This window comes from Aeromonas sp. s10 (assembly GCF_040907975.1).
In the GTDB taxonomy this organism is placed as follows: domain Bacteria; phylum Pseudomonadota; class Gammaproteobacteria; order Enterobacterales; family Aeromonadaceae; genus Aeromonas; species Aeromonas caviae.
Genome location: NZ_JBFOCV010000052.1, coordinates 1 through 114432, shown reverse-complemented (window position 1 = coordinate 114432; position 114432 = coordinate 1). Strand labels below are relative to the sequence as shown.

The 114432-nt window shown below is 62.3% G+C and carries 96 protein-coding genes, 5 tRNA genes, 2 pseudogenes, 1 riboswitch and 1 other annotated feature (1 of these 105 only partly in view); of the genes and pseudogenes, 53 read left to right on the top strand and 50 right to left on the bottom strand.

The window, feature by feature from the left end:
* The 3 genes from mscK to AB5Y59_RS18750 form a co-directional block, all read left to right on the top strand.
* Window positions 1–1873: the 3' portion of a mechanosensitive channel MscK gene (mscK, locus tag AB5Y59_RS18760; protein WP_010673614.1), read on the top strand. 1445 nt of this gene lie to the left of the window's left edge; the window shows 1873 of its 3318 coding nt (coding positions 1446–3318); its start codon lies beyond the left edge, outside the window; it ends in the stop codon at window positions 1871–1873.
* Window positions 1874–1994: 121 nt separating this feature from the next.
* Window positions 1995–2603: a LysE family translocator gene (locus AB5Y59_RS18755; protein ID WP_202044334.1), complete on the top strand. Its 609-nt coding sequence runs from the start codon at window positions 1995–1997 to the stop codon at window positions 2601–2603.
* 57 nt (window positions 2604–2660) lie between these two features.
* Window positions 2661–3659: a beta-propeller fold lactonase family protein gene (locus AB5Y59_RS18750; RefSeq protein WP_368212512.1), complete on the top strand. Its 999-nt coding sequence runs from the start codon at window positions 2661–2663 to the stop codon at window positions 3657–3659.
* A gap of 63 nt (window positions 3660–3722) precedes the next feature.
* Here AB5Y59_RS18750 and AB5Y59_RS18745 read toward each other — a convergent pair whose 3' ends face one another.
* Window positions 3723–4463: a dienelactone hydrolase family protein gene (locus AB5Y59_RS18745; RefSeq protein ID WP_161653701.1), complete on the bottom strand. Its 741-nt coding sequence runs from the start codon at window positions 4461–4463 to the stop codon at window positions 3723–3725.
* Window positions 4464–4607: 144 nt separating this feature from the next.
* Window positions 4608–5846: a uracil-xanthine permease family protein gene (locus tag AB5Y59_RS18740; protein ID WP_041213272.1), complete on the bottom strand. Its 1239-nt coding sequence runs from the start codon at window positions 5844–5846 to the stop codon at window positions 4608–4610.
* 317 nt (window positions 5847–6163) lie between these two features.
* Here AB5Y59_RS18740 and AB5Y59_RS18735 point away from each other — a divergent pair, with 317 nt between their 5' ends.
* Window positions 6164–7207, top strand: a complete 1044-nt coding sequence (locus AB5Y59_RS18735; RefSeq protein ID WP_368212511.1) for a Hint domain-containing protein — start codon at window positions 6164–6166, stop codon at window positions 7205–7207.
* Between the two features lie 117 nt (window positions 7208–7324).
* On the opposite strand, the gene AB5Y59_RS18730 is transcribed toward AB5Y59_RS18735, so the two are convergent.
* Entirely contained in the window at window positions 7325–9034 is a 1710-nt protein-coding gene (locus AB5Y59_RS18730; protein WP_270667843.1) for an NAD-dependent malic enzyme, read from the bottom strand.
* A gap of 221 nt (window positions 9035–9255) precedes the next feature.
* On the opposite strand from AB5Y59_RS18730, the gene mobA reads away from it, so the two are divergent.
* From mobA to AB5Y59_RS18715, 3 genes and pseudogenes are all read left to right on the top strand, one after another.
* Window positions 9256–9870, top strand: a complete 615-nt coding sequence (mobA, locus tag AB5Y59_RS18725) for a molybdenum cofactor guanylyltransferase MobA (RefSeq protein ID WP_041213274.1) — start codon at window positions 9256–9258, stop codon at window positions 9868–9870.
* Window positions 9867–10352, top strand: a pseudogene (gene mobB, locus AB5Y59_RS18720) (molybdopterin-guanine dinucleotide biosynthesis protein B); the annotation flags it as partial. The gene mobA and the pseudogene mobB, both read left to right, overlap by 4 nt.
* A gap of 345 nt (window positions 10353–10697) precedes the next feature.
* Window positions 10698–11777 (top strand): FUSC family protein, encoded by a 1080-nt coding sequence (locus AB5Y59_RS18715; protein WP_239053881.1) that lies wholly within the window; start codon window positions 10698–10700, stop codon window positions 11775–11777.
* Between the two features lie 69 nt (window positions 11778–11846).
* Here AB5Y59_RS18715 and AB5Y59_RS18710 read toward each other — a convergent pair whose 3' ends face one another.
* The 8 genes from AB5Y59_RS18710 to AB5Y59_RS18675 all read right to left on the bottom strand — a co-directional run bounded on the left by AB5Y59_RS18710 (window position 11847) and on the right by AB5Y59_RS18675 (window position 18512).
* Window positions 11847–13220: an HD-GYP domain-containing protein gene (locus AB5Y59_RS18710; RefSeq protein ID WP_368212510.1), complete on the bottom strand. Its 1374-nt coding sequence runs from the start codon at window positions 13218–13220 to the stop codon at window positions 11847–11849.
* A gap of 84 nt (window positions 13221–13304) precedes the next feature.
* The gene (locus tag AB5Y59_RS18705; protein ID WP_319872949.1) at window positions 13305–13862 is read right to left on the bottom strand and encodes a DUF3332 domain-containing protein; all 558 of its coding nucleotides are present in this window, start codon (window positions 13860–13862) and stop codon (window positions 13305–13307) included.
* A gap of 144 nt (window positions 13863–14006) precedes the next feature.
* Window positions 14007–15302, bottom strand: coding sequence for a methyl-accepting chemotaxis protein (locus tag AB5Y59_RS18700; RefSeq protein ID WP_368212509.1), 1296 nt, complete (start codon window positions 15300–15302; stop codon window positions 14007–14009).
* Between the two features lie 200 nt (window positions 15303–15502).
* Window positions 15503–15967 (bottom strand): GNAT family N-acetyltransferase, encoded by a 465-nt coding sequence (locus tag AB5Y59_RS18695; RefSeq protein WP_042864187.1) that lies wholly within the window; start codon window positions 15965–15967, stop codon window positions 15503–15505.
* A gap of 60 nt (window positions 15968–16027) precedes the next feature.
* A complete protein-coding gene (locus AB5Y59_RS18690; protein WP_045523951.1) occupies window positions 16028–16483 on the bottom strand; it encodes a DoxX family protein in 456 nt (151 codons plus the stop codon).
* Entirely contained in the window at window positions 16480–17232 is a 753-nt protein-coding gene (locus tag AB5Y59_RS18685; protein WP_368212508.1) for a putative DNA-binding domain-containing protein, read from the bottom strand. The genes AB5Y59_RS18690 and AB5Y59_RS18685 overlap by 4 nt, the downstream gene beginning before the upstream one ends.
* 114 nt (window positions 17233–17346) lie before the next feature.
* On the bottom strand, window positions 17347–18189 hold the full coding sequence (locus AB5Y59_RS18680; protein WP_368212507.1) for a DUF692 domain-containing protein: 843 nt from the start codon (window positions 18187–18189) through the stop codon (window positions 17347–17349).
* Between the two features lie 59 nt (window positions 18190–18248).
* Complete coding sequence (locus AB5Y59_RS18675) at window positions 18249–18512, bottom strand: DUF2282 domain-containing protein (protein WP_010673595.1); 264 nt, start codon at window positions 18510–18512, stop codon at window positions 18249–18251.
* A gap of 298 nt (window positions 18513–18810) precedes the next feature.
* On the opposite strand from AB5Y59_RS18675, the gene AB5Y59_RS18670 reads away from it, so the two are divergent.
* Window positions 18811–20835 carry a BCCT family transporter gene (locus tag AB5Y59_RS18670; RefSeq protein ID WP_039039363.1) on the top strand — a complete coding sequence of 675 codons (2025 nt, stop codon included), beginning with the start codon at window positions 18811–18813 and terminating at the stop codon, window positions 20833–20835.
* A 159-nt stretch (window positions 20836–20994) separates the two neighbouring features.
* Here the strand turns inward: AB5Y59_RS18670 and AB5Y59_RS18665 are convergent, their stop codons facing one another.
* The gene (locus tag AB5Y59_RS18665) at window positions 20995–21375 is read right to left on the bottom strand and encodes a hypothetical protein (protein ID WP_049636634.1); all 381 of its coding nucleotides are present in this window, start codon (window positions 21373–21375) and stop codon (window positions 20995–20997) included.
* Between the two features lie 824 nt (window positions 21376–22199).
* Between AB5Y59_RS18665 and AB5Y59_RS18660 the strand changes: the two genes are divergently transcribed.
* Genes AB5Y59_RS18660 through AB5Y59_RS18650 form a run of 3 tightly spaced genes read left to right on the top strand, consistent with a single transcriptional unit; the run spans window position 22200 to window position 25179 of the window.
* Window positions 22200–23297 carry a hypothetical protein gene (locus AB5Y59_RS18660; RefSeq protein WP_368212506.1) on the top strand — a complete coding sequence of 366 codons (1098 nt, stop codon included), beginning with the start codon at window positions 22200–22202 and terminating at the stop codon, window positions 23295–23297.
* 47 nt (window positions 23298–23344) lie between these two features.
* On the top strand, window positions 23345–24916 hold the full coding sequence (locus AB5Y59_RS18655; protein ID WP_368212505.1) for a hypothetical protein: 1572 nt from the start codon (window positions 23345–23347) through the stop codon (window positions 24914–24916).
* Entirely contained in the window at window positions 24913–25179 is a 267-nt protein-coding gene (locus tag AB5Y59_RS18650; protein WP_368212504.1) for a YkgJ family cysteine cluster protein, read from the top strand. Before AB5Y59_RS18655 ends, AB5Y59_RS18650 begins: the two co-directional genes overlap by 4 nt.
* 201 nt (window positions 25180–25380) lie before the next feature.
* Here AB5Y59_RS18650 and thrC read toward each other — a convergent pair whose 3' ends face one another.
* The 4 genes from thrC to AB5Y59_RS18630 form a co-directional block, all read right to left on the bottom strand.
* Window positions 25381–26655: a threonine synthase gene (thrC, locus tag AB5Y59_RS18645; protein ID WP_368212503.1), complete on the bottom strand. Its 1275-nt coding sequence runs from the start codon at window positions 26653–26655 to the stop codon at window positions 25381–25383.
* Window positions 26652–27644 carry a homoserine kinase gene (thrB, locus tag AB5Y59_RS18640; RefSeq protein ID WP_029314022.1) on the bottom strand — a complete coding sequence of 331 codons (993 nt, stop codon included), beginning with the start codon at window positions 27642–27644 and terminating at the stop codon, window positions 26652–26654. Before thrB ends, thrC begins: the two co-directional genes overlap by 4 nt.
* Before the next feature lies 1 nt (window position 27645).
* Complete coding sequence (gene thrA / locus AB5Y59_RS18635; RefSeq protein WP_049636629.1) at window positions 27646–30105, bottom strand: bifunctional aspartate kinase/homoserine dehydrogenase I; 2460 nt, start codon at window positions 30103–30105, stop codon at window positions 27646–27648.
* 57 nt (window positions 30106–30162) lie between these two features.
* Window positions 30163–30293, bottom strand: a sequence feature (Thr leader region).
* A gap of 72 nt (window positions 30294–30365) precedes the next feature.
* Window positions 30366–31073, bottom strand: coding sequence for a tRNA/rRNA methyltransferase (locus tag AB5Y59_RS18630; RefSeq protein WP_039039357.1), 708 nt, complete (start codon window positions 31071–31073; stop codon window positions 30366–30368).
* A 195-nt stretch (window positions 31074–31268) separates the two neighbouring features.
* Here AB5Y59_RS18630 and aceK point away from each other — a divergent pair, with 195 nt between their 5' ends.
* The gene (gene aceK, locus AB5Y59_RS18625; protein WP_368212502.1) at window positions 31269–32996 is read left to right on the top strand and encodes a bifunctional isocitrate dehydrogenase kinase/phosphatase; all 1728 of its coding nucleotides are present in this window, start codon (window positions 31269–31271) and stop codon (window positions 32994–32996) included.
* A 102-nt stretch (window positions 32997–33098) separates the two neighbouring features.
* Here the strand turns inward: aceK and AB5Y59_RS18620 are convergent, their stop codons facing one another.
* A complete protein-coding gene (locus tag AB5Y59_RS18620) occupies window positions 33099–33488 on the bottom strand; it encodes an META domain-containing protein (RefSeq protein WP_010673585.1) in 390 nt (129 codons plus the stop codon).
* 166 nt (window positions 33489–33654) lie between these two features.
* On the opposite strand from AB5Y59_RS18620, the gene AB5Y59_RS18615 reads away from it, so the two are divergent.
* Complete coding sequence (locus AB5Y59_RS18615) at window positions 33655–34131, top strand: hypothetical protein (protein ID WP_039039355.1); 477 nt, start codon at window positions 33655–33657, stop codon at window positions 34129–34131.
* Window positions 34132–34134: 3 nt separating this feature from the next.
* On the opposite strand, the gene AB5Y59_RS18610 is transcribed toward AB5Y59_RS18615, so the two are convergent.
* Window positions 34135–34614, bottom strand: a complete 480-nt coding sequence (locus AB5Y59_RS18610; protein ID WP_198497378.1) for a putative 4-hydroxy-4-methyl-2-oxoglutarate aldolase — start codon at window positions 34612–34614, stop codon at window positions 34135–34137.
* 106 nt (window positions 34615–34720) lie between these two features.
* A complete protein-coding gene (locus AB5Y59_RS18605) occupies window positions 34721–35119 on the bottom strand; it encodes a DUF3293 domain-containing protein (RefSeq protein WP_368212501.1) in 399 nt (132 codons plus the stop codon).
* A gap of 385 nt (window positions 35120–35504) precedes the next feature.
* On the opposite strand from AB5Y59_RS18605, the gene arcA reads away from it, so the two are divergent.
* Window positions 35505–36224, top strand: coding sequence for a two-component system response regulator ArcA (arcA, locus tag AB5Y59_RS18600; RefSeq protein ID WP_010673581.1), 720 nt, complete (start codon window positions 35505–35507; stop codon window positions 36222–36224).
* Between the two features lie 147 nt (window positions 36225–36371).
* On the opposite strand, the gene AB5Y59_RS18595 is transcribed toward arcA, so the two are convergent.
* Together AB5Y59_RS18595 and AB5Y59_RS18590 are read right to left on the bottom strand one after the other, a co-directional pair.
* Window positions 36372–36446, bottom strand: a tRNA-Gly gene (locus AB5Y59_RS18595).
* 94 nt (window positions 36447–36540) lie between these two features.
* Window positions 36541–36614: transfer RNA gene (locus tag AB5Y59_RS18590), tRNA-Gly, on the bottom strand.
* A 201-nt stretch (window positions 36615–36815) separates the two neighbouring features.
* On the opposite strand from AB5Y59_RS18590, the gene cydD reads away from it, so the two are divergent.
* From cydD to AB5Y59_RS18570, 4 genes and pseudogenes are all read left to right on the top strand, one after another.
* The gene (gene cydD, locus AB5Y59_RS18585) at window positions 36816–38591 is read left to right on the top strand and encodes a cysteine/glutathione ABC transporter permease/ATP-binding protein CydD (protein WP_368212500.1); all 1776 of its coding nucleotides are present in this window, start codon (window positions 36816–36818) and stop codon (window positions 38589–38591) included.
* Complete coding sequence (gene cydC / locus AB5Y59_RS18580; protein WP_368212499.1) at window positions 38584–40329, top strand: cysteine/glutathione ABC transporter ATP-binding protein/permease CydC; 1746 nt, start codon at window positions 38584–38586, stop codon at window positions 40327–40329. The genes cydD and cydC overlap by 8 nt, the downstream gene beginning before the upstream one ends.
* 108 nt (window positions 40330–40437) lie before the next feature.
* Window positions 40438–40809, top strand: a complete 372-nt coding sequence (gene rcsF / locus AB5Y59_RS18575) for an Rcs stress response system protein RcsF (RefSeq protein ID WP_010673578.1) — start codon at window positions 40438–40440, stop codon at window positions 40807–40809.
* Window positions 40810–40817: 8 nt separating this feature from the next.
* Window positions 40818–41203 (top strand): annotated as a pseudogene (locus AB5Y59_RS18570) (DUF488 domain-containing protein).
* Window positions 41204–41274: 71 nt separating this feature from the next.
* On the opposite strand, the gene AB5Y59_RS18565 reads toward AB5Y59_RS18570, so the two are convergent.
* A complete protein-coding gene (locus AB5Y59_RS18565) occupies window positions 41275–42270 on the bottom strand; it encodes an NAD-dependent epimerase/dehydratase family protein (protein WP_368212498.1) in 996 nt (331 codons plus the stop codon).
* A gap of 308 nt (window positions 42271–42578) precedes the next feature.
* Between AB5Y59_RS18565 and tsaA the strand changes: the two genes are divergently transcribed.
* A complete protein-coding gene (gene tsaA / locus AB5Y59_RS18560) occupies window positions 42579–43283 on the top strand; it encodes a tRNA (N6-threonylcarbamoyladenosine(37)-N6)-methyltransferase TrmO (RefSeq protein ID WP_041214760.1) in 705 nt (234 codons plus the stop codon).
* Between the two features lie 70 nt (window positions 43284–43353).
* Here tsaA and AB5Y59_RS18555 read toward each other — a convergent pair whose 3' ends face one another.
* The 3 genes from AB5Y59_RS18555 to AB5Y59_RS18545 are packed head-to-tail and all read right to left on the bottom strand — an operon-like array spanning window position 43354 to window position 46540.
* Complete coding sequence (locus AB5Y59_RS18555) at window positions 43354–44475, bottom strand: beta-ketoacyl-ACP synthase III (protein WP_368212497.1); 1122 nt, start codon at window positions 44473–44475, stop codon at window positions 43354–43356.
* Window positions 44476–44530: 55 nt separating this feature from the next.
* A complete protein-coding gene (locus AB5Y59_RS18550) occupies window positions 44531–45694 on the bottom strand; it encodes a VWA domain-containing protein (protein ID WP_261999979.1) in 1164 nt (387 codons plus the stop codon).
* Window positions 45695–45697: 3 nt separating this feature from the next.
* Window positions 45698–46540: a MoxR family ATPase gene (locus AB5Y59_RS18545; RefSeq protein ID WP_049636619.1), complete on the bottom strand. Its 843-nt coding sequence runs from the start codon at window positions 46538–46540 to the stop codon at window positions 45698–45700.
* A gap of 163 nt (window positions 46541–46703) precedes the next feature.
* Between AB5Y59_RS18545 and cysK the strand changes: the two genes are divergently transcribed.
* The 5 genes from cysK (at window position 46704) to AB5Y59_RS18520 (ending at window position 51499) form a co-directional block, all read left to right on the top strand.
* Window positions 46704–47672: a cysteine synthase A gene (cysK, locus tag AB5Y59_RS18540; protein WP_010673571.1), complete on the top strand. Its 969-nt coding sequence runs from the start codon at window positions 46704–46706 to the stop codon at window positions 47670–47672.
* Between the two features lie 443 nt (window positions 47673–48115).
* On the top strand, window positions 48116–48373 hold the full coding sequence (locus AB5Y59_RS18535) for an HPr family phosphocarrier protein (RefSeq protein WP_005303128.1): 258 nt from the start codon (window positions 48116–48118) through the stop codon (window positions 48371–48373).
* A gap of 44 nt (window positions 48374–48417) precedes the next feature.
* A complete protein-coding gene (gene ptsI / locus AB5Y59_RS18530) occupies window positions 48418–50145 on the top strand; it encodes a phosphoenolpyruvate-protein phosphotransferase PtsI (RefSeq protein WP_041213301.1) in 1728 nt (575 codons plus the stop codon).
* Window positions 50146–50188: 43 nt separating this feature from the next.
* Window positions 50189–50698, top strand: coding sequence for a PTS glucose transporter subunit IIA (gene crr / locus AB5Y59_RS18525; RefSeq protein WP_010673569.1), 510 nt, complete (start codon window positions 50189–50191; stop codon window positions 50696–50698).
* 255 nt (window positions 50699–50953) lie between these two features.
* Window positions 50954–51499 (top strand): cytochrome b, encoded by a 546-nt coding sequence (locus AB5Y59_RS18520; protein WP_042015896.1) that lies wholly within the window; start codon window positions 50954–50956, stop codon window positions 51497–51499.
* Between the two features lie 81 nt (window positions 51500–51580).
* On the opposite strand, the gene AB5Y59_RS18515 is transcribed toward AB5Y59_RS18520, so the two are convergent.
* The 3 genes from AB5Y59_RS18515 to AB5Y59_RS18505 form a co-directional block, all read right to left on the bottom strand.
* A complete protein-coding gene (locus tag AB5Y59_RS18515) occupies window positions 51581–55336 on the bottom strand; it encodes an AAA family ATPase (protein WP_268452768.1) in 3756 nt (1251 codons plus the stop codon).
* Complete coding sequence (locus AB5Y59_RS18510) at window positions 55333–56559, bottom strand: exonuclease SbcCD subunit D C-terminal domain-containing protein (protein ID WP_103244484.1); 1227 nt, start codon at window positions 56557–56559, stop codon at window positions 55333–55335. Before AB5Y59_RS18510 ends, AB5Y59_RS18515 begins: the two co-directional genes overlap by 4 nt.
* A 110-nt stretch (window positions 56560–56669) precedes the next feature.
* A complete protein-coding gene (locus tag AB5Y59_RS18505; protein ID WP_010673565.1) occupies window positions 56670–57098 on the bottom strand; it encodes a GNAT family N-acetyltransferase in 429 nt (142 codons plus the stop codon).
* A 179-nt stretch (window positions 57099–57277) separates the two neighbouring features.
* Here AB5Y59_RS18505 and rdgC point away from each other — a divergent pair, with 179 nt between their 5' ends.
* The gene (gene rdgC, locus AB5Y59_RS18500) at window positions 57278–58189 is read left to right on the top strand and encodes a recombination-associated protein RdgC (RefSeq protein WP_010673564.1); all 912 of its coding nucleotides are present in this window, start codon (window positions 57278–57280) and stop codon (window positions 58187–58189) included.
* 179 nt (window positions 58190–58368) lie between these two features.
* Here the strand turns inward: rdgC and AB5Y59_RS18495 are convergent, their stop codons facing one another.
* Window positions 58369–58986 (bottom strand): GDSL-type esterase/lipase family protein, encoded by a 618-nt coding sequence (locus tag AB5Y59_RS18495; RefSeq protein ID WP_368212496.1) that lies wholly within the window; start codon window positions 58984–58986, stop codon window positions 58369–58371.
* 112 nt (window positions 58987–59098) lie between these two features.
* Here AB5Y59_RS18495 and ggt point away from each other — a divergent pair, with 112 nt between their 5' ends.
* Complete coding sequence (gene ggt, locus AB5Y59_RS18490; RefSeq protein ID WP_368212495.1) at window positions 59099–60880, top strand: gamma-glutamyltransferase; 1782 nt, start codon at window positions 59099–59101, stop codon at window positions 60878–60880.
* Between the two features lie 374 nt (window positions 60881–61254).
* The gene (ybaL, locus tag AB5Y59_RS18485; RefSeq protein WP_139737264.1) at window positions 61255–62886 is read left to right on the top strand and encodes a YbaL family putative K(+) efflux transporter; all 1632 of its coding nucleotides are present in this window, start codon (window positions 61255–61257) and stop codon (window positions 62884–62886) included.
* Window positions 62887–62984: 98 nt separating this feature from the next.
* On the opposite strand, the gene AB5Y59_RS18480 is transcribed toward ybaL, so the two are convergent.
* Window positions 62985–64286, bottom strand: coding sequence for a sigma-54 dependent transcriptional regulator (locus AB5Y59_RS18480; protein WP_010673560.1), 1302 nt, complete (start codon window positions 64284–64286; stop codon window positions 62985–62987).
* Window positions 64287–64725: 439 nt separating this feature from the next.
* Here AB5Y59_RS18480 and AB5Y59_RS18475 point away from each other — a divergent pair, with 439 nt between their 5' ends.
* From AB5Y59_RS18475 to AB5Y59_RS18455, 5 genes are all read left to right on the top strand, one after another.
* The gene (locus AB5Y59_RS18475; protein ID WP_368212494.1) at window positions 64726–65211 is read left to right on the top strand and encodes a hypothetical protein; all 486 of its coding nucleotides are present in this window, start codon (window positions 64726–64728) and stop codon (window positions 65209–65211) included.
* A gap of 187 nt (window positions 65212–65398) precedes the next feature.
* Window positions 65399–66358: a hypothetical protein gene (locus AB5Y59_RS18470; RefSeq protein WP_010673558.1), complete on the top strand. Its 960-nt coding sequence runs from the start codon at window positions 65399–65401 to the stop codon at window positions 66356–66358.
* Between the two features lie 52 nt (window positions 66359–66410).
* On the top strand, window positions 66411–67088 hold the full coding sequence (locus tag AB5Y59_RS18465; protein ID WP_039039335.1) for a C39 family peptidase: 678 nt from the start codon (window positions 66411–66413) through the stop codon (window positions 67086–67088).
* A 7-nt stretch (window positions 67089–67095) separates the two neighbouring features.
* Complete coding sequence (locus AB5Y59_RS18460) at window positions 67096–67755, top strand: hypothetical protein (protein WP_010673556.1); 660 nt, start codon at window positions 67096–67098, stop codon at window positions 67753–67755.
* A 63-nt stretch (window positions 67756–67818) separates the two neighbouring features.
* The gene (locus tag AB5Y59_RS18455; protein WP_045523901.1) at window positions 67819–69012 is read left to right on the top strand and encodes a transporter; all 1194 of its coding nucleotides are present in this window, start codon (window positions 67819–67821) and stop codon (window positions 69010–69012) included.
* A gap of 90 nt (window positions 69013–69102) precedes the next feature.
* Here the strand turns inward: AB5Y59_RS18455 and AB5Y59_RS18450 are convergent, their stop codons facing one another.
* Both AB5Y59_RS18450 and puuR read right to left on the bottom strand, forming a co-directional pair.
* Window positions 69103–70380: an NAD(P)/FAD-dependent oxidoreductase gene (locus AB5Y59_RS18450; RefSeq protein WP_368212493.1), complete on the bottom strand. Its 1278-nt coding sequence runs from the start codon at window positions 70378–70380 to the stop codon at window positions 69103–69105.
* A 49-nt stretch (window positions 70381–70429) separates the two neighbouring features.
* Complete coding sequence (gene puuR / locus AB5Y59_RS18445; RefSeq protein ID WP_029314011.1) at window positions 70430–71038, bottom strand: HTH-type transcriptional regulator PuuR; 609 nt, start codon at window positions 71036–71038, stop codon at window positions 70430–70432.
* A gap of 309 nt (window positions 71039–71347) precedes the next feature.
* On the opposite strand from puuR, the gene AB5Y59_RS18440 reads away from it, so the two are divergent.
* The 5 genes from AB5Y59_RS18440 to AB5Y59_RS18420 all read left to right on the top strand — a co-directional run bounded on the left by AB5Y59_RS18440 (window position 71348) and on the right by AB5Y59_RS18420 (window position 77861).
* On the top strand, window positions 71348–72811 hold the full coding sequence (locus AB5Y59_RS18440) for an NAD-dependent succinate-semialdehyde dehydrogenase (RefSeq protein ID WP_010673552.1): 1464 nt from the start codon (window positions 71348–71350) through the stop codon (window positions 72809–72811).
* 232 nt (window positions 72812–73043) lie between these two features.
* Window positions 73044–74333 (top strand): 4-aminobutyrate--2-oxoglutarate transaminase, encoded by a 1290-nt coding sequence (gabT, locus tag AB5Y59_RS18435; RefSeq protein ID WP_042014742.1) that lies wholly within the window; start codon window positions 73044–73046, stop codon window positions 74331–74333.
* 233 nt (window positions 74334–74566) lie between these two features.
* Window positions 74567–74704: a hypothetical protein gene (locus tag AB5Y59_RS18430; RefSeq protein WP_164882979.1), complete on the top strand. Its 138-nt coding sequence runs from the start codon at window positions 74567–74569 to the stop codon at window positions 74702–74704.
* Window positions 74704–76047 (top strand): APC family permease, encoded by a 1344-nt coding sequence (locus tag AB5Y59_RS18425; RefSeq protein ID WP_368212492.1) that lies wholly within the window; start codon window positions 74704–74706, stop codon window positions 76045–76047. Before AB5Y59_RS18430 ends, AB5Y59_RS18425 begins: the two co-directional genes overlap by 1 nt.
* A 470-nt stretch (window positions 76048–76517) precedes the next feature.
* Window positions 76518–77861 (top strand): APC family permease, encoded by a 1344-nt coding sequence (locus tag AB5Y59_RS18420; RefSeq protein ID WP_041213316.1) that lies wholly within the window; start codon window positions 76518–76520, stop codon window positions 77859–77861.
* Window positions 77862–77936: 75 nt separating this feature from the next.
* Here AB5Y59_RS18420 and AB5Y59_RS18415 read toward each other — a convergent pair whose 3' ends face one another.
* The gene (locus AB5Y59_RS18415) at window positions 77937–78329 is read right to left on the bottom strand and encodes a hypothetical protein (RefSeq protein WP_368212491.1); all 393 of its coding nucleotides are present in this window, start codon (window positions 78327–78329) and stop codon (window positions 77937–77939) included.
* A gap of 251 nt (window positions 78330–78580) precedes the next feature.
* Between AB5Y59_RS18415 and AB5Y59_RS18410 the strand changes: the two genes are divergently transcribed.
* The 4 genes from AB5Y59_RS18410 (at window position 78581) to AB5Y59_RS18395 (ending at window position 84774) form a co-directional block, all read left to right on the top strand.
* The gene (locus AB5Y59_RS18410; protein WP_042881131.1) at window positions 78581–79735 is read left to right on the top strand and encodes a Na/Pi symporter; all 1155 of its coding nucleotides are present in this window, start codon (window positions 78581–78583) and stop codon (window positions 79733–79735) included.
* A 137-nt stretch (window positions 79736–79872) separates the two neighbouring features.
* On the top strand, window positions 79873–80343 hold the full coding sequence (locus AB5Y59_RS18405) for an FKBP-type peptidyl-prolyl cis-trans isomerase (protein WP_010673545.1): 471 nt from the start codon (window positions 79873–79875) through the stop codon (window positions 80341–80343).
* A gap of 298 nt (window positions 80344–80641) precedes the next feature.
* Complete coding sequence (locus AB5Y59_RS18400) at window positions 80642–81409, top strand: class III extradiol ring-cleavage dioxygenase (RefSeq protein WP_368212490.1); 768 nt, start codon at window positions 80642–80644, stop codon at window positions 81407–81409.
* 143 nt (window positions 81410–81552) lie between these two features.
* Window positions 81553–84774: a transporter substrate-binding domain-containing protein gene (locus tag AB5Y59_RS18395; RefSeq protein ID WP_368212489.1), complete on the top strand. Its 3222-nt coding sequence runs from the start codon at window positions 81553–81555 to the stop codon at window positions 84772–84774.
* Window positions 84775–85029: 255 nt separating this feature from the next.
* On the opposite strand, the gene AB5Y59_RS18390 is transcribed toward AB5Y59_RS18395, so the two are convergent.
* A complete protein-coding gene (locus AB5Y59_RS18390) occupies window positions 85030–85230 on the bottom strand; it encodes a YbfA family protein (RefSeq protein ID WP_010673543.1) in 201 nt (66 codons plus the stop codon).
* Between the two features lie 214 nt (window positions 85231–85444).
* Between AB5Y59_RS18390 and AB5Y59_RS18385 the strand changes: the two genes are divergently transcribed.
* Complete coding sequence (locus AB5Y59_RS18385) at window positions 85445–85732, top strand: hypothetical protein (RefSeq protein ID WP_102948758.1); 288 nt, start codon at window positions 85445–85447, stop codon at window positions 85730–85732.
* Window positions 85733–85795: 63 nt separating this feature from the next.
* On the opposite strand, the gene AB5Y59_RS18380 is transcribed toward AB5Y59_RS18385, so the two are convergent.
* Window positions 85796–85869, bottom strand: a tRNA-Cys gene (locus AB5Y59_RS18380).
* 55 nt (window positions 85870–85924) lie between these two features.
* Window positions 85925–86000 (bottom strand) — tRNA-Gly (locus AB5Y59_RS18375).
* Window positions 86001–86249: 249 nt separating this feature from the next.
* Here AB5Y59_RS18375 and AB5Y59_RS18370 point away from each other — a divergent pair.
* Window positions 86250–89687, top strand: coding sequence for a response regulator (locus tag AB5Y59_RS18370; protein WP_368212488.1), 3438 nt, complete (start codon window positions 86250–86252; stop codon window positions 89685–89687).
* A 388-nt stretch (window positions 89688–90075) separates the two neighbouring features.
* On the opposite strand, the gene AB5Y59_RS18365 is transcribed toward AB5Y59_RS18370, so the two are convergent.
* Window positions 90076–90165: transfer RNA gene (locus AB5Y59_RS18365), tRNA-Ser, on the bottom strand.
* Window positions 90166–90505: 340 nt separating this feature from the next.
* On the opposite strand from AB5Y59_RS18365, the gene AB5Y59_RS18360 reads away from it, so the two are divergent.
* The gene (locus AB5Y59_RS18360) at window positions 90506–91423 is read left to right on the top strand and encodes a L,D-transpeptidase family protein (RefSeq protein ID WP_049636696.1); all 918 of its coding nucleotides are present in this window, start codon (window positions 90506–90508) and stop codon (window positions 91421–91423) included.
* Between the two features lie 22 nt (window positions 91424–91445).
* On the top strand, window positions 91446–92429 hold the full coding sequence (locus tag AB5Y59_RS18355; protein ID WP_368212551.1) for a DUF481 domain-containing protein: 984 nt from the start codon (window positions 91446–91448) through the stop codon (window positions 92427–92429).
* Between the two features lie 63 nt (window positions 92430–92492).
* On the opposite strand, the gene AB5Y59_RS18350 is transcribed toward AB5Y59_RS18355, so the two are convergent.
* The 3 genes from AB5Y59_RS18350 to AB5Y59_RS18340 all read right to left on the bottom strand — a co-directional run bounded on the left by AB5Y59_RS18350 (window position 92493) and on the right by AB5Y59_RS18340 (window position 95042).
* Window positions 92493–93218 (bottom strand): MaoC family dehydratase, encoded by a 726-nt coding sequence (locus AB5Y59_RS18350; RefSeq protein ID WP_010673529.1) that lies wholly within the window; start codon window positions 93216–93218, stop codon window positions 92493–92495.
* 236 nt (window positions 93219–93454) lie between these two features.
* On the bottom strand, window positions 93455–94402 hold the full coding sequence (gene rlmF, locus AB5Y59_RS18345) for a 23S rRNA (adenine(1618)-N(6))-methyltransferase RlmF (protein ID WP_316287186.1): 948 nt from the start codon (window positions 94400–94402) through the stop codon (window positions 93455–93457).
* A 151-nt stretch (window positions 94403–94553) separates the two neighbouring features.
* A complete protein-coding gene (locus AB5Y59_RS18340) occupies window positions 94554–95042 on the bottom strand; it encodes a C40 family peptidase (protein WP_039039319.1) in 489 nt (162 codons plus the stop codon).
* A gap of 276 nt (window positions 95043–95318) precedes the next feature.
* Between AB5Y59_RS18340 and AB5Y59_RS18335 the strand changes: the two genes are divergently transcribed.
* Together AB5Y59_RS18335 and AB5Y59_RS18330 are read left to right on the top strand one after the other, a co-directional pair.
* Window positions 95319–96041, top strand: a complete 723-nt coding sequence (locus tag AB5Y59_RS18335; protein WP_214002701.1) for a 4'-phosphopantetheinyl transferase superfamily protein — start codon at window positions 95319–95321, stop codon at window positions 96039–96041.
* Window positions 96038–96886: a tetratricopeptide repeat protein gene (locus AB5Y59_RS18330; protein ID WP_041214740.1), complete on the top strand. Its 849-nt coding sequence runs from the start codon at window positions 96038–96040 to the stop codon at window positions 96884–96886. Before AB5Y59_RS18335 ends, AB5Y59_RS18330 begins: the two co-directional genes overlap by 4 nt.
* A gap of 139 nt (window positions 96887–97025) precedes the next feature.
* Here the strand turns inward: AB5Y59_RS18330 and AB5Y59_RS18325 are convergent, their stop codons facing one another.
* A complete protein-coding gene (locus tag AB5Y59_RS18325) occupies window positions 97026–97268 on the bottom strand; it encodes an Lpp/OprI family alanine-zipper lipoprotein (RefSeq protein ID WP_010634682.1) in 243 nt (80 codons plus the stop codon).
* 225 nt (window positions 97269–97493) lie between these two features.
* On the bottom strand, window positions 97494–98147 hold the full coding sequence (gene ribB, locus AB5Y59_RS18320) for a 3,4-dihydroxy-2-butanone-4-phosphate synthase (protein WP_010673523.1): 654 nt from the start codon (window positions 98145–98147) through the stop codon (window positions 97494–97496).
* Window positions 98148–98251: 104 nt separating this feature from the next.
* A riboswitch (FMN riboswitch) is annotated at window positions 98252–98409 on the bottom strand.
* Between the two features lie 209 nt (window positions 98410–98618).
* Here ribB and purU point away from each other — a divergent pair.
* Window positions 98619–99455, top strand: a complete 837-nt coding sequence (gene purU, locus AB5Y59_RS18315; protein ID WP_029313992.1) for a formyltetrahydrofolate deformylase — start codon at window positions 98619–98621, stop codon at window positions 99453–99455.
* 58 nt (window positions 99456–99513) lie between these two features.
* Here the strand turns inward: purU and AB5Y59_RS18310 are convergent, their stop codons facing one another.
* Window positions 99514–100782, bottom strand: coding sequence for a DUF945 family protein (locus AB5Y59_RS18310; RefSeq protein ID WP_368212487.1), 1269 nt, complete (start codon window positions 100780–100782; stop codon window positions 99514–99516).
* 109 nt (window positions 100783–100891) lie between these two features.
* Window positions 100892–102373 carry a cardiolipin synthase gene (gene cls, locus AB5Y59_RS18305; RefSeq protein WP_010673520.1) on the bottom strand — a complete coding sequence of 494 codons (1482 nt, stop codon included), beginning with the start codon at window positions 102371–102373 and terminating at the stop codon, window positions 100892–100894.
* 96 nt (window positions 102374–102469) lie between these two features.
* On the opposite strand from cls, the gene AB5Y59_RS18300 reads away from it, so the two are divergent.
* Window positions 102470–103012, top strand: coding sequence for a DUF1439 domain-containing protein (locus tag AB5Y59_RS18300; protein WP_029313991.1), 543 nt, complete (start codon window positions 102470–102472; stop codon window positions 103010–103012).
* Between the two features lie 4 nt (window positions 103013–103016).
* Here AB5Y59_RS18300 and AB5Y59_RS18295 read toward each other — a convergent pair whose 3' ends face one another.
* Entirely contained in the window at window positions 103017–103475 is a 459-nt protein-coding gene (locus AB5Y59_RS18295; protein ID WP_029313989.1) for a GNAT family N-acetyltransferase, read from the bottom strand.
* A 324-nt stretch (window positions 103476–103799) separates the two neighbouring features.
* Here AB5Y59_RS18295 and AB5Y59_RS18290 point away from each other — a divergent pair, with 324 nt between their 5' ends.
* Window positions 103800–104540 (top strand): lytic transglycosylase domain-containing protein, encoded by a 741-nt coding sequence (locus AB5Y59_RS18290; RefSeq protein ID WP_323910307.1) that lies wholly within the window; start codon window positions 103800–103802, stop codon window positions 104538–104540.
* Between the two features lie 105 nt (window positions 104541–104645).
* Here AB5Y59_RS18290 and aqpZ read toward each other — a convergent pair whose 3' ends face one another.
* The 4 genes from aqpZ to AB5Y59_RS18270 form a co-directional block, all read right to left on the bottom strand.
* Entirely contained in the window at window positions 104646–105332 is a 687-nt protein-coding gene (gene aqpZ / locus AB5Y59_RS18285) for an aquaporin Z (protein ID WP_010673516.1), read from the bottom strand.
* A gap of 296 nt (window positions 105333–105628) precedes the next feature.
* Window positions 105629–106150: a crossover junction endodeoxyribonuclease RuvC gene (gene ruvC, locus AB5Y59_RS18280; protein WP_010673515.1), complete on the bottom strand. Its 522-nt coding sequence runs from the start codon at window positions 106148–106150 to the stop codon at window positions 105629–105631.
* 233 nt (window positions 106151–106383) lie between these two features.
* Window positions 106384–107292 carry a Gfo/Idh/MocA family protein gene (locus AB5Y59_RS18275; RefSeq protein WP_368212486.1) on the bottom strand — a complete coding sequence of 303 codons (909 nt, stop codon included), beginning with the start codon at window positions 107290–107292 and terminating at the stop codon, window positions 106384–106386.
* A gap of 283 nt (window positions 107293–107575) precedes the next feature.
* On the bottom strand, window positions 107576–107803 hold the full coding sequence (locus AB5Y59_RS18270) for a hypothetical protein (protein WP_041214736.1): 228 nt from the start codon (window positions 107801–107803) through the stop codon (window positions 107576–107578).
* Between the two features lie 634 nt (window positions 107804–108437).
* Here AB5Y59_RS18270 and AB5Y59_RS18265 point away from each other — a divergent pair.
* Genes AB5Y59_RS18265 through AB5Y59_RS18255 form a run of 3 tightly spaced genes read left to right on the top strand, consistent with a single transcriptional unit; the run spans window position 108438 to window position 112422 of the window.
* Window positions 108438–109973: an OmpA family protein gene (locus AB5Y59_RS18265; RefSeq protein ID WP_042017299.1), complete on the top strand. Its 1536-nt coding sequence runs from the start codon at window positions 108438–108440 to the stop codon at window positions 109971–109973.
* 17 nt (window positions 109974–109990) lie between these two features.
* Window positions 109991–111586, top strand: a complete 1596-nt coding sequence (locus AB5Y59_RS18260; protein ID WP_161469719.1) for a hypothetical protein — start codon at window positions 109991–109993, stop codon at window positions 111584–111586.
* 2 nt (window positions 111587–111588) lie between these two features.
* Entirely contained in the window at window positions 111589–112422 is an 834-nt protein-coding gene (locus AB5Y59_RS18255) for a hypothetical protein (protein ID WP_368212485.1), read from the top strand.
* A 779-nt stretch (window positions 112423–113201) separates the two neighbouring features.
* Here the strand turns inward: AB5Y59_RS18255 and AB5Y59_RS18250 are convergent.
* Window positions 113202–114364 (bottom strand): IS3 family transposase gene (locus AB5Y59_RS18250; RefSeq protein WP_103243192.1). Its coding sequence is split into 2 segments (ribosomal slippage): window positions 113202–114109 and window positions 114109–114364, totalling 1164 coding nucleotides; the frame shifts between segments, so codons are not numbered across the junction.
* Window positions 114365–114432: the final 68 nt, after the last annotated feature.

Below are 114432 nucleotides of genomic sequence, written 5' to 3'. Positions count from 1 at the left end.
CTGGAGCGGCTGGGGCGACATGCTGCTGGCGGTCTCCCTGCTCTCCCTGCCGCTGCTGCTGGTGGGCGGCCTGCTGCTGTGGAAGCGCGGCACCCTGCTCGAGCGCCAGAAGAAGATCGTCAAGGATCTGGGACGTTTTCGTCAGGACAGCCAGTGGCATACCCCCCGTGCCCTGCTGTTCACCGTGCTGCAACGCCTGCCGGGCACCCTCTTCATCCTGGCCGCCGGCCTGCTGCTCGCCTATTGCGGCCTGCTGAGCCCGAGACTCATCTTCCAGATCACCCTGAACCTGGCCCTCGGCTACCTGGTGTTCAGCGTCTACCTGTCGGTGATGCGACCAGGGGGCATCGGCGAGACCCACTTCCGCATGCCGCGGGACGAATTGCAGGCCAAGCGCAACAGCATGCGCTACCTCTGGCTGCCCCTGCTGCCCCTCATCATGCTGTCGACCAAGGCGGTGGTGGAGCCCTCCTCCCTTGGCAACGACGTCATCGGCCAGGGCATGACCATGCTGCTGCTGGGGCTGACCGCCTACCTGGTGCTGCCCATCTCCCGCGCCCGCATCAAGGGCGAGGCGAGCATGTTGCAGACCCTGACCGCCGTCGCCCTGGCGCTGGCGCCGGTGGCCCTGATGGTGCTGGCAGCCCTTGGCTACTACTACACGGCCCTGAAACTCACCGGCAGGCTCATCGAGTCCTTCTACCTCATCATCATCTGGGGTCTGGTCTATCGCACCGCCCTGCGTGGTCTTGAGCTGGCGGCCCGTCGTCTGGCCTATCGCCGCGCGGTCGCCAAGCGGGAGCACAAGACCCAGGAGGATGCGGAAGGGGGCGAAGCCATCGAAGAGCAGCCCATGGATCTGGAAGAGGTCAGCCAGCAGTCCCTGCGTCTGACCCGCATCATGCTGCTGCTGGTGTTCGGCGTCGCCTTCTACTGGCTCTGGTCTGATCTGGTGGCGGTCTTCACCTACCTCGACAGCGTGGTGCTGTGGCACAAGAGCGAGGGGACCGGGGCCAACGCCGTGCTCTATCCCATCAGCCTGAGCGACGTGCTGACCGGCCTCTTCGTGTTTGGTGCGGCTCTGTCGCTGGCCCGCAACCTGCCGGGCCTGCTGGAGGTGCTGGTGCTCTCCAAGCTGCGCCTCGCCCAGGGCACGGCCTATGCCTTCACCACCATGCTCAACTACGCCCTGATCGGGGTGGGCAGCCTGACGGCGCTCGCCATGCTCGGGGTCCAGTGGGAGAAGCTGCAGTGGCTGGCCGCCGGTCTCTCGGTCGGTATCGGTTTCGGCATGCAGCAGATCGTCTCCAACTTCATCTCAGGCATCATCATCCTGTTCGAGCGCCCGGTGCGGATCGGCGACACCGTCACCATCGGCACCATCTCGGGCACGGTCAACAAGATCAGGATCCGCTCCACCACCCTCACCGACTTCGACCGCAAGGAGGTGATCATCCCGAACCAGCAGCTGATGATAGAGCGGCTCATCAACTGGTCCCTGTCCGACACCGTCACCCGGGTCATCGCCCGGGTCGGGGTGGCCTATGGCTCGGATCTGGATCTGACCCGCAAGCTGTTGATGCAGGCCGCCATGGAGAACAGCCGGGTGCTGAAAGACCCGGCCCCCATCGTCTACTTCCTCACCTTCGGGCCCAGCACCCTGGATCACGAGCTGCGCTTCTTCGTGAGCGAGCTGGGGGATCGCAACCCGGCCATCGACGAGCTGAACCGCCGCATCGACGTGCTGTTCCGCGAGCATGGCATCGAGATCGCGTTCAACCAGATGGACGTCTACATCAAGAACATGCAGGGAGACGAACAGAAGGTGGAATCCCGCCCGGCGCTGCCGCCGGCAGGGAACCAGCCCGTCTGATCCCGCCCGCTTCACAGGCCCCGTCACGGGGCCTGTTTTTTTTCTGCCCGCCCCCCGCCTTGGAAAGCGCAGATCGCCCCCAATATAGGGAAGACAACGGACTGTCTGCACGAGGAATCCAATGGACTCGCTCTACGCCGTGGTGCTCTTTGCCATCTCGGCATCGGTCACCCCCGGCCCCAACAACATCATGGTGATGAGCGCCGGCGCCAGCGTCGGGATACGCAAGAGCCTGCCCCTGCTCATGGGGATCTGCGTCGGCTTCACCCTGATGCTGTTGCTGGTGGGGCTGGGCTTTGGCCAGCTCTTTACCCGCTTCCCCGAACTCCACATGTTCATCAAGTGCGCGGGCACCCTCTATCTGCTCTATCTTGCCTGGCTCATCGCCCGCCCGACGGACGGGATGGCTGACAGCAACGGGGCCCGCCCGTTCGGCTTTTTCAAGGGTGCCCTGTTCCAGTGGGTCAATGCCAAGGCCTGGGTGGTCGCCATCGGCGCCATCGCCGCCTTCACCAGCGCGGGGAGCGACCCCTTTGAGCAGCACCTCGTCATCGCCCTGACCTTCTTCATCGTCTCTTTCCCCTGCGTCGGACTCTGGCTCCTGTGCGGTTCCCTGCTCAAGCGCTGGCTGGCAAACGATCTTGCCCGTCGCCGCTTCAACCAGGTGATGGCAGCCCTGCTGGTACTGTCAGTGGTGCCCGTCATTCGCGAGATCCTGATCCCCGCCTGAGAGGCCGGGACTCCCCTTTCCCTTGACCCGACGGATGGCCGTCGCAAAGGAGATGCAATGCAACAAGTGGTCTATGTGGCCAACCCGGTGAGCGGGTTGATCCATGTGTTTCGCCTCGAAGCAGGCACCCTCGCCCCGCTGCAGGAAGTGCAGACCGGCGGCGAGGTGCAGCCCCTGGTCATCAGCCCGGACCGGCGCTGGCTCCATGCAGGGGTGCGCCCCGATTTTCGGGTGCTGAGCTTCCCCATCACCGCCGATGGGCGGCTCGGGGCCCCGACCTCGGCGCCGCTGCTCGGCAGCGCCTCCCACACCTGCACGGACGGCAGCGGCCGCCTCTTCTTTGCCGCCTCCTACGCCTTCAACCACGTCACCGTCTCCCGCCAGGATCAGGCGGGCCGGATGCAGCCCCCTCACCAGCGTCTCGACCACCTGATGGCGGCCCACTCGGTCACCTGGCTTGCGGGGCAAAACGGGGAGCAGGAGCTGCTGGTGGCCTGCCTGAAAGAGGACAGGGTGCGCCGCTTTGCCCTGGTGGACGAGAGGCTGGTTCCCCATCCCTTGGGGGACATTCACACCGCCCCCGGCGCCGGGCCCCGCCATCTGGCACTGCACCCGGACAACGGCGATCTCTATTGCCTCAACGAACTCGACGCCACCCTCAATCGCTACCACAGGGAGGCGGACGGACAGATAGTGGTGCGCGAGAGCCTGGACATGCTGCCCCCAGGCTATGAGGGGGAGCGCTGGGGCGCCGACCTGCACCTGACCCCGGATGGACGTTTTCTCTACACCAGCGAACGGGCCAGCAGCCTGCTCACCCTGTTCGGCGTCTCCCCCCAAGATGGCGCCCTCACCCCGCTCGGCCACTTCCCGACCGAGGCCTGTCCCCGGGGCTTTGCCATCGACCACAGCGGCCACTGGCTCATCGCGACCGGGCAGCAATCCCATGAGGTGGCGCTGCATGCCATCGACCCCGAAAGCGGCCAGCTCACCCCGGGCCCACGGAGCGAGGTGGGCAAGGGGGCCATGTGGGTGAGGGTGCTCGCCCTCCCCTGAGATGGCAAAAAACGGGCATAAAAAAAGCCATGGCACTGCCATGGCCTGCGTGAGCCGGCCCCCTCAGGAGCCGGTCACCTCCTTCAGGAAACCGGTGAAACGCTGCCAGGACTTGGCATCGGCATCGGCGCGGTAGTTGTCCGAGCCAAAGACGCTGAACGCGTGGGGAGCGCCGCTGTAGCTGGTCGCCTCGTGCTTCACCCCGGCGCTCTCCAGCTCGGCCACCAGCGCCGCAAACTGACCCAGAGAGACCGCCTCGTCGGCGCTGCCGTGCTGGACAAGCAACTCTCCCTTCACCTCTTTGTAGTCCTGCCCGGCCGGGGTCTCCAGCCCGCCGTGTACGCTCACCACCCCCTTGAGATCCGCCCCGCTGCGGGCCAGCTCCAGTACGGCGGCGCCGCCAAAGCAGTAACCGAGGGCCACCGCATTGTCGAGCCGCCCCCCCTGCCTGCCCGCCTCCGCCAATCCCCCTTGCAGCAGGGTGCGCATCCTGGGCCTGTCCTGATAGAGGGCCCCGGTGAGGCGCTTCTTGTCTTCCACCGTGCTCGGCCTGACCCCGGCACCGAACAAATCTACGGCAAAGACACTGTAGCCCAGGGCCACCAGCATCTCGGCCCGCTTGATCTCGTAACCGTTGAGCCCGTCCCAGTCGTGCACCAGCACCACCAGAGGGGCCTGCTTGTCGGCACCCGCCAGGTAATAGCCCTCGAACGGCTTGCCTTCGACCTCGTAGCGCACCGCACCGGCCTCGGCCGCACCGCTCCCCATCAGCCCCAGCAGGGCCAGGATCCATGCCCTCTTCATCCTTTCGTCCTCTCCCGTCAATGGTGCCCCTGAGTGTAGCCGCTTCACATGGGAGCCCGGGTTCAGTGGTAGGCAGGCAAAGAAAGAGAGGCCACCCGAAGGTGGCCTCTTTTTCATCATCTCAACGTACAGCAAGCCAGGCGCTTAATCCTTGGCGCTCTCCATGGCACCCGTTTCGGAGTGCTGGGGCAGGATGAGGTTCAGCAGGATCGCCGCCACCGAGGCCAGCCCCACGCCCGCCAGGGCGAAGTCACCGATCTTCATCTCCAGGGCACCGACACCCACGGTCAGGGTCACCGCCACGATGGCGATGTTGCGGGACAGCCCCAGATCCACCTTGGACTCCACCAGGGTCTTGAGACCGATGGCGGCGATGGATCCGAACAGCAGCAGCATGATGCCGCCCATCACCGGCATGGGGATGGAGGTGAGCAGGGCGTTGAACTTGCCGAAGAAGGCCAGAATGATGGCAAACACCGCGGCCCAGGTCATGGTGACCGGGTTGAAGTTGCGGGTGATCATCACGGCGCCGGTCACTTCTGCATAGGTGGTGACGGGGGGACCACCGATGAAACCGGCGAAGCAGACGCCGATGCCGTCACCGGCCAGGGTACGGTGCAGGCCCGGATCCTTGGTGTAATCCTTGCCGGTCACGCCGCCGATGGCCAGCACGCCGCCGATGTGCTCGATGCAGGGGGCGATGGCCACCGGCAGCATGAAGAGGGCCGCGGCCCAGTTGATCTCCGGGGTCTCGAAGTGGGGCAGCGCCAGCCAGGGGGCGTTGACCATGCCGTCGAAACTCACCTGGCCCATCAGCACGGCAGAGACATAACCGGCGATGACACCGCACAGGATGGGGATGAGCTTGATCCAGCCCTTGCAGAACACGGCGGCAATCAGGGTGACCGCCAGGGAGATGCCCGCCAGGGTCAGCGCCGTGGTGGCAGGCACCACCTGCTCACCGCCGGCACGGCCCATGGCCATGTTGCAGGCTACCTGGGCCACCGACAGGCCGATCACCATGATGACGGGACCGATGACCACGGGGGGCAGCAGCTTGTGCACGAAGCCCATGCCACGAGCGCGGATGATGGCCGCCAGGATGAAATACATGAAGCCCGCGGCAAACAGACCGAACATGGTGGAGGGCAGGCCCCAGGTCTGGGTGGCATAGATGATGGGGGCGATGAAGGCGAAGCTGGAGCCGAGGAAGATCGGCACCTGACGACGGGTGCAGAGCTGGAACAGCAGGGTGCCTACACCGGCGCCAAGCAGGGCCATGGAGGGGTTCAGACCGGTGAGCAGGGGCACCAGCACCATGGCACCGAAGGCGACAAACAGAATTTGCAGCCCGGCGACGCTTTGCTTGACCAAGGAAAACATGGGTATCCTTAATTTTTTGATAACTGACAGGGATATTTGACACTTTTCAGTCATCACAAGACGTTTTCAAGGCAGCCAACGGGCCAAACGGCGTCATTTGTTGCCTTTTACTGCTTGGGGAGGGCATGAAACTGGCTTTTTAGGCGGGATTCGCTGCTACAAGCATCGAGGATGCGATTTTACGCACTTTTATGGCCAACGCCAATCGTTTTTCCGGCGAGTTGACATGACAAGGCTTTCAACTGGTCGACGCAGATATCGCCCCAATCCCCTCTCTATACTCGAAGGCGTGACCTCACACCGACAAGGAGTTCCCCATGTCACTGCCCTCGTTCAAACCCAGCCAGCGCCGGCTGCTGCTGGGCTCGGCCATCGCCCTGGCCCTGTTCGCCACCCCGCTGAGCTATGACTTCGACCACCACCAGTGGCAGGTAAACCAGGCCCATGCCAAATCCTGCTTCATCGCCGGTACCCGCATCCTGATGGCCGATGGCTGCGAACGCCCCATCGAGACCCTGCGGGTCGGCGATCGGGTGCGGGACAGGCACGGGCAGAGCAACCGCATCCAGGCCATCGAGCGGGTGGCGCTGGGGGGGCGCAGGCTCTACGGGCTCAATCATCTGCCCCCCTTCTTTACCGCCGAGCACCCCTTCCTCACCACCCGGGGCTGGGCGGCCATCGCACCGGCCATGACCCGCACCGAAAACCCGGCCCTCGCCGTGCTGCCGCTCTTTACCGGCATGCACCTGCTGGGTTGGTCAGAGGGGGGCAGCGCGGGCAACCTGGCGCTGGCGCCGCACCCTGTCGAACTGCCGGTGGCCTCCCTCTCCTGGGTTGATGCCCCGCCCGCCACGGCGCTGTTCAACCTGATCCTCGATGGCAGCCACAGCTATGTGGCCAATGGGTTGATCGTGCACAACAAAGGGGGGGATGGCGGCGGCAACAGCGGCGGCGGGGGCAGCAACAGCGGCGGCGGGGGCAGCAACAGCAGCGGTGGGGGCAATAGTAGCCACAGTGGAAACAATAGCGGAAATGGAGGTGATAGTAGCCATAACGGAAACAATGGCGGGGACGACAGCGGCCACGGCGGCGATGACCGTGGTCAGGGCGAACATGCCGGTGGCGACCAGCACGCTGGCGGCGATCGCCACGGCGGTGGCGACAAGCATGCAGGCGGGGAGCGTCATGCCGGTGGCCGGGTGGATGACAATGGTGTCGATGCCGTCGACGCCAATGGCAACAAGCTTCGGGGAGATGGCAGCGTCGACGACAACGGTGTGGACGCCGTCGACGCCAATGGCAACAAGCTTCGGGGCGACGGCAGCGTCGATGACCGCCTGGTGCCCCCGCCCGCTCAATAGGTGGCAGCGTCCTGCCCCGCACACACAGCAGGGCAGAAAAAAGAGAGGGTGGCCTGGGCCACCCTCTCTTTTTCTATGGCATCGTCATGCCCGCGACACGTGCGGGCAGGTCGCACCTCAGACCCGGCGGTACGGCAGGTAGACCGGCTCCCACATATGGCTCAGGATGTGCTCTTGCAGATCCTGACCGATGAGCGGGTGGGAGGGGTCGCGGCGCACGATATCCTTGAGCACCGCGGTCGCCACGTGCACCGAGATGTTGCGCAGCTCGCTGATCCTCGGGTAGACGGTGCCCCGGGCGAGATCCGCCTCGCTCACGCATTCCGCGAGCGCAAAGGCGGCGGTGGTGAAGATGTCCGGGCTTATCTCGCGGATCTGGCTGACGATGGCCGCCAGCCCCACGCCGGGGAAGATGAAGACGTTGTTGCCCTGACCGATGCGATAATCCTGCCCCTCATGGTGCACATCCTTGAACGGGCTGCCGGTGGCGACGATGGCGCGCCCCTGGCTCCAGCGGAAGATGTCTTCCGGCAGGGCCTCGCAGTTGGCGGTGGGGTTGGAGAGGGGGAACACCATGGGGCGCTCGCAGTGGGTCAGCATCAGCTGGATGTGCTCCTCCTGGAAGGCGCCACCGGCGCCGCTGGTGCCGAGCAGCACTGTGATGGGCACGTGGCGCAGCACCTCGGTCAGCCCCGCCTTGCCCTGCAGATCCCACTGGGCCAGCAAGAGGCCCGGCTTGGCGTAGCGGCGCTTGTACTCATCCAGCCCCTCGCGGTTGTCACACACCAGCCCCTGGGTATCCAGGATGTAGATGCGATCCCGCGCCGCCTGCGGGTCAAGCCCCTCGCGGATCATCCCCGCGCAGATCTGATCCGCCACCCCGACCCCGCCAGCCCCGGCCCCGTAGACCAGGTAGTGCTGCTGGCCCAGGGTTTCCCCCTTGGATTTGACGGCCCCTATGATGCCCGCCAGCACCACGGCCCCGGTGCCCTGGATGTCGTCGTTGAACGACGGCAGCGCCTGCTGGTAGCGGGCCAGGTTGTTGAAGGCGTTGGACTTGCTGAAGTCCTCCCACTGCAACACGGCGTTGGGGAAGTGGCGCTTGACCCCGGTCACGAATTTGTCGATGAAGTCATCGTACTCCTTGCCGCGAATGCGCCTGTGGGGCTGACCCAGGTACATGGGGTCATCCAGCAGCGCCTGGTTGTCGGTGCCCACGTCCAGCGCGATGGGCAGGCAGCAGGCGGGGTGGATGCCCGCCCCCAGGGTATAGAGGGCGAGCTTGCCGATGGGAATGCCCATGCCCCCCACCCCCTGATCGCCGATGCCGAGGATCCCCTGGCTGTCGGTCACGACGATGATGCGCACCGCCTTGGCATCCATGTGGCGGGCGAGAGAGCCCATGTCCTCGACGTTCTTCGGGGTGATGTAGAGGCCGCGCGGCTTCTGGAATCGGTGGCTGAACTCCTGGCACGCCTTGCCCACGGTCGGGGTGTAGATGTAGGGGGTCATCTCCTCCACGTGGCGGGACAGGAGGGCGTAGAACAGGGTTTCGTTGCGATCCTGCAAGGCTCGCAGGTTCTGGTACTTCTCGATGTCGCTGCAGGCGCTCAGGAAGGCCTCATAGACCCGCTCCAGCTGGGCTTCGAAAGTCTGCACCTGGGGCGGCAAGAGGCCGCCCAGCTCAAAATCGGCCCGTTCCTGTTCGGTGAAGGCGGTACCCTTGTTGAGGTTGCGATCGTTGAGCAGATTGGTGCCCGTCAGCGCAACGGGGCGAAAATCGTGACCCTGTGCATCTTTCCACAGCAGATATTGTCCGGTAGCCATAGTCATTCTCTTTGATTTACATGAAGTTGCCATCAGGCAGGAGAGCAAGACTCAGAATGCTGGGGATCATATGACGTTTGCCGATCCGGTTTTGTGAGCTTGGACAAACCCTGCGGCCAAAGGCGCCTTTGCCGGGGCAGCCGAAGGTTGCTCCCGCGCCCGCCTTGGCGCAAGATCCCGACACGCCCCTGTGGGCATCCCTTTGCGAGCAACGGAGCACCATGACCCCTTCCTCTTCCCCCGCTTTTCTCGTCAGCGGCGTCATCCTCGCGGGCGGTCGCGCCATCCGCATGGGGGGCGATGACAAGGGCTGGGTGCCCCTCGCGGGCACTCCCCTGATCGAACACGTGCTGACCCGCCTGCGCCCCCAGGTCGACGAGGTGCTGATCAACGCCAACCGCAGCCAGGCTCGCTACCGGCAACTTGCTCCCGTCATCGGGGACGCGCAGGCCGACTTCCAGGGGCCGCTGGCCGGCATGCTGGCGGGGCTGACGGCGGCCCGTCATGACTGGGTGCTGTTCGTCCCCTGTGACGGCCCCGCCCTGCCCCTTGATCTGATGACCCGCTTTCGCGCCGCCATCACCCCGGACACCGATCTGGTGGTGGCCCACGACGGGGAGCACCTCCAGCCCGTGGTCGCCCTGCTGCGCCGCGCCCTGCGCCCCTCCCTGAGCCAGGCGCTGGCGGACGGGGAGCGCAAGACCGGGGCCTGGTTTGCCCGCCACCGGATGGCGGTAGTGCCCTTTGCCGATCTGCCCGACGCCTTCGTCAACCTCAACAGCCCGGCCGAACTCGCCGCCTGGGAGGCGAGGCTGCGGGAAGGGGGCGCGCCATGAGCCCCCTGCCCCTGCTGGGCTTCGTCGCCTGGAGCGGCACCGGCAAGACCACCCTGCTGGAGCGCCTCATCCCGCGCCTGGTGGCACGCGGTCTGCGACTCGGGGTGCTCAAGCACACCCATCACGCCTTTGACATGGACCAACCCGGCAAGGACAGCCACCGCCTGCGCCAGGCGGGCGCCACCCAGGTGATGGCGGCCTCCGACCGGCGCCACGCCCTGATCCGGGAGACCCCGGAGGGGGAGCCCCCCTTCGAGGCGCTGCTGGCCCGCTTCGATACGAGCGCCCTGGATCTGCTGTTGGTCGAGGGGTTCAAGCACAGGCGCTTTCCCAAGGTGGAGCTGTATCGCGCCGCCATCGGCCGGCCCCTGCTCTTCCCCGATGATCCTGACATCGTCGCCCTCGTGAGCGACGCTCCCCAGGCCACGACCCTGCCCCGGTTCCCCTTCGAGGATCTGGAGGCCATCGCCGACTTCATCTGCGCCCGGTTGCCCCCGCACGAACCCCGTCAGGCCCCGCCGCCCCTTCGCCTCTGCGCCCGGCTGCTGGCGGCCCTGCCCCCATCGTCAGAGCAGGGCGTTGTGCCCGGCTTGCTCAGTCAGGACGAGGCGGGCACCCTGCTGGTGCGCCCGGTGGATGGGGGCCACGACAGTGCCAACTGCCGCATCGAACGGGCGCCGGGTAGCGCAGCCCTTCCCCCCGGCGAGCGGGTCATGGTGCGCCTGCCGACAGGTGCGCCCCCATGAACCGGAAAAACGACGCAGGTCAAGGCGAATGCCGTCCCCCTTGCTATCCTCACAACCCTGACCCGAGATAAGAGAACGCCCTTGCGCCTCAATGCCCCCCTCTCCCGCTTCGATCTGCTCATCTATGGCCGCTACCGCCTGGTCCACGGCCTGCGCATCGCCCTGGCCTTCACCCTCACCTTCCTGCTGACCCGGGAGCTCAAGCTGCCGGAGAGCACCTGGCCCCTCATCACCCTGGTGGTGGTGATGGGCCCCATCTCGTTCTGGGGCAACGTGCTGTCGCGCGCCCTGCAACGGGTGGTGGGCACCGTCTTTGGCGCCGCCTGCGGGGTGGTGGCCCTCTATCTGGAGCTCTACTCCCTGCCTCTGATGCTGGCCTGGTGCTGCGCCATCATGTTCCTGTGCGGCTACCTGGCGCTCGGCAAGCGCCCCTATGTGGGGCTGCTCATCGGCATCACCCTGGGGGTCATCGTCGGCGGGGTGCCCGGGGACATCGAGACCGCGCTCTGGCGCAGCGGCGACGTCATCCTGGGGTCGGTGCTGGCCCTGCTTTTTTGCAGCATCTACCCCCAGCGGGCCTATACCCACTGGCGTCTGCAGATGCACGACACCCTGCAGCAGGCCGGGCGGCTCTACCACACCCACCTCTCCCCCAACGTGCTGGAGCGCCCCAAGCTCACCCGAAGCCATGCCCGCCTGCTCGCCAAAATAGTCAGCCTGCGCCCCCTGCTGGCCCCGGCGGTCAAGGAGACCCGCCTTGGCAGCCCGCTGTTCGAGGCGACCCAGACCACCCTTCGCAACAGCGTCTGCACCCTGGAGATGCTGGCCAACACCTACTGGCGGGATCGCCAGAGCCACTTCCTGATGCAGAGCCACCCGGGGCTTCGCGCCTGCCAGCAGGCGACGGAGTCGGTGCTCACCGAACTCGCCCTCATGCTCAAGAGCGGTGATACCACGGCGGCCGACCAGGCCATCGGCCGCCTGCAAGCCGCCGCTGCACGGCTCGATGGGGACGCAATCCAGGCACCAGGCCAGGGGTACGACCCCACCCTTGGCGGCTACCTCTGGCTCAATCTCCATCTCATCGAGCAGCTCGCCCACCTCCATCGCCTGCTGGGGCTGGTGCTGCAACCCTATGCCAAGCCCTCGGCCCGCCCCTGATCGCGCCTCCTGCAACCGCCCACAAAAAAGCCCCGCCGTTGCGGGGCTTGTTTGTCTCGGGCTCGCGCCTTAGCTTGCACGAGCCAGGGGCTGCTCCGGAGTGAGGTAGAGGGAGAAGTCCTCTATCCCCGCCTTCAGGGCGGCAAAGCAGTCGGGGTCGATGGCCGTGCCCAGGTTTTCCGCCATCATCTCCAGGGCCCGCGGCACCGGGATGGCATCCCGATAGGGACGCTTGGCGGTGATGGCATCGAAGATGTCGGCGGTGGTGATGATGCGCGTCTCCAGGGTGATCGCCTCCCCCTTGAGCCCCTTGGGGTAGCCCTTGCCGTCGAGTCGCTCATGGTGGGCGCCAGCCACCTGGGCCAGCTCCTCGAAGGCGCCGATGCGGCCCAGGATCTCCTCGGTGTAGGCGGCATGCATCTGCACCGCCGCCCACTCCTGCTCGTCAAGCTTGCCCGGCTTGTCGAGGATGGCGTTGCTCACCCCGAGCTTGCCCACGTCGTGGAGCAGGGCACCCCGCTTGAGCCAGCGTCGCCGTGGCTCGGACAGCCCCATCTGGGCGGCGAGGATGTCGGCATAGAGCGCCACCCTGCCGCTGTGCCCCGCGGTATAGGGGCTCTTGGAGTCCACCACCTGGCCGAAGGCCGCCGCTATCTCGTCCAGATAATCCTCATCCAGCGCCACCTCCCCCTGCCCCGCCGGGTGGCCGAAGACCCGCTCCGCCAACGCGGGATCCGCCAGCCCTTGCCAGAAGGCGTCATCGGCCAGCGCCTCGAAGGCATTGACCAAGGCGGGATCAAACCAGTTTCCACTGCGCTCGCGCAGCTCCCTCATCGCCGCGTCCGGCCCGGCGGCGGCGTGAAACACGTCCACCACCTGACAGAGCAGGGCGATGCGGGAGAAGAGCGGGATGGCCTCTCCCGCCAGTTGTTGCGGCCGCCCTTTGCCGCTCCAGTGCTCATCCAGGGAGAGGATCCCCTGGGCCACCTCGTCGCTGAAACGCAACTGGCGGGCGATGTCCGCCCCCCGGTGGCAGCGGGTCAGGATCAGCTCGTTGGCTATCTGATCCCCGTTGCGAAAGATGTGGAACAGGCTGCGAAAACGGCCCAGCAGATCCGCCTGCAAGCCGGTGTGGCCCAGCACGAAGTTGACCACCTCGGAGAGGGAGCCATCCACCAGCTTGAAGTCGCGCTTGAAGTGAAGATCGTCGGTGAGATAGAGCTCGCAGATGCGGGCGGCATTGCTGCTGCACCCCAGATCCTTGAGCAACAGGGTGTAGTAGAGGTCGTGGCGCTGCCGGGCATCCAGTCCCAGTTGCTCCCCCAGACGAGAGCCTATCCAGCAGCAGCGGATGCAGTGGCCTCTCGGCTGCCCTTCCGTCATGTCCAGGGCATGGCTGAGAGAACCAATCAGCTCTGCCAAACGCAATCCATTTACCGTCATAGTCCACTCCCTCTACATCGGGGCGTACTTGCCCGCAGGCATGTATAGCATTTGTCGGGAGTAAAGGATCAGGGGTGCGACAAATTATACCTGCACCGCTCCCCGGCTTGCCGCCGCATCGCGCTGCTCGCGGCTCAGGGTCGAGACCAGTCTGTCGTCCAGATAGAGATCCAGTCGCTCCCCGCGCATCTCTCCCCGCATCAGGCTGCGCTGACCGTCGATGTAGTGGATCTCCATCTGGGCGGTGCGCTCGTCCGGGTAGCTCACCTGTACCTCGCGCACCCCTTGGGGCAGCATGGCCAGCGGCACCTGGTTGAGGGCAGGATCCAGGTGCTGGTTCACCTTGATGATCGCATCGCTCTTCTGATCCACCAGAGCGGGCGCCTTGCCGGTGATGGGGTTCTTGCCGGACCAGAATTCGATGGTGTTGAACACGAAGAGATCCGCCGTGGCCGCCAGGCCATAGACGGGGGAGAGCAGCACGAAGACGCCGGCACGGCCGTAGCGGTTGTCCACCACGCTGAGGTTGCCCTTGGTCACCATGGAAGAGAGGCCCATCTGACCCATGCAACCACCGAGCCCCAGGCTCGCCCCCATTCCCAGCAGCAGGGCCAGTGCCCTGCCTCTCTGTCGTACTGCCATTGTTGTCTACCTGCTCAATAAAAAGGAGGCGGCAGCCTAAACAAGGGGGCCGGGCGGCACAATGACGAAGGGGGGCGTCATACAGCCAGGGTTCAGCCTGGCCGTCCGATCGCTCACTCTGTTGGCAATCTTGCGGTCAGCCCCTCAGATGGAGAGGGCCGACACCGTCTGGGAGACCCTGTCCGCCTCCTGGTGGATCTCGCTCATCAGCTTGTCCACTCCGGCGATCTGCTGCTTGCCGAGTTCGGCGCTGCCCGCCACCCCGGCCATGTCGTCGGTCACCCTGGCGGTCAGCTCGCGGTTCTTCTGCACCACCCTGGCGATCTCGTCGGTAGAGAGCGACGTGCGGGCGGCCAGCTGGCGCACCTCGTCCGCCACCACCGCAAACCCGCGCCCCTGCTCACCCGCCCGCGCCGCCTCGATGGCGGCGTTCAGGGCCAGCAGATTGGTCTGATCGGCGATGGCGCTGATGGTCGAGACGATGGCCTCGATGCTTCTGGACTGCTCGTTGAGCTGGCCGATGAGGGCGATGGCCTCATCCACCTGGGAGGCGATGAGGGAAGAGGTCTGCACCACGGCGCGCAGCAAGCCCGCCCCCTCCTCTGCGCTGTGCAGCGTCTCCTGGGCGGTGCTGTGGGCCAGGCGGGCGGCCTCCCGGGTGGCGTGGTTCTGCTCGATGCGCGCGGTGATGTCGCTGGCGAACTTCACCACCCGCACCACCTTGCCGCTGCCATCCCGGATGGGGTTGTAGGTCGCCTCCAGCCAGACGGCCTGCCCACGGCTGTTGTGGCGCATGAAGAGGCCGGATTTGAACTGACCCCGGGCCAGTTCTTCCCAGAAACGGGGCTGCTCGCGCAGGAAGTCTTCGTCACAGAAGATCCTGTGGTGCCTGCCCGCGATCTCCCCCAGGGTGTAACCCATGACGCTCAGGAAATTGGCATTGGCATGGAGGATGTCGCCGTTCGGGGTGAACTCGATCATGGCCCGGGAGCGGTCCAGCGCCTCGGTCAGCGCCTCGAGCCGCCCAAGTCGCTGGTGCTGTTCGGTGACGTCGCTGGCAATCTTGAGTACCCGGGTCACCCGGCCCTGGTGCTTCACCGGGAAATAGGTCGCCTCCAGCCAGCGCGTCTCCCCCTGCCGGTTCACGCGCTGGAAGGTGCCTGACTGCACCTCCCCCTGGGCCAGGCGGCGCCAGAACTGGCGATAGTCACCTGACTCCCCCCAGGCCCTCGGACAGAGCTGGCTGTGGGGCTGCCCAATCAGTTCGGCGGCCCCATATCCCATCAGGGCCAGGAAAGGGGTGCTCGCCTCCTGGATGATCCCCTCCGGGCTGAAGATGACGGTGGCGGCGCCCGCCTTGATCGCCTCTATGATGCCCTGCTCCTCGTCGAGCCGGGTCTGGCATGCCTGCAACTGCGCTTTGAGCTTCTGATTGAACATGACACTTCTTCCTCGTTGACCATCCCCATGGGCACCACGGCCTCACCCACAGAGGGTATCGGCACCGCCAGCGCCGACATAAGTGGTCGGATGACTGAAACGAATGGGGCGCGCAGTGTATAGAAAAGCGGCGATGCCGCCAAGGGCTCCCAATACGCAGCCCAGGTGAAAGAGGATCAGCCCGGCGGTGAAAAAGGCGGCTAACGAGCGGGAACGCACTCAAGACAGGCGGGATTGCCGGCAAAGCCGAACCGTTCGTAGATAGCGCGCCCATCACTGCTGGCATGGAGCCACAGCTTGCCCAGTTGCTGCTCGCGGGCATACGCCACCATGGCCACCAGCAGGGCGTTCGCCATTCCCCGTCTGCGCCAGGCCGGCCGGGTGTAGATGTTGAGCAGGTACCCTTCCCGCCCCGCCAGATTGCCCGGGTAGGGCGGGCGCACGAAGAGTGCCAGGGTGGCGCACGCCACCACCTCGCCCTCCTCCTCCACCACCCAGCTACGGGCGCTGCCCTCTTCCTGCGCCTGAATGAAGTAGGCCTGCGTCGCCTCCCTGAGGACCGGATCCTCATCGGGCCGGGCAAGTTCCCCCACCTCGCAAAAGAGCGCCATGCGCAGTGTCGTCAGGGCGGGAATATCGGCCGCCAGGGCCTCGCGTACCTTCATCTCTTCTCCTTTGCATTCCTTGCCCGCCCGTCAGTCAGGCAGGGCTCGTGTGCGGCCACCTTACGCCGGAGGCGAGCGACGGGCAAGGCGCCAGCTGTCGAGCCCCAGGGGGCCCGCCCCCCACACGGCCAGGGTCAGCAGCATCCAGCCCCACAACTGGTGATCGTGAAAGCCCCCCGCCCAGAGGGCCGGGTAGGAGATGACCGCCATGGCGTTGAAGCCAAACAGCAGCAAGGCGACCGGACGGGTGAAGAGGCCCGCCAGCAGGAAGAGGGGCAGCAACAGCTCGGTCGCCGTGCCCGCATAGGCCGCCCACTGCCAGGGCAGCAGGGGCACCTGATATTCGAACTCGAACAGATAGAGGGTGCTGTCCCAGGCCGTGAACTTGAGCCAGCCGGATCGCAGAAAAATGGTGGCGACCCAGAGCCTGGCAAGCAGCAACAGGCCACCGCTGCACCAGGGCAAGATGCGTTCAACAAGGGGGCCAAGGGGCCTGGCAAGGGTTTGCGTTGTCATGGGGCAAGCTCCAGATCGACCAGCAGGTCGAGGGTGATGAGGGGGGCCAGGTGTTCGGCCATGGCGGGATCCTGAGCCAGCAGGCTGGCCAGCGGCCTGCCCTGCAGGCAGCCTTGCAGCAGACGCCAGGCGGCGGCATCCAGGGGAATGGGGTCGACCCGGTGTCCGGGGCGTTTCTTGAGTGCCAGGGAGCAGACAGCATCCAGTTCCCTGACCGTCTCACCGCCGTGCAGGGCCATCTGCCAGAGCGCCAGCACCGGATGGGGGCTCTCCAGGAGCAGCAGATCGCAGGCAGGATGCAGCACCAGCCGCTCCCAGTGCTCAGGGGTCATGGCGGCAAGCCGCTCGGCGGGCCAGCGCCGCGTCTCTGGCGCAAGCAGCGAAACCCGCTCCAGCCCCCACTCGAAGCGGGCCAGATCCCCGAGCCAGGGCAACGCGGCCGTGGTGGGCAAGCGTACCAACCAGTCGCCAAAGCCCTCCCCGTAGTCCATGACGCTCCCCTCCTCCAGAGGAGCCGCCAGCACGAACCCTCGTGCCGCCGCCTCAAAGAAGGTCTCGCCAACCATGGCGCGTACCGCGGGGTAGCTGCTGGCGAGCACCTCGGTGAGGCCGAGGATGAAGTTGTTGCGATAGATCTGCAACAGGGCGTCGGGGGCAAAGCGTCCCGGCTGGATGTGCCCGAGGATGGCATCATCCTGGCCGAGCAGACCGCTCGCAAAAGCGCGTTGCAGGGAAGCAAGCTCACACATGGGCGGCCTCCCCGAGCAGACCGCTCACAAAAGTACCTTGCGGGGAAACAAGCTCAGACATAAGTGGCCTCCCCGAGCAGACCGCTCGCAAAAGCGCGTTGCAGGGAAGCAAGCTCAGACATGGGCGGCCTCCCTGGATGTTTGCTGTGCCGCGCTCAGGATCTCGCTGGCACGCTGCGCCTCTCCCAGCAGCACCGGCAACGGGGGGATCGCCAGATCCCATTCAATCAGGGTGGGGATGGCGCGCTGCTGGCAGACCTGCTCGTAGAGCGCCCAGACGGGCTCGGCCACGGGGGTGCTGTGGGTATCGATATAGAGGGGCCCCTGAGGCAGGTGCTTCTCGGTAAAACCGGCCAGGTGAATTTCGCCGACCGTGTCGAGGTCGATAGTCGCCAGATAGTCGTCCACCTCCAGGCCGTGATTGACCGCGCTCACATGGAGGTTGTTGAGATCGAGCAGGACGCCGCAGCCGCTGCGCCCAGCCAGCTCGGCCAGAAACTCGGCCTCCCCCATCTCCCCCGCCAGTTGCAGGTAGGCGGAGGGATTCTCGATGAGCAGTTGTCTGCCCAGTGTCTGCTGCACCCGATCTATCTTGTCGCTCATGTGCAAAAGAGCGGCCCGGGTGTAGGGCATGGGCAGCAGATCGTTGAAAAAGCGCCCGCCGATGCTGCCCCAGCTCAGGTGCTCCGACACCCGCACCGGCGAGATGGCCGCCACCAGGGCCGCCAGCTGGCGCAGGTGCCCGGCATCGAGAGGATCGGCGGAGCCCAGCGACATGCCGACTCCGTGAAGGCTCACGGGGTAGTGCCTCGCAAGCTCCGCCAGCACCTCGAAGCCCTGGCTGTGGCGCTCGAAGTAGTTTTCGCTGTGTACCTCAAGCCAGCCCACTCCGGGCAGGGTGTGGCGGATCTCGTCGTAGTGCGGGGGGCGTAAACCGATACCGATCAAGGGGTTCATTGCTGGGCTCTCAATAGATAGGGCCATGATGTGGCGGGCGCCACACCATGGCATGCGGCTTACTTGGGTTGCAGGGACCCGCCAGCGAGCTTCTCGCACAGCCCCTTGGGCACCACCACGAAGGCATCCCCCTGGGCATCCATCTTGGCGGTGCCGGCGCAGGATCCGCCCTTGGTGGCGCAATCGTTCTTGCCCGCCTTGACCACGCCGTAGCACTTCTCCTTGTCATCCGCAGCCATGGCCGGCGCGGCGATGAACTGGGCACCCAGGGCCAGCAGACCCGTCATGGCAGAGGCGATGGCAGTACTTTTTTTCACGTTCATATCCCTATTCCTTGTTGTCAAGAGTGGTGTCTCCGGCGCATCTCATCCGGCTACGTTCAATAGAACCGGACGAGGGGGGAAAAGATTTCCCAAAAAACGGCATCAACTCGCTATTAACAAACAAGAAAGCGGTAACCATCTGATTTAAAGGCATAAAATACGATGAAAAAAACAGGACGACGAGTGCCTCCCCCACGGTGCTCATGGCCGTTGACCCCGTCACTCGCCGTCCACCCCTTGTCTGCTTTGCACCCGAGGGGCCTATAGTGTCTTGAGTCCTTCCACCCAAAGGTGTCCCATGAACGCTCCCCGTCCCCCCAGATGCACCCTGTCGCTGCCCATCTTCATCCCGGGCCTGCTCTTCATCCTGGCGCTGCTGGCCATCTGCTCCCTGGCCCCGGAGGCCGCCGCCCGCTTCTTCGGCAGCGGCCAGAGCTGGATAGCCCAGCACTTCAGCTGGTTCTATGTGCTGGTGGTCGGCATGTTCCTGATCCTGCTGCTGGTGATCGCCTTCAGCCACTTTGGCAACATTCGCCTCGGGCCGGACGATGCCCGCCCGGAGTTCAGCTTCACCTCCTGGCTCGCCATGCTGTTCGCCGCCGGGATGGGGATAGGGCTCATGTATTTCGGGGTGGGCGAGCCCATGAGTCACTTCGTCTCCCCGCCCCAGGCGACGCCCCTGACCCAGTTGGCCGCCCGCGAGGCCATGGTCACCACCTTCTTCCACTGGGGCTTTCACGCCTGGGCCATCTACGCCATCGTCGGCCTGGTGCTGGCCTACTTTGGCTTTCGCTACAACCTGCCCCTGACCATCCGCTCCGGCCTCTATCCCATCTTCAAGGAGAAGATCCACGGGCCGCTCGGCCACGCGGTGGACGTCTTCGCCCTGGTGGGCACCATCTTCGGCATCGCCACCACCCTGGGCTATGGCGTGATGCAACTCTCGGCGGGGATCACCCGCCTCACCGGCATGGACACCTCGGGGGAGCTGTTTCGCTTCGGCCTCATCGGGGTCGTTATCACCCTCGCCGGCATCTCGGCGGTCACCGGTCTCGACAAGGGGGTGAAGCGCCTCTCCGAGCTCAACCTCTTTCTCGCCATCGTGCTCCTGCTGTTCGTGCTGGTGGCCGGCCCCACCCAGTACCTGCTGGGAGCCCTCTCGGAGAACATTGGCAACTATGTCTCCTCTTTAAGCCAGCTCACCTTCCGCACCTTCACCTACAGCGAGACCCGCCAGGCGGGCTGGTTCGGCAACTGGACCCTGCTCTACTGGGCCTGGTGGATCTCCTGGTCCCCCTTCGTCGGCCTCTTCATCGCCCGCATCTCCCGCGGACGCACCCTGCGCGAATTCATCCTCGGCGTCCTGTTCGTGCCCACCGCCTTCAACCTGCTCTGGATGACGGTGTTCGGCAACGCCGCCATCTGGGCCAGCCAGCATGAGGGGGGCACAAGCCTCATCGACTCGGTCGGCAACATCGACACCCTGCTGTTCAACTTCTTTGACCTCTTGCCGGGAGCGGACATCACCTCGGCGCTCGCGGTGATCCTCATCAGCGTCTTCTTCGTCACCTCCGCCGACTCGGGAGCCTTCGTCATCGACAACATCGCTACCCAGGGCAAGGAGGGCTCACCGGTCTGGCAGCGCCTGTTCTGGGCTCTGCTGCTCGGGGTCACCGCGGGTACCCTGATGAGCACAGGGGGACTGGCGGCACTCCAGTCCATGACCCTCATCGCCGCCCTGCCGTTTGCCTTCATCATGGTGCTGCTCTGCCTCGGACTCTGCCGCGGCCTTGTCGCAGACAAGGAGCACTCGGCCAGGCGCCTCTCCCCCGCCACTGACTTCTGGAACGGCAAGCAGTGGCGCACCCGGATGGATCACCTGCTGCGCCCCTCCACCGAGCAGGAAGCCCGCGCCTTTGTGGACAAGATCGCCCTGCCCGCCCTGACGGCCCTGAGTCAGGAGTTCGCTGCCCGGGGCATCACCAGCCGGGTCGAAGAGGATGGGCCGGATCAGTGCCATCTGCTGGTGCCTCAGCAAGGTCGCCGGGACTTCTGCTACGGGGTGCGCATCGAGGCCCGCCCCGCCCCCGCCTTCAACCCCCTGGAGGCGGCCCACAACCACGATCCCGAGGCCCGCATCTTCGAGCCCATCACCTATTTTGCCGATGGCCGCGCCGGGTACGACATCCAGTACCTGACCCGGGACGAGCTGAGTGCCGACGTCTTGCGCCAGTACGAGCGCTATCTGGTGCTGAGCCAGGACGAGGGGCAGGATCTGCTGAGCAGCGCCCCCGAACATACCCAGCCAACCCAGGGAGAGTGATGACCAGGCAGGGATCAAGTCAGCTCCCCGCCCGGAGCTTATGGCCGGGCACACTGGCGGCGAGGGCTGCCCCCACCACCCATCACAACAGAGAAAGGGGCCCCAGGGCCCCTTTCTCGTCACTGCCTCAACCGGCGTTGGTGTCAGACCCTCACCGGCTCAGGCGGTTTTCACGCACTTCTGGATAAAGCTGTTCTTGGCCGCCCCGGCGAGCTTCTTGTCCGCCGCCGCCTTCTCGCACTGGGTCGCCTTGTCGGCGGCCCCGTCCGTCTTCAGACACTTTTGCACGAAGCTGTTCTTGGCCGCGCCAGCCAGCTTCTTGTCGGCGGCCGCTTTCTCGCACTGGCTCGCCTTGGCACTGGCGGAGGCATCCTTGACGCACTTGCCCACAAAGCTGGTCTTGGCGGCGCCCGCCAGCTTCTTCACCGCCGCCTGGGCCTCGCACTCTTGCTGCGCGCCAGAGGTCGCGCTCTGGGCTACCCCCATTCCCATGCCCATGACAGTCACACACAGACTCAACACCATCAGGATCCGCTTCATATGTCACACTCCCATCGTTCTATCCATTGTGGTTGGCCCCCACTCACGCGGGCCAAACGAGGCACCCTCGCCTCGCTGCACTATAGTCCCCCCTCCCCGTGACAACAAAATGCCCCTTCCTTCTCGACAACCCCCTCCTTGCCCCCGCTCCGGCCACCCGGCGCCTTCACTTCAATTGTTGAGCTGGCGCAAAAATCCAGCGCTTCCTTGCGGTTGCGTCAACTTTTGACTGGTTTGCGTATGAGGCTTGAGGATATGCTGGCCATTCGGCGCCTACAGCACCATCCGGGCCCCGCCCGCTGGTCGATGGAGCGCATTGGAAGCTGTAATCCAGGGGCGGTAGCGTGAATTTTAAGCAAAGATTAATGCATCTCGCAGCGAAGCCCAATACTCGCACAATGAGTGCTGGCTTCATTATGATGCAAGGTTCTCTGGTCAATTCCATCATCATCGGTAGCCCCTAACTCCACCAATAACAAGTGCGGAAAACGTGACTTTGAGATACGCCAGACCAAAAAGGTCATCAATGATATTTCGGTATGAAGGCCCATATCGGCGTTCATACCAAAAGTGTCCTCACCCACAGCTTGAAGACCAGACCAGCTAACGAGCACAACTTTAATCAGGTGGGTATCGAATCCATGGCAAGGAAGTGTTTGTCCTCACTGACTTGGGATATAAAGGACCTGAAAGCCGTGGCCAGTTTTATTTGACCACAGCGAGGTGTAATACAGATATGGGATGAGTAAGACAGAAATACCGTCTAGCTCAATAGACCACTATTGACGACAGCTAAAAATTAATAGCAAAGGAGATAATAACCTATGGCATTACCTTTCATTATTCTAGGTGCCGCAGCAGCGGCAACAGCTTTTGGTGGCAAAAAAGCGTATGACGGCTACCAGAAAAAATCAGAAGCCGACGACGTATTAGATCGCGCTCAACGCCGTTTTGATAAACATAAAGATAGTTTTGAGACGACCAACAAGACAACATCGGAAAAGCTCGCAGAATTAGGCAGAGCAGAGCTAAAAATAGGCAATGACTTCAATGAATTCAATACAATAGCTATTGATCTTCTTGAGCGAATGGCAAAGGATGGGCATAAAGACCTCAAGCTGACTGTACCAAAGCACAGCATTAATAAGATTCAGAACTTGGCTATTTCGGCAACAGAATACCTGACCACTGTTGTCGGTGCAGGCGTTTCTGGTGCCGCAGCCGGTTTTGCCGTGTACAGCGGTGTGATGGCTTTTGCTGCCGCTTCTACCGGAACGCCTATTGCGGCGCTGTCTGGCGCGGCAGCTTACAATGCCACGATGGCGGCAATTGGCGGCGGTTCGTTGGCCGCAGGTGGTTGGGGGATGGCTGGCGGCGCGATGGTGCTTGGCGGTGCGGTGGTGGCTCCACTGATAGCTATTGCTGGCTGGGCCTACGATAACCATGCGGAAAAAGCACTTAACAGCGCCTACCAAAGCTCCCGTGAAGTAAACGCGACTGTAGAGAAAATGAATGCAGCTGAAGCGCATCTGACAAAGGTACAGCAATATGTAAATAGCATTTATGAGTCGATCACCTGTATGCATGCAGTCTTCGTGCAGCATTACTTTGAACCACTTAAAGCGATGCATGCGGTCATCGTTGAACGTCATCAAAAAAATATCACTACCGAAATTAATGAGTCGGAAGAGATCATGACGCTTATCGACCACGGCTACGAATTAGCCGCCATCATGACCGACGTGATTACCACACCACTTTTCAAACCGGTGACACAGGAAAACGGCGAAGCCGTTATTGAAGATGGAGTGATCCAACTGCAGACCGACAGCAACGGTATGAATCTGCTTAACAGAGAGGCGCTAGATGAAAAACTGACAGCATCAGCCTCTGATTTCGACTCGTTTTCCTCTCGTATTTAATCGACCCGCCGGGCTAACCAGCCCGGCATTGCTATGGACAGAGCACAATGAACGCAGCTAGGTTTGACTGGGGAGAAGAATTACATCAGACGGTGGTCAAAAGCCTAACAACCTCGTTTGGGTTAGATTTTCTGTTGCTGGAGGATAAGCACGGCGGCGATGTGAATACCATTCACAATGTCCGTCAGGGGGTGTATTCCACAGATGCCGAACGTCAGCTGTATGAACAGCGCGAAGGATATAATTCGCATCATTACCACAGCCACAAAAACTACATCGCCACCAACCGGGCAGGAAAAAAAGCGCATGAGGCCGGAACACTGACTGATACCTATACCGGTGAACATTTTGCAGCCAATGACAAAAAAAATCTCGACCATATTATTTCCGCCTATGAGATTCACAACGATCCTGGGCGTATTCTTGCCGAGCGAGATGGCGCCGATCTAGCTAATGACTCATCTAACCTTACCTTCACGAACGAGTCTATTAATAAGGCGAAGAAGGCGAAAACGATGGAGGCCTTCGTAAAAATGCTGCAAGACCAGCATGCCACCACGACGCAGGAAATTTCCAGATTACGCAGCCAACCTGCCCTATCCGAGCAAGAACAGAAGCAACTAAATAAGCTGGAAAATAAAGCTAACGCCGATTTTGAACGTATGAAAGAGGCGGATGAGAAGGCGCGGGAAAAATACAATAGCACTATTAACCAAGAATATTACACCAGCAGCAAGTTTGCGAAGAGTGTCGCCAGCGCTACGCTGAACAACGCCTTTCGTATGGGAACGCGGCAGATGCTTGGACTGATTCTGGCAGAAACCTGGTTTGAATTCCGAGAACGTATTCCTGTGATGTTTGAGAAGCATCGTTACGCATTTGATGCCGGAGATTTTCTGCGGGATGCCACTGAAGTATTACGCGCCGTTTGGTTAAGGGTGCAGACCAAATTTCACACCTTCCTGACCTCCTTTAAGGACGGTGCGATTGGCGGCATTCTGTCCAGCATTACAACTACGCTCTTCAATATCTTCTTTACTACAAAGAAAATGATGGTGAGGCTCATTCGCGAGATGTGGAACAATCTGGTGCAGGCCTTCAAAGTGATGGTCTTTAATCCAGAGGGTTTGGCGCCGGGGCAGTTAGCAAAGGCGGTCAGTAAGCTAGTGGCTGCCGGGGTGGCCGTCGCAGCGGGTGTGGTGATTAACGAAGCATTAGCAAAAATTCTCGTTTTTCCCTTTGGCCCGGAATTGGCCGCCTTCTGCGGTGCGCTGGCGACCGGTATCCTGACGCTAGTGATGAACTATTTTCTTGAACACAGCGCGTTGATGAAAAAAGTCTGGGCTTTTCTGGATACTTTTAAAAATAAGTACCAGAAAGCGCTTGATTATTATCAACAAGTTAATGCTGAACTCGATCGTTACTTACTGGAGCTTTCGGCACTGGAGTTCGCAATAGATTCGTCACAGCTGGCACGCTTTACAATACATCTTAACGCAGTGAATAGCGAAATAAAACGTGGCTTGTTGCTACAAGCCGAGGTCGAGCGCCGTAATATAACGCTACCGTTTGAGGCGGGGAATACTCGTTCTGTACGTAGCTGGTTAAACAAGTTATGACGCTCATTCCGAAATTCCCCTGCAACCAGTGCGGAGCCTGCTGCCGTCATGTTGATCGCGCTAGTGAAACGCAGTTCCTCGATCGAGGTGACGGTACTTGCCGACACTATCAGATGGAAAAAAAGCTGTGCGAAATTTATGAAACGCGCCCGCTGATTTGCCAAATTGAGAAGCAGTATCAGCTTAATTACCAGCAGTATTTTAACTGGCAGGAGTTTATTATGCTGAATCGCGAAGCATGTCTGATTTTGGAGAAATTATAGAGTGGATGAAAATGGGTGCGCTCATGGAACACGGTAAAGCAGCCTTAGCCATCCCTCTCGTATGAGCGAGGCGTGATCCAGATGGTTGCCCGGCTCAATTGCTCAGACCATCGGGCTTGATTGACTTTACCCATTTCAGAAAATAAAAATCCCCCGCTACTGGGGGATTTTTATTTTTATCGGTTACCTCGGCGCGGCATATCAAGCCAGCAGAAAGGCTCTTAACCGGGCAAACTCCGCTGGCAAATTAACAGAGAGCAGCGGCAGCGCGGCGTGCTTGGCGAGCGGGCCCGGCAGCGGCACATCCAGATTCAGGATCTCGTCTACCGACTCCTTGAACTTGGCCGGATGGGCGGTGCAGAGGAACACACCGACCTCGTCTTGCCCAAGCTGCTCGTTCAGCAGATCCCAGGCAATCGCCCCGTGGGGCTCGCACAGGTAATCCAGCTGATGCAGGCGTTTGAGCGCATCGCGGGTCTGGGCATCATCACGCATCCCTGAGCCCAAGGTTTCCAGCGCCCAGCCCTTGCGACGGCACAGCTCTTCCACCCGCGGCCAGTTGTTGGGGCGGCTTACGTCCATGGCGTTCGACAGGGTCGCGACCGTCTGGTGCGGCTCCCACTGGCCGGTTTTCAGGTAGCGCGGCACGGTGTCGTTGGCGTTGGTGGCGGCGATAAAGCGCTTCACCGGCAGCCCCAGCGCCTTGGCGATGAGCCCCGCGGTGAGGTTGCCAAAGTTGCCGGACGGCACGCTGATGACCGCCTTGGCCCGTTGGGCTTTCGGCAACTGGGCCACGGCTTCGAAGTAGTAGCAGACCTGGGCCAGCAGGCGGCTGATGTTGATGGAGTTGGCGGAGTTGAGGCCGATGGCGGTCTTGAGCCCTTCATCGTCGAAGGCATCCTTGACCAGCGCCTGACAGGCATCGAAGTCACCGTCGATGGCGAGGGTGCGGATATTGCCGCCTAAGGTGCAGAAGAGCGCCTCCTGCAAGGGGCTTATCTTGCCCTTAGGGTAGAGGATCACCACTTCAATCCCCTCCAGGCCGTAGAAGGCGTGGGCCACGGCGGCGCCGGTGTCGCCGGAGGTGGCGGTGAGAATGGTGATCTTGTCATTGGTTCTGAACGCAGCCAGACACTGGGCCATAAAGCGGCCGCCGAAATCCTTGAACGCCAGGGTCGGGCCGTGGAACAGCTCGAGGGCATAGGTGCCATCTTTGAGCTTCACCAGGGGCGCCGGGAAGGTGAAAGCAGCGTCGATAAGCTCGCTCACCTTGGCAGCCGGTACTTCGTCACCCAGCAGGTGGCTCAGGATGCGGGCCGAGCGCTCGGCCAGCGGCAGATCCAGCAGGGCATCCACGTCGGCCAGCGGCTCCAGGGTCTCTGGGAAGAACAGCCCCTGCTCGCGGCCCAGACCCTGACGCACCGCCTGCGCGAAGCTCACCTGTTCACTCTTGTCCTTGATGTTGTAAAGATTCATAGCTCGCTTCCTGTTACCCGTGCCCCGGCCATGTCCAGTTTGCAGACCCGGGCAAATCCATCTTCATTGCGCACGAAGTGCGCTTCCATCCACTCTTTCATGCGTTCGGCCTGGGCCAGATCCTTCATCACCACGAACACGGTGGGACCGGACCCCGAGATGCCGGTGGCGAGCGCCCCGTTCTGGGCCCCCTGGGCCCGCACCTCGTTGAAGCCTTCAATCAGGGCCGCGCGATAAGGCTCGGCGATCACGTCTTTCAGGACGCTGGCGGCCAGCCCTTCCTGGCGGCTGTAGCTGGCATGCACGAAGGCGGCCAGCCGGCGGCCATAGGTGAGGCAGTCCTGGCGGCGATACTGGGCCGGCAGGATGGCACGGGCGGCGGCGGTGGAGACCACGGTGCCCGGGTAGCAGACCACCCAGTACCACTCGTCAAACACCGGGATGCCCTGGCTGATGACGCCCCCCTCCTCCAGCACCAGCTGCATGCCGCCCAGATAACAGGGCGCCACGTTGTCGTAATGGACGGAGCCGGAGATCTTCCCTTCCATCTCCCCCATCAACAGCAGCAGGTCGTGTTCATTCAGGGGCGCGCCGTGGAAGGCGTTGAGCCCTTCCAGCGCCGCCACCACGCTGCAGGCACTCGATCCCAGGCCCGAGCCCACCGGCAGGTTCTTCTCCAGCACCATTTCCAGCGGCTTGAGACCAAGGCCGCGCTTCTCCAGCGCCTCGCCATAGGCGACCCAGCAGTCGTGGAGGATGTTCTTTTTCGGGTCGTCCGGCAACTTGTGGGCGTAACGGCCCACGGAAGAGAGAGCGAAAGGCACCTCTGCCGATTTGACCTGGACGCGGTCACCCAGCAGGGAGCCATCCACGGGGGCGAGCGCCGCCCCCAGGACGTCAAAACCCACGCTCAGGTTGGCGCTCGAGGCCGGGGCATAGGCCACCACGCTGCCGCCGATTTCTACATTCGGGTTCATCTCTGAACTCATGTTACAGCTCCTGCTTCCAGTTCTGGGTGCGCAGCACGTCGGCGAAGACACCGGCGGCGGTCACTTCGGTCCCTGCGCCATAGCCGCGCAGTACCAGGGGGATGGGCTGGTAATAGGTGGAGAAGAAGGCGAGCGCGTTCTCCCCGTCTTTTACCTTGAACAGGGGCTCGTCGCCACCCACTGCCTTGATGGCCACCTTGCACTTGCCACCCTCGATGGAGCCGACGTAACGCAGCACCTTGCCTTCACGCTGGGCCGCCGCGAACTGGTCGCGGAACCAGCCGTCGGCCTCGGGCAGGCGGGCCATGAAGGCTTCCACGTCGCCGCTCACGTCAAAGCCCGGCGGCAGTGCCTGCTCCACCTCCACATCGGAGAGCTCCAGCGCCATGCCGGCCTCGCGGGCCAGGATCAGGAGCTTGCGAGCCACGTCCATGCCGTTCAGGTCATCGCGGGGATCCGGCTCGGTGAAGCCGTTGCCGCGGGCGATCTGGGTCGCCTCAGAGAAGGCCATCCCCTCGTCCAGCTTGCCGAAGATGAAGGAGAGCGACCCGGACAGGATGCCGTCGAAGGCGCGCAGCTTGTCACCGGCCTTGATGAGGTTTTGCAGGTTCTCGATGACCGGCAGGCCCGCGCCCACGTTGGTCTCGTACAGGAACTTGCGACGGGTCTGGCGGGCGGTGCGACGCAGCGCCTTGTAGTAATCGAGCGACCCGGTGTTGGCCTTCTTGTTCGGGGTGACCACGTGGAAACCGGCCCCCAGGAAATCGGCGTACTGGACGGCCACGGCTTCGCTCGAGGTGCAGTCGACGATCACCGGGTTGATGAGGTGGCTCTCTTCCACCAGCTTCTTCACCGCCTCCAGGCTGAAACTGCCTTGTGCTTCCACCAGCTGTTCACGCCAGTTGGCGAGGGCCAGACCATCCTTGTTGACCGCCATCTGACGGCTGTTGGCGATACCTACTACTCGCAGGCCGGTGCCCTGCTCGGCCAGTACCGGCTGCTGGCGGGCAATCTGATCCACCAGGGCCGCACCGACGCCGCCCACCCCGACCACGAAGAGATCGATGAACTGCTGGCTGCCAAAGAAGTTCTGATGGCACGCCTTGATGGCTTCCGCCACCTTGCCGGAGCGCACGACCGCGGAGATGGAACGCTCGCTCGACCCTTGCGCGATGGCGACGATGTTGATGGAGGCCTGGGCCAGGGAGGTGAAGAAGCGCGCCGCCATCCCCTTGGAGGTACGCATGCCGTCACCGATGAGGGAGATGATGGCCAGATCGGTCATGATCTCGAGCGGGTCCAGCAACTGGTTCTTGAACTCCAGCTCGAACTCGCGCTCCAGCACCTTGCGGGTCTTGTCGCTGTCGTAGCTGTGGATACAGAAGCTGACGCTGTACTCGGAGGACGACTGGGTGATCAGCACGATGCTGACCCCGGCGCGGGAGACGGCGGAGAAGATGCGACCCGCCATGCCCACCATGCCCTTCATGCCGGGACCGGAGACGTTGAACATGCACATGCCGGAGAGATCCGAGATGGCCTTCACCTTCAGATCGTCATCCCCCTGATCGACCCCGATGAGGGTACCCGGCCCCTGGGGGTTGAAGCTGTTCTTGATGAGGCAGGGAATGTGGAACTGGGCCACGGGGGCGATGGTCTTCGGGTGCAGCACCTTGGCACCGAAGTAGGAGAGCTCCATCGCCTCTTTATAGGAGAGGGTTTTGAGCAGGTAGGCATCCGGTACCAGGCGCGGGTCGCAGTTGTAGCAGCCCTCCACGTCGGTCCAGATCTCGCAGCACTCGGCATCGACGCAGGCGGCCAAGACGGCGGCGGAATAGTCGGAGCCGTTGCGGCCCAGCAGCACGGTCTCGCCCTTGTCGCTGCCACCGGTGAAGCCCGGCATCAGGTAGAGACAGTCAGAGCGCAGGCCCTTGGCGGCGAAGCGCACCCGGGAGGCTTCGATGTCCACATGGGCTTCGAGGTAGCCGCCATCGGTGACCAGCAACTGCTCGGGCACGATGAGATCCAGCTCGATGCCGCGCACCCGCAAGAGCTCGTGCATGAAGGCGATGGAGAGGTTCTCGCCACGGCTCAGGATGCGGGCCTGGACGTTGTCCGGGCACAGCCCCAGCAGACGAATGCCCTGCATCAGCCGCTCGACCTGATCCAGCTCGGCGGTGAGACGAGTCTGCAGCGCCTTGTCATCCAGCGCGGGATAGGCGGCCTTCAAGCCGGCCAGCAGACGGGAGAAGATACCGTTGATCTCGAACAGGGTACTGCTTGCATCCATGCCGCGACTGGTCTGCTCCACCAGGGCGACCAGGTGATTGGTCACCTTGGCCGGTGCCGACAGCACCAGGGCCACCTGGGATTGGCCATGGGTATTCACCGCGATATCGGCAACCCGCAAGAAACGCTCTGCGTCGGCCAGTGACGACCCGCCAAATTTCAACACTCTCATCGCTATCTCCCTGTATTCCCTGCAAATTGATCTGCTAATTGGTCTAAAAACAATCCAACAAAAAAGGCCCGTACTGGGTGGGTACGGGCCTTTTTCTGATTTCTGTGCTTGTTCGTCAGCGCATCAACCGGCCCCAGTGCCACCTGTGGTGGTACCGGTAATAATGGTGGTGGTGATGATGTTGGTGAATAGCTGCATGACGAACACTCTTGAACGAATCTGGTTGTTAGCAATACCGCGCCCGGCGAGGGGCTGTCAACCTAAACCTCCTTGCCAAACTTGCGGGCAAGGTCTTTGCAGAGCAGATGGAGCATATTGAGATCCCGCTGCGGCAGCATGGGCACTCGGTCCATCACCCATTGATGCAGTTTTTCATCCTGCGAAACTCCGAGTTCACCAAGCAATTCTGCTGTTTTTGATTTCAGCACGCGAACCTGCCCGGCACTCTCGAAATTTTCTGCTACGTCCTGCTCGTCGCTCACTTTCTGGTCATCGAGCAGCGGACTCAGCTCATAGGCATACAACATGATCGCCTGACCCAGGTTCAGGGACGGGTATGAGACCTTGAGAGGCAGGTAGCTGATGAGATCCACCTGGGCGAGCTGTTCGTTGGAGAGTCCGGACTCCTCGCAGCCAAACACGATGGCCACCTTCTCGAGGGAGGGCTTGGCCCGGATCTGGTCGCGAATGTCCGCCGGGGTGAGGTAGTGCTGGTAGCGGCCGCGCTGCCGGGCGGTGGTGGCGACCACCAGATCCATGTCCGCCAGGGCCTCTTCCAGGGTGTCGAAGGCTTGCGCATCCGTCAGGATCTCCTGCGCCCCGTGGGCAACCCAGCTCGCCTCCTCCTCTTCGTGCACCCGGCTCCCCACCAGTCGCATGGCGTCGAAGCCCATGGTCTTCATGGCGCGGGCAGCAGCCCCCACGTTGGCGGCACGGGCGGGCGACACCAGCACAAAATAGAGTTTCATCGGGTTCTCTCCAGGATGGGGCCGACGCCGCGAACTGCGGCGAACCGTCGGCAAAACAGGGGCGCAATCTACCGTTTATCCCGAAATATTGCCACTTGAACAGATGTTTGGATGTTGCCATAGTGGCCTTGGACGCGAGTCCGCCGCCTCAGGGCACTGACGCCATGGGCCCGACAGTTCACAAGGAAGAGAGAGATGCAGCAGCCATTGGAGCAGGCGGTCGCCGAGACGATCCTGCAACGTTTTGAGTCGTTTTACAGCCGCTTTCTCGAGATAACCCAGGGCAGCAAGAGCCGTTTCGAGAATAGCGACTGGCTGGGGGTGCAGCTCGCCGGTCGAGAGCGCATCCGCCTCTATGATCACCATGTCGGCGCCACCACGGCGCAGATCAAACAGATGATGGGGGAGCAGCTGCCGACCCAGGCCCTGCTCAAGCAGGTGAAAGGCGCCTTCAGCGATCTCCTGCCCCGCTGCGAGAACTTCGAGGTGGCGGAGTCCTTCTTCAATTCCGTCTATCGCCGCATCTTCCGCCATCGCAACATCCGCGACGAGAACCTTTATATCCACCCCTTCGTGAGCCGGGGTGACAAGCCTGATCTGGGATCCTTGCTGCGTATCTATCGCACCGATCTCTCCCACCTGCCCCAGACCCTGAGCCAGCTGCTCGGGGATTACAGCTTCACCCTCCCTTTCGAAGACAAGCAGCGGGACATCATGGACATCCACCGCCATCTGGCAGAGAGCGGCCCGGCCATCCTGCACGAGGAGCACTTCGCCATCGAGCTGCTCAGGGAGGTGTTCTATCGCAACAAGGGAGCCTACCTGGTGGGGCTCATCCGGGTGAAGGGAGAAGTCTACCCCTTCATCCTGCCCTTGCTCAGCACCGGTCAGAGCATCTATGTGGACACCGTCATCTTCGAGCCGGAGCTGGCCTCCATCGTGTTCGGCTTCGCCCGCGCCTACTTCATGGTCTATGCCCCGGTACCGGCGCTCTTTGTGGCCTTCCTTCGCCAGATCATGCCCCGCAAGCCGGACTATGAAATCTACAACGCCATCGGCTGCCAGAAGCACGGCAAGACCGAGCTCTATCGCCACTACCAGCAGCACCTGGCCCAGAGCCGGGAACAGTTCGTCATCGCGCCCGGCATCAAGGGGATGGTGATGAGCGTGTTCACCCTCCCCTCCTACGATGTGGTGTTCAAGGTGATAAAAGACGAGTTCACCCCGCCCAAGGAGGTGAGCCACGAGCAGGTGAAGGAGAAATACCGGCTGGTAAAACAGCACGATAGAGTGGGCCGCATGGCAGATACCCAGGAGTTCACCAACTTCGAGTTTCCCCTCGATCGCATCTCGCCGGAGCTGTTGACCGAGCTCAAGGCGGTGGCGCCCTCTGCGCTTACCCTCACCGCCGACAAGCTGGTGATCAAACACCTCTACACCGAGCGCAAGATGATCCCCCTGAACCTCTATCTGGATCAGGCGGACGAACAGCAGACCCGCCTCGCCCTGGAGGAGTACGGCAACGCCATCCGCCAGCTCGCGGCGGCCAACATATTCCCCGGCGACATGCTGTTCAAGAACTTCGGGGTGACTCGCCACGGCAGGGTGGTCTTCTACGACTACGACGAGATCTGCTACATGACGGAGTGCAACTTCCGCCAGATCCCGCCGCCCCGCTACCCGGAGGACGAGTGGAGCGCCGAACCCTGGTATTCGGTGGCACCCAACGACATCTTCCCGGAGGAGTTCGCCACCTTCCTGCTGCAAAAACCCCAGGTGCGGGAGATCATGATGCAGTTGCACAAGGAGCTCTTCGACGCCAACTACTGGAAGATGCTGCAGAGCAACATCAAGGAGGGGATGTTCGAGGATGTCTATCCCTACCGGCGCAAGAAGCGGTTTCGCTTCCAGCGAGGGGGATGACCCGGCATCAGGCACAAAAAGGGACGCCATGGCGTCCCTTTTCACATTCTCCTGCACGCTGGCGCAGGGGTCGCCTGCGACAGCCTTTGACGAGATCCCGGCTTATTTCACGGCGTCAAAGGTCAGCAAGGTGGCCTTGTCGGCATCCTTTAGCACCAGCTGTTTGCCGCTGATCTGGAAGCTCGCCACCTTCTCCAGGGTCTGCAGGTAGTTCATCTCCTTGCCGGCCAGATCCCCCGCACACATCATGCGCGTCGAACCCATGGCGCCCAGCGTCAACACGCCGTCATCCTGCTCTGTGATGCCCCCAAAGTAGCGGTTGCAGCCGCCCTTGCCCGCCACCTTGTCACCGGCGACCTGCAGGGTGAAGGTATCACCGCTCGCCCCTTGCAGTTGCCAGGTCGATGCCTGCAATTGTGCAAGCGTAGAACCCGTAGTCATGGCGCAGCCTCCCAGGGCCAGAGCGGCCAGCAGGATCAGTTTGTTGTTCATCAGTTCACCTCGTGATGGAGCGTGTCGTAACGACACGGAGTGAGGGGCCTGTGTACCATGACTGCAGCGTCAATCAAAACTCTTTTATTGTGATCGGGGTTCCCTTTACTCCCCGCTGGCATGTGCCATGCTTGTAGTCCTGTTCGGACCCAGGGAGGGGAAACGAATGGTCAAGTCTCTCGTCATCGCAATGGCATCCAGCCTCGTCTTTTCGGCTCAGGCCGCCGACTGGAGTTTTCTCCAGACCGAATCGGACAACCCGCTCTACGTCAAAAGCTATTCCGGCGTATTGCTCGGCAACCAGAGCCACCTGGGCGACAACTTCGACCTCTGGCTCATCAATACCGGCTATCAATACCCGCTTCAGGATGACATCAGCCTCTACATGGAGGCCGGCCCCGCCATCGGCCCCCAAAGCGGGCAGGCCGGGTTCAATATCAGCTCTGGGGTGCGCTATCGCCTCTCCCCGTCACTCAACATCGGCAGCCAGCTCAAGCAACTGGAGGTGAGCAAGGCCAGCACCCTGGTTGAGCTCAACAGCAGCCTGCTGGTGACCCCCTCCCTGGCCATCACCGCCAATTACGGACTCAGTGCCTTCAGCACGGAACACTTTCTCACTCTGGGAGTGGGCTTCAACTTCTGAGGTTCAGAGGAGCCTGGCGCCGCTCACCAGCACACCGTTGAGGTCGGCGTAGACATAGTCGCCGGGCGCTATGGTCACACCGGCAAAAGAGACCACGGCATCCAGCGTGCCCAGACCCCGTTTCTCTGTCTTGACCGGACAGGGGGCCAGGGCCTTGACCCCCAGCGCCAGGGTCGCCAGCGTCCCCACATCCCGCACGGCCCCGTTGATGAGGATCCCCTCCCACCCCTGCTCCACCGCCTTGATGGCCAGCTGATCCCCGAGCAGCGCCCGACGCAGGGAGCCGCCCCCGTCGATCACCATCACCTTGCCATGGCCGGGACGATTGACCAGCTCACGCACCAGGCTGTTGTCTTCAAAGCAAGAGAGGGTCACGGCCTCGCCGTAAAACAGCGCCTTGCCGCCATAGTCCTGAAACAGGGGGTCAGCGATCCTAAGGGCATCGCCATGTTCATCGCAAAGGTCGGGCAGCAGGTCCAGCATGATCATCATCCTTCCATGGAGTGAAATGTGTCCGCTCATTCTTTCATCATGTCGGGGCGCTGACAATCCACCGGCCGGGTGCCCTGTCCGGATGGCGGGGGCCATGTCAGCCTGAAGGCCTGAACCGCCAGCGGGACGCAAGCGCCCCCAGATGACAGGGCGGCCCTTCCAGCAACACGGGCACCAGCCAGAGCTCTCCTTCACGCACCCAATAGAGGGCATTCTGGCCAAATCGGGCGGCCAGCCGGATCGCTTCTGGCAGCGAAAGCGGCAACAACAACGACGCCTCCTGCCAGCGCTCATCCTCATCGCTCCCCCAGACCTCTCCCATGACGGGACAGTCGCCCACTTGCCGGACAAGGGCTCGCTGGCGACGGGAATTGCGGCGCAGCCCCATCCACCGGCTGGCCGGGTTCCAGGCCGTGACAATGGCATAGGCTGGGCAGCTGGGAGGCGCAAAGGGGGCGATGAAGCACACTTTTCTGTAGTTTTCCCACAAAGTCATGTCAACCACATGTTACATCCCATTACATTTATTAAGGGCGAAAAAGCGGGTCAGCCCAAGTATGATGCTGCGAACTCGGGGATTGACTTATATCAAAGCTGAGTTAAAAAGTTGCTATCTGACGGCAAAGAGTGTTGTTATGCGCCTGTTAACTGATAAAATGCAGCAACTTTTGTAATGGACTACCTCTCCGGGCTTCTCTTGTTCAGACTTGTTGAGAGCCCATGTACGGCACAGGGATGCTTGCCGACATAGTTACCAAATTCGCGATGATTCGACCTGATATTCATACCCAGGATGACGTAATAAATTTTCAGGACCGGTCGGATAACGCCAAAGAGTGTTAAAATTTCGATAATTAACTGATAAGAATCTGGGAATACTCATGCAAACACCACATATTCTGATCGTCGAAGACGAGCTGGTCACCCGCAACACCCTCAAGAGCATCTTTGAAGCCGAAGGCTACATCGTGCTGGAAGCCAACAACGGTGACGAGATGCACCAGGCCCTGACCAGCCACACCATCAACCTGGTGATCATGGACATCAACCTGCCGGGCAAGAACGGCCTGCTGCTGGCGCGCGAGTTGCGTGAAGATGACAACATCGCCCTGATGTTCCTGACCGGTCGCGACAACGAAGTGGACAAGATCCTGGGGCTGGAGATCGGCGCAGATGACTACATCACCAAGCCGTTCAATCCCCGTGAACTGACCATCCGTGCCCGCAACCTGCTGAGCCGCACCATGAACGTGGCCGCCGGTGGCGAAGAGAAGAAGCTGGTGGAACGTTATCTGTTCAATGGCTGGGCCCTGGACATCAACAGCCGCGCCCTGGTCAGCCCGGCTGGCGACATGTTCAAGCTGCCCCGCTCCGAGTTCCGCGCCATGCTGCATTTCTGCGAGAACCCCGGCCAGATCCAGACCCGTGCCGAGCTGCTCAAGAAGATGACGGGCCGCGAACTCAAGCCCCACGACCGCACCGTGGACGTGACCATCCGCCGTATTCGCAAGCACTTCGAGAGCGTGGGCGACACCCCCGAGATCATCGCCACCATCCATGGCGAAGGCTATCGCTTCTGCGGCGAGCTGGAGCAGGAGTAATCCTTCCCACTCCCGAGTTGAAAAGGCGCCCTGTGGCGCCTTTTCCATGTCTGCGCCTTTCAGCTTGGCCGCTCTGGCACTCTCGCCGGCATCAAAAAACAGACAACAAAAAGCCCACTCGCAGGAGTGGGCTTTTTGTGTGAAGACTGGAGCGGGCAGCGGGAATCGAACCCGCATCATCAGCTTGGAAGGCTGAGGTAATAGCCATTATACGATGCCCGCTAGGCATCAAAACTTGCTTGGTGTGATGGGGAATCCCCACGACAGACAGCCATCTGGCTGATATGGACAACGGCGCGTGCCATTATCTGGAATGTGGAGCGGGTGATGGGAATCGAACCCACGTATGCAGCTTGGGAAGCTACCGTTCTACCATTGAACTACACCCGCGTCAGTGGCCTCTACTATATGCATTTTGCCGCCGAGCGCAATCACCGACCTCGCATTTTTTGCCATAAATCAAGCTGTTCGGCCAACTAATGAGCATGAAGCTGGTTTTTCACACAATGATGTTCCTCCGCCCGGTTCTGCAAGGTTGCCAAGCCGTGGGGGCGACGATAGTCTTGCGCCACTCGTTTGAGGAGGGTGGTAATGGACAAGAACAGACAGAAACATCTCTATGGCTGGTTGCGCAAACAATCGGGCCATGGTCGGCGCTGGATCGGCATCTCCATCGCCTTCGGGCTGGGTCAGGGCGTCCTGATGGTGATGCAGGCCTGGTTGCTGGCGAGCCTGCTTCACGGTTTCATCATCGAAGGCTCCACGCCGGAGCACTCCGCCCCCCTCTTCATCAGTCTGTTGCTGGTGACCCTGACCAAGGCGGCCCTGGCCTATGGCCGCGAGGTGGCGAGTTTCAAGGCGGGCAGTGCGGTGCGCCAGGCCATCCGCGAGCTGGTGCTCACCCGCCTCGCCAGGCTCGGCCCTGCTTATATCCAGCGTCGTCCCGCCGGTAGCTGGGCCAGCCTGCTGCTCGAGCAGATCGAAGAGATGCAGGACTTCTTCTCCCGCTATCTGCCCCAGATGGCCATCGCCGTCTTTATTCCCCTGGTGATCCTGGTCTCCGTGTTCCCGGTCAACTGGGCGGCGGGCCTCATTCTGCTCGGCACGGCCCCCCTCATTCCTCTCTTCATGATCCTGGTGGGGGTGGGTGCCGCCGATGCCAACCGCCGCAACTTCCAGTCGCTGGCGCGCCTCTCAGGCCACTTCCTCGATCGCCTGAAGGGACTGCGCACCCTGCAGCTTTTCATGCGTACCCGGGCGGAAGGGGAGGCCATCCGCGATGCATCGGAAGATTTTCGCGAGCGCACCATGGAGGTGCTGCGCCTCGCCTTCCTGAGCACGGCCGTGCTGGAGTTCTTCGCCGCCATCGCGGTGGCCCTGGTGGCCGTCTACTTCGGTTTCTCCTACATCGATCACCTCAACTTTGGCAGCTATGGCGTCAAGGTCACCCTCTTTACCGGCCTGTTCGTGCTCTTCCTCGCCCCCGAGTTCTACGCGCCGCTGCGGGAACTCGGTGCCCACTATCACGCCAAGGCACAGGCCATTGGCGCCGCCGAACAACTGCTGGAATTTCTCGAGGCCGACGTGAGCGAACCCGCCTCCGGGACGCGCCCTTTCCATGCGGATGGCCCCGTCAAGGTAGAAGCCCGCAGCCTGGAAGTGCTGAGCGCCGAGGGCAAGGTGCTGGTCGGTCCCCTCGATTTCACGCTGGAAGCCGGCACGCGCACCGCCCTGGTCGGCATCAGTGGCGCGGGCAAGAGCTCCCTGGTCAATGCCCTGCTCGGTTTTGCCCCCTATCGCGGTTCCCTGTGCGTCAACGGAGTGGAGCTTCGTACCCTGGACATCAGCCAGTGGCGCCAGCAGCTAGGCTGGCTCTCCCAGAATCCCCAACTCTTCCACAGCGCCCTGCGGGACAACCTGCTGCTGGCCAGACCATCCGCCAGCGACGCCGAGCTGGAATCCGCGCTCAAGCGCGCCCAGGCCTGGGAGTTCGTCAACGAGAAGGGGCTGGACTATCGGGTCGGGGATCAGGCGGGCGGTCTCTCCGTCGGCCAGGCCCAGCGCATCGCCCTTGCCCGTACCCTGCTCAAGACGACCCAGATGATGGTGCTGGATGAACCCACTGCCAGCCTGGATCGCCATTCTGAGCGGGCCGTCATGAGCGCCCTCGAACAGGCCGCACAAGGTCAGACCCTGCTGATGATCACCCACCGCCTCGATCAGCTCAGCCAGATGGACAACATCCTGGTGCTGGCGCACGGCAAGCTGGTGGAGCAGGGACGTTTTGCCGCACTCGGCGAGGCCCAGGGCCCCTTCGCCCGCCTCCTGTCGCAATCCCAAGGTTTCGGAGACTCTCTCGATGACTGATCTATTGCCGTTCCTGCGCCTTTATCGCCAGCACTGGCTCAGCCTCTCCATCGGCCTGCTGCTGGCCCTGGTCACCCTGGTAGCCGGCATGGGCCTGCTCTCCCTCTCCGGCTGGTTCCTCTCCGCCGCCGCCGTCGCCGGGCTGGCGGTCGCCACCCGAGACACCTTCAACTACATGACCCCTGCGGGGGGCGTGCGGTTCTTCTCCATCGTGCGCACCGCCAGTCGCTGGGGCGAGCGGGTCGTGAGCCACGACGCCACCTTCCGGGTGCTGACCCGGCTGCGGGTCTGGTTCTGGCAAAAGCTCTCCCCTCTCTCCCCCGGCTCCCTTGCCGGTTTTCGCCAGGCTGACCTGCTCAACCGTCTGGTGGCCGACATCGACGCCATGGATCACGTCTATCTGCGCCTCATCACCCCCATTGGGGCGGCGCTGCTGAGCTGCGCCGGGCTGGTCTTCTTCCTCTCCTTCTTCGATGGTCGCCTGGCGCTGACGCTGGGAGCCATTCTGCTCTTTGGCATGCTGGCCTTGCCCCTGGTCTTCTATTTTGCCGGGCGCGCGCCGGGCCGCCAGCTCATCGCCGAGAAGTCCAACCTGCGTACCCGCATGGTGGACTATCTGGACGGCCAGGCCGAACTGCAGATGTTCGCCGCCGCTCCCGAGGCGCTCACCGGATTGCAACAGGCGGAGCAGGCCCTGATCCGGGCCCAGGCCCGCATGGCCCGCGTCAGCGGCCTGGCCGCCTTCTCGGTGCAGTTGCTGAGCGGCTGGACTCTGACCCTGATGCTCTGGCTGGCCGGTCACGGCGTCGGTGGCAGTGCCCCTGACCCCATCACGGCACTCATGGTGTTCGCTACCCTGGCGAGCTTCGAGGCGCTGCTGCCGCTGGCCGGTGCCTTCCAGCACCTCTCCACCAGCCTCACCTCCGCCCGCCGTCTCAACGAGATCCTGCAAGAGGCCAAGGCGCCGGAGTGGGGCGCACAGCAAGCCCCCGCTGCCCGGGGTGCCGTGCAGATAAGCGACCTGCATTTCACCTATCCAGGCCAGGATACACCCGTGCTGCAAGGGTGCACCCTGCAACTGCATGCCGGAGAGAAGCTGGCGCTGCTGGGGCAGACCGGCTGTGGCAAGTCCACCCTGATGGGGTTGCTGACCCGGGAGTGGACGGCCCTATCGGGGGAGATCCTGCTCGATGGCAAGCCCCTCACCGATTACAGCGAAGAGGCGCTGCGCGCCTCCTGCTCCGTGGTGAGCCAGCGGGTCCACCTGTTTGCCGATACCCTGCGTGGCAACCTCACCCTGGCCGCCCCCGGAGCCAGCGACGAACGGCTCATCGAGGTGCTCACCCAGGTGGGGCTCGGGACTCTGCTGCGCGATGAGGGTGAGCAGGCAGAACAGGGGCTGGATGCCTGGCTCGGGGATGGCGGGCGTCCGCTCTCCGGCGGGGAGCGCCGCCGCATCGGCATCGCCCGCGCCCTGCTCCACGATGCACCGCTCTGGCTGCTGGACGAGCCCACCGAAGGGCTCGATACCCAGACCGAACGGGAGATCATGGATCTGCTGCTGACCCTGGGGGCGGATCGCACCCTGCTGCTCATCTCCCACCGCCTGCTGGGGCTGGAACGGATGGACAGGGTAGCCCTGATGGAAGAGGGTCGCATCCGTCTGTGTGCCCCCCACCAGGAGCTGCTGGAAGATGATCACTACCGCAGCCTGCACCGGCGACTGGCTCCCGCCTGATCCGGGAGTCGTCTCGCTACAATCCATTGATATGGCTAAAAATGGGGCTGGTCGCCATCGGCGAGTGCCCCCTATAATGGCCCACTCGCCACCCAACAAGATGCCGATATGAAACGCCTGATCCTGATGATGCCCCTGATTGCCTCCGGTTGCGCCGACTTCGCCTTCAACAGCAATCTGGACAAGGAAAACTTCGACGAGTACTTCAAGCCGGGGAGCGTGCGGATCTACGAGCAGAGCGAGCTCGCCGACCTCAACTACCTCTACCTCGGCACCGTCGAGGGGGAATCCTGCCAGAGCGATGCCAACCAGGCGGTGCCCAATGCCGGTGAAGCCCGCACCTTGGCCCGCCGCCGCGTGGCGGACATGGGGGGCAACGGCGTCAGCTTCGACAAGTGCGCCGAGTTCAGCGACGTGCCCGGCTGCCTGAAGCAGGTGATCTGCTACGGTCAGGCGCTGAAAGTGGCCGAAGAGAAGTAAGTCCTGCCATGGCGATCGCCATCGTGCGACTCGGCAGCCCCGCCTCGAGGATGAGGGGCTTCGCATCGGCACCGTGCGTCGCCCCCCTCGCGGCGTGCCCAAAGCGGCGTTCGCCAGCCAGGATTGGTACGACGTCTGGTTCCCCAATCTGGCCCCCAGCGCCGAGACCATGAAACTCGGTCAGACTGCCGACACCCCGGCCCGGTGGACCGCCTTCTGCAAGCAGTACAAGGCCGAGATGGCCGCCCCGGCCGCGAAGCACGATCTGGCCCTGCTGGCTGCCCTCTCCCACACCACCCATTTCTCGGTGGGGTGCTACTGCGAACAGGAGTCCCGCTGCCATCGCAGTGTGCTGAGGACCCTGCTGGCCGACGCGGGGGCATTGCTGCGCTGAGCGCCCGTCATGGATGAACACCCCACATGAGAAGAGGGCACCCCGGGGTGCCCTCTTCTTTATGATGTCGGCTAGTACGCATTCGATGACAAGGAAACCTCCACTCGCCGTCGCAAGGCCTGTTCCTCGTCATGGGTCATGCCCGGCAGCGGCCCCCGGGGGTTGCTGGCAAGCCATGCCACCAGATCGTCAACCGTCTCCTCCAGGGGGCGAAAGTTCAGCCCATGGACGATGGCGGCCTCGGCGCTGATGGTGCCATACCCAGCATACTCGGGCAGCTCGTTTGGCAGCAGCGTGGGATAGCTTTGCCAGGGCGCCACCCCTGCCGCCATCAGGTCACGCCAGGGAGCCCACTCGAGCTGCAAGGGGGTCGCTGGCGTCAGCCGGGCAGCGAGGCGCTCCACCCAGTCGTTCAGTGCGATGCCGGGCTTGATCAGGTTGAAACACCCAGCGAGTCGCTGCTCGGCAGCCCGCAGCACGAACTCGGCGCAGTCGCGCACATCCAGGTATTGCAGCCTGTCCTCCCCCAGCCCCGGCAAGAGCCAGGGCCCGCCCCGCTGCCCCCGCCTCACCCACCAGGCAAGACGAGCGGTCGGGTCAAAGGGGCCGCAGAGCACGCCGGGGCGCAGGGTGCACAGGCGATCTCCCCAGCGGGCGCGATACACCGACTCGCACAGCACCTTGAGGGGGCCGTAGTCGGTGGGCGCTCCTGCTATCTCGTGCAAGGGGGCCGACTCATCCATGCCGGGTTGGGAAAAATCGCGATAGACACTGATGGTGGAGATGAAGATGAGCCGATCACAGCGCCCCAGCAGAGCGTCAGAGAGTCCTTCGGCCTGTTCGGGGCGATAGCAGCAGGTGTCGATGACCAGATCCCAGTGCCGCCCCTCGCCCCGCAAGGGGGCCAGGTCCCCGTCTCTGTCCCCGTGAAGCTGGGTCAGCTCCCGCCAATCCGGGTGCTGGCGGTGGCCGCGATTGAACAGCGTCACCTCGTGCCCCCAATCCAGGGCCAGCGTGGTCAGGTGGCGACCCAGAAAGCCGGTGCCGCCGATAATCAACAATTTCATCCCTGTCTCTCCTCTATGGCGCCCTCTCCTTGCAGCCCCTCCACGGGCAGCCGAAACGGCCATGGCCTGGCATGGTGAGCACACGTCCCAGGCACGCTCTGATGCCGCCAGGCATATCGTCATGGTGCGGGCAGCAGGCTCCTTGCCCGCCACCCCTTTTGCCGCCCCACCCTACGCAAGTTGGCACCAGGACACAGCCCCCAGGCACCGGGTCTGGGATCGGGATCACAGGGGCCGCGTCCTGGTGCTCCCCCTGCGTTTTCGGCGTGCCTGTGCTACATTGCCCGGGTTTTCAGCCAGGATCCGCCATGAAGTTCGATATCGATACCCTAGGGATCATCCGCTCTCCCTACAAGGAGAAGTTCGCCATACCCCGCCAGCCCGGTCTGGTCAGCGCGGCTCGCGCCCGCCTCGAACTGCTTCCTCCCTATGATCAGCCCGATGTGCTGCGCGGCATCGAGCAATTCTCCCATCTCTGGATCAGTTTCGTGTTTCACCAGACCATGGATCAGGGCTGGCACCCGACGGTGCGCCCGCCGCGCCTCGGCGGCAACGAGCGGGTTGGGGTCTTTGCCACCCGCTCCACCTTCCGCCCCAACCCCCTTGGCCTCTCCGTGGTCGAGCTGCACGGGGTGGGACGTGAGCGCGGCAAGCTCTGGCTCGAGCTGGGCGCGGTGGACTTGCTCGACGGCACCCCGGTCGTCGACATCAAGCCCTATGTCCCCTATGCCGACAGCCTGCCCCACGCCCGTGGCGGTTTCGCCCCCGATGCCCCCACCCCGCCGCTGGCGGTGAGCTTCAGCGCCCAGGCCGAGCAGCAACTCGCCCCCTGGCTCAAGGCCCACCCGGAGCTGCGTGAACTGGTGAGGGAGGTGCTGGCTCAGGATCCCCGCCCTGCTTACAAGAAGGGCAAGCCGGATGACAAGGTGTACGGTGTCAGATTGTTCGATGTGAACGTGCGATTTCAGATAAAAGAGCCGCAATGTCAGGTACTGGCTATCGAACCCGCTTGAAAAAATCCTCTCGGGCAGCATGAAAAAAGCCACCCTCCCGGGTGGCTTTTTTATGGGCAAAACAGGGTGCTCAGCGCCGCTGCAACAGCAGGCTGCCGATGGAGTAACCGGCCCCAAAGGAGCAGAGCACCCCGCGAGCCCCGCTCGGCAGATCCTGGTTGAAGAGGTGGAAGGCGATGATGGAACCCGCCGAGCTGGTGTTGCCGTAGCGGTCGAGGATGACAGGCGCCTCCTGCTGGCTGGCGTCATGGCCCAGCAACTTGCGACCGATGAACTGGTTCATGGTGAGGTTGGCCTGATGAAGCCAGAGCCGGCTCAAGCCATCGGCCGCCCATCCCTGCTCCGCCAGCTGGGAGGCTATCTGATCGCACACCAGGGGCAGCACCTCCTTGAACACCTTGCGCCCCTGCTGGCGAAACAGCTTGTCGTCGCCGTAGCGGGTGCGCGGGCTGAGCCGGTTCAGGAAGCCGAAGTTGTTGCGGATGTTGTTGGAGTACTGGGTCACCAGCTTGCTGGCCACCAGTTGCCAGGGGTTGGCCACCTGGCAATCGGCCTCCCGCTCCAGCAGCACGGCGGTACAGGCGTCGCCGAAGATGAAGTGACTGTCCCGATCGCGGAAGTTGAGGTGACCCGAGCAGATCTCCGGATTGACCACCAGCGCCAGCCGGGCGGTGCCTGCCGCCAGCATGTCTGCGGCGGTCTTGATCCCGAAGGTGGCGGAAGAGCAGGCCACGTTCATGTCGAATGCCAGGCCGCTGGCGCCGAGATAGTGCTGCAATTCGATGGCCAGCGCCGGGTAGGGGCGCGGCATGTTGGAGGCGGCGACGATGACAAGATCGATCTCCCCCGGTTCACGACCGGCGGCGATCAGCACCTGCTCGGCGGCCGCCACCGCCATCTCCACCATGATGGAGGGCTGATCGTCCGGGCGCTCCGCCATGAGAGGCTGCATGATGTCGGGATCCAGCACCCCCTCGCTGCTCACCAGATAGCGGCTCTTGATGCCGGAGGCCTTCTCGATGAACTCGCAGCTGGAGTGCTGTTTGGCAGGCAACTGCCCAGCATCGATGGCGGAGGCGTTCTCCTCGTTGTAGAGATCCACGTACTGGTTGAAGGCCTCCACCAGCGCTTCATTGCTGACGGCAAAGGGAGGGGTATAGAGGCCTGAGCCACTGATTACGATAGAGGTCATCTTTGCTCCTGGCCGGGTGCAATCCCGGCTTGTCTGTTTTTTAGGGTTCAGAGGGTCACAGCTGGTCGATGGCCGCAGCCAGACCCGCCAGGGTCAGCGGGTGCATCCGCCCGCCGATCAATTCGTTCATCAACTTGATGGAGGGATGCCACAGCCACTCCTGCCTTGGCAGCGGATTGACCCACACCATCTTGGGGAAATGTTGTTGCAGGCGCCCGAGCCACACCTGGCCGGGCTCCTCGTTCCAGTACTCTACGCTGCCACCTGGCCAGGTGATTTCATAGGGGCCCATCTTCGCATCCCCCACCACCATCACCCTGTAGTCGCTGCCGTAGGTGCGCAGCAGCCGCAAGGTATCGAGCCGATCATCAAGGCGCCTGGCATTGTCCTGCCAGACGAAGTCGTAGAGGCAGTTGTGAAAATAGAAGAACACCAGGTGCTTGAACTCGTGGCGCAGGGCCGAAAAGAGGCGCTGCACCTCGGCCACATGGGCATCCATGGAGCCCCCTACGTCGAAGAAGACCAGCAGTTTGACCCCGTTGTGGCGCTCGGGCCGCAGCTTCACATCGAGCCAGCCTTGCCTGGCCGAGCTTTGGATGGTGTCGTCGAGATCCAGCTCGTCGGGATTGCCCCGGCGCACCCAGCGTCTGAGCTTGCGCAGGGCGAGCTGGATGGCGCGCTGCCCCAGGGGCGAGTCGTCACTGAAGTTGCGAAAGTGGCGCGCTTCCCACACCTTGGTCGCCCGCCCGTGCTGACCCTCTCCCCCCATGCGGATCCCTTCCGGGTGATAGCCGCCGTGACCGAACGGGCTGCTGCCCCCGGTGCCGACCCACTTGTTGCCGCCGGCGTGACGCTCCTTCTGCTCGTTCAAGCGCTGGTTGAGGGTCGCCAGCAGCTTGTCCAGCCCGCCAAGAGATTGGAGCAACGCCTTCTCCTCCGGGCTTAACAGTCGCTCGAACTCCTTGCGCAGCCAGTCGTCAGGCAGGCTCTCCGGCAACAGGGGGATGACGGCCAACCCTTCGTAATACTCGGCGAAGGCGCGATCGAAGCGATCGTAGTGCGCCTCGTCTTTCACCAGCAGGCAGCGGGATAGCAGGTAGAACTCGTCCATGTCGAGGCTGGCCAGTCTGGCTGCCAGCGCCGCGTGCAGGTCGAGCAATTCGCGCAGGCTGCAGGGGAGCTTGTGACGGCGCAGATGGGTAAAAAAGTCGATCAGCATGGGTCAGCTGCCGCGTCTGGCCAGAAAAGCGAGCTTCTCAAACAGATGCAAGTCCTGCTCCGTCTTGAGCAGGGCGCCGTAGAGGGCAGGCACCAGTTTGCCCGGCTCGCGGGTGCGCATCGCCTCGGGGGCGATATCGTCGGCCAAAAGCAGCCGGATCCAGTCCAGCAGCTCCGAGGTGGACGGCTTCTTGCGCAGCCCCTCTACCTCGCGCAGCTCGAAGAAGAGCTCCATCGCCTCACCGAGCAGGCTCTCCTTGAGGTTTGGGTAGTGGAGCTTGACGATGGCCTGCATCTCGGCCTTGTCGGGGAAGCGAATGTAGTGGAAGAAGCAGCGGCGCAGGAAGGCATCCGGCAGCTCTTTTTCGTTGTTGGAGGTGATGATGACCACCGGCCGCTGGCGGGCCTTGACTCGCTCGCCGGTCTCGTAGACATCGAACTCCATCCGATCCAGCTCCAGCAGCAGATCGTTGGGAAACTCGATGTCCGCCTTGTCGATTTCATCGATGAGCAGCACTGGCCGCTGCTCTGCGCTGAAGGCCTGCCACAGCTTGCCCCGGCGGATGTAGTGGCCTATCTCCCCTACCCTGGGGTCGCCGAGCTGGGAGTCTCGCAGCCGGGCGACGGCATCATATTCGTAGAGCCCCTGCTGGGCCTTGGTGGTGGACTTGATGTGCCAGCTGATGAGCTCGGCGCCCAGGGATTCGGCCACCGCCTCCGCCAGCACCGTCTTGCCCGTACCGGGCTCACCCTTGATGAGCAGCGGCTTCTCCAGCACGATGGCGGCATCGACGGCCATCTTCAGTGCCTGTGATGCGAGATAGCGGTCGCTTCCTGCAAATCCCATGAGATCCCTTCCATTGGATGCCCAGGCAGCGGGAGCCCCCTCGGCAAGAGAGAATAAGTTCTATATGTTGTAATAACATATTGTTATAACGATTCGTCACTTCTCATTCAGAAACCACAGGGTAATCTTGTTTCATCGCCTTAACAAACACAGGGATAGCACCATGAGCAAAATTTTTGAGGACAACAGCCAGACCATAGGCAACACCCCGCTTGTTCGTCTCAACCGTGTTACCAAGGGCCGCGTGCTGGCCAAGATCGAGAGCCGCAACCCGAGCTTCAGCGTCAAGTGCCGGATCGGTGCCAACCTCATCTGGGATGCCGAGAAACGCGGCGTGCTGACCAAGGGCAAGGAGATCATCGAGCCCACCAGCGGCAACACGGGTATTGCCCTGGCATTCGTGGCTGCGGCCCGCGGCTATCCCATCACCCTGACCATGCCGGCCACCATGAGCCTGGAGCGCCGCAAGCTGCTCAAGGCCCTGGGTGCCAACCTGGTGCTGACCGAAGGTCCCCTCGGCATGAAGGGCGCCATTGCCAAGGCCAACGAGATCCTCGAATCCGAGCCGGGCAAGTACGTGCTGCTGCAACAGTTTGAAAACCCGGCCAACCCGGAAATCCACGAGCAGACCACTGGCCCCGAGATCTGGGACGCCACCGATGGCGAGGTGGATGTGTTCGTGGCGGGCGTCGGCACCGGCGGCACCATCACCGGGGTCTCCCGCTACATCAAGAAGACCAAAGGCAAGGCCATCGTCTCCGTGGCGGTCGAGCCCAGCGAATCCCCCGTCATCAGCCAGAAACTGGCGGGTGAAGAGATAAAGCCCGGTCCCCACAAGATCCAGGGCATCGGCGCCGGCTTCATCCCGGGCAACCTGGATTTGAGCCTGCTGGACCGCGTCGAGCAGGTGAGCAGTGACGAAGCCATCGAGATGGCCCGCCGCCTGATGGAAGAGGAAGGGATCCTGGCCGGTATCAGCTCCGGCGCTGCCGTGGTCGCTGCCAACCGTCTGGCCGAGCAGCCGGAGTTCGAAGGGAAAACGATTGTCGTCATCCTGCCGAGCGCCGCCGAGCGTTACCTCTCCAGCGCCCTCTTCGCCGGTGTGTTCAGCGAGCAGGAATTGCAGCAGTAGTTGATCAGCCAACACCAAAACGACGGCGCTCCTCGGAGCGCCGTTTTCATTATGCGCTAAACTCTCTAGCCACCAGTGCCACTCGGCCCCTTATTTTTTGGGGTAAAATAACAAAATTGGATATGACAAAAAAAGCAGACATTCTGTGATAAATCTCATATCCTGTGCGGCGTCACGAGGTGTTTGCTGGCAAGGTATCACAAGGTAACAAAGTGTTATTTTTCGTTATAAAATAATTTCAGGCCAGTCCTGACGCGGCTTGCAGCCTGATAGCGAAAAAATACCTGGCCACGACGCCGAATACTGCACAGAAAATTGACCTGGATTAAACCATTGCAGGTCTGATTTCGTTACTTTACAACATATCCATACTGACACGGTGAGACAGGAAGCCTCATTGGCGACCATCTCTCCAAACAATATCAATAATATGGGGTGAAACCATGTACGAGAAGTCTGTTGTTATTACTGCTGAAAACGGCCTGCACACCCGTCCTGCAGCTCAGTTCGTGAAAGAAGCCAAAGAATTCCAAAGCGAGATCACTGTGGTCTCCGGTGGCAAATCCGCCAGCGCCAAGAGCCTGTTCAAGCTGCAGACTCTGGGTCTGACCAAAGGCACCAACGTGACCATCCAGGCCGACGGCCCGGACGCTCAGAAAGCCGTTGAGAAGCTGGTTGCCCTGATGGACGAGCTGGAGTAATCCAGCTTTATTCCTCCCCCACAGTCGTTTTAATAGGAAGGATTATGATATCTGGCATTCTTGCGTCCCCCGGTATCGCATTCGGTAAGGCGCTTCTTCTGAAAGAAGATGAAATCGTTATCAATCAGGGCAAGATTCCCGCCGAACAGATTGATGCCGAGATCAACCGCTTCCTCGAAGCCCGCACCAAGTCAGCCGCACAGCTGGAAGCCATCAAAGAGATGGCCGGTCGCACCTTCGGTGAAGAAAAAGAGGCCATCTTCGAAGGCCACATCATGCTGCTCGAAGATGAAGAGCTGGAAGGGGATATCAGATCCTTCATCAAAGAACACAAGGCCTCTGCCGACAGAGCCGTTCACGAGGTGATCGAACAGTACGCCAAGATGATGGCCGATCTGGATGACCCCTATCTGCGTGAGCGCGCCACCGACTTCCGTGACATCGGCACCCGTCTGGTCAAGAACGTACTGGGTATCGCCGTTGTCAACCTGAGCACCATCGACGAAGAGGTCATCCTGGTCGCCAAAGACCTGACCCCGTCTGAAACCGCTCAGATCAACCTGAAATACGTGCTGGGCTTCGTCACCGACATCGGTGGCCGTACCTCCCACACCTCCATCATGGCCCGCTCCCTGGAGCTGCCGGCCGTCGTGGGCACCAACGACATCACCGAGCGCGTCAAGAACGGTGACATGCTGGTGCTGGATGCGATCAACAACCAGGTCATCATCAACCCGACCGCCGACCAGTTGAACGAAGCCAAGAAGTTCCAGGCCCAGTTCCAGGCCGAGAAGGACGAGCTGGCCAAGCTCAAAGACCTGCCTGCCATCACCCTGGATGGCCACCAGGTCGAAGTGTGCGCCAACATCGGGACCGTCAAGGACACCGAAGGTGCCATCCGCAACGGCGCCGAAGGCGTGGGTCTGTACCGTACCGAGTTCCTGTTCATGGACCGTGACGCGCTGCCGACCGAAGACGAGCAGTTCAAGGCTTACAAAGAAGTGGCCGAAGCCATGCCGGATCAACCGATCATTGTCCGTACCATGGACATCGGCGGCGACAAAGAACTGCCCTACATGAATTTCCCGAAAGAGATGAATCCCTTCCTGGGCTGGCGTGCCGTGCGTATCTTCTTCGATCGCACCGACATCATGCACGCCCAGCTGCGGGCCATCCTGCGTGCGTCTGCCTTCGGCAAACTGCGCATCATGTTCCCGATGATCATCTCCGTCGAAGAGTTCCGCAGCCTGAAGGCTACCGTGGAGACGCTGAAAGCCGAACTGCGTGCCGAAGGCAAAGCCTTTGATGAATCCATCGAAGTGGGTATCATGATCGAGACCCCGGCCGCGGCCGTGATGGCTCATCATCTGGCCAAGGAAGTGGATTTCTTCAGTATCGGTACCAACGACCTGACCCAGTACACCCTGGCTGTCGACCGTGGTAACGAGATGATTTCCGCCATGTACAACCCGCTGTCACCCTCCGTCCTGACCCTGATCAAGATGGTGATCGACGCTTCCCATGACAATGGCAAGTGGACCGGTATGTGCGGTGAACTGGCTGGTGACGAACGCGCCACCCTGCTGCTGCTGGGTATGGGTCTGGATGAGTTCTCCATGAGCGCCATCTCTGTACCGCGTATCAAGAAGCTTATCCGCAACACCAACTTCGAAGATGTGAAGGCCATGGCCGACCAGGCGCTGAGCTTTGCCACCGCCGCCGAAATCGAAGCGTGCGTAGATAACTTTATTAAGCAGAAGGCAGTCTGCTAAGATCGGCTGCAAACAGCGACAATCATCTCTAGGAGCTTTTACTATGGGTCTGTTCGACAAACTGAAGAAACTGGTTTCCGACGACAGTTCTGACACTGGCGGCATCGAAATCTTTGCCCCGCTGTCCGGCGAAATCGTCCCCATCGAAGATGTGCCTGACGTCGTCTTCGCCGAGAAGATCGTCGGCGACGGCATCGCCATCAAACCGGCCGGCAACAAGATGGTTGCTCCGTGCGACGGCACCATCGGCAAAATCTTCGAGACCAACCACGCGTTCTCTCTGGAGTCCGACTCTGGTATCGAGCTATTCGTTCACTTCGGTATCGACACCGTCGAGCTGAAGGGTGAAGGTTTCACCCGTATCGCTCAGGAAGGTCAACAGGTCAAGCGCGGTGACACCATCATCGAGTTCGATCTGGCCGTTCTGGAAGCCAAAGCCAAGTCTACCCTGACACCTGTGGTCATCTCCAACATGGACGAGATCAAAGAGCTGGTGAAGATGACTGGCGCCGTGACAGTGGGCGAGACCCCGGTGATCCGCATCAAGAAATAATGCGCCCTGGCCTGACGCCAGCGACCGCCAAAAACCGAAGCCTGGTGCTTCGGTTTTTTTTTTGCCCCTTCCATCTCCCGATACTCCATGGGCTCCCGCACAGGTCAGCATGACGGCAAACAGGCAGAAATGTTATCGAGATCAACACGGGCATAAGCAAGCCGAGTACCCTCAAGAGGGATACCTGCGGGTCCTTTGGCTCGATATGAGACGGGATGAAAAGAGATAAGCCGCTTAAGTGGCGAGGAGACAACGATGCTGAGAAATACCGAACAACGTTATGGCAGCCTGAGCATAGGGCTGCACTGGTTGACCCTGCTGCTGATGATCGCCGTCTATGCGCTGATGGAGTTCAGGGACATCTTCCCCAAAGGGTCGGCCGGCCGCGACCTGATGAAGGAGTTTCACTTCATGGTGGGTCTGCTGATCCTGGCGCTGGTGGTCGTGCGCCTGCTGGTGCGCGTGGGTAGCCCCTCACCGCGTATCGTGCCCGAGCTCTCCCCCCTGATGCTCACGCTGGCCAAGCTCGCCCACCTGGCGCTCTATGGCTTCCTGATCCTCACTCCGCTGCTGGGCTGGCTGCTGCTGAGTGCGGGCGGCAAGCCCATCCCCTTCTTCGGCCTGGCGCTCCCCGCCCTCATCGCCCCCGACGACGGCCTGAAGGGCACCATCAAGGAGTTGCACGAGACGCTGGCCAACATTGGCTATGCCCTGATTGCCCTGCACGCGGCGGCAGCCATCTACCACCACCATGTGCTCAAGGACAACACCCTGACCAATATGCTGCCCGAGCGCAAATAACCAGCGACGGGTTGCACACCAACAAAAAGGCCCCTGTGACAGAGGCCTTTTTGTTCATGGAGGGTCATGGGCGACACGTCGTCAGCCGGGCAACACTACCCGGCTTTCGCCGCCGCCGAGGGCCTCCACCCGCACCTGCACGCCGATCCGCTCCACCAGGGTCTGCACGTGGGAGATGACCCCGATCTGACGGCCAGCCGCCTGCAGGGAATCGAGGCTTGAGAGCGCCAGATCCAGGCTGTCGGGATCCAGGGTACCGAAGCCCTCGTCGATAAAGAGCGATTCGACCTGGGTCTGACGCGATGACAGGCTGGAGAGGGCCAGCGCCAGCGCCAGCGACACCAGGAAACTCTCACCGCCGGAGAGGGAATCCACCGAGCGCACCTCGTCCCCCATGTCGAGATCCACCACCTGCAGCGCCAGATCGGTGCCGGGCACCCGCTCCAGTCGATAACGGGGGGAGAGCTCGGCGAGCTGGGCGTTGGCTTCCAGCAGCAGCCGCTCCAGGGTGAGGCTCTGGGCGAAGGTACGCAGCTTGGCGCCGCTGGCCGAGCCGATAAGGTCGGAGAGGCGCTGCCAGTGATCCGCCACCGCCTGCTGGGCGGCCAGCTCCTCCTGCAGGGTGCCCGCCTTGAGGGCCGCCGCCTCCGCCTGTGCCAGCGCGCTCTTGCACTGGAACAGCTGCTCGTCGAGGGCGCGGCAGTGCGCCTCCAGCGCCGTCAGCCGGCTGTCGAGCTCCTGCGGCGCCAACGCGGCCAGCTCCGGGTGATGCTCGCGGTAACGATCCCGCTTGCTCTCCTCCAGCGCCAGCGCCCGCTGCCGCTCGGTCAAGCGGGTACGCGCCTCGGCGCGGGCATCCTCCAGCGCCTGCAAGGCGGCGCGGCGCGTCTTGAGCTCATCCGGGCTCATGGCCAGCAGGCGGCGCAGGTCATATTCGGCGATACCAAGACTGCTGGCGTGGGCAGCCCAGCGCCCCAGCACCTCCCGCCGCCGACGGCTGCTCACCTGCTTCTCCTGCTCCAGATGGCTGAGACGGGTCTTGAGCTCGGTCTGGCGCTCGCGCAGGGCGCGGGCCGCCCCCTGCATCGTCTCCAGCTCGCTCGCCAGCTGCTGCAGCCGCTGCTGCCAGCGGCTCTCGACCAAGGCAATCTCCTCGCCCCCCAGACAGGTGGCACGGCTGGTAACCAGCCCCTGCCGTTGCTGTTCGTGCTCCTTGTAGTCGCGCTCGAGCTTGTGCAGCAGCTCGCGCTGGGTCTGCAGGCGTGCCTCCTGGGCGCTCAGGGCCGGGGTGAGGCTGGCAATCTCGCCGGTCAGCCGCTCCCACTCGCTCTGGCCGTGCAGCCAGGCCTCGCAGGCCCGCTGCCACTCATGCCACTGCTGGCTGCCCAGCCACTGACGCCAGGGCTGGCCTCCCATCTGCTCGTCGAGCCGGCTGCCCCCCTGCTCAAGGCGCTGGCGCAGGGTCGTTTCCTGCTCGCCCATCCCCTTCACCTCCCCTTCCAGGGCGATGCGCTGGCGGTCGGCCTCCTGCCACTGCTGCTCGAACTGCTGGTGCTGGCTGGCCAGCTGACTCAGCTGCTGGCGCACGGCCTGCAACTGCTGCTGCCCCTGCTGGGCCTCGCGCAGTTGCTGCTGGCTGCGGACCAGCCCCTGCTCCAGACTCTGGCCGCGACCGAGCAGGGTACTCATCAATTCGTTCCACTCGATCGGGCTCTGACGTAGCGGCAACGGATGGCCCAGCAGCTCGGCACCGCCGAGCTGCTGCCAGCGCTGGGTCAGCTGCTCGGCGCGCGTCTCCAGCTCAGGTAGATGTTGCTGACGCACCGCCAGCTGGCGGGCCAGCTCCTGGCGTTCACTCTCGCACTGAATGTATTGGTGATTGAGCCGCTCCCACTCGAGCTCGAGGCTGCGGACGCGCTCCGCCAGCTGGCCGAGAATACCGGCCACCTGCGGCTGGCTCTGGTGATAGGGGTGCTCCTCGGCGCCGCAGAGCGGGCAAGGTTCACCGTCGCGCAGGATGTGGCGATGCTGCTCGAAACTGGCGATGGCGCGGGACTGCTCCAGCGCGTGGCGCGCCTCGTCCCGCTGCAGGGCAAGCCGCTCACGGGCCGGCGCCAGCTCGTCGCCGAGGATGGCCAGCTTGCCGAGCGCCTGCTCCAGCTGGGCGATCTCCTGCTGCAGGCGACCATGCTGCTCGCCGTGATTGCGGCCATAGTCCGCCAGCTCCAGCAGCTGGCGCAGCTGGCCCAGTTGTTCGGTCTGCTGCTGCCACTGCTCCTGCGCCTTGGCCAGGCGCCCCTCCCACTGCTGCTCCTGCAGCTCGTGCTGTTGCTGCTGCAGCCGCTCCTGCTCGCGCAGCCAGTAGTCGCGCTCCTGCTGCCCCTGCTCCAGCTGGTGCTGCAACTGCCTGAGGGCGCGCAGCTTGTGTTCGCGCAGGGTAAGGAGCTGCTGCAGCCTGTCGGCATCCTCGGCCCAATCTTGCATGGCGGTGAGCAGGGGCTGCCATTGGCGGGCGACCGGCGCCAGCTCCTTGTGCTCCTCGAGCCAGGCACCCCACTGCTGGTGCTGGCGCTTGAGCTGCTCCACCTGCTGACTCTGCTGGCGCCAGCCCTGCTCCAGGGTGAGCTGCACCTCCCGCTCCTGCGCCCCCTCCTGCTGGATCTTCTGCAGTTGCTGCTGCTTTTCCCGAATCCGGGTATCGAGCTCCTGCGCCCGTTTGAGTTCGGGCTGCAGGGCGCCCCACTCGCGCTCGGCGGCGATCTTCTCCGCCAGCAGTTGCTGTTCGGTGAGGGCGCTCTGCTGGGTCTGCTCCTCCAGCTTGCCAAGTTCGGGACCAAGCTCGGCCAGCGCCTTCTCCTGCTGCTGCACCTCCAGGGTGAGGCGAGCCAGCTCGTCGTGATCGGCGCGGGCCACCTGGGCCTGCTCGGCGCGGGCGAACTCCTCCCGCTCGGGGGCGGCCGCAGCGTGGGCCACCTCGGCCGCGGCAAGGGCCGCCTCTCCCTCCTGACAGGCCTGCAACTGGGCGGCGATGCGGCCGTTGAGATCGCGCAAGTCCTGCATCAGCTGCTGTTGCTGCTGCTCGTGCTTGAGGCTGGTGGCAAGGCTTATCTGCTGGCTCACCCACTGCTCGCGGGTCGCCTCGTCCATCAGCGCCACGTCACCGAGCCGCTGGCTGATGGCAGCCAGTTTCTGCTGCTCCTCCCGCGCCCGCTCATGGGTCTGGACCGAAATGGCGGAGTAGAGCTCGGTGCCGGTCATCCGTTCGAGCAGGGCCGAACGCTCATCGGCGCTCGATTTTAGGAAGGCGGCAAACTCCCCCTGCGGCAGGATGACGGCGCGGCGAAACTGCTCCCAGGAGAGCCCCACCAGCTCGTCGATGCGATCCTGCAGCTCCCGCTTGCTGCCACTGAACACCTGGCCCGACGCCACGTCGGTCAGGCTGCGCTCCTGGGCCTGAAAGCGCCCCTCGGCGCGGTTGCGGGCCCGGCGCACCGCCCAGCGGGCCAGCCAGATGCGGCCGTCACAGCCGCGAAACTGCACCTCGGCAAAACCGCTGGCGTGGCCGCGGCTGAGGATGCCGCGCACGTCGTTGGCCTTGAGCTTCTCCTCGTCATCCATGCGGCCCACTTCGGCGACATTCTTGCGATTGGCGATAAAGCGCGGCATCTCGTCGTAGAGCGCCAGACAGATGGCATCGAGCAGGGTGCTCTTGCCCGCGCCGGTATTGCCGGTGATGGCAAACAGGCCGGCAGCCCCCAGAGCGCCACCGGCAAAATCGATGGTGAATTGACCGGTCAGGCTGGCCAGATTCTCCCCTGACAGCGACAAGATTTTCATTGGCTGGACTCCTTCACCTGCTCCAGGATCTCTTCAAACGACGCCACCAGCTCGGCCTCCGGCTCCCCGTCGAACTGACGCTGATAGCAGAGGCGAAACACCTCGGTGGGGGAGAGCTCATCGAGCCTGCGCTGGCCGGCACCATCCGCCAGCCCCTGGCCCGAGCCCTGATAACTGGTCGTGATGCGGGCAAGGCGCACCGGCTTGTCGCCGATGGCGGCCAGCACGCGCTCGCGGATGCGGGCCTCGGGTTTGGGCAGCAGCAGCCGCACCTCGAGAAAGGGCTGCGCCTGCTGCGGGCAAGCGGGTAGCGCCAGCGCCTCGATGGCCTGGAGCGCCTCGTCAAGGCCGCTCTGGGGCAGCCGGATCATCTCCACCGCGCGGGGCACCGGGATCCGCTCAAGGCGGGCCAGTTTGCCCCTCTCAAACGTCACCTCCAGCACCTGATGGTTGTAATTCGCCTCGGCCAGCGAGAGCGGCAGCGGCGAGCCGCTGTAGTGCACCCCCTCGGCCGGACTCTGGGCCAGGTGCAGGTGACCCAGCGCCGTGTAGTCGGCGGCGGCAAACAGCTCGGCAGGCAGGGCATGCTGGTTGCCGCCGAGCACCCGCCGCTCGGAGAGCTCGGAGAGCTGGCCCGTCGCCAGATAGGCGTGGCCCATGGCGATGAGGGCCTGATCCGGATGGCAGCGCGCACGCCCCTCGCTCAGCACCGCCTCATAGACCTGGCGTACCCCTTCGATGAGTCTGTCCTGCCCTTCGCTGATCCCGTCGGGGCGCAGATCGCTGCTGCGCAGAAACGGCACGGCGGCGCACCAAGCGGCCACTTCGCCGTTTTTGCCTCGCAGCGGCACCAGCAGGCGCTCGGTCTCGAGGCGCCCCTCGTCGTCCCGGCTGATGCTGCCCACCAGATGGAGGTCGAAGGCGCGCAGCAGCTCGTGGGGGGCATCCAGCTTGGAGGGGGAGTCGTGGTTGCCGCCGATGAGCACCATCTCCAGTGCCGGGTGCTCGGCGCGCAGCCGCGCCAGGAAGCGGTAGAGCTGCTGCCAGGCACTGGCGGGAGGGTTGGCGGTGTCGAACAGATCGCCCGCCACCAGCAGGGCGTCGATGTCGCGGGTCTTGATGGTGTCGGCCAGCCAGTCGAGGAAGGCGTCGTGTTCGAAGCGGCGGTCGTGGCCGTGAAGCTGATGACCGAGGTGCCAGTCGGCGGTGTGCAGGATCTTCATGGAAAACGGCTCGATAAGGAGAAGAGAGCGGGGGCGAAGGCGCCCCTGGATGGAGACAAGATGAGGATGGTGCCCCCCGTTTTCAACCGGGGCAGCCCCAGACGTCAGATTCAGACGGCTTGGTAATGCATCTGGTACTGAAGATGGCCGGTGAGGGGATCGGGCACCTCCCCCCCGATTTCAAAGCCGTGGCGGCGGTAGAAACGCACCGCTGGCTCGTTCTCCACGAAGACCCGGGTATGCAGCTCGGCACATCTGGATCTGGCTTCCTGCAACAGGGCGTGCCCCACCCCCCGCCCCTGCCTATCGGGGCGCACGAAGAGTGCAGCCAGGTAATCATCCACCAGTGCCATGAAGCCGAGCAGGTCCCCTCGCTCCTCGAACACCCAGATGCGGGCGTGATCGAGGTAGCGGGTACGCAGCTCCTCCTGAGCCTGCCACCAGCAGGAGGCATCGACGAAATCGTGGGCCTGCAGGGAGGCCAGGAGCCAGATTTCGACGATCTCTTCCATGTCTTCCGGCCGACTCTGTCTCAACATGGTCGCCTCCTTGTCAGCAATGTGAACACTCGCAGTCTAGGGGAGTTGCACCCGCTCCCGGGGGATCAAGGTGGGGCCCTGTGAGGTCGATCGCCCTTTATTTAGCGAGAATGATTGGCTGATCACAAAGCGCCTCTCTAGTACAATGCCCGCCGGACAATCTAGAGACCGAGGACGCCATGTGGTTTAAAAACCTGCAGATTTACCGCTTTACCCGCCCCTTCGACCTGACCGTTGAGCAGCTGGAAACCCAGCTGGAAGCCTGCGCCTTCACCCCGTGCGGCAGCCAGGACATCTCCCGGTTCGGGTGGGTCAAGCCTCTTGGCAAATTCGGCTCCACTCTGACCCACGCCGCCTCTGGCCACATCCTGCTGTGCGCTCGCAAGGAAGAGAAAATGCTGCCCGGCACCGTGGTCAAGGAGATGCTGGCGGAGAAGGTAGAGGCCATTGAATTCGAGCAGGGTCGCGCCCTCAAGAAGAAAGAGAAGGAGGCGCTGAAAGAGGAGATCATGCACACCCTGCTGCCTCGCGCCTTCAGCCGCACCAGCCAGACCTTCGCCTGGATAAACCCTGCCGACAACCTGATGGTGGTGGATGCAGGCTCCGCCAAGAAAGCGGACGATCTGCTGGCGCTCTTGCGCAAATCCATCGGCTCCCTGCCGGTAGTGCCGGTGGCCCTCAAGAACCCGCCCGAGATCACCATGACCGAGTGGCTCAACGAGGGCAACCTGCCCGCCGCCTTCACCCTGGAGGACGAAGCCGAGCTGCGCAGCGCCATGGAGCACGGCGGCATCATCCGCTGCAAGCAGCAGGATCTGATGAGCGAGGAGATCAAGAACCACCTGGCCAACGACAAGCTGGTGACCAAGCTGGCCCTCAACTGGGGCGAAACCCTGAGCTTCGTGCTGGGGGACGATCTCTCCATCAAGCGCCTCAAGTTCAGCGAAGAGCTGCGCGAGCAGAACGACGACGTCACCAGTGAAGATCCCGCCGCCCGCCTGGACGCCGACTTCGCCCTGGTCACCGCCGAGCTCTCCCAGTTCATCCCGGCCCTGTTTGCCGCCCTGGGTGGTGAAGAGCAGTCCATCTAAGCAAATTGGCTCAGCCTGATTGCAAAAAACCGCCTTCACGGCGGTTTTTTCATCTCCATCGGCATCATCGCCACGGGCTGGCCCCCTCCGGGGTAGCGCCGCCGCCCTCCCGCCGCGCAATACCCTGACCCCATTGATTGCGGCAGCATGGCGCACTGCCCCGGCAGCATGACACCTCGCTAGAGTGCCCCCCTTTCCTGCAACAGTCGATGAAGTCGCTGCGCCAGGGTGCGGTAACCCTCGGCATTGAAATGCACCGCATCGGACTTCAGGGCCGGGTCTCGCAGCAACTCACCGATGCTGTCGTTGTCCAGCACCAGCCCGTACTGCTCTGCCAGCTCCTCGTAGAGGGGAGCGCCATCGGCAAACAGGGATTTTCGGGGCCCCCCGACAAGCAGGATCTGGGCCCCGCTCCCCTGCACCGCCTCTATCATGGCGGCGAGATTGGCCTTGAGGGCCGCCTCCCCGCTGCCACGCAGGATGTCGTTGCCCCCCTCCAGCAAGATGACCAGAGCGGGTCTGTGCCGGGCCAGCAACCCGGGCAGGCGGGCCCTGCCGGCCTGGCTCAGCTCTCCGGACACCCCGCCATTGACCACAGGATGGCCGCTCAGGTTCGCCAGCACGCTGGGGTAGCTTTGGGACGGGCTCACCCCGCGCCCCTCGGTCAGACTGTCCCCGAAGGCGAGCAGGGTCTCCCCCTGGGCCAGCGGTCTGAAGGTCGGCTCCCCGCAGGCCGTCAGCAACAGGCAGAGCAGCCCCGCCATGCAAGGTTTCGCCAGCGTCCCCCGGTGTGTCATGAGCGCCTCCTTGATAGTTTTGTAACCATATGAGTATTAAGACAAACTTTTAATCAAGCTCCAAGTGTGACACATTTCGGCAGGTGAACAAGAAACCGACAAGGAGCCTGTCATGTCCCTCAAACCCCTCGGCCTGCTGGTCGCCCTCGGCCTGCTTGGCGGCTGCGCCTCCCAGGACGGCTTTCACTATGTCCCTCCTCCCCAGACCCTGATCGCCCCGGAGGCGGCCAGCGGCTGGATTGACAAGCCCGGCTGGCAAGGCCGTGACTTCATGGTGGCGGCGGCCAACCCGCTGGCGGTGGATGCGGGCTACCAGATCATCAAGGCGGGGGGCAGCGCCGTCGATGCAGCCATCGCCGTCCAGCTGGTATTGACCCTGGTGGAGCCTCAATCCTCGGGCATCGGCGGCGGCTCCCTCATGCTGGTGTGGGACGGCAAGCAGGTGGCGGCGGTGGATGGCCGGGAAACAGCCCCCGCCGCTGCCACCGATCAGCTCTTCATGAAGGAGGGCAAACCCATGGCCTTCTATGAGGGGGTGGTGGGCGGGCGCTCCGTCGGCGCCCCCGGCACGGTGCGTGCCCTGGCCCTGGCGCACGAGCGCTATGGCAAGCTGCCCTGGGCCACGCTGTTCGAACCCGCCATCACCCTCGCGGAGCAAGGGTTCGTGATAAGCCCCCGCCTCGCCACCCTGCTGGCAAAAGATCCCTATCTGGCCGGGGATCCGGACGCCCGTGCCTACTTCTATCAGGCGGATGGCACCCCCAAGACGGCAGGTACCCGGCTCACCAACCCGGCCCTGGCCAGGGTGCTGCGAACCCTGGCCAGCGACGGCCCCGATGCCTTCTATCGCGGCCCGCTGGCCGAGGCCATGGTGGCCAAGGTGCACGCCCACCCGACCAACCCCGGGGTGCTGAGCGCCGCCGATCTCGCCAGCTACCAGGCCAAGCTGCGGGACGGGCTCTGCTTTGACTATCGCCAGAGCGAGATCTGCGGCTTCCCGACCCCCTCCTCCGGCACCATCGCCCTTGGCCAGATTTTCGGCATGCTGGAGAGCCGGGACATGGCCGCCCTCAAACCGGTACAGGGGGAGCAGGGTCAACTGGCCGCCTCCAGCGAGGCCATTCACCTCTACAGCGAGGCGGCACGCCTCGCCTTCGCCGATCGCAACCAGTATGTGGCCGACGGCGACGTCGTCGACGTGCCGGTGACAGGCCTGCTGGACAAGGGCTATCTGGCGCAGCGGGGGCACCTTATCGGCAACCGCTCCATGGGCGTCGCCCAGCCCGGCAACCCGCCCCGGGCGCTGGCCAGGGGCCGGGACGCCACCCCGGAGCTGCCCTCCACCAGCCACATCTCCATCGTGGACAAGAGCGGCATGGCGGTGGCCATGACCAGCTCCATCGAAGATGGCTTCGGCTCGCGGCTGATGGTCAACGGCTACCTGCTGAACAACCAGCTCACCGACTTCTCCTTCACCTCGGTGGACGCCGCCGGCCTGCCGGTGGCCAACCGGGTGGAGCCCGGCAAGCGCCCCCGCTCCTCCATGTCTCCCCTGCTGGTGTTTGACAAGGCAAGCGGCGAGCTGGAGATGAGCCTGGGATCCCCGGGAGGCTCGGCCATCATCAACTACGTGGGCAAGGCGCTGCTCGGCACCCAGGATTGGGGGCTCGACCTGCAGCAGGCCATCAACCTGCCCAATTTCGGCAGTCGCAACGGCCCCACCGAGCTGGAGCAGGGGCGCACGCCCGACGCCGTGGTACAGGGGCTCAAGGCCAGAGGGCACGAGGTCCTGCTTAACGAACAAACCTCCGGGCTGCAGGGCGTCCAGCGCCATGCCGGCGGCTGGCTGGGGGCCGCAGACCCCAGACGTGAGGGGGTCGCCAGGGGGGAGTGATGCCCCTTCAGCACCCTCGTTCACCATGGAGGAGGCCCGCCTCCTCCATGCCGTGTGCTCATAGGTGTTCTCCCTTGCCTCCCAATATCATCATCGATTGATTATTCCTGCCAATTTTTCTTTAACTACACACTCATTTCACCCAATTGCAATGCATTAGAGATGCTTTTCATCAAAATCAACGAAAAAACTGGAACAGTGTTGCTCATGACATATAAATGCATTACTTTTCAATAGAAACGGCATCTGTTGCCCTCAAGATTTCCCCTTGATACGGCCAACTTCTGTCTCTTTCGCCCCCTGCTCATTGACAGCTGCCCTCTTCGCCTTCGGGTGATCTGGTAGCCCCTGACTGCCATTAGCGAGGTGACGACATGGACCACTCACTCCCCCTTATCACCACCCTGGTAGGCGGCCTCGTGCTGGCCTACCTCTTCGGCATGCTGGCAAGCCGCCTGCGCATCTCCCCCATGGTGGGCTACCTCGCGGCCGGCGTGGTATGCGGCCCCTTTACGCCGGGCTATGTGGCCGATCTGCGGCTCGCCCCCGAGCTGGCCGAAATCGGCGTCATCCTGCTGATGTTTGGTGTCGGCCTGCACTTTTCCGTGAAAGACCTGCTGTCGGTGAAACACATCGCCATCCCGGGAGCCATCGTCCAGATAACCCTTGCGACCCTGCTCGGCCTTGGCCTCTCCCAACTGCTCGACTGGACCGTGACCGCCGGCCTGGTGTTTGGCCTGGCCCTCTCCACCGCCAGTACCGTGGTGCTGCTGCGCGCCCTGGAGAGTCGCGGCCAGCTCGACACCAACGAGGGACGCATCGCCATCGGCTGGCTCATCGTGGAGGATCTGGTGATGGTGCTGGCCCTGGTACTGCTCCCCATCCTCGCCAACCTGCAGCAGGGGGGCGAGGCACTGACCCCGGCCCAAGTGATGGCGGATATCGGCCTGACCCTGGCCAAGGTGGCTGCCTTCATCGCCCTGATGGTCATCGGCGGGCGACGCCTCATCCCCTGGCTGCTGGCCCGCACCGCCGCCACAGGCTCCCGCGAGCTGTTCACCCTGGCCGTCCTCTCCTGCTCCCTTGGCATCGCTTTTGGCGCCGTCAAGCTGTTTGGCGTCTCCTTTGCCCTCGGCGCCTTCTTCGCCGGCGTCGTGATGAACAGCTCCCATCTGAGCCACAAGGCGGCCAACGACACCCTGCCCCTGCAGGACGCCTTCGCCGTGCTCTTCTTCGTCTCCGTGGGCATGCTGTTCGACCCCGTCATCCTGCTGCGCGAGCCCCTGGCCGTGCTGGCCACCCTGTTCGTCATCGTGATCGGCAAATCCGTGGCCGCCTTCGCCATCGTGCGGCTCTTTGGCCACAGCCAGCGCACGGCGCTGACCATCTCCGCCAGCCTGGCACAGGTGGGGGAGTTCTCCTTCATCCTGATGGGTCTCGGAGTCATGCTCGAGCTGGTCCCCGGAGTCGCCCGTGACCTGGTGCTGGTCGGCGCCTGTTTCTCCATCGTGCTCAATCCGCTGGTCTTCAACCAGGCGGAGCGCTGGCTGAGGCGCCATCCCGATCCACGCACCGATGGGTCACCTCACCTCTGCCCCTTGCAGGGCCATGTGGTGGTAGTGGGCGCCGACGAGATAGGTCAGCACCTCATCCGGCAGTTGCATGAACAAGGCAGGGAGATGGTGGTGATCGACACCGACGAGCGACTGCTGGCCCCCTGGCGCGCCATGGGGATCACCTGTCTGGCGGGCCATCCCATCCAGCAGGATCTGCTGACGGCGGCGCTGCCCAACGCCAGCTGGCTGCTGATCACCCTGGATGACAGCCTGCTGGCCGGTGAGATAGCCATCAGGGCGCAGGAATACGGCGCCCTGATGCGCATCGCCGCCTGTGCCCACCAGCACGAGGAGGTGCATCATCTGCGCGTGCGCGGCGTGCATCAGGTGGTCAAGAGCGAGGAGGAGGCTGCGCGGCGACTCTGTCACCTCGCCATGGAGATGGCCTGAAGCTCATCGGAAGTAACGAGTCCCCACGACGGGGCCAGACAAGAAGCCCGGGCCTGCTGCCCGGGCTTTTTGCATGACGGGACGATACTGCCGTCCCCTCACAGCAGATCGTGCTTGTCCAGCAGGCGATAGAGGGTGGCCCGGGAGATATCGAGCGTGCGGGCCACCTCCTCGAGCTGATCGGGGAAGCGGGCCAGCGTCCGTTGCAAGGCCTGACGCTCCGCCGCTTCGCGCACCGCCTTGAGCGAGCCGTCGAGCAGCAGGCTGTCCATGTTGGTCAGCTCCATGTCATCGGCTTCGATGAAGGGGCCGCTGCACATGACCACCGCCCGCTGAACCCGGTTGCGCAGCTCCCTCACATTCCCCGGCCAGCCATAGGACTGCATGGCCTGGCGCGCCTTGCGGGTGAAGCTGAGCACCCGCCCGCCCCGCACTTCCGCCAGAATGTCATCGGCAAGGAGCTGGATGTCTTCCGCCCGCTCGCACAAGGCCGGGGTGCGCAGGCGCACCACGTTGAGCCGGTAGTAGAGATCCATGCGAAATCCGCCGCTGGCCACCGCCTGCTCCACATCGATATTGGTGGCCGCGATGATCCGCACATCCACACGACGCGTCAGGTGGCTGCCCACCGCCTCTATGCACTGCTCCTGCAAGAAGCGCAGCAGGGTTGCCTGATCCTCCAGTGGCAACTCCCCTATCTCGTCGAGAAACAGGGTGCCGCCATCGGCGGCCTCTATCTTGCCTATCTTGTGGTGCTGTGCCCCGGTGAAGGCCCCCTTGACGTGGCCGAACAGCTCGGACTGGATGAGCTGATGGGGCATGGCCCCGCAATTGACCGCCACGAAAGGGCTCTCCTCCCCGAACGTGCTGTAGTGCAGCTCCCGGGCCACCAGCTCCTTGCCCGTGCCGCTCGGTCCCGTCACCAGTACGGGCAGGCGGCAATGCTGCAACCGCACGATCTGGTCGCGCAACTGGCGGATGGGGGCGCTCTCCCCCTGGATGAAACGAAGCTGGGGTTGCAGTCGGGGGCGGTGTCGCCGGATGAGGCGCGCCATCCCCAGGGCATGTCCCAGGCTGTGGGAGAGCCTGTCTCTGTCCAGGGGAAAGGTGTGAAAATCATGAAAACAGGCTGCCAGCAAATTGCGAAGGGCTTCGCTGGCGAGACAGTCCCGCTGGATGAGGCCGATCCACAAGGCGCCGGAGTGCTGCGCAATCAGGTTGTAGAGGGCTTCGTGCTGCTGATGCTCGATCACCACCAGCACCAGGGGATAGTCCTTTTCCTGCAGTTTTTTCTCTGCCACCACCAGGGAGCTTGCCTGCTCCACCTGCCACTCGCCTTGTTCCAGCAGGCTTTCCAGTACGGCACATGAATTGATGAGCAACAATGCCGTTTCTGTCATAGGGACAACTCCTTGTTATCGCCACTGCACGAAGGAGTCTGACGACTTGTCCAGATAACTCCCTTTATCATCAAATGGCGCCATTTAATATGGCCAGACGATGATAACTATAAACCATCCCGCCTTTAGATTGATGGCACCACAATATTGAGACAGCCAAATTATCCGTGAGAAAAAATAAATCCATTGATAAATAAGCGCTTACTTCACGACACAATATGTCGCTCTCAATATTGAGACGTAAAAACAATTATATCAAATAAAAAACAACTAAAAATCATATAGTTGTGAATTGGCATGGTCGTTGCTCTCTCCAATAAGCCCTCCTGGCATATGGAGACAGAACATGAAAATATATATTGCATTGGCAGCATTTCCTTTTCTGGCATTTGCCCCCCCCTCAATGGCACAAAACCGGGTCGATCTCGGTGCTCAGGCATTGAGCAATATTCGTGGTTCCATGGGCGTCAATATGGTTGCCGGCAATAACAACCAACAAGGCAATCTTGCCGCCATCGCCATTTCGGGTCCGGCCGTCATTCAATTTGGTCAGCTGAATCAATCCACCACCAATCTGAACGGCAGCCAGAGCGTCGCCATCCTGGGCTCGGCCCTGAGCCAGAACCGGGGACTGGTCGGCATCAATCAGGGGGCGGGTGAGGGGAACCAGCAACTGAACGCCTTCGCCCTGTCCCTCGATGACAGCGGCCTGGGTATCGTGACCGACATCAATCTCAGCTCCAGCGTCGCGAAGACCCCAGGGGGAAAGCCCCCCGCCAACACCACTACCAGCATCTATCTGGATGACACCGCCCTCACGGGCAGCAAGGGGGTCATTCAGGTGAACCAGGTCACGGGACAGGGAAACCAGTCAGTCAACATGGTTTCCCTGCCCCTGGCTGGCGCAGTAACGGCATCCCCATGATGCCGCAGGGATAGGAAGCCAGGCCCGGGGGTATCAGCCGATGGGCATATCTTCCGCTGAAAGTTCAATGGAGAGACTCATTATGCGTGGACTTATTTATAGCTCATTAGCCGCCGCGGTCATCATGGCCATGTCGGGCACTGCATCCGCCGATTACCGCGGTGACAGAGATGAGACAGGGGCAACCTTGACCAAGAAGGTCAAGGCAGAAGTCGATGTGGAATACGAAGGCAGGGTCAATGTCGGCGGCTACATCAACGTCAACAAACTCGGCATGGCCGTCGTGGACAACCAGCAGTCCAGTTCCATGATAGGCACCGCCAATACAAGAACGGAGAACACGAGCAAGATCGACGGCTCGTTCAAGGGTGCATCCGGTAACATCGGCGCCAACGTCGCAGCCGGTGACTCCAACGTACAGGGCAACAGCGCTTCCCTGGCCGCCTATGACGAGGTCGATGCCGAGTTCATCATGGGTCGTGGTCAACAACAACATGGCGCCCCTGGCGGATCGTCGGATGCCGAGGTCTTCTCCACCCAGAGCGCCAGCAACAACTGGACGACCAATCACGGCCATCAGAACAAGGCCGGTGTGGGCGATGGGGCCTTCAAGGATGCCGCAGGCAACATCGGGGTCAACGTGACCTCGGGCTCGGGTAACGTCCAGGCCAACAACATGGCTGCCTCCGTGTCCACCGGCAACATGGCCGTGGCCACCGTGGCCAACAGCCAGAGCGTCTCCAAGAACATGACCGAAAACCAAAGCCTGAGCGCAACCAAGACGGTTGACAAGGCAGGTGTGTTCCTCGGTCTCAAGGCTTGGGGCGATTACGAGGGGGGCGGTACCGGTCATGATGTCAAGAAAGGACATGGCCACGACAATGACAACGACAGGTACGGCAACAACAACCCGAAAGATGATGGCAAGTTCGAGTTCAAGGAAGAGGGTGACATCAAGCTCAGTGGGTACGCCGTCGGGTATATTCCCGTGGTCAACACCTACACCAGCCGCGAAACCTTCAACCGGGCAACCATCGATGGCGGCGCCTTCAACGGTGCCGTGGGCAACATCGGGGTGAACGTCTCCTCGGGGACCAACAACCTGCAAGCGAACAATCTCTCGCTGGCCGCAGGGTTTGCCAAGTAAGTCGATGCGAGGGGGCCCAGTGCCCCCTTTTTCCCTGACACTGGAGGTCTGAATGCGCTGGCTGTTGCTGTTGCTGTGCTGTCCTGCCGTCTGGGCAGGCTCGGTGCCACTGGGGGAGCATCTCCCGGCGCTGGGGGATCTCAACAAACCGGTGCAGAGCATTCTGGAGCGTCGGTACGCCAACATCGAGCGCCAACATACGGATTTCAGCTGCGGGGCCGCCGCCGTCGCCACCATCTTGCGCTACGCCTACGGCCATGCAACCAATGAACGCTGGGTCATGGATGGCATGCTTGCCATGGCAGACCCGGAGCAGGTCAAGCACTACGGCTTCTCCATGCTCGACATGAAGCAGTACCTGCAAATGCTCGGCATGCGGGTCAGAGGGTATCGACTGGGCGATGAAAAACTGCGCCAGGTGAGGGTGCCCACCATCGTCCTGCTCAACATTCGCGGCTATCAGCACTTTGCCGTGCTGCGGGCCATCGATCGCCACGATCGCGTCTATCTGGCAGACCCGGCCCTCGGCAACCGGGTGATCACGTTCAAGGAGTTCAAGGAGAGCTGGAACGGCATCCTCCTCGCCGTCATCGGCGCGGGCTATCGTCCCGATGCCCCCCTTGCCAACCCCTCTCCCCCGCTCTCTGTCAGAGGCAAGGATGGGCTCTTCGCCCCGGTCAATGAAACATCCCTGCTGGAATTCGGTTTTCAGCACAAAGAGCTAATGTGAGGTCATCATGAATACCCGACCCGCCCTATGCCTCCTCTGCAGCCTGGGTGGCATCGCCTCTCCGCTGCTGGCAGCACCGGACCCGCTGGCCCATCTGTCAGACCACTTTGCGCCCGAACTGGCGGACGGGGAGCTGGCCCACCTGCGCGGCCGCTATGTCAGCAGCCATGGCATCAGCTACTTCGGCATCGAGTTCATCTCGTCACTGACCACGGCCCAGGCCCAGCAGACAGCGGCCATGAACCTGGCGCTGAGCATTGTGCAAAACAAACCCAAGCTGGATGTGCGCGTCAAGGATGAGGTCAAGCCCGCGGCCACGCCCGCCAAGGAGGCCCAGGTGCAGGGGGCCGGGCTGGTGCAGGTCGTTCAACTGGAAGGGAGCGGCAACAGCTCGGTCAACCAGACCGGTATTGAACTGACCACCCCCACCATGACGGGACACCTGGTTCAGGCGGGCAGCTACGAGCACCAGGGCGATCTTGGTACCGCCACTTATCGGGTCTCGGGGAATTATGCCGGCTTGCAACTACACTCTTCCGACGGCCGGGTCCTGCTGGAGCAGAGCCTGCGCGGTACCGACTTCAGCCGGGGGCTGCTGCAGTTCAACAAGGTCAGGGGGGACGGTTTGCAGACGCTCAATCAGACCCGCATCTGGTTTTCGCGCTGAGAGCAGGTGAGTTCCCGGGGCTGAACTATAAGAAAGGATGATAAACAACAAGGACGTATCCCGATGAAACAGTCTCGCATGCTGCTGATTGCCCTCGCCCCCTTCGCCTGCTGGGGGGCCACGGCCGAGGAGGAGGCCCTGCAACAACAGCTGGATCTCCTGCGCCAGCAACTGATCCAGCAAAACCAGGCCCTCCATCAGCTCCAGGCCCGCCTGGAGGCCGTCAAGGCCGCCGGTGCCACGACGGCAACCGCCGGAGCCGGGGCCGCCGTCGCCTCCACCCAGCAGGACGCCTCACGGCGCACGCCGGAAGTCGGCCGCAGTACCGAAGACCTGATGATCGAACAGCACAATGTGTTCGACCGCGCCCTGACCGTCGATGTGGGCCTCTCCTACCAGCACTACAACCGCAAGGATCTCGCCCTGCGCGGCTTCCTCGCCCTGGACGCCATCTTCCTTGGCGAAATCAACCTGGATCGGGTGCGCTCCGATCAGTGGACGGCGGATGTCATCACCCGCTACACCCTCAACGATCGCTGGCAACTGGAGCTGGCCCTCCCCTACATGTTCCGCAACACGAACTACCAGAGCACCGGCAAGGAGAACTCCAGCCGCGACTTCGAGGAGCAGAGCGTCAGCGATGGCGGTCTGGGGGATCTCAGCCTCGCCATCTACTACAGGGTCATGGCAGAGAGCGAGGATTGGCCGGATCTGGTGTGGAACTTCCGGGCCAAGGCGCCGACCGGCAAGGATCCTTACGGCATCGAGGTCAACACCTCGGAATCGGGCAACCTGGTGACCCCCAAGGAGCTCGCCACCGGCAACGGGCTCTGGCAGCTCTCCACCGGCTTCTCCCTGGTCAAGACCATGGATCCCGCCATCCTGTTTGCCAGCCTCAACTATGGCCACAGCCTCAAGCAGGACTTTGACGATATCTCCTACCAGCCCGGCAACCAGCCCGGCAGCATCCAGCTGGGGGACTGGTATGAATATGGCCTGGGGGTCGCATTCGCCCTCAACGAACGCTTCAGCCTCTCCTTCAACATCAACCAGCGCGTCACCATGGAGTCCGAGCAGGGGTCCGAAGGCTTTGCCATGGAGAAGGTCACCGGCTCCGATGCCAACGCCGCCAGCTTTGGCATGGGGTCGACCTGGGCCATCACCGACAACCTCTCCATGGCGGTCAACTGGTCTGCCGGGCTCACCACGGACGCACCGGACTACACCATCGGGATCCGCTTCCCCTACCGCTTCTAGCCCTGTCAGGTTGACGACAAAAAAACGAGGGAGGCATAACGCCTCCCTCTGCTTGTTGCCGCCAGCCTGCCTGGCGGGCCATCGGTGTCATCACACCCCCAGGCGATCGCGCAAGGTGTACCAGGCGGCGCCGGCGGCAGTGAAGGGGATGCGCAGCAGGCGGCCACCCGGGAAGGGGTAGTGCGGCAGCCTGGCGAACGCATCGAAGCGCTCCGCCTGACCGCTCAGCACCTCGGAGAGCAGCTTGCCCGCCAGATGGGTACAGGTGACGCCGTGACCGCTGTAGCCCTGCATGTAGTAGATGTTGTGACCGATGCGGCCAAACTGCGGCAGGCGCGACAGGGTGAGCAGGAAGTTGCCGGTCCAGGTGTACTCCACCTTGACGTCGGCCAGCTGCGGGAAAGTCTTGAGCATCTTGGGGATGATCAGCCGCTCGATGTCCGCCGGATCCCGCGCCCCGTAGACCACGCCGCCGCCATAGATGAGCCGGTGATCGCCGGAGGTACGGTAGTAGTCGAGCAGGTAGTTGCAATCCTCCAGACAGTAGTTCTGTGGCAAGAGTGAACGGGCCCGCTCCTCTCCCAGCACTTCGGTGGCGATCACCTGGGTGCCGCAAGGCATGCTCTTGCTGGCCAGTTCCGGCACCAGATTGCCGAGGTAGGCGTTGCCGGCCACCACGATAAAGCGTGCCTTCACCGCCCCTTTGGCGGTCTTGACCAACGCCGGCTGACCCGGAGTAATGCTGGTGACGGCGGACTGCTCGAAGATAAGCCCCCCCTGCATGCGGATGGCTTCCGCCTCCCCCAGCGCCAGGTTGAGGGGATGGATATGGCCGCCGCTCTTGTCCAGCAGGGCGCCGACGTAGCGATCGCTCGCGACCACCTCGCGCACCCCCTTGGCATCGAGCAGCTCCAGCTGCTCGTTGCCCCACTTCTCCCAGCGCGCCTTCTGCGCCTTGAGCTCGTGCAGCTGCTTCTCGGTCTCGGCGGCAAAGACGCCCCCCTCCTGCAGATCGCACTGGATGTTGTAGCGCTTGATCCGCTCGCGGATGATCTGGCCCCCCTCAAACAACATGGAGCCGAGCAGCCTGGCCTGATCCGGCGGGCAGTTCGCTTCGATGGTGTCGATGTCGCGGCTGTAGGAGTTGACGATCTGGCCGCCGTTGCGGCCGCTGGCGCCAAAGCCGATTCGCGCGGCCTCCAGCACCACCACCTTGTACCCCTTCTCCACCAGATGCAGCGCACTGGAGAGGCCGGTGTAGCCTGCGCCTATGACGCAGACGTCACACTCCAGCTGCTCGGTGAGCGTGGGATAGGGCGCGTGTTTGTTGGCACTGGCTGCGTAGTAACTCTTTACATGTTCGGTCATGATCCCTGTTTCCTTACCGGTTCGTTTCCAACACAACGGGTTGTTCACATTAAAAGCTGGCCGGGGTGTGGGCGCTGACGATGCGGCAGACCTGCCCCGAGGGATTGCTGAAACTGTGGGGCTCGCCGGTGTCGATGACATAGCTGTCCCCGGCGCACAGTTCATAGGTCTGGCCGGCCAGGGTCAGCAACACCGACCCTTCCAGCACGGTGCCCACCTCTTCCCCCTGATGCTTCACCACGCCGCCGGTGTCGGTGCCGGGGGCATAGGTCTCCAGCATGAAGCCGAGCTGGCGCCGATTGTTGCCGTTGTGCACCAGCTTCATGGAGACCCCCTGGCTGCCGAGCTCGATGAGCTGCTCCGCCTTGATCACCACGCTGGGCGTGCTCGCCACCTCCTCTTCGGCGAAGAAGCGCGACAACGGCAGCTCGTAGACGCTCAGCAGCTTTTGCAGGGAGGCCACCGAGGGGCTCACCTTGTTCTGCTCTATCATGCAGATGGCGCCGTGGGTCAGGCCACTCAGCTCCGCCACCCGGCGCTGGGAGAGCCCGAGCTCCCTGCGGATCCGGGCAAGCCGCTCCCCCATGTTTCTCTCGTGCTCCGCCAGGGGGTTGTCCGTCATGGTCCGCCACCGGACCTCGCCACGGGATTGCTCCATCGCCCACCTCCTTCCATGGTCATTCGAATACCTGGGGCCGACTGGTCAATATAGTGAGTCAGGCACGTCAGCCCCGTTCACTATCCTGCACAACCCAGAGCGTTCATTATTTTGCACACCCTGCGCAATGAAAACCGCTACAATCGCGCTCACAGCCCCATTTCTAGCATGTGACGCCCAGTTCACTCAAATATATTTAACACTTGAAAAACATTTCGGCTCATTTTATGGTCGTTACGTGCTTATTATTCTATACGGCGGTGCCCACATAAACGCGCCACCCAGACCCACTATCGAGGCCCCTTACTTATGTCAGCATCACAACCTGCTCTCTCCCTGATCAAATCCCTGGCCTATGTCGACGGCCGCTGGTGCGAGTCCCTGGGCGGGCGCCGGTTCGAGGTCCTGAACCCGGCCACCGGCCAGGTCATCACCCAGGTGCCCGACATGGACGGGGAGGATACCCGCCTCGCCATCGCGGCCGCCCACGCGGCGCAACCCGCCTGGGCGGCCCTCACCGCCAAGGAGCGCAGCAGCAAACTCTACGCCTGGTTCGAGCGCATCATGGCCAACCAGGAGGAGCTCGCCCGTATCATGACCTGCGAGCAGGGCAAGCCGCTGGCGGAAGCCAAAGGAGAGGTGGCCTACGGCGCCAGCTTCATCCAGTGGTTCGCGGAAGAGGGCAAGCGTGCCTATGGCCGCACCATCCCCGGCTTCTCCGCCGATCGGCGCCTGGCCACCATCAAGCAGCCGGTGGGGGTCGTGGCCGCCATCACCCCCTGGAACTTCCCCATCGCCATGATCACCCGCAAGGCGGGTCCGGCGCTGGCCGCCGGTTGTACCATCGTCATCAAGCCCGCCGCCGAAACGCCCCTCTGCGCCCTGGCGCTGGCGGTACTGGCGGAGCAGGCGGGCATTCCCGCCGGGGTCATCAACATCGTCACCTCCCATCAGGCGAGCGCGGTGGGCAACGAGCTGTGCAGCAACCCCGTGGTGCGCAAGCTCTCCTTCACCGGCTCCACCCGCATCGGCAAACTGCTGATGCGCCAGTGCGCCGACACCATGAAGCGCCTCTCCCTGGAGCTTGGCGGCAACGCCCCCTTCATCGTCTTTGACGACGCCGACCTCGACGCCGCCGTGGCCGGGGCCCTGGCGTCCAAATACCGCAACGCCGGCCAGACCTGCGTCTGCGCCAACCGCATCCTGGTGCAGGCCAGCGTCTATGACGCCTTCGCCGAGAAGCTCGCCGCCGCGGTCAAGGCCTTCAAGGTGGGGGACGGCATGGGCGAGGGCGTCCAGATCGGGCCCCTCATCAACCCGGCCGCCGCCAGCAAGGTGGCCGAGCTGGTGCAGCAATCGGTCGCCGCCGGAGCCCGGGTGCTGGTGGGGGGCGACGCCCACCCCGCCGGTCCCCTCTTCTATCACCCCACCATCCTGACCGGGGTCACCCGGGGCAACCCCATTCTGGACGAGGAGATCTTCGGGCCCGTCGCTCCTCTGGTGCGCTTCGAGACGGAAGCCGAGGCCATTGCGCTTGCCAACGACACCCCCTATGGCCTGGCCGCCTACTTCTATGGCCGCGACATCGCCCGGGTGTGGCGGGTGGCCGAGGGGCTCGAATACGGCATGGTGGGGATCAACGAGGGGATCATCTCCACCGAACTGGCCCCCTTTGGCGGGATCAAGGAGTCGGGACTGGGCCGGGAAGGGGCGGCCGAAGGGCTGGAGGAGTACCTGGAGACCAAATACCTCTGCTTTGGCGGCATTCGCTGAGGGAAATGAAAGGGCAATCGCATCGTTAAAACAGATGCGTTATGACACAGCCCATCGCTTTTACAGATAGAAAGAGGGGGTCGCCGGTCACGACCGAGCGCCTTGTGGGCCCTGAGGGCAAGCCCGGGGCCCCCTTTTGCGAACAGGCCGCCCTGCCCGAAGGCAGTTGGCGGCACACATATGGCCAGATGGCACAGGAACAGCGGGGGCCCATGCCCCTCAGGGAGGAAAGATGAGTCATTCAAGCAACAACCAGCAGTGGCAGGCCCGCCGCGAAGCGGCCGTGGTCCAGGGGGTCGGCACCCTGCTGCCGGTCTTCATCGACCGGGCGCACAACGCCGAGCTGTGGGACGTGGAGGGCAACCGCTACATCGACTTTGCCTCCGGCATCGCCGTGCTCAACACCGGCCACAACCACCCCAAGGTGGTGGCGGCGGTGCGCGAGCAGCTCGAGAAGTTCAGCCACACCTGCTTCCAGGTCACCCCCTACTCCGGCTATATCGAGCTGGCGGAAAAATTGAATGCCCTGGTGCCCGGCCCCACCCCCAAGCGCACCCTCTTCCTCTCCACCGGCGCCGAGGCGGTGGAGAACGCCATCAAGATCGCCCGCGCCCACACCGGTCGCAGCGGCACCATCGCCTTCAAGGGGGGCTTCCACGGCCGCACCATGATGGGCATGGCCCTCACCGGCAAGGTGGTGCCCTACAAGACCGGCTTCGGCCCCTTCCCGGGGGAGGTCTATCACCTCCCCTTCCCCGCCGACTACCTGGGAGTGAGTGAAGACGATGCCCTGGCCGCGCTGGATCTCTGCTTCAGCGCCGACATCGAACCCACCCGGGTGGCCGCCATCATCATCGAGCCGGTGCAGGGGGAAGGGGGCTTCTACCCCGCCTCCGCCAGCTTCATGCAGCGCCTGCGCCAGGTGTGCGACCAGCACGGCATCCTGCTCATCTGCGACGAGATCCAGACCGGTTTCTGTCGCACCGGCAAAACCTTCGCCACCGAATACAGCGGTGTCGAACCCGACATCATGACGCTGGCCAAGAGCCTGGCCGGCGGCTTCCCGCTCTCTGCCGTGGTGGGCAAAAGCGAGGTGATGAACGCCGCCAAGCCCGGTGGCCTGGGGGGCACCTATGCGGGCTCCCCCATCGCCTGCGCCGCCGCCCTGGCGGTGCTGGAGGTGATCGAGGAGGAGCGTCTGAACCAGAAGGCCCTGGCCCAGGGGGAGCAGATCAAGGCACGCCTGCACCAGCTGGCGACACGATTTGACTGCATCGGCAACATCCGAGGCCCCGGCGCCATGGTGGCCATGGAGCTGGTGAAGGAGGGGGATGCCGCCAGACCGGACCCGGATCTCACCAAGCGGCTGGTGGCCGAGGCGGGCAAGCGGGGGCTGGTGCTGCTGGCCTGCGGCGTGCGTGGCAACGTGATCCGTTTCCTCGCCCCTCTGACCGCCCCGGCGGCCATCGTCGACGAGGGACTCGACCTGCTGGAGCAGGCCCTGTCCGCCTCCCTGGCCTGATCCGGAAGACCGCGTTCGCCCACGTGCAAAAAAATGCGTTTTTGCTCCCTTGATATGCTTGTCAAGGGGGCATCACGAATGCACAATGCGCCGCCGTATTCAAGGACCGTCCGCTCATCGGAGCCCGGTTCTTTTTTTGCGCCAAACAAATCCATAACGAGGCCGGAACAGACCGGAAATGATAACGAGGTGGCACGCCATCTCACGACACCCGCTTCTTAGTGAGGAACTCCATGGGGCATATCATCGCTTTCCTGCCGGCCCGCGCCGGTCTGCGCCATCCGTCCGCATCCCGGACTGGCGCCCCCACCGTGCAGGATGACCTCACCGTCAGCCTGATCCCGTCAGCCAGCCTGCGGGGGATCGCCTGATGCACCCGCACCCCGCCGGTCTGAAAAAAAGCCTGAAACTCTGGCACGTGGTCATCATGGGGCTGGCCTATCTCACCCCCATGGCGGTGTTCGACACCTTCGGCATCGTCACCGAGATCACCGAAGGCCATGTGCCGACCGCCTACCTGCTCGCCCTCATCGGTATGCTGTTCACCGCCATGAGCTACGGCCACCTGGTGCGCAAGTTCCCCTCGGCAGGCTCCGCCTACACCTATGCCCAGAAGGTGTTCCACCCCTATGTGGGTTTCATGGTGGGCTGGGTCTCCCTGCTCGACTACATGTTCATGCCCATGATCAACATGCTGCTGGCCAAGATCTACATGGAGGCCCTCTTCCCCGGCGTGGCCCCCTGGACCTACATCCTGGCCCTGGCCGCCGTCATGACCTTCCTGAACCTGCGGGGCATCAAGCTGGTGGCGAACTTCAACAGCCTGATCGTCATCATGCAGTTCAGCATCATCGCCGTCTTCATCGGCCTCATCGCCTGGGGCGTGAGCCACGGCGAGGGGCTCGGCACGGTGGCGAGCAGCCGCCCCTTCTTCTCCGAGCAGATGCACATCAATCCCCTGCTGACCGGCGCCTCCATCCTCTGCCTGTCGTTCCTCGGGTTTGACGCCATCACCACCCTGTCGGAGGAGACCCCGAACGCGGATCGGGTGATCCCCCGGGCCATCGTGCTCACCGCCCTCATCGGCGGCGTGCTCTTCATCTCGGTCTCCTACTTCCTGCAGCTCTTCTTCCCGGACATCTCCCGCTTCCAGCAGCCGGATGCGGTGCTGCCGGAGATCGCCTTCTATGTGGGCGGCAAGCTGTTCCAGGCGGTGGTGCTGGTCTGCACCACGGTAGCGGTGCTCGCCTCGGGGCTCGCCTCCCACGCCGGGGTGTCGCGCCTGCTCTACGTGATGGGCCGGGATCGCGCCCTGCCGAGCCGCGTCTTCGGCTACATCCACCCCACCTGGCAGACCCCGGCTCTCAACGTGCTGCTGGTGGGCATGCTGGCCCTCTCGGCGGTGGCCTTCGATCTGGAGATGGCGCTGGCGCTCATCAACTTCGGCGCCCTGGTGGCCTTCACCTTCGTCAACCTGGCGGTGATTGCCCACTTCTATCTCAGGCTGGGTCACAACAAGACCCTGAAGGATCACCTGCTGTTCCTCGCCCTGCCCCTGTGCGGCGCCGCCTGCATCGGGGTGCTCTGGCTCAACCTGGAGCCCGCCTCCTTCGAGCTGGGGCTGATCTGGGCCGCCCTCGGCGCCATCTACCTGCTGCTGCGCCTCACCGTGTTCCGGGTCCGCCTCGGCCGCCCCGAGCAGGACGCCTCCTGAGCAAAACCGGCGCCCCCAGGGCGCCGGTTTCGCATGGTGGCAAAGCAGGACCCCGTCTGATGACAAGGTTGTCATCGACTTTCCGGCAGCGGTGGCGAAGTGATCGCTCACGGGGGGAACAAATTCCCCGCTGGCGGCCTTTTTCGCTTGTCTCCTACCCCCCCTGAGGGCACAATACGGCGCCCCTTGAGAGCCGATGTTTCAACAACATCGGTTCTTTGCTTTTCTGGGGCACACCACCATTCACCAAGAGGCCGGCCATGTGCCGGAATTGATACCCAGATTGCCAAGCAATCTCCCGACGTTGTGAGGAAAAACATGGGGCATTTCACTGCTTTCCTGCCGGTCCCCGCCGGCGTGCGCCACGCATCTGTGCCACAGATGGGCGCCCCCTGTGTCCAGCGACGCGTTCCCGCGTCCCTGATCCCGTCCCATCTCGCCCACGGGGCCTGTGCAGAGGAGAAAGCGTGATGGCCGGTGCCAAGCTGCTCAAGACCCTCACCCTGTTCCAGGTCGTGGTGATGGGTCTGGCTTACCTCACGCCCATGGCGGTATTCGATACCTTCGCCATCGTCGGTGACATCACGGATGGTCGCGTGGCCACCGCCTACCTGCTGGCGCTCGGCGGCATCCTGCTGACCGCGTTCAGCTACGGCCACCTGGTGCGCCGATTCCCGTCCGCAGGCTCCGCCTACACCTATGCCCAGAAGGTGTTCCACCCCTATGTGGGCTTCATGGTGGGCTGGTCTTCCCTGCTGGACTACATGTTCATGCCGATGATCAACATCCTGCTGGCCAAGATCTACCTGACCGCCATGTTCCCCACCGTGGAGCCCTGGATCTTCATCTTCGGTCTGGTGACCGTGATGACCTTCCTGAACCTGCGCGGCATCAAGCTGGTGGCGAACCTCAACGGCTTCATCGTCTTCATCCAGATCGCCATCATCGTCACCTTCCTCGGCCTCATCGCCTGGGGCCTGAGTCACGGTGAAGGGGCCGGCACCCTGATGAGCAGCCGTCCGTTCCATGTGGAGTCTGCCAGCATGCTGCCGCTGTTCACCGGCGCCACCATCCTCTGCTTCTCGTTCCTGGGCTTCGACGGCCTGAGCTCTCTCTCCGAAGAGACCCCGAATGCCGGCAAGGTGATCCCCCGTGCCATCGTGCTGACGGCCCTCATCGGCGGCATCATCTTCGTCACCGTCTCCTACAGCCTGCAGCTCTTCTTCCCGGATCTGGCCCGCTTCAAGGAGCCGGACGCCGTGCTGCCGGAGATCGCCCTCTACGTGGGTGGCACCCTGTTCCAGAGCGTGGTGCTGGTGTGCACCACCGCGGCCGTGCTCGCCTCCGGCATGGCGGCCCACGCCGGCGTGTCGCGCATCCTCTACGTGATGGGGCGCGATCGCATGATCCCGGAGCGGGTGTTCGGCTATATCCACCCCACCTGGCGCACCCCGGCCATCAACGTGCTGCTGGTGGGGGCCCTGGCCCTCTCCGCGGTCTCCTTCGATCTGGACATGGCCCTGGCCCTGGTGAACTTCGGCGCCCTGGTGGCCTTCACCTTCGTCAACCTCTCGGTGATCGGCCAGTTCTGGGTGCGCGAGCAGCGCAACAAGAGCCTCAAGGAGCACCTGCTGTTCCTGGTGCTGCCGCTGCTGGGGGCCGCCACCATCGGCGCCCTCTGGATCAACCTGGAGCAGAGCTCCCTGGAGCTTGGCCTCATCTGGGCGGGGATCGGGGTCACCTACCTCTTCCTGCGCCTCGCCGTGTTCCGCATCCCCTTCCGTCAGTACGAGGAAGCGGCCGACGGCCAGTAAGGCGGCACACACGCCCAAACAGAAGGGGAGCCCATGGCTCCCCTTCTTGCATTCAGACGTCCGGTGCGCGGACCCTCACCCCTGATTGAGCACGGCCGTGGCGGCCGCCTTGACCGGATCCCTGGTCACGGCGTTGACATCCTTGCGGGTCTGGTTGACCTTGTCCTGCGCCTGCTTCACACCGGCACTCTGCTTGTTCAGGGCCGCATTGGTGTGCTGCCTAGTCTCTTTCAGTCCCGCCGTCTTCTTGTCCAGCACGTCCGTGGTGTGTTTCTTCACCTCGGCATTGGCCTTCTCCTTCTGCTTGCGCACCAGCTTGTCGGCATCGCAGTTGCCCTTGACCCCCAGGGTGACGTTCATCGCCTCGTTCCTGACCGCCTTGTCGAGGTTGCACTCGGACTTGAACACGCTGGCCTGCGCACCGGCAGACAGCAGACCCAGGGAGAGGCACAAAACCCATGCACGCATCATCACTTCCTCAGTTTCAAGACAGGAAAGTCCGGCAGCATATAACCCTGGGATCCCAGTGCAAGGGCGGGGGCCGGTGATGAGCCGGATGGCGTCATATCGGCGTTTGCTCCGACACCTTTTGTCTGCGACGCCCCCTGCCGCCCTGTCACCAAAGCATCATAAAAGTGTCACGTTGTCATATTTCTGTCATGGAGCCTTGTTGTAATGCGCCCGTCCATTTTCAACGCAGAACGACCCCAAGAGGCCATATGCACAGCACCGCATCTTCCGCACCCCAGCAGATCCGTCGTCCCGGCCCCCTGTTCAACTGGCTCGCGGTGATCACGCTGATCTACCTGATCCTGGTCGCCGTTGGCGCCGTCTCCCACGGCTTCAAGGGCTTCTCCGGCGGCGCCGAGGGCGCGGCCCAGATCTTCGCCTTTGCCAACAACCCCTTCGTCGCGCTGCTGCTCGGCATCCTGGCCACCGCCCTGGTGCAATCCTCCAGCACCGTCACCTCGGTGATCGTCGGCCTGGTGGCAGGGGGCCTGCCCATGGCCATGGCCATCCCCATGGTGATGGGGGCCAACCTCGGCACCACCATCACCAACACCATCGTCTCCCTGGGGCACATCCGGGACAGAGGCGAGTTCCGCCGCGCCTTCGCCGCCGCCACCGTGCACGACTTCTTCAACCTGCTGGCGGTCTTCATCTTCCTGCCCCTGGAGCTGATGTTCGGTCTGCTGCAAAAGAGTGCGGAAGGGATTGCCAGCCTGCTGCTGGGCTCCGCCGACATGTCGATGAAGGGGATGGATTTCATGAAGCCCCTCATCTCCCCGTCCCTGGATCTCATCGACGGTGCCGTCGCCTTCCTGCCGGGCAAGGGGGGCGCCATCGCCACCATTCTCATCGGGATTCTGCTCATCCTGTTCTGCGTCACCGCCCTTGGCAAGGTGCTGCAACAGGTCATGGTGGGCCGTGCCAAGGAGCTGCTGCACAAGGCCCTGGGCCGTGGCCCGCTCACCGGCATCGCCTCCGGCACCCTGGTCACCGTGATGGTGCAGTCCTCCTCCACCACCACCAGCCTGATGATCCCCCTGGCGGGAGGCGGCGTGTTCAGCACCCGCCAGCTCTACCCCTTCACCCTGGGGGCCAACATCGGCACCACCATCACCGCCCTGCTGGCCGCCACCGCCATCAGCGGTGCCGGTGCCCAGCTGGCCCTGACCATCGCCCTGGTCCACGTGCTGTTCAACCTCTTCGCCGTGGTGCTCATCTACGGGGTGCCCTTCCTGCGGGAGCTGCCCATCAAGGCCGCCGAAGCCCTGGCCCGGGTCGGCAGCGAGAACAAGCTGCTGGCGCTGGGTTACGTGGCCGGGCTTTTCTTCGCCCTGCCCGCCCTGATGATGGTGGCCGTCAAGTAAATCCGAACCGGGGGCATCATGCCCCCGGTGCCTTGCCCGTCCGGTCACATCCTCCAGCATCCCCCCTCGCCCTCCCTCCCCGGCTGGGATAAGATGCCCCTTCATTGCACTCTGATTTCAAGGAACAGGAAAACCCGATGAAATTCATTCTGATAGCCCTGCTGATCGCCGGCGCCGCCTACTACTTCTACTCCAGCAGCAACAACCGGAAGCTGGCGGAAGAGAACGTGCGCAAGGGGGCCGAGTTCCTCGCCAGCAACCAGGAAAAACCCCTGGTGACCACCACCGCCTCCGGCCTGCAGTACGAAGTGCTGACCCCGGGCACCGGCACCGTTCACCCCACCGCCACCAGCAAGGTGAAGGTGCACTACGAGGGCAAGCTGCTGGACGGCACCGTGTTCGACAGCTCCGTCGCCCGTGGCGAACCCATCGAGTTCGGCCTCAACCAGGTGATCAAGGGTTGGACCGAAGGGGTGCAACTGATGGTGGAAGGGGAGAAGACCCGCTTCTACATCCCCGCCAACCTGGCCTATGGCGATCGCGCCGCCGGCAAGATCCCGCCGGGCTCAGTCCTCATCTTCGACGTGGAGCTGCTGGGCATTCAATAAACCCGCTAGGGGCCTGCGTTGAGCTTGGAGGTGGCGCTGCGGGGCATCCCGTCAGAGGACACGTCCGACGGACCCTGATCACAACGCCGGCGCACTGCGCCGGCGTTGTCGTTTCTGCCCCGGTCTCCCTCGCCCTGATGCCAGACTATCAACCAAAAGTGAAGAGTGCTTATCCATAAAGCCTGATTGTTAACCCATTAATAGGGGCAGATAATGACCACATCGTCAGCGGCATGTCGCCCTGGCCTCGGGTTGTCGGTGCGCCGCGCGCATCGGCACAACGCATATGGAGTCTGTCATGTCTATCGCCCCTGTCTGGTTCATCTCCCACGGCGCCCCGGATCTGGTCCTGCGCGATCAGCCCGCGACCCGGTTCCTGAAGCAACTGCACCTCGAGGGTGCCAGAGGGCTGGTGGTGATCTCGGCCCACTGGTTCAGCCGAAGCGAGCTGCAGATCAACGTCGAGCCCAGCCCGGCCCTGATGTACGACTTCTACGGCTTCCCCGAGCCCCTCTACCAGATCCGCTGGCCCGCGACGAGCCCGCAATGGTTGCAGGAAGCGGTGAGCGATCAGCTGCTGCTGGCCGGCCTGCCCGCCACCCCGGTGCGCCGCGAGCTCGATCACGGGGTCTGGTCCCCCCTCTCCCTGATGGATCCGGACAGTGAACTCCCCCTGGTGCAGATCGCCATCCCGGCCAGCTTCACCCCGGCCCAGCTGTGGCAACTGGGGGAGGCATTGCAGGGGCTGCGCGAGCAAGGGATCGGCATCCTCGCCTCCGGCGCCATCACCCACAACCTGCGTGCCCTCGGGCCGGACGGCTCGCCGGTTCCCCAGTGGGCGAGCCAGTTTGCCCGCTGGCTGGAGCAGACCATGGCAGAGGGAGACAGGGGGGCGCTGGAAGAGTACCGGGCCCGGGCGCCGGGCGCGGTGGAATCCCATCCCCACGACGATCACCTGCGCCCCCTGTTTGTGGCGCTCGGCGCGGCGGGGGCCGACAGACCCCGAAAGCTGCACGACAGCTGGGATTACGGCAGCCTCTACATGGGGGCCTACCAGTTCGGTTGAGGGCGGGGCGGCCAGGCCGCCCTGCTTGACGTGCTCTCGCCGACGCGCGTGGAGAAATAGCGGACTCGTTATAGCCATTTTCCGGTAGAATGGCCGCCATTGGATGAGGCTTGGCAGGGATGGCTGTCGCGTCGGGTGGCTAGATGAACCTATATCGAACACTGATCCTGCTCTGTCTGCTCTGCCTTCAACCTGTGCAGGCCCTGACCCTGCACAGCCGCTACGATCCCGCCCCGCTGCCTCCCCGCTGGTCGGAGGCGGAGCTCGGATGGCTGCGCCAGCAGTCCCAACTGCGGGTCGGCATCCTGCAAGAGGACTACCGCCCCTTCACCATGATCGCTCGCCAGCGCGTCGAGGGGCTCAGTGCCGACTACATCGACCTGCTGGCCCGGATGCTGGACAAACCCGTTGCCCTGAGCGCCTTCCCCGACAAGGCGCACCTGCTCCGTGCCCTGGCACGGGGGGAGATACACCTCGCCAGCCTCGGCAATCTCACCCTGGCGGACAGTGACACCCGGGCGATCCGCCTGAGCAACCCCTATTTCAGCAGCCCCCTCGTCTTCTCCGTGCCCAGACGTTATCGGGGGGCACTGCTCACACCGGGACAGCGGGTGGCCGCCGTCCGGGATCAGATAGACAGGGCGCGCTTTGGCCGCTACTACCCCACTCTCACCCTGGTGACCTATCCCTCCAACATGGAGGCGTTCGATGCAGTCTTCTTCGGCCGCGACGACATCCTGCTGGGGGATGCCCACGCCACCCACTACCTCAACAGCGAGCGCTTCGACAACCTTCGCCAGCGGGGCGAGGCCCCGCCCGATCTGGCGCCTGCCGAGTTCCGCTTTGCCGTCCCGGCCACCGAGCCCGCCCTGCTCAGCCTGGTCAACCGGGGGCTGGCGGCCATCGACGACCGGGCGCGCAACACCCTCTTCACCCAGTGGAACGGGCCCATCCGCGACATGAGCGAGCGAAGCGCCGATCTCTATGATGCCGCCGAGCGGGCCTGGATGCGGCAAGCACCCCCCATCAGGGTGTGGCTGATGGACAACCTCTACCCCTATGGCGCCCTGGATCATGACGGCCAGCTGGTCGGCATGACGGTGGACATGCTGGACAAGATCCGCACACGCACCGGCCTCACCTTCGAGTTCGTGCGGGCAGACTCCGAGCGCCAGCTGGCAAAAGCCATGCAGTCAGGCGCCATCGACCTCATCGGCGCCATCTCCCAGCAGGTGGCCGAACACTACGGGCTGCGCACCTCGGTGCCCTACGCCACCGACAACATCTATGTGATCCTCACCCGCCAGGAGGAACAAGGGATCGACACCCTCCGGAGTCTGGCGGGCAAGACGGTGGCGATGACGCACCATGTGCCCCTCGCACAGAGACTGGAGGGCAGCCGCATCACCCAGGTGGAGAGTGCCGCAGAAGCGATGGAGGTGCTCGCCCAGGGACGGGTGGATGCCGCCATCGTGCCCCTCTATTTTGCCCGCCATGCGCTGGACAATGATCCCCAGAGCCCCCTGCGCATCGCCGGCCCCGCCGATGACGAGCCGATCCGGATGGGGTTTGCCAGCCTGCCCGGACAGGGGATGCTGATGGGGATCCTCGACAAGACCATCCTCGCCATCCCCCCCAACGAGCTCGCCATGATGAGTTACGAGTGGCGCAACCGCAAACTGCCGGTGCCCGGCTTCATGGATCGCCACGCCCACATCGTCTACCTGGTGTTCGTGGGGCTCCTCACCCTGGCGCTGGTGCTGCTCTATCGCAACCGCATGTTCAAGCGGATGGCCAGCGCCGAGCAGGCGTCCCGCCAGCAACTGGAGGCCCATGTCAGGTTCATCCGGGCGCTGGGGGAGAGCCTGCCCCACCCCATCGTCGTGCGGGACAAGAGCGGCAAGGTGCTGCTGTGCAACAGCAAATACCTGACCCAGCTCGGCGCCGAGCCAAAGGCCATCCTGGGTCAGCCCTTCGCCCAGGGGCTGTCAGGGGTGCTCGATGCAGGCAGCATCGCCGTGCTGGAGCAGGACTTTGCCAGGGTATTGCAGGAGGGGCAGCCCATCTTTGCGGATCGCCTCTTCCATCACAGGGGGACCCAGAGCGACATCTATCACTGGATGGTGCCCTATTTCGACGGGGAGGGGGCCATCAGCGGGGTGATCGACGGCTGGATAGACATCACGGACCGCAAGCGGCTGGAAGAGGCGCTGCGCGAGGCCAAACAGCAGGCCGACAGCGCCAGCCGAGCCAAGAGCGACTTCCTCGCCACCATGAGCCACGAGATCCGCACCCCCATGAACGCCATCCTCGGCATGCTGGAGCTGGCCACCGAGGATCCCGCTCTCAGCCGTCACAGCGGCGAGCTGCTGCGCATCGCCGCCGACTCCGCCAACGGCCTGCTGGATCTGCTGGGGGACAGCCTGGATATCGCCTCCATAGAGGCGGGCCAGATGACCCTGACTCCCACCCCCTGCGATCTCGCCCCCCTGCTCTCGTCCGTCACCCGGGTCTTTGCGGGCATGGCCGAGCAGAAGGGGCTGATCTATGAGGTCAGGCTGCCCGACACCCCCATGCCAAGGGTGCTGATCGATCCCCTTCGCCTGCGCCAGATCCTCTTCACTCTCATCGGCAACGCCATCAAGTTCACCGAGCAGGGCCGGGTCGCCATCACCGCCACCCTGACCGGGGGCGAGCAGCCTCCTGTGCTGCACCTCACCATCACCGACACCGGAGCCGGCATTCCCGCGGACAAGCTGCCCCGGCTCTTCACCCCCTTCTATCGCGCCCACGGCCAGGGCCAGTTCCCCGGCAGCGGGCTGGGCCTCAACATCGCCCGCATCCTGTGCCAGATGATGGGGGGGGAGATAGCCGTTCACAGCCAGGTCGGCGAAGGTACCCGGCTCGAGATAAGGCTGCCCCTCACGCTCGCCCAGCAACCCCCCGCCCCAATCACGGCAATGCCGGCGCCCCAGCCCCACCAGGCTCAACCCCTCCCCCATCGGCTGCATATCCTGGTGGTCGATGACAATCACGCCAACCAGATCCTGCTGCGCCAGCAGCTCAAGCACCTGGGACACGACGTCAGTGTGCGCAGCAATGGCCTGGAGGCCCTGCGCGCCCTCGCCAGCCACCCCTTCGATCTGGTCATCACCGACTGCCAGATGCCGGTGATGGACGGCTTCGAGCTGACCCGCAGCCTGCGTGCCCTTGGCCATGGCCTGCCCGTCTGGGGCTTCACCGCCCATGCCCAGCCTCGCGAGCGGGAGCTTTGCCTCGCCGCCGGCATGAACGACTGCCTGTTCAAGCCCATCGGCCTCGCCCGTCTGCGCGCGGCGCTGGCCACCCTTGGGCCTGCGCCCTGAGTACCGCCAGCCCTTCCTCCCGTCATGTCGCACGGGCGCGGCTGAGAATGCGGCTGAGAGTGCGACTGAGAGTGCGGCATAAAGGGTCGCCCACAGAAACAAGAGACAACGTGGACCAGCCATGGATACAAGGCCGGTGGCGGTTCGAGACCCATAAAAAAACCGACACCAGGGTGTCGGTTTTTTTATATCGGGAGGTGCGCCCTGCCTGTCACGCCAGTCTGGCGCCGGGTGAAACGGGCGTCACGGGGAGGATCAGTAGAAGATCCGCTCCCCTCGCTCGCTCATCTTGAGCCAGACCGGCTTGGTGCTGGTCTTGCTCCAGATGCGGTGCAGGTAACTGTAGAAACGGGCGCGATCCCGGCGAAACAGCATCACCGGGAAGGCGAGCAGACCCGCCATCAGGACAAAGATGCGGCGAAGGATTATCTGAGTCAGGGAGAAGGGATGAAACATGATGTAACGCCTCACTGGTAAGACCACTTAACAAAGATTACGCCAATCATTGTAGGATTACTACACCGACAGCGCCATTTTTTGATAAAAAATGGGGCTAAAAGCCTAAAAATGAAACCGGGTTACATTCTTTAACTAAAAAACAACAAAGGTGGCAAAACGCGGCCCCTGTTCCAGAGTTAACGAGGACTGGACCAGAACGGGAGAACACAGGATGAAACTTGTGGATGCAGTGCTGCTGGGGGCATTGGGCGTGCTCGCCTGGAGCCAGTGGCAGGAGTGGCGGCTCAATCGTGACGTCGCCATCGACATCCCCTATCACGGGGTCCCCACCGCCAGCCTGTGGCAATGCGGTTTGCTGATAAAGGAGATGGCCGCGCTGGCAGAACAGGGGGGCGAAGAGAGGTCCGGATCCAGGGGCGAGGCATTGGCCGAGATGGATCAGCATCTGCACAAGACGTGGCAACGGGAGGGTTGTTCACGGCTGACTGATATGCAATGAAGCATCATCCTAGGCCGCCATGGCGGATGGACAACGTCAGGGATATGGAAAACAGGGAGAAGATGGAGGCACGTTCCGGAGTCGAACCGGACTAAACGGATTTGCAATCCGCTGCATAACCGCTTTGCTAACGCGCCATGCTGACAAGGCATTGCCTTGAGAGTGATGTCCATGGTTGGTGCCATGGAGTATTGGAGCGGGAAACGAGACTCGAACTCGCGACCCCGACCTTGGCAAGGTCGTGCTCTACCAACTGAGCTATTCCCGCATTACTGCTTGCGTGCCAGTTGCCTGACAACGAGGCGCATTATACGTACCCCGAGCCTGGGCACAACCCTTTTTTCTCACTTTGAGCCCTTTCCCGTGCTATTTGCTCACCCTTTAGACGCCTTGGTCGAAAATCCCCCCGCTCCCTGTGACCCGACGAGCGAATTTAAGATAAAGCCATTGAAATAGTTAGCCTTTAGTCAGAAACTCATCGCGCTTAGTAACTGGATTCTCAATTGAAAATCATGCGATGAAATGGAACTTCAGGCCTCGGGGGCTCAGACCGCAGCTGATGCTGGCTTTTTTCATGTTGGGCCTGGTGCCCTTCCTGGTCGTCACCCTGTTTTTCCTCTATAGCCACGGCAAGGATCTCACCACCCAGACCTCCAACCATCTGGTCTCGGTGCGCAACATCAAGAAAAACCAGCTGCAAGACTACTTCGGCAACCTCAAGGAGCAGATCATCAACTTCTCCCAGCAGGACTTTGCCGGCAACAGTATCGGTCGCTTCTACGGTTTCACCGGTGCCTTCGAGAAGCTCGGCACCACGCCGCAGGAGGCCCGCGCCCGCGCCCAGGCCCGCTATGTGCCGGGCTCCTGGGACAAGCTGCAACAACCTGACAGTCAGGTGGAGATAGAGCCCTCCATCAGTGCCCTCATCCTGGCGGACGAGATGTATGGCCGCGTCCACCAGCGCTTCCATCGCGGGTACGCCGACATGGTGCGCAAGTCCAACTACAGCGACATCTTCCTGGTCGACCTCAACGGTGACGTGGTCTACTCGGTCACCAAGCAGGCCAACTTCGCCACCAACCTGCTCTCGGGACCCTACCAGTCCAGCGGTCTTGGCAACACCTTCGCCAAGATCAAGCGCCGCCTCGATGGCGGCCAGAAGCCCCAGCAGATCTTCGAGTTCACCGATTTTGGCCGCAACGAGCTGACCGGCCAGGTGGTCGCCTACCTCGCCGCTCCCGTGATGCAGTACGACTATGTGCGCGGCGTGGTCATCTTCGAGCTGCTGCCGGACAAGCTCAACCAGATCATGGCGGAGCGGGAGGGGCTCGGCGCAACCGGCGAGACCATTCTCATCGGCCCGGACAAGCGGATGCGCGCCAACGCCTGGCTCGCCCCCGAATTCAGCGTGGAGAACAGCTTCAGCCCCGACTTCCGACCGCTGCAGACCCCCCTCATCATCAAGGCCCTCTCCGGGGAGCAGGGGGTCGGCCCCTTCCTCTCCTACCACGATGACGAGGTGCTGGCCGCCTATACCCAGGTGAAGGTGTTCGATACCGAGTGGGCCTTCATCGCCGAGATCTCCACCAGCGAGGCCTATGCCCCCATCCGCCAGCTCGAGACCCTGGTGATCCTGCTGGGAGCTGGCTCACTGCTGCTGCTGATCCTCTTCTCCCGCTGGCTCTCCCACTCCATCACGGCGCCCCTGCGATCCCTCACCGCCGCCGCCGAACAGGTGGCGGACGGCGCCCTGGATCACCCCATCACCATCCCCCGCACCGACGATGACATCGACCGGCTGGCACAGGCATTTCGCCACATGCAGCGCTCGGTGAAGGACAAGATCGAGCTCATCGAACGCCAGACCCAGGAGCTGCAACAGCAGGTCAAGCTGACCCACAAGCAGAACCTCAGCCTGCAACAGGCGGACAAGCTCAAAGACGAACTCCTGGCCAACACCTCCCACGAGCTGCGCACCCCCATCCACGGCATCAAGGGGATGGCCGAGTCCATGCTCGCCAGCCAGCAGGACCTGACCGAGGGGCAGCAGAAACAACTCGGCCTCATCATCAAGAGCGCCGACGGTCTGGCGCGCCTCGTGGACGACTTGCTCGACTACCACCAGATGCGCTACGGCCAGCTGGAGATCCACCCCCAGCCGGTCTCCTCCAAGGGGGTCATCCGGCTGGTGCTGGATCTCTGCCAGCATCTGGTACAGGCCAAGCCCCTCACCCTGGTGGACAAGAGCCCCGCCGAACTGCCCCCTGTGCTGGCGGACGAGCAGCGCCTCGAACAGGTGCTCTACAACCTGGTGGGCAACGCCATCAAGTACACCCCCCAGGGCAAGGTGGTGCTGAGTGCCCTGGTGGAGGGCAACTTCCTGCGCATCAAGGTGACCGACACCGGCATCGGCATCGCCAGGGACCATCTGGAGCACATCTTCGAGCCACTGGTGCAGATGAGCCCGGAAGTGAGCAAGCAGGGAGCGGGGCTCGGTCTCTCCATCACCCGCCAGTTGGTGCATCTCATGGGGGGCGAGCTGTTCGTGGAGAGCGAACCGAGCGTCGGCTCCACCTTCGCCTTCACCCTGCCGCTGGCCAGCGGCAAGGCGGGCAGTCTGACCCTCGACAGCCGCCAGATAGAGCACCAGTTGGTGCGCCAGCAGCCCGTCATCCTGCCGGACTGGGAGAGCGAGGATCTGCCGCCCCCGCCGCAAGATGCCCCCGTCATCCTGGTGGTGGACGACGAGCCCATCAATTTGCACATACTGCGCCACCTGCTGCAGCCCTGCGGTTATCGCATCCAGCCCAGCAGTGACGGTCACGACGCCCTGACCAAGCTGGCTCAGGAGCCGGTGGATCTCATCCTGCTTGATGTGATGATGCCCACCCTCTCTGGCTTCGACGTCTGCCGCCGTCTGCGCCAGCAGCACCCCAAGGATAAACTGCCGGTGCTGCTGCTCACCGCCCTCAACCAGCCCAAGGAGATTGAAGAGGGTTTCAACGCCGGCGCCAACGACTATCTGGTGAAACCCTTCTGCAAGGAGGAGCTGTTTGCCCGGGTGAGGGCCCTGCTGGAGGCCAGCGCCGGGCGCGCCTCCCTGGTGGAGAACCGCCTGCTCAAACAGGAGATAGAGCACCGTCTGCTGCTCCAGGAACAACTGCACCAGGATCAGGAGCGGCTCCTCGCCCTGCTTGGCGAGGGGGCCGACCCCATGGTCTTCCTCGATGAGCAAGGAGGAGTGCTGTTTGCCTCCCGGGCCCTGGCTCGCCTGTTGGGTCAGGAGCCGGAAGCCATGGAGGGGCAGAGGCTGGACGAGTGGCTGGCCACCCCGCTGGCAAGCCAGTGGCCCGACATGACCGCGCAGCCGGAGCGGGAGCTGGACTTCCTGGTGGCGGGCCAGCGAGACACCCTCAACGCCCGCGCCCTGCCCATCAACCTGGGGGGGCAGCACGCCTATGCGCTGACCCTTGGCACAGAACCGCGCCAGGACGACAATCGCATGGCTGCACTGGAGAACGCCCTCAAGAGCCTCTCTCGCCAGGCCATCATCGAGGATGGCCAGTTGCTGGGGGAACTGAGCCGGCTGGGAGGGGAGTTCAGGTCGCTGGCGGACGATCTCATTCGCCAGCAGGATGACGAACCTCTGCGCCGCGCCCTGGTGGACACCATGCGTCTCACCCTGGAGACCTGGCAGCAGAGCACCGGCAAGGGCAAGATAGTGCTGGCGGAGAAGAGCAAGCTGTGGCGGGTCTACATGGACCGCTCCAGTCCCCAGACCCGCACCCTCGACAAGTACCTGAACCTCGACACCCTGCCCAAGGCACCGCGCTGGAAGACGGTGGTGGCCAGCGCCGAGTACGTGCTCAAGCACTGCTCCCTGAACGAGGTGCAGCACCAGAGTCTGCACCAGAGCACCCAGCGCCTTCGCCAGCTCGCCAGCCGCAAGGCATGAGTCTCCAACCCGCAGCCACGTTGCTCTGATGATGGCTGCGGGGTAGAAAACCAAGCACCAATAGCGAGCTCTGGACACATCTACCCGCTGGCTTTCTGCACCTATCAGGGGGATCGCGATGGCTGAGCTCGCGGGGTCGGCCAGATGACCCTGTAGGTTCGGGCCCATGCCCCATCACCATGTTGGTGATGACCCCGGGAGACCTGTCTGGGCCGGCAAGTGGCTAATCAGGTGAATAGACATTCGAGAGAATGGGGTGAGACTTCGCGACCCCGTGACCACAGGCCTCAAATCGGAAAAGACATTGGGAGATGGCTGAGGCGGGGGATGGACAGAGATGAGATAGAAATGACAAACCCGCGACGGACGCGGGCTTGAGGGGAATAAATGGCGGAGAGACAGGGATTCGAACCCTGGGTGGCATTGCTGCCACAATTGATTTCGAGTCAATCCCGTTCGGCCACTCCGGCATCTCTCCACGGGCACTCATATTGACCCAACCCTAGCCGGGAAATCAATGTAAATCTCGTTGCAGATCAGACGACTGGCGATAAAACCGCCATCCGGCGATCCCACCCCTCCAAACACCAGTGACGTTCACCCGGCAGCGCCTCCTCGCTCACTGTCTCCACCCTGTACCCGGTTCCGGGCGGGCGAATACGGCGAGCCTGATGGGCCAGTGACACCCTGTGACGCGCTCGCCACCGCCCTCCCGGCAGTCATGGTGCCGGACTGGTAATCCCCGCGGGATTCGTTGACAATCTCTGCTCATTTTTTGGAAGGGAACCCGTCCCTCGCCCCAGCCGATAGGAACAACCATGCTCAACACTCGTATCGTCTCACTGCTGCTGGCCGCCGCCAGCCTCTGGGCCGCACCTGTCTGGTCCAACACCTATCCCCTGCCGCCAGCGGACAGCCGTCTCATCGGCGCCCTGGAAGATTACATCGTACAGCCTGGCGATCATCTGGAACTGGTCGGCAAGCATACCCGGACAGGCTTTCTGGCACTGCTCGAAGCCAATCCCGGCGTAGACCCCTATCTGCCCACCCCGGGCACCCGGCTCACTCTGCCGACCCAGATGCTGCTGCCCGACGTGCCGCGAGAAGGCATCGTCATCAACCTGCCTGAACTTCGCCTCTACTACTTCCCCAAGGGCAAGCAGGAGGTGATGGTGCTGCCCATCGGGATCGGTGACATCGGCCGCGAGACGCCGGAGATGACCACCACCGTCATCGCGAAAAATCCCAACCCGACCTGGGTGCCCGGCCCCATGGTCCGCAAGTCCTGGCTGGAGCAGAAGGGGATCGATCTGCCCGCCGTGGTCCCCCCCGGCCCCGACAACCCCCTCGGCAAGTTCGCCATGCGTCTTGGCTATGGCAACAAGGACTACCTCATCCACGGCACCAACAAGGATTTCGGGGTCGGTCTGCGAGTCAGCGCGGGTTGTATCCGGCTGCGCCCGGATGACATCGAAACCCTGTTTGGTCTTGTTCCCGTCGGCACCCCAGTCCGAGTCATCAACCAGCCGGTCAAGATGGCGGTGGAACCCGACGGTCGTCGCTGGCTGGAGGTACACTCCCCCCTCTCCCGCACCGAAGCGGAGATGGCACAGGGGGCGCCGCTGGTGCTCTCCCCCGAAGCCGAGCAGTTCATCGCTGCCCCCGACATCGACAGTGCCCGGGTGACCGCCCTGCTCGAGCACAAGAGCGGGCTGCCCAAGCCCGTGAGCGGCTGAAGGCCTGACCACCATGAACAGAATCAGTCATGTGGTTTGCCTGTTGTTTCTGCTGCCTGGCTCCGCGGCGATGGCGGACATCCTCTGGATGCGCAACGGCGATCGTCTGAGCGGGACCATAGAGGAGATCACGGACGAGCAGATCCGTATCAAGCCCGCCTACAGCCAGGCCATGACGGTCCCGCGCCACGCCATCAAACGCTGGCGTCTGGACAAGCAGGAGAAACCCAAGCCGCTCACCAAGACGGGGATCCCCCTGCTGGACTCTCCTGACGAGGCCAATGCCTGGCTGCTGACAGGGAACGGGGATCTCAACATCAAGCTCAAGGAGAACACCAAGAAGACCAACAACGTCAATCTCAAGGTCTCCACCGAGTTTGCCAATCTGGACTGGCGTTACAGCCTGGATGGCGAGTACATCTACGAAACGGCGAACAACATCACCGACAGCCACGAATACAAGCTCAAACCCAAGCTCGACTTCTTCTTCGACGATCACTGGTTCCTACGCTCTTCCGTCGACATCGATTACAACATGATCGAGGCAGGCTATCTGGAGATTGACTATGCCTCCGGCCCCGGCTACCGCTTCTGGAATGACAGGCAACGCCGGCTGGAGCTCATTACCCAGCTCGGTCTGGAACGTGCCTATTTCAGGCCGGAGGTGTGGAGCAACTCAGACCTGTTTGACGACAGGATCATCAATTACCCCTTCGTCAGCCTGGGTTGGGACTACCGGCAGCCCTTGGCACTCTGGGAAGAGAAGTTCGAGCTGTTTGGCAAGGGCAGTTATGAAAAATTCGTCGATCAACCCTCCCCCTACCTGACCAGAAAACAGTCCGTCAGCGGCAGCCTGGGCCTCAGGTACTATTTCAACGATCACCTGCGCCTCTCCTGGTCAAGCGAACTGGATTGGGACGATGCCTGGCTCGACTACCACGGTCTGCACATGGATGTGAGCGAGAAAGAGTGGCGTCACCTCATCACCCTGGGAGCGAGTTTCTGACCCGCCAGAAACGGCACAGGCCCACCGAAGTGGGCCTGTGTTCATGGACGCAAGACGAGCGCGTCAGAAATAGATCCGGGTGACCGACTCGATGACGCAGCCAGGGCGACGGATCCCCTCGATCTCTATCTTGATCTCCTTGAGGAGCTCGATGCCTCCCTTGATGGGCGTGACACGCGACAGCTTGGTACGGGCGCGGATGTTGCTGTCCACCTTGATAGGATAAGGGAAGCGGACCTGTTCCAGACCGAAATTCACCACCATGCGGGCGGTCGGGAACTCCGGCGTGCTCTCGTCCACCGAACCGGTCAACTGGGGCAGCAGGGCCAGAGTCAGGAAGCCGTGGGCAATGGTGGTCTTGAAGGGAGACTCGGCTGCCGCACGCTCGGGATCGGTGTGGATCCACTGATGATCGCCGGTCACGGTCGCGAACTGGTTGATCAACGCCTGGGTGACCTGCAACCACTCACCTACATGGGTCTCTTCACCGATGCGGGTCTGCAACTCGGCATAGAGTGCCGCTGCTTCGCCTTCGAGCTCCACCACGGGATCCTGCGCCAGGGCAGGCTGGCCATTCGCGACCTGGGTGACTCTGGCAGCCTCTTGCTGGCGGGCATCCTGTGACTCCCCCTGCAGATCCAGCACTCTTCCCAGCAAGGGGTGAAGGTGTGCCTTTTGCTGAAACTCACGCCAGTAGTCGCGGATCGCCGGAGAGAGCCAATCCTTGAGCTCAAAGGGGTGTTGCGCCAGAATTTCGCGCTTGTGCTTCAGAAAATCGACAACTTTCATTTACCGATCCCTATTCGATTCAAAGCCTGTAAAGAGGTCTAACCAGTCCTATTTTATGAAAGTTTCATCAGCAAGTACAAAAAAATCTCGGCGTACACCTGTACCAGGCGCGAGAGTGGTCACTAACATGCGAGCAAACACGGGCAGGAAAACGATTGAATGAAAGGCTGCAAACGAATCAACATCTGATCTGAAAAAGAGACGGGGCCCGTGTCGCCACTGAGCCCCGTCCTCGATCATCTCCCCTGGGCTGTCCACCAGGACTTGCGCTGCCCATCGTCCAGGAAACTCCAGGCGAGGACCCGGCTCACCTTGTTGCCTTGCGCCATGTCGATCACCCTGACATCCTGCGCCCCCACCCGAGCCAACGCCTTTCGTGCGGCAGGCAGGTTTTCCTTTTTCGACACCAGCGAGCTGAACCAGAGGCATTGGCTGGCAAACTCCTTGCTCTGCTCTATCATGGCCGCCAGAAACGCCGCCTCGCCCCCCTCGCACCAGAGCTCGGCCTTCTGGCCGCCGAAATTGAGCACGGGCGCCCCGGCCACTGCCTGGCCCTTGCCCAGGTTGCGCAGCTTTCGCTCCGTCCCCTTGCTCGCTTCCGCCAGAGAAGCATGAAACGGCGGGTTGCACAGAGTCAGGGCAAAATGCTCCTTCGGCCCCAGGATCCCGCGAAAGACATGCTTGGGGTTACCCTGATGACGGCATGTGATCTGGTTGCCCAATCCATTGCTGGTGGCCAGCAGGGTCGCCGCCTTCACCGACACAGGATCGATGTCTGAGCCCACGAAGCGCCAGCCATACTCCCGGACGCCCAGCAAGGGATAGATGCAGTTGGCCCCGACACCGACATCCAGCACTCGAACCTGCTTGCCCGTCGGTACGCATCCCGCGCTCTCGGCCAGCAGATCCGCGGCTCGATGCAGGTAGTCTACCCGGCCCGGAATGGGCGGGCAGAGATAGCCGGGGGGCAGATCCCAATGCGCAATGCCATAGTGCAGTGCCAGCAATGCCCGGTTGAGCGTCTTGACGGCGGCCGGATCGGCAAAGTCCAGGGTTCGGGTGCCGTGCTCGTTGGTGAACACGAAAGGCGTCAACGCCGGGGTACGCTGGCAGAGCGCGTCGAAGTCGTAGGGTGCCTGATGGCGATTGCGCGGGTGCAATCCGGTTTTCTGCTGGGGTGTCATGCTGGACCTGCCGAGGATCAAGGGGGCCACACTATAGAGAGTCGACCAGGGAAAGTCTAAACGAGGGTCATAAAAAAACCGGGCCCTGAGGGCCCGGTTCAAGTGAGGTTGGAAAAACAGTCCGTACTGCGAGCCGTTTGTCCAGCCTGACTCAGATGTCTATCCGGCGTGCCTGCCAGAATTTGCTGCGCCAGTAACTGCTGTCGAGCTTGGAGCGTGTCACCCCGGCGCGGGTGGAGGCATGGATGAATTCGCCATTGCCGACATAGATGCCCACGTGATTGAGGCGGCGGTTGATCTTGAAGAAGACCAAGTCTCCTTCGACCAGATCCTGTTTGGAAACCCGAGTGCCTTCATGGACCTGGGAGCGGGTATCACGGGGTAATTCGATGCCGACGGCATTGCGGAACACTTCACGGGCGAAGGCGGAGCAATCGATGCCTCGCTGGCTGCTGCCTCCCATCCGGTAAGGAACGCCGCGCCACTCTTTGTATACGGTCAGGATTTCGTTGACGTCAGGGGTTGGTGAAACTTCGGGTTCAATCACGGGTTCCATCATGGAAACCTCGATCTTGCTCGCGACCTCGGGTTGGGGTGCCGATGCACAACCCACCATTCCGAGCGCGACCAGCAGTAGCATCAGGTGGCGCAATCCTTTATCCCCGCAAAAAGAGTGAAACTTGTTAAAATGCAGCCCGAAAGGGCAATTTATAAGGCAACAGCACCCGACTATATCCAAGAATTCTATCGAGGCAAGCGAAAATCCCAATCGACCTCACATTTTTGCAAGGAAATGCTCTGTTTAGCGCAATTTATGTGATCATGCCCAAACAATATACAATCTTGAAAGCATCGGTTTTGAGCGCATCAAACGGACTATTATCGCTATTTCACCCCCATTTTTAAGTGAAATATTATGCTATCTGCGGATCTCTATTTGTTAAATACGGCAAGCGTTGATGCAGACCTGGTGATCAGGCTGGCATCCGAACTCGCCCCGGATGAACGCCGTCACTGGCACGAGATCCACCAGGCGGGTCGCCAGCATGAGTACCTGCTCGGCCGGGTGCTGCTGCGCCGCCTGCTGGCCGAGCGACTCCATTGCCGGGCCGATGCCCTGACTTTTGGTATCGGTGCGCATGGCAAACCGACACTGCTCAGTCATCGCTGGCAGTTCAACCTCAGCCACAGCGGAGAGTGGCTGGTGATCGCCCTCTGTGAGGAGGGCCCCCTTGGGGTGGACATCGAGATGGGAGTGCGTCACCGCCCCATACTGCCGCTGGCCAAACGCTTCTATGCGCCAAGCGAATACCAATGGTTGAGCGCCCAGCCCCGAGAGGAGCAACATTCGGCCTTCTATCGGCTATGGTCTCGCAAGGAAGCTGTGCTCAAGGCGCATGGCGATGGTATTTCCGCCGGGCTCGACAAGATCTGCTTCCTTCCGGAGCAGGCATGGCAGCTCAATAATCATCTCGACAATCGCCACTATGAAATCCGTGACTGGCCCACGGGCAGCGGATGGCTCAGCCTGGCTGCCCCGACCCGCCGGGTCGATGCCCATCTGCTGGACGCACGCTTGAATTCCACCCCGCTGGACCCCATGTTGATCCACACCATTTTTCGAGAGTCAGCCTCATGATCGTCGACATCACTCCCCAGAACTTCCACGCAGAATTGCTCGATGCGTCCATGAAAAAGCCGGTCGTCATCTATTTCCACGCGCCCCAGATGCCGGAATGCCAGGCCATGACCCCGCAAGTGGAAGCGCTGGTCGGCCCGGCCAATGCGGCGGTGACCCTGGCCAAAGTCGACATGAACGACCCCCAGTTGCAGCCTCTGGCCAGCCAGCTTGCCTTGCGCGCACTACCAGCGCTGGTGCTGTTCCATCAGGGACGTCCGGATGAGCAGGCCATTCTGGAAGGGCCGCAGGATGAAGCCACATTGCGCCAGTATTTCGCCGCCTTTGCCCCCAAAGAGGAGGAGTTGCTGCTCGATCAGGCAAAGCAGGCGCTGGAGAACGGGCAAGCCGATGTGGCGCACACCCATCTTGGCCAGGCCCATCGCCTCGCCCCCGAGCGTCACGACATCACGCTCTGGCTGATACAGGCGGCGCTGGATCTCAATCTCCTTGACGAGGCGCAGAGCCTGCTCTCGACCATCCCCATGGTGGCACAGGATGATCATTACCAGACCCTGAGCTCCCGCCTCTCGCTGGCGCTGCAGGCCAGCGACAGCCCTGAGCTGCGCGCCCTGGAGCTGCGCCACGCTGAACAGCCGGATGATCATGCCCTCGCCCAGGAGCTGGCGGTGCTCTACAGCCAGGTTGGTCGACAGGAAGAGGCATTGGCCCTGTTGTTCACCATACTCAAACGTGATCTCGCCTTTGGCGATGCCAAGAAGATCTATCTCGATGTGCTGGCAACCATGGGCGCGCACCCGGCGGCGCAGAGTTATCGTCGCAAGCTCTACAGCCTGCTCTATTGAGCGACAGGAAAATCAGAAGAGGGGATGCCGATTCGTCGGCATTGCCTTGTCAGGCGGGTTTCAGCGGGGAAACGCGGTAATTTGATGAATTTCAGGCAAAAAAAATGGCGCATTGAAATGCGCCATTTTTTCGCATGGATTACTTCTTGTAGGAAGTAGCCATGTTGTCGATGCGCTGGTTAGCACGCATAGCTTCTTGCTTGGCTTCTGCAACATCAGCAGCGATCTTGGACTGATCAGCACGAACAGCGCTAACATCTTGAGCCAGTTGGTCAACTTTGTTAGACAGATTCTGAACGGAAGTTTCCAGTTCGCTGGTGTTTGCACAACCGCCCAGCAGAGCGGACAGACCAACAACACCTACCAACAACATTTTTTTCATTTTTAAAAGCTCCCTTTAACTCGCCAGACGTTTAGCAAGCGGCGTGATTATGGCACAAAAAAATCATAGTTTGGATAGGCCTCATCACAGATAAATGCGTTAAAACCCTCATTTTTTTTTAGTTGCACACTTTCCGTACAAACTTTAAGCAAAAATGAGTGTCCCTGGATGAGGTTCGCACAAAGCGTAACCAAAATTTGGGCTTATTACAATTTCGTATGAGGCTCAGGCTGAACGTTCTGACAGCAATTGACGATATTGCACCAGATCTTCGATGGTCAGGACCGGCATCCGGTGCTGGCGACCGAAGGCCACCAGGTCCGGCAACCTGGCCATGGAGCCATCTTCCTTGGTCAACTCGCACAATACTCCGTAAGGTTTGAGCCCGGCGAGCTGCATCAGGTCGACGGTCGCTTCCGTGTGACCACGGCGGGTCAGCACCCCACCCGTGCGGGCGCGCAGCGGGAAGACATGGCCGGGTCGATGCAGATCGGAGGGCCGGGCACCGTCGGCGATGGCCGCGCGGATGGTGGTGATGCGATCGGCGGCGGACACCCCGGTGGTCACCCCCTGCGCTGCTTCGATGGTCACGGTGAAGGCAGTCTGATAGTGGCTGGAGTTGGCCTCCACCATCATCGGCAGCTCGAGCTGGCGAACCCGCTCATCGGTCAGACAGAGGCAGACGATGCCGGAGCACTCGCGGATCATCATGGCCATCTGCTCGTTGGTCATGGTTTCTGCGGCAAAGATGAGATCGCCTTCGTTCTCGCGATCTTCATCATCGGCCACCAGCACACCCTGACCGGCACGCAGGGCGGCCAGCGCGGCTTCGACGCGAGCAATGGGATCACCGAATTCACTGAGTAGAGACTGATTCATGGTAAGACTCCTAAAAAAGACAAGGACCAGAATCAGGGCATGGAAAGGCAGACAGAAGTAGCCATGCGGCGGCCAACCCGTCAGGGTCTGGCCAGCAATATCTGTCTTATCCTCTTTCATCCGGACTATGACCGTCGGCTCCGGCATCTCACCGGATCTGCTGACCCCGTCCCGGATGAATGCCGGGTCGGGCGCTCGCGGGCTCCCCGAGTCACATCGGGATACCGCCGGTGGGGAATTTCGCCCCGCCCTGAGAATAAGCGCAGACAGCCTAAAGAAAAAAGACGCAGGATGCCAGCCAAAAACCCATCAAAGACAAACCGGGAGCTGGCTGCACTGCAATTTTCGCGCGAGCACCACCCGATACACGGCGCGCTGTCCTTTCTGATTTCGTTTGTGGCATAGTGCCAGCAAAAACGCGCGCGCCCGCGCAGACCGGGTGCCAACATCACAAACGGAATCATGACAGAGATGGAAAAGAAAATACTGCTGACCGATTGCCCCGACGCCAAGGGTCTCATCGCCAAGATCACCAACATCTGCTACAAGCACCAGCTCAACATCAACAAGAACGACGAGTTCGTGGATCACGAAAACGGCCGCTTCTTCATGCGCACCGAGCTGGAAGGGCGCTTCAACGACGAGACCCTGCTGGCCGACCTCGATGATGCCCTGCCTGCCGGCGCCCAGCGTCGTCTCGTCAAGGCGGGCAAGAAGCGCATCGTCATCCTGGTGACCAAGGAGACTCACTGCCTCGGCGACATCCTGATGAAGAACTATGCCGGCGCCCTGGACATGGACATCGTCGCGGTCATCGGCAACTACGACACCCTCGCCGAGCTGACCGGCAAGTTCGACATCCCCTTCCACTGCGTGAGCCACGAGGATCTCAGCCGCACCGAGCATGAGGAGCAAGTGCGCACGCTCATCGATGGCTACCAGCCGGATTACGTCATCCTGGCCAAATACATGCGTGTGCTGACCCCAAGCTTCGTGGAAGCCTATCCGCGCAAGATCATCAATATCCACCACTCCTTCCTGCCTGCCTTCATCGGCGCCCGCCCCTATCGTCAGGCCTTCGACCGCGGGGTCAAGCTGATTGGTGCCACCGCCCACTTCGTCACCGACGATCTGGATGAAGGCCCCATCGTCGAGCAGGACGTGATCCACGTCGATCACACCTTCAGTGCCGATGACATGGCCAAGGCCGGACGCGACGTGGAGAAATCCGTGCTGAGCCGGGCGCTGGAACTGGTGCTGAACGAGCGGGTCTTCGTCTACGGCAACAAGACAGTCGTGTTCAAATAAGCGGCTGCGCGCCCCCAGAAAAAAGGCTCCCGAAGGAGCCTTTTTCATTGCGCGGCACTCACGGGTGCAGCGGCAGACCATTGACGGTCACGGCCCCTTTGTCGAGCTTGAGCTCGGCCTGAAGCTGTGACTCCTGCGCCTTCAGATATCCCATGGCAGTGAATTGCTCCAGCATGGGGGCCAACTGGGGTACGGCCTGGCCCAGCTTCTCCCCAAGGTGGGCATGCAGCAGACCGGAGAGTGCCTGCATCCCCTCCTCGCTGCCCATCAACTGTGCCAGGGTGGTGGGCGCCAGCTTGGCCTCCCCTTGCAGGCTGACAGGCTCACCGTTCAATCGCGCACTCAGATCCGCCAGTTCCAGCGTGGCCCCTCTCTGGAGCATCTTGTCCAGCGCTTCCTGGATGGCCGCTTCGTCCACCCGTTTGCTGCTGGCCTCCTGCAGCGTCTGATACCCCTCGAGATCCAGCCCCTTGAGGGAGAGATCCAGATTTCCCTGGGTCAGCGCGAGCCGGTCTTCCTCGCTCTCCATGTTGAGGGTCGCCACCTTCATCTGATAGCGAGTGGAGAGCGTCTGAAGATCGTCCCCTGCCAGCTCGGTGGCCGTGGTCAGCCCCTCCAGCGTGATCTTGACGTTCCCCGGCTGGGTCAGGGAGAAGGCCGTGAGGGTCGCATCGCTGCGGGGAGAGAGCCAGAGCCCGCTGATCTCGGCCATGTCGGCACTGCCCTTGAGATCCGCCAAGGCCAGATCTGTCTTGCTCTGGGCATCGTGGACCGTCATCCCCAACCAGTGGGCGGTGAGATGGCCATTGCCGTCGAGATCCCCGCGATAGTCGCCGTTCAAGGGCAGGAAGGTGAACTCGTTGAGCCCCTCCTTGACCTTGAAGTCGCTCACCCAGAAGCGGGAGCTGTTGCTCATAGTCCAGAGGCTGCTCGCCGATTCGGCCCCCAGTTGCCACTGCTGCATCCCCAGGGTGGTCAGGATGGGCGCCAGCGTGCCCTGTTCGGTATCAAGCTGGAGGTGGCTCTTGATATAGAGCGGCAACAGGCGGCTGTTGAACGCGAACTGCATCTCTATGGGCTCGCTTCCCGCCAGCTGGGGATCAAAACTCGCCAGCGTCTGGGGCGGCACTACCACCTTGAGCACGCCGTCGCGGGTAAACAGATTCTCCGTCTCTGGGCTCCAGGTGACTTCGATCCCGCTCTCCTGCTGCGCCCTGGCGATCTGCTCGGCCAGGATCCGGTCGAACGTATTGCCCGTGTACCAGCAGGCGCCAAGCCCTCCCACCACCAACACGGCTCCGACGGCCAAGGCCACTTTTTTCTTCATCAGTTCTGTTTCTCCACAATGGTTCAATGGCGGGTGCATGGGCGCACTCTACGGGGAGGATGGGCATCAACACAAGCCAGACAACGGCTTGGGGCCCACGCTCTGGCTGTCACAGCAGGGGGCTGAACAGGTAGAAGATGTTCTCAAGCAATTTTTTGTACCAGGGGCGGGCACGCCACCTGGTCAGTGACATGGGGGTCGCCTCCAGCATGTAGCCCTGCACCAGCTGGTTCATCTCGGCGACAAACACCGGGTTGTCGATGAGCAGGGTGATCTCGAAATTGAGCCAGAGACTGCGCCGGTCGAGGTTGACCGTGCCCACCAGGGCGAAATCATCGTCCACCAGCACGCTCTTGGTGTGCAGCAGTCCGGCATCATAGCGGTATATCTCCACTCCTGCCGCCAGCAGATCCTCCATGAAGGAGTTGCTGGCGTGGTTGGCCATCAGGGAGTCGTTGCGCGCAGGCAGAACTAACTGCACCAGCACGCCGCGGGCCGCCGCCGAAGAGAGGGCCGCAGCCAGCGGATCGTCCGGCACGAAATAGGGGGTGGTCAGCACCAGATGGTGACGAGCCTGGTAGATGGCGAGCAGCAGGCTCTGCTGGATACAGTCACCACCGACGAAGGGGCCGGAGGGAATGAGCTGGGCCCGATAGTTGGTCTGTGGCCAGGCTTCCGGCTCATGTTGCAGACTGTCGAGCAGCCGTTCGCCGGTCTCCATCTCCCAGTCCCAGACGAAGGTGGACCACATCAACGGCACCACGGGGCCCTGCACCCGGATCATGATGTCGACCCACTGGCCGACCCCGGCATCCTGCTTGAAGAAACGGGGATCCACCATGTTCATGGAGCCGGTATAACCAACCTTGTCATCGATCACCACCAGCTTGCGGTGCATGCGCAAGTCCTGGCGCTGGAAGGGGATTCGCCAGGCGCCGACCGGCAACACTTCCACGACTTTGACGCCGGCGGCGCGCAAGGTTTTGGGCCAGGAGGAGCGGAAGAAGGTCTTGCTGCCGATGGAGTCGAGCAAAACACGACAATCCACGCCGCGTGCCGCCACCTCCATCAACGCCTCGCACACCTCGTCCACATCCCCGCCGGGGTGCCAGATGTAGAACTCCAGATAACAGGATTGGGAGGAGCCCCGGATGTCGCGCACTATCTCCTCTACGATGCTCTTCGGCTTGTGCAGCAGAGTCATCCGGTTGCCCGAGAGCATGGGCATGGCCAAGCGCCCCTGGATCAGATCGTGGAGCGGGCGTGCCTTGCTGCCCACCTCGCAGCAGTGCTGGGGGAAGAGGCGCGCGAGCTGGCGGATCCAGATGGCGTAAGGACGGTACATGGCCTGGGCCCGCTCCGCCCGCTTGCGACCGAGGCGAATCTCGCCAAACAGCACGTAGAAACCGACCCCGGCGAAGGGGATGGCATAGATGAGGGCCAACCAGGCGAGGGATACCCCGATGGGACGTCGCTTCATCACCACCCGCAGGGAGATCCCAGCCACGATCACGGTGTGAAACAACAGCAACAACCAGCCGAGAAAGCGGGAAAACAGCAACTGAATGTCATATTCCAGACCGTCGAGCAAGGCGACTCCTTGGTGTATTGGACAGATGGCACGGGCAGACCCCACAGGGTCGGGATGGTATGCTATGGGGCACACCCATTCTATCAGGTCGTTAGCATGATCCTGCAATCTATGCTGCTGAGTCTGGCCATGCTAGGTCAAGGCTCATATGACATCAATGAGCAGCAGATAAATCAGTACCTGCAGTCCCAGGTGCAAGTGGACAAACAGCTGGAATTGCCCGGCATCATCAAGGCCCATGTGCAACTCGAGCAGAGCGATGTGCAGATTGGTCGCCAGAGCCCGGATACCGCCAGGGTGTTTGGCAAAGGCAAGTTGAAAATCGCGCTCCCGGATCAGACCGAGTACGACGCGCGCCTCAACATGACCTATGAGGCGAGGCCCCGCTACGACAAGGCCAGGAGTGCGCTCTTCCTCGACAACATGAAGCTCATCGATTACAAGCTGGAGCCTGCAGCGGCGGAACAGAAGTTTGGTTTCATGCTGAGGATGCTGCTGCAGAGCATGGAGAAACGGCTGGAGACCCAGCCTGTCTACAAGCTGGATGACAAGGATCCCAATCAGGCCTGGCTCAAGGAAAATCTGCTGGGGCTGGAGCTGTCACCAGGCAAGATCCACCTGCTGACCAAACCCCAATAAGACGTCAGTTGAAAACAGGCGCCTTCGCCTGACGCACCAGCAGCTCGATCTGGTAACCCTGTTCGTGCTGCTGGTGATAGAGAGAGTGGAGGGGCCCGTCGAGTTCATGCAGGGGAAGGTGGTCAAATCCCGCCTTGAGGTAGAAGGGTTTCTCGAACGGCAGGGCGTGACAGATCACGGGCTTGTCGGAAAGATCGCGGCAGGCATGCTGCAACAAGCGGGACCCCAGCCCCAGGGACTGGTAGTGAGGGAGCAGACGAAAGCCGCACAAGTGGTAATAATCCTGTTCATCGCGCAGGCGCACCGCCCCCACCAGCCAGTGCGCGTCACGGACCACAAAAATCCGTTCTGCCAAATCCGGCACATAGTGGGAAAACGTCGTCTCGTAATAGTCTCTGATGAGGGAAAGATCCGCATCACAGTACTCTTCGAATCTGAGCTCCATCGCTCGCCTGCTTGTCATGCCCATTTCGCTCTGGCCATACCGGCCCTCTCCTGCTCGCTCGCTGGCTCCACGAAGAGATCAGACCAGAGTGGAGCAACAGCAAGATAACACGCCTTTAACTTACAAAAAAGCCAATAACTCGATGGAAAAGACGAGGTTGCGATCATCCGCCCCTTGACGCCATGAGCCGCGCCCCTTGTCCTGAGTGAGCACTCAGGTGGGACGTCCCTCTGCCATCACATTTCCAGCCTCCCCTGTTCACGGGCACTTGTTCTGCGCCATCCCGAATGCTTTACTCAACGTGGCTAACGAGGCTTAAGGAGCAAGCCGTTGAAAGCATGGATGTTGCTGGGCATGATGCCGCTGTTTTCCCACGCAGCCCCGGCTCAGATACCGCCACCGGCAGAAGTGGTGATCCTGACCCCGGAGACGGCTGTCTCCTCCCCGGTTCCCACGCCGCGTACCGTGGCGCTCACCCCGGCGCCGCTCCCCTCCCCTGAACCCGCAAAGCCTGCAAGCCGTCAGGTCCAGGTCTACAAGTCGGTACAAAAGAACGGGGTCATACGCTATTCCGACATGATGCCGGAGCAGGGTCACTACGAACTGCTGCTGTTCAACGACTGCTATGCCTGCGATCCGGCGTCCAAGGTCAACTGGCGCACGACAGGCCTCTTCCTTTATGACTACGCCAGCACCATACAGGCCGCAGCCAAGGCTTATCAGGTCGAGCCTGCCCTCATCCGGGCACTGATCCATGCAGAGTCCGCTTTCAATCCTCTGGCCGTCTCCCGCAAGGGCGCCATGGGACTGACCCAGCTGATGCCCGCCACGGCGCGCGAGCTCGGGGTCGGCAACGCCCTGCTGGCGGAGCAGAACATCTTTGGCGGGGTGAAATACCTGGCGGGTCTGCTCAAGCAGTATGACGGCAACGTGGCCCTGGCCACCGCCGCCTACAATGCAGGCGCCGGTGCGGTGCAAAAACACGGCGGCATACCGCCCTATGCCGAAACCCGGGCCTATGTGGAACGGGTCAAGCTGCTGCATCAGCGCTACAAAGAGATGCTGAGCGCCAAGGGACTGTGATCATGCCGTACCCTATCGTCAGCATGGCGCCCTGCCCGGTATTCCTTCAGGCATAAAAAAACACGCCCGGGGGCGTGTCGATACCACACGTTAACTAGCAACACATCACTCTTTCGTGGCGATCACACGATAGGCCAATGCACCCAGAATGGCACCGACAATGGGGGCAACCCAGAACAGCCAGAGCTGGCCCACGGCCCAGTCACCGACAAAAAGCGCCACGCCAGTGCTGCGCGCCGGGTTGACCGAAGTGTTGGTCACCGGGATGCTGATGAGGTGGATGAGGGTCAGGCACAGACCGATGGCGATGGGAGCAAACCCGGCCGGTGCACGGCTGTCGGTGGCGCCCATGATGACGAACAGGAAGAAACCGGTCATCACCACTTCACACACCAGTGCGGCCAGCAGGCTGTAACCGCCGGGGGAATGCTCGCCATAGCCGTTGGAAGCAAAGCCGGCGCTCACATCAAAACCAGCCTGTCCGCTGGCAATGACATAGAGCACGCCACCTGCCACGATCCCGCCAAGCACCTGGGCCACGATGTAGGGCAACACGTTGGAGGCCGGGAAGCGACCACCAGCCCAGAGTCCGACGGTCACGGCCGGGTTCAGGTGGCAACCCGAGATATGACCGATGGCATAGGCCATGGTCAGCACAGTCAGGCCGAACGCCAGGGCGACGCCCAGCAGGCCGATCCCCACATTGGGGAAGGCGGCAGCCAGCACGGCGCTCCCGCAGCCCCCCAGCACCAGCCAGAAGGTTCCCATAAATTCAGCAGCAAAAGGTTTCACTCTTGTCTCTCCCATGATGACTAACACGCGAACCTGAAAGGCTCATACGGACACTGTTATTGAACAGGCGCCATATTATGGGAGTGTGGCGGAGCAAGACGAAACCGACCCGATTCATCGCGGATATGTGATGAATGTCACAAGTTATTGATAAAGTAGAAAGATATTCACCCGCTCGGTGCGCTTCTCCATGGGAGTCCCATCGAGGGACGCGACAGATTGTGACCCGACCAGCGATTTTGCCAGCAGCTCCCCGCGCTCCCCTGCCAACACCAGAAGCCCTCCTCCCCCGGGGATCAGCGATAACGGCCGCGCACCGATCCGCTGGCCCGCCCGGCCATGCGAATGAGGCTCTGACGGGTGTGGAAGTGGCAGAGCGCCACCCCGAGAGCATCCGCCGCATCCGCCTGGGGGGTGGCAGAGAGCTTGAGCAGGTGAGTCACCATGTGCTGCACCTGCTCCTTGGCGGCGCCACCAGTGCCCACCACCGCCTGCTTGATCTGGGTGGCCGAATACTCGCTCACCGGCAGCAGGGCATTGACCGCCGCGACGATGGCACTTCCCCTGGCCTGGCCGAGCTTCAGGGCCGAGTCCGCGTTGCGCGCCATGAAGACCCGCTCGATGGCGAACTCGTCCGGCTTGAACTGGGTGATGATCTCGCTCACCCCGTCATAGACCTGCTTCAGGCGAGACGGCAGCTCCCCCAGATCGGTGCGGATGCAGCCCGATCCCAGATATTCCGCCTTGCCCGCAACGATGCGAATGACCCCGTAACCGGTGATGCGCGAACCAGGATCGATCCCCAGAATGATGCTCATGAACGGAATACCCCGCCCACTGCGGTCAGCCATCTCATCTTCGACACCTTCTTCATTGCGATCTCTTGCCCTGCAGCTCTTGATGGCCGCCAAGATAACAAACCCGCCTTCGCTTGGCTCGCTCGCTGGCACCTTTCCCGGCTGACTGCGCAAGGAGCCACCATCTCATACAGTGCTCTGCCGCTTCTCTGGCCAGTGATGCCTGCCGGTGTCACCAGCCCCTTGCCTCCGGGTCATCCCTTTGCCAGGGCGACGAGGCGCTCCGCCAGTCGATGGCTTTTCAGGTAGCTCTCGACCAGCGCCCCGTCTGCCCGCCCGGCGTCAATCTGCCCATACCAGTGCTCGAGCATGGCGACAAAGCCTCGGCTCGCCAGCACGGGCTGCCAGTCGCCCGGAGCCAGAGTCTGCACTGTGTTGTCTCGCGCAAGCAGGCCACGGGTGCAATTCTCGATATGCAATGAGAGGTTGTCGCCATAGGCATCGATGCGCTCCTCGGTCATGCCGGCGCTGCGATTCATGCTGCCGCTCACCGCCATCTGCCCGCTCTGCCAGGCGACGCTCACCCCGGCCAGCAGCTCGGGCTGCTCACTGCTGCGTCGCAGCACCGCATGCAGCTCCTCGTCCGGCTCGCCGCCATAACAGCAGAGGCTGTCGAGCACATGGATACAGTCGTCGAACAAGAACTGGCGAGGCGCCCCCGGCAGGGCGTGCCTGTGCTTTTGCCAATGGAGCTCGGTCAGCGGCTGGCCGCGTGCGGCGGCCATGGCGGGCAGATAGCGACGGTTGAAGCCCACAAACAGCGGGCAGTCTCTGGCGATGGCGAGATTGGCGAGCGTCTCCACCTCTCCTGCGTTGTCACACAGCGGCTTGTCCACAAAGGTGGGAATGCCGGCACGCAGGCACAGCTCCGCCAGTTTGCCGTGCACGGCGGTGGCAGCGTGGATCATCACCGCATCAGGTCGGCTCGCCAGCAGCGCATCGACCTCGGTAAAACACTCGCCAATCCGGTACTGGCGCGCCAGTTCGCCGAGCACCGAGGGACTCCGGGTACAGAGCAGCGGGGTGACTCGCTCGTCGTTTGCAAGCAGCGGCAGATAGGCCTTCCGGGCGATATCGCCAAGGCCAATCAGGGCAATGCGCATGGGCACTCCTCTCAAGGGGATAACCAGATAACTGCCTGCACGATCTCAGGATTTCCCTCGCAGATCCAGCCTTGGCGCCATCTCGCTCCCGGCGCCTTCTGGTGCAATGCGGCATCGCCCCGCGACACCCTGGCCACCTTCCTCCATCGAAGCGCCCCCCGGCGGCGCGGCGCTTGAGCGGCAAACCGCGATAGCAAAACAGGCAGGGCGACAACTGTCGCCCTGCCTGCTACACCCGCACACACCGCCGCACTCGGGCGATTGGCGCTCTTCTCACGTCGAGTTACTCTGCCGATCCGGCCTGCTCTTTGGCATCCCGCCACTTGCCAATCCTGGCTCCCAGTTCGGCGCAAAGCATGGCGCTGACCATGGCACCTATCATCCTGGTCATATCCGACATCTCTGTTGCAACCGGAAGCAGAGGCACGATCAGGTTAAAGGCGATGAGCCCCATCACCAGCCCGAGCCCGCTGCCAATCTTTTCTCTTCGGGATCGCGTTGTTATCGCCATCTGATTGCTCCTGACCAAACCCTTTCGACAATATTATCAAGCAATGCGTTCAACAGAGGTCTTGCAATGCTTCGCACTGCCTGTGCCCCACTCTATAAACTGTTGTCAGACATATTTATCGACAATTAATCCATTATATAAACGGGATGCCAGACGTTATTCTGCCCATGAACATTATTTCACCAACACTGTCAGTGGGGGCAACCACATACTTCCCCCAACAGCCCTCATCCTCAATAGCGATAATCGGCCTGCGCCTTTCACAAACCATAAGAGCGTCGCCATATCGCTCTTTGTGTTCAGCGTCGGTGAGATGGGCAAAGATATTGGAAAGTTGATGTTTTTCCTATGGTTGCATCACTTTTCCACTCGCATGATCAGGCTCGTTTGGCTTATCATAGCCACTCGATACCTATTGAACCGCATAGATAATTGCCTCTTCTGACACTCAGGACATATCAGACACAGCCGCTTGCGAGAATGATCACGCCTGGCTCCGATATTAAACATCAGCCCGCGTTAATATCTTTAATGTCAGCAAGTGTCGATATTTCACTCCACCCGAAGACGCTTTTCTCTGGCCTCACTGGCATGTCTGAATCTCGCTATTAAATATAAATGGCAAGGAATCGCTATGGATAAATCGTTTCGTCTTGCACCTCTCAGCTGTGTATTGATTGCCGCCGTGGGTTGCAGCTCTCAGCAGATGCAGAATTTCAAATCCACGGTCAATGATATCGGCAAGGATTACGGCATGCCGGTGCTTTGTGGGGCTGGCATGATTGCAGGAGGGGCTGCGGGCTACGCCATCAACGGGAAAAAAGGGGCTGTCGCGGGGGTTGCCCTCGGTGGGGCGCTGGGCTGCGCGGCAGGCTATATGTGGCAGTCCAGGCTACAAGAGCTTGACCGGATAGCAAAGGAAGAGAATCTCAACATCGCGACCGAGAAACTGACCGTTGCCGAGCCAGCCGCAGTGACCGGTGTCCCTCAGGACGCCGGCCTTGTGGCCCAGATCCCCGATTCCGGCATGTTCTCGAGTGGTTCTGCCCAGCTCACAGAAAGCGGCCTGCGCGTGGTCACGAAACTGGCCCAGCTCTATGCCAAACCCGCAGCCGCAGACGCCTCGGATCAGCGCCGTATCCTCCTCGTCGGCCACAGTGACGCCACCGGCCCAGCAGAACTCAACCTGCGACTCTCCGAGCAACGTGCGCGAGCCGTCGGCAAGGTCCTGGTCGCATCGGGGATCCCGGCCTCTTCCATTTACTATCAAGGCGCAGGTTCGTCGCGTCCCATCGCAGACAACAGCGACCCCTTGCTTCGCGGTCAGAATCGCCGGGTCGAAATTGTGGAACTGGCGAACGAGCAGGCTCTGGTCATGCGGGCCCAATCCGAAGAGAACAACACCCGCTATTTGCGTTACGGGGCTTCCGATACCGCCAAACCGCGTGTGGCTGCCACCAAACCGGCGGCTCAGTCCACAAGCGGTTCAAGCAAGGTGGCGGCCACGTCGCAAACCGCCCCTCGCCAACCCGCCGCCAAGCAGAGCGCTGACACCAGCACGGCCAAGGCCCTGTCCAATGCCAAGGCCGCAGTGGACTTCGGCGGCAAGCCTGCCGGCACCTATCAATGGAACATGGCTCAGAACATCAAACCCAAGGCGAGTGGTTTTGCACTGATCAGCAGCGCATACGCAAGCGATATGCCGATGTCGAGCTGTGAGGCAGATAAGCCACGCAGTGCGGGCCAGGTACTGAGCATGGCAGACGACAAGCCTCTCCCGCGCCATGCCACCAAGGAGTACATGCCCGGCTATAACAATCGCGTCTGGGCCAATACCGTCAACGGCCACCTGGTGACTGTCTCTCCGGTTTCCATCTTGCGTGACAACGCCCAGGTCGATCGTCAACCGATCCTGCAAGTCGTTCAGGGTTACAAATCCTCGAATCAGAAGAAGCCCCAGACCCTCAAGGCGGTGGCCAACACCTATGAGGGCGAGAGTGAGGTGCTATACCGCGTCTTCACCAGCGATCCCAAGGCGTCGGTGTCCTGCATGGACCTCGTGTTCAGCAAAGGCAACGCCAAGGTCAGCCAGGGAGCCCTGTTCTATCCGGCAGGTTCCGAGGCTTATGTGGCTTCGTACCTGCCCATTCCCGCCACCCATTCCAAATAAGAAAACGGAGAAACTTAGTGGAAGACTTTTCTTTGGCAGCGCTCAAGACGCTGATCCTCGCCAACCAGATGCTGACCGTTGGCATTGTTTCATTCCTCGTCAGCGCCGTGGTGGTGTGGCGGCATTGGGAGCATGTCTCCTACTTCCTGATCCGGGTATGGCACAGCCTGCCGCTGATCGGCACAGTGGCCCGTCTCGCCCGCAAGCCGGCCTCGGTCGATGGCGATGGCTGGATCAACCATGAAGTGACCCTGTCAAATGTGTACTACCGCGAATACAAGAAGCATTTAAAGGGAACAGATGCCTACAACGCCTCCCTCGACTACCTTGCCAAGGCAGGAGAGGCCGGCCGCTCCCCGCGCCCGGCGTGGGTGCTTGCTCTGGTGCTGGTGCTGGTGCTGGTCGAGGCAATGGGCTTTGCCTATGTGCTGGCAGGCTGGATGAACATGGATGCCTCCACCAATGACCGTCATCTGCTGGCAGCCGCGACGGCTCTGCTGCTCGCCGTTGCATCCGCATTCCTGGCTGAAGTGGCCGGACACTCCCTGCATCACAACAGCCTGATCGCCCGGGCGCGCCACTGGTGGCAAGGGGAAGAGCCTTCAAAACGCTCCCGTACCCTCAAGGCAAACAAGGCCATCAATCTGGAAGACTCCTTCTCGGACTCTGACAAACCTGACTACGAGCAGCTGCTGGCCCGCCTGAAAGACGTGAATTCAGGTGTCAGCCGCAAGTTTGTCTGGCTGATTGTCTGTGCTTCGTTTGTTGCCTGCATGGCCGTGGGCGCCTTCGTGGTGCGTTCAGCCACCCTCGACAGCATCGAAACCGAGATGGTCAACAACATGCGCGCCGAAACAACGGCACAGAGTGACAGCAGCATGGGGTCGCCGTTTGATCTGCCGGAAGAGTCTCAAGCCATCAACAACGAGGCGGAAGAGGCCACCATCGAAGACAAGATGCAGGCCATCCGTGAGGCCAGCCTGACTACCTACGTCATGCTGTCGCTTATCTACATCGCCATCCAGGGGATCAGCATCTGGCTTGCCAGCAAATACCACTTTGCGGGCACCCATTCCAAAACAGCCTGGCGTCTGACACACGAATACGCGACCGCCGAAGAGATGCTGGACGCGATGGACCAGCAACGCACCGCCATTGCCAGCCATGCCGATGACAAGCTCCGCCGCTTGCAGACCCTGTTGTCGAGCCGTGACCATACCAACTCGGGTGTGCTGGGGGCGCTGGAAGGGGAGAAATCCGCCCATCGCAATTTCCTGGCCTTTATCGAGTACAAGGCAGGCACCGTGCCGCCCAAGCCGGCCCCTCAGGCGGCCCCCCAGGTCGCACCGGCAGCGCAAGCCGAGCCGGCACCCGCCGTACAACCGGCTGTTGCGCAGGCAGAGGCGGCTCTCCCGCCCACCACTGACGCCCCCGGCCAGACCGGCGCTGCCGTCAAGGCCGCCGATTTCCATGATGTCACTGGCCTGCCCGAAGAGAGTCTGGCAGCAGCCAGCCGCGCACTGGGGGTGGACGAAGCGCAGTTGCGTGATATCCGTGAACAGCAGATGGCCCTCAAGACCCTGGGCCTCTTTCCCACCAAGCAGAGTGCCTAATCGTGAAGATCACCCAGGTATTGCTACTGTCGTTGACGCTGCCTTGTGCAGCGTTGGCGGCCGAGCGTAACGACATACAGAGCTGCTATGAGCGCAATGGCCTGACCGACATCAAGCCTGCGGGCACCGGTCGCGAACTGGTGGTCATCATCGACCAGACCATTCCGATGCCTGACGATCTGCAACGCAGCAGTTGGGGGCAGATCGAGCGCTTCGTGCAGGCTGGCGATCGCGTCAAGCTCTATACCTTCTCCGCCTTCTTGCCTGGCGAATACCTTCGCCTCGCCTACGCGGGGCAACTGGATATGCCGCTGGAAGGGGAGGTCCGGGACGATGTCAGCATGCGCAAATTGCGCGGCCTGGATACCTGCCTGACGACGCAGACCAAGGTCTTTCGTAACGGCTTTGGCAAACAGTTCGTGAAAGCACTGCGTGATGCCCGCCAGGACATCCCCAAGAGCGAGATCATGAACTCGCTGCGCAAGGTGGGTGAAGATATGAAGGCCGAGCAAGGCGTCAATGACCGCGTCGTGTTCCTCATTTCGGACATGCTGGAGCACTCCGATTACACCAGCTTCTATGCCACCAACAAGATCAAGCAGCTCAATGTCGGTGACGAGCTCAAGCAAGCCAAGAGCAAGGGGCTGTTTGCCGATCTGCAAGGCGCTCGCGTCTACGTCACGGGCGCCGGGCTGGTGACCGACGCGGTGAAACACGCCTATCGTTCCGGCAAGACCATGGATGCACTCGGTGACTTCTGGTCACAGTACTTCGAGCACTCCCATGCCACCCTGGTGAACTTCGGTGCTCCTAGCCTGAGCACGGATTTGCAATAACCGTCACCTTCACAGGCAGAGCACGCGCTTCTGCCCATCACACAAGGGCGACCAACTGGTCGCCCTTGTTATTTTGCCAACGCTGCCCCCCTTCGAGATATCGGCCAACCCGCCCCTTCGCATCAGGTTTGATCAGGCGAGCAAGAGGTGGGTCCCCATCTTTGCCGACTCTCGTAAAAGATCCCCAAGGGACGTCGTCATCTCCCCCCTTCTCCATGGACCGAGCAAGATAAGCTCCCTTTTTATTTGGGACAGCCATCTTTGTGTACGGATTGTTCCATTGGAGGAACCATACCACCCACTCTGTTTCACTGATGCAAAAATCACCTGCTCAAGCAACACCCACGGTGTCGCAGCGTTGTGAAAAAACGGCCTGATAACAAAGGGCCGATAGCCCCTTTTCCCCAACCCGCCTTATCAGGACAGCCACCTTTTGGAGAAAGCCTTCATCCAGCGCCCAGCACAACTCGTCATCCAGCATTTGCGATGGCATTTGTGAAACTCGGGGGATTAAAGAGAATGTCTTGGCATCGATGACGCCAATTCAGATGCGATCACACAGGCGGGGAGCTGGCGCGATACCGGACGTTGTTATGATGCGAGCATTCATCACTCAAAGGGATGGTTGATGACACCGTCGCTGGCCACAGTGCCAGGCAAACTGCTGACAATGCTCTTTGTCACCCACCACTCTGATGCCCTGGCGCCGAAACAGCGTCACTTGCTTGAGCCAGCGCACCTCGTCCACCCCCAGCCGCGTCAGGATGGGGGTGTAGTGGTCAACTAAATCCGGACACACAGTTAAGCCGATTTTCGGCCTCTGCTGGCGGTATCCCATCATTGTGTTGATGCGGGCGCCGCCAGTTGTAGTAATCCATCAGGTAGTAGCTGATATCCCGCTTGGCTTCCCGCAGGCTCATGTACCCCGTGGTCGGAAGCCATTCCGTCTTGAGGCTCCTGAACAGCCGCTCCATCGGCGCGTTATCCCAGCAGTTGCCACGCCGACTCATGCTCTGGGTCATGCGATAGCGCCACAGCCGTTGCCGAAATACCCGGCTGCCGTATTGGCTGCCCTGGTCGGAGTGAAACAGCACGCCAGACGGGCAGCCCCGTTGCTGATACGCCATGTCGAGCGCTTTCACGGCCAACTCAGCATCAGGCCTGCCGGACATCGCCCAGCCCACGACCCGTCGGGTGTGGAGGTCGAGCACCGCGGCCAGGTAATGCCAGCGGCCACCTGCCCATACGTAAGTGATGTCGCCGCACCACACCTGATTGGGTTGCTGGACATCAAATTCACGCGCCAGAAGATTGGGAATATCCGGTCGTTCAGACCGCGCGACCTGATAACGATGAGCTCCCGGTTGTTTGGAGACCAGCCCGGCCTCCTTCATCAGGCGACGCACCTTGAACCGACCAATCTGATGCCCCAGTGCCCGCATCATTGACATCAAGGCCCGGCTGCCAGCTGAGCCTCTACTCTCTTTGAACAAACACCGTAACTCACTTCTCTGCTGCACCCGTTCACGGTTAATTGTGCGCCTGCGAGCCAGATAGTCGTAAAAACAGGCGGTTGGTATACCGAAAGCGCAACAGACCAGGGTGGTGGGGGCTTGCTCCCTTAATCGGTCTATCAGCGCGTACGTTCGAGTTCGTCCGCCATCAAGAGAGCAGTAGCCTTTTTTAGAATGGCCTTTTCGCGTTCAAGCCGGTTGATGCGGGCTTCCAACTCCTGAATTTTTTGCTGCTCAGGGGTCAGCGCCCGGTTAGCAGGTGTAGCGCCACTTCGTTCTGATTGAAGTTGCTGAACCCATCGACGCAGCACGGTTTCGCCGACATCCAGTGAACGGCTGGCTTCGGGGACTGAATAGCCTTGGTCGAGCACCAGGGATGCGGCTTCCAGCTTGAACTCGGCAGTAAATGAGCGACGTAATCTTGTCATTGAACACCTCAAATAATGGTGGCGACTGTACCACCTAAAACGGTGTCCGGGATGATTAGACCACTACA

Excerpts from the sequence above, each read along its gene's own strand:
- AB5Y59_RS18460 (WP_010673556.1), top strand. The coding sequence starts at position 67,096 with ATGAATACCCGACCCGCCCTATGCCTCCTCTGCAGCCTGGGTGGCATC.
- AB5Y59_RS18300 (WP_029313991.1), top strand. The coding sequence starts at position 102,470 with ATGATCCTGCAATCTATGCTGCTGAGTCTGGCCATGCTAGGTCAAGGC.
- AB5Y59_RS18420 (WP_041213316.1), top strand. The coding sequence starts at position 76,518 with ATGGCCGGTGCCAAGCTGCTCAAGACCCTCACCCTGTTCCAGGTCGTG.
- AB5Y59_RS18690 (WP_045523951.1), bottom strand. The coding sequence starts at position 16,483 with ATGACAACGCAAACCCTTGCCAGGCCCCTTGGCCCCCTTGTTGAACGC.
- rdgC (WP_010673564.1), top strand. The coding sequence starts at position 57,278 with ATGTGGTTTAAAAACCTGCAGATTTACCGCTTTACCCGCCCCTTCGAC.
- AB5Y59_RS18450 (WP_368212493.1), bottom strand. The coding sequence starts at position 70,380 with ATGACCGAACATGTAAAGAGTTACTACGCAGCCAGTGCCAACAAACAC.
- AB5Y59_RS18385 (WP_102948758.1), top strand. The coding sequence starts at position 85,445 with ATGAAACTTGTGGATGCAGTGCTGCTGGGGGCATTGGGCGTGCTCGCC.
- AB5Y59_RS18545 (WP_049636619.1), bottom strand. The coding sequence starts at position 46,540 with ATGGGATTTGCAGGAAGCGACCGCTATCTCGCATCACAGGCACTGAAG.
- AB5Y59_RS18630 (WP_039039357.1), bottom strand. The coding sequence starts at position 31,073 with ATGAAACTCTATTTTGTGCTGGTGTCGCCCGCCCGTGCCGCCAACGTG.
- AB5Y59_RS18610 (WP_198497378.1), bottom strand. The coding sequence starts at position 34,614 with ATGCTGGACCTGCTGCCCGACCTTTGCGATGAACATGGCGATGCCCTT.
- AB5Y59_RS18330 (WP_041214740.1), top strand. The coding sequence starts at position 96,038 with ATGATCGTCGACATCACTCCCCAGAACTTCCACGCAGAATTGCTCGAT.
- AB5Y59_RS18700 (WP_368212509.1), bottom strand. The coding sequence starts at position 15,302 with ATGTTCAATCAGAAGCTCAAAGCGCAGTTGCAGGCATGCCAGACCCGG.
- tsaA (WP_041214760.1), top strand. The coding sequence starts at position 42,579 with ATGAAGTTCGATATCGATACCCTAGGGATCATCCGCTCTCCCTACAAG.
- AB5Y59_RS18750 (WP_368212512.1), top strand. The coding sequence starts at position 2,661 with ATGCAACAAGTGGTCTATGTGGCCAACCCGGTGAGCGGGTTGATCCAT.
- AB5Y59_RS18395 (WP_368212489.1), top strand. The coding sequence starts at position 81,553 with ATGAACCTATATCGAACACTGATCCTGCTCTGTCTGCTCTGCCTTCAA.
- AB5Y59_RS18520 (WP_042015896.1), top strand. The coding sequence starts at position 50,954 with ATGCTGAGAAATACCGAACAACGTTATGGCAGCCTGAGCATAGGGCTG.
- AB5Y59_RS18515 (WP_268452768.1), bottom strand. The coding sequence starts at position 55,336 with ATGAAAATCTTGTCGCTGTCAGGGGAGAATCTGGCCAGCCTGACCGGT.
- AB5Y59_RS18425 (WP_368212492.1), top strand. The coding sequence starts at position 74,704 with ATGCACCCGCACCCCGCCGGTCTGAAAAAAAGCCTGAAACTCTGGCAC.
- ruvC (WP_010673515.1), bottom strand. The coding sequence starts at position 106,150 with ATGAGCATCATTCTGGGGATCGATCCTGGTTCGCGCATCACCGGTTAC.
- cysK (WP_010673571.1), top strand. The coding sequence starts at position 46,704 with ATGAGCAAAATTTTTGAGGACAACAGCCAGACCATAGGCAACACCCCG.
- ribB (WP_010673523.1), bottom strand. The coding sequence starts at position 98,147 with ATGAATCAGTCTCTACTCAGTGAATTCGGTGATCCCATTGCTCGCGTC.
- AB5Y59_RS18455 (WP_045523901.1), top strand. The coding sequence starts at position 67,819 with ATGAAACAGTCTCGCATGCTGCTGATTGCCCTCGCCCCCTTCGCCTGC.
- AB5Y59_RS18325 (WP_010634682.1), bottom strand. The coding sequence starts at position 97,268 with ATGAAAAAAATGTTGTTGGTAGGTGTTGTTGGTCTGTCCGCTCTGCTG.
- AB5Y59_RS18615 (WP_039039355.1), top strand. The coding sequence starts at position 33,655 with ATGGTCAAGTCTCTCGTCATCGCAATGGCATCCAGCCTCGTCTTTTCG.
- cydD (WP_368212500.1), top strand. The coding sequence starts at position 36,816 with ATGGACAAGAACAGACAGAAACATCTCTATGGCTGGTTGCGCAAACAA.
- AB5Y59_RS18390 (WP_010673543.1), bottom strand. The coding sequence starts at position 85,230 with ATGTTTCATCCCTTCTCCCTGACTCAGATAATCCTTCGCCGCATCTTT.
- purU (WP_029313992.1), top strand. The coding sequence starts at position 98,619 with ATGGAAAAGAAAATACTGCTGACCGATTGCCCCGACGCCAAGGGTCTC.
- AB5Y59_RS18745 (WP_161653701.1), bottom strand. The coding sequence starts at position 4,463 with ATGAAGAGGGCATGGATCCTGGCCCTGCTGGGGCTGATGGGGAGCGGT.
- rlmF (WP_316287186.1), bottom strand. The coding sequence starts at position 94,402 with ATGACACCCCAGCAGAAAACCGGATTGCACCCGCGCAATCGCCATCAG.
- AB5Y59_RS18295 (WP_029313989.1), bottom strand. The coding sequence starts at position 103,475 with ATGACAAGCAGGCGAGCGATGGAGCTCAGATTCGAAGAGTACTGTGAT.
- AB5Y59_RS18550 (WP_261999979.1), bottom strand. The coding sequence starts at position 45,694 with ATGCTGATCGACTTTTTTACCCATCTGCGCCGTCACAAGCTCCCCTGC.
- thrA (WP_049636629.1), bottom strand. The coding sequence starts at position 30,105 with ATGAGAGTGTTGAAATTTGGCGGGTCGTCACTGGCCGACGCAGAGCGT.
- AB5Y59_RS18670 (WP_039039363.1), top strand. The coding sequence starts at position 18,811 with ATGAACGCTCCCCGTCCCCCCAGATGCACCCTGTCGCTGCCCATCTTC.
- AB5Y59_RS18505 (WP_010673565.1), bottom strand. The coding sequence starts at position 57,098 with ATGTTGAGACAGAGTCGGCCGGAAGACATGGAAGAGATCGTCGAAATC.
- AB5Y59_RS18310 (WP_368212487.1), bottom strand. The coding sequence starts at position 100,782 with ATGAAGAAAAAAGTGGCCTTGGCCGTCGGAGCCGTGTTGGTGGTGGGA.
- AB5Y59_RS18565 (WP_368212498.1), bottom strand. The coding sequence starts at position 42,270 with ATGAAATTGTTGATTATCGGCGGCACCGGCTTTCTGGGTCGCCACCTG.
- AB5Y59_RS18410 (WP_042881131.1), top strand. The coding sequence starts at position 78,581 with ATGCACAGCACCGCATCTTCCGCACCCCAGCAGATCCGTCGTCCCGGC.
- AB5Y59_RS18655 (WP_368212505.1), top strand. The coding sequence starts at position 23,345 with ATGAACGCAGCTAGGTTTGACTGGGGAGAAGAATTACATCAGACGGTG.
- AB5Y59_RS18650 (WP_368212504.1), top strand. The coding sequence starts at position 24,913 with ATGACGCTCATTCCGAAATTCCCCTGCAACCAGTGCGGAGCCTGCTGC.
- AB5Y59_RS18440 (WP_010673552.1), top strand. The coding sequence starts at position 71,348 with ATGTCAGCATCACAACCTGCTCTCTCCCTGATCAAATCCCTGGCCTAT.
- mobA (WP_041213274.1), top strand. The coding sequence starts at position 9,256 with ATGACCCCTTCCTCTTCCCCCGCTTTTCTCGTCAGCGGCGTCATCCTC.
- AB5Y59_RS18465 (WP_039039335.1), top strand. The coding sequence starts at position 66,411 with ATGCGCTGGCTGTTGCTGTTGCTGTGCTGTCCTGCCGTCTGGGCAGGC.
- AB5Y59_RS18265 (WP_042017299.1), top strand. The coding sequence starts at position 108,438 with ATGGATAAATCGTTTCGTCTTGCACCTCTCAGCTGTGTATTGATTGCC.
- AB5Y59_RS18705 (WP_319872949.1), bottom strand. The coding sequence starts at position 13,862 with ATGGCAGTACGACAGAGAGGCAGGGCACTGGCCCTGCTGCTGGGAATG.
- AB5Y59_RS18270 (WP_041214736.1), bottom strand. The coding sequence starts at position 107,803 with ATGGCGATAACAACGCGATCCCGAAGAGAAAAGATTGGCAGCGGGCTC.
- AB5Y59_RS18680 (WP_368212507.1), bottom strand. The coding sequence starts at position 18,189 with ATGAACCCCTTGATCGGTATCGGTTTACGCCCCCCGCACTACGACGAG.
- AB5Y59_RS18290 (WP_323910307.1), top strand. The coding sequence starts at position 103,800 with ATGTTGCTGGGCATGATGCCGCTGTTTTCCCACGCAGCCCCGGCTCAG.
- AB5Y59_RS18480 (WP_010673560.1), bottom strand. The coding sequence starts at position 64,286 with ATGACAGAAACGGCATTGTTGCTCATCAATTCATGTGCCGTACTGGAA.
- AB5Y59_RS18755 (WP_202044334.1), top strand. The coding sequence starts at position 1,995 with ATGGACTCGCTCTACGCCGTGGTGCTCTTTGCCATCTCGGCATCGGTC.
- AB5Y59_RS18605 (WP_368212501.1), bottom strand. The coding sequence starts at position 35,119 with ATGACTTTGTGGGAAAACTACAGAAAAGTGTGCTTCATCGCCCCCTTT.
- AB5Y59_RS18735 (WP_368212511.1), top strand. The coding sequence starts at position 6,164 with ATGTCACTGCCCTCGTTCAAACCCAGCCAGCGCCGGCTGCTGCTGGGC.
- crr (WP_010673569.1), top strand. The coding sequence starts at position 50,189 with ATGGGTCTGTTCGACAAACTGAAGAAACTGGTTTCCGACGACAGTTCT.
- AB5Y59_RS18685 (WP_368212508.1), bottom strand. The coding sequence starts at position 17,232 with ATGTGTGAGCTTGCTTCCCTGCAACGCGCTTTTGCGAGCGGTCTGCTC.
- AB5Y59_RS18730 (WP_270667843.1), bottom strand. The coding sequence starts at position 9,034 with ATGGCTACCGGACAATATCTGCTGTGGAAAGATGCACAGGGTCACGAT.
- AB5Y59_RS18340 (WP_039039319.1), bottom strand. The coding sequence starts at position 95,042 with ATGCTACTGCTGGTCGCGCTCGGAATGGTGGGTTGTGCATCGGCACCC.
- AB5Y59_RS18710 (WP_368212510.1), bottom strand. The coding sequence starts at position 13,220 with ATGACGGTAAATGGATTGCGTTTGGCAGAGCTGATTGGTTCTCTCAGC.
- cydC (WP_368212499.1), top strand. The coding sequence starts at position 38,584 with ATGACTGATCTATTGCCGTTCCTGCGCCTTTATCGCCAGCACTGGCTC.
- AB5Y59_RS18620 (WP_010673585.1), bottom strand. The coding sequence starts at position 33,488 with ATGAACAACAAACTGATCCTGCTGGCCGCTCTGGCCCTGGGAGGCTGC.
- AB5Y59_RS18535 (WP_005303128.1), top strand. The coding sequence starts at position 48,116 with ATGTACGAGAAGTCTGTTGTTATTACTGCTGAAAACGGCCTGCACACC.
- AB5Y59_RS18370 (WP_368212488.1), top strand. The coding sequence starts at position 86,250 with ATGAAATGGAACTTCAGGCCTCGGGGGCTCAGACCGCAGCTGATGCTG.
- AB5Y59_RS18675 (WP_010673595.1), bottom strand. The coding sequence starts at position 18,512 with ATGAACGTGAAAAAAAGTACTGCCATCGCCTCTGCCATGACGGGTCTG.
- arcA (WP_010673581.1), top strand. The coding sequence starts at position 35,505 with ATGCAAACACCACATATTCTGATCGTCGAAGACGAGCTGGTCACCCGC.
- AB5Y59_RS18660 (WP_368212506.1), top strand. The coding sequence starts at position 22,200 with ATGGCATTACCTTTCATTATTCTAGGTGCCGCAGCAGCGGCAACAGCT.
- ggt (WP_368212495.1), top strand. The coding sequence starts at position 59,099 with ATGTCCCTCAAACCCCTCGGCCTGCTGGTCGCCCTCGGCCTGCTTGGC.
- aceK (WP_368212502.1), top strand. The coding sequence starts at position 31,269 with ATGCAGCAGCCATTGGAGCAGGCGGTCGCCGAGACGATCCTGCAACGT.
- thrC (WP_368212503.1), bottom strand. The coding sequence starts at position 26,655 with ATGAATCTTTACAACATCAAGGACAAGAGTGAACAGGTGAGCTTCGCG.
- ptsI (WP_041213301.1), top strand. The coding sequence starts at position 48,418 with ATGATATCTGGCATTCTTGCGTCCCCCGGTATCGCATTCGGTAAGGCG.
- AB5Y59_RS18275 (WP_368212486.1), bottom strand. The coding sequence starts at position 107,292 with ATGCGCATTGCCCTGATTGGCCTTGGCGATATCGCCCGGAAGGCCTAT.
- rcsF (WP_010673578.1), top strand. The coding sequence starts at position 40,438 with ATGAAACGCCTGATCCTGATGATGCCCCTGATTGCCTCCGGTTGCGCC.
- AB5Y59_RS18405 (WP_010673545.1), top strand. The coding sequence starts at position 79,873 with ATGAAATTCATTCTGATAGCCCTGCTGATCGCCGGCGCCGCCTACTAC.
- AB5Y59_RS18665 (WP_049636634.1), bottom strand. The coding sequence starts at position 21,375 with ATGAAGCGGATCCTGATGGTGTTGAGTCTGTGTGTGACTGTCATGGGC.
- AB5Y59_RS18350 (WP_010673529.1), bottom strand. The coding sequence starts at position 93,218 with ATGAAAGTTGTCGATTTTCTGAAGCACAAGCGCGAAATTCTGGCGCAA.
- AB5Y59_RS18695 (WP_042864187.1), bottom strand. The coding sequence starts at position 15,967 with ATGAAGGTACGCGAGGCCCTGGCGGCCGATATTCCCGCCCTGACGACA.
- thrB (WP_029314022.1), bottom strand. The coding sequence starts at position 27,644 with ATGAGTTCAGAGATGAACCCGAATGTAGAAATCGGCGGCAGCGTGGTG.
- puuR (WP_029314011.1), bottom strand. The coding sequence starts at position 71,038 with ATGGAGCAATCCCGTGGCGAGGTCCGGTGGCGGACCATGACGGACAAC.
- AB5Y59_RS18360 (WP_049636696.1), top strand. The coding sequence starts at position 90,506 with ATGCTCAACACTCGTATCGTCTCACTGCTGCTGGCCGCCGCCAGCCTC.
- AB5Y59_RS18430 (WP_164882979.1), top strand. The coding sequence starts at position 74,567 with ATGGGGCATATCATCGCTTTCCTGCCGGCCCGCGCCGGTCTGCGCCAT.
- ybaL (WP_139737264.1), top strand. The coding sequence starts at position 61,255 with ATGGACCACTCACTCCCCCTTATCACCACCCTGGTAGGCGGCCTCGTG.
- AB5Y59_RS18400 (WP_368212490.1), top strand. The coding sequence starts at position 80,642 with ATGTCTATCGCCCCTGTCTGGTTCATCTCCCACGGCGCCCCGGATCTG.
- AB5Y59_RS18510 (WP_103244484.1), bottom strand. The coding sequence starts at position 56,559 with ATGAAGATCCTGCACACCGCCGACTGGCACCTCGGTCATCAGCTTCAC.
- AB5Y59_RS18740 (WP_041213272.1), bottom strand. The coding sequence starts at position 5,846 with ATGTTTTCCTTGGTCAAGCAAAGCGTCGCCGGGCTGCAAATTCTGTTT.
- AB5Y59_RS18495 (WP_368212496.1), bottom strand. The coding sequence starts at position 58,986 with ATGACACACCGGGGGACGCTGGCGAAACCTTGCATGGCGGGGCTGCTC.
- AB5Y59_RS18335 (WP_214002701.1), top strand. The coding sequence starts at position 95,319 with ATGCTATCTGCGGATCTCTATTTGTTAAATACGGCAAGCGTTGATGCA.
- AB5Y59_RS18555 (WP_368212497.1), bottom strand. The coding sequence starts at position 44,475 with ATGACCTCTATCGTAATCAGTGGCTCAGGCCTCTATACCCCTCCCTTT.
- AB5Y59_RS18415 (WP_368212491.1), bottom strand. The coding sequence starts at position 78,329 with ATGCGTGCATGGGTTTTGTGCCTCTCCCTGGGTCTGCTGTCTGCCGGT.
- gabT (WP_042014742.1), top strand. The coding sequence starts at position 73,044 with ATGAGTCATTCAAGCAACAACCAGCAGTGGCAGGCCCGCCGCGAAGCG.